General features: G+C 62.1%; 108 protein-coding genes and 14 tRNA genes. 37 read left to right on the top strand and 85 right to left on the bottom strand.

Going from position 1 to position 113486, the window contains the following annotated elements; translation table 11 throughout:
* On the top strand, window positions 1–380 hold a 380-nt coding region (locus KW842_RS05505; RefSeq protein ID WP_218303119.1), incomplete at its 5' end, for a DDE-type integrase/transposase/recombinase.
* The gene (locus KW842_RS05510; protein WP_218303120.1) at window positions 377–769 is read left to right on the top strand and encodes a hypothetical protein; all 393 of its coding nucleotides are present in this window, start codon (window positions 377–379) and stop codon (window positions 767–769) included. The genes KW842_RS05505 and KW842_RS05510, both read left to right, overlap by 4 nt.
* Before the next feature lie 780 nt (window positions 770–1549).
* On the opposite strand, the gene KW842_RS05515 is transcribed toward KW842_RS05510, so the two are convergent.
* The 28 genes from KW842_RS05515 to KW842_RS05650 all read right to left on the bottom strand — a co-directional run bounded on the left by KW842_RS05515 (window position 1550) and on the right by KW842_RS05650 (window position 21770).
* A tRNA-Gly gene (locus KW842_RS05515) sits at window positions 1550–1625 on the bottom strand.
* A gap of 11 nt (window positions 1626–1636) precedes the next feature.
* A tRNA-Cys gene (locus KW842_RS05520) sits at window positions 1637–1710 on the bottom strand.
* Window positions 1711–1765: 55 nt separating this feature from the next.
* A tRNA-Gly gene (locus tag KW842_RS05525) sits at window positions 1766–1841 on the bottom strand.
* A gap of 45 nt (window positions 1842–1886) precedes the next feature.
* Window positions 1887–1962 (bottom strand) — tRNA-Gly (locus KW842_RS05530).
* Between the two features lie 69 nt (window positions 1963–2031).
* Window positions 2032–2107, bottom strand: a tRNA-Gly gene (locus KW842_RS05535).
* An 86-nt stretch (window positions 2108–2193) separates the two neighbouring features.
* Window positions 2194–2775, bottom strand: coding sequence for a CDP-diacylglycerol--glycerol-3-phosphate 3-phosphatidyltransferase (gene pgsA / locus KW842_RS05540; RefSeq protein ID WP_218303121.1), 582 nt, complete (start codon window positions 2773–2775; stop codon window positions 2194–2196).
* Window positions 2776–2862: 87 nt separating this feature from the next.
* Window positions 2863–4716: an excinuclease ABC subunit UvrC gene (gene uvrC / locus KW842_RS05545; RefSeq protein WP_218303122.1), complete on the bottom strand. Its 1854-nt coding sequence runs from the start codon at window positions 4714–4716 to the stop codon at window positions 2863–2865.
* Entirely contained in the window at window positions 4713–5108 is a 396-nt protein-coding gene (acpS, locus tag KW842_RS05550; RefSeq protein WP_218303123.1) for a holo-ACP synthase, read from the bottom strand. Before acpS ends, uvrC begins: the two co-directional genes overlap by 4 nt.
* Window positions 5105–5866: a pyridoxine 5'-phosphate synthase gene (gene pdxJ / locus KW842_RS05555; protein ID WP_218303124.1), complete on the bottom strand. Its 762-nt coding sequence runs from the start codon at window positions 5864–5866 to the stop codon at window positions 5105–5107. Before pdxJ ends, acpS begins: the two co-directional genes overlap by 4 nt.
* 10 nt (window positions 5867–5876) lie before the next feature.
* A complete protein-coding gene (gene recO / locus KW842_RS05560) occupies window positions 5877–6722 on the bottom strand; it encodes a DNA repair protein RecO (RefSeq protein WP_218303125.1) in 846 nt (281 codons plus the stop codon).
* A 13-nt stretch (window positions 6723–6735) separates the two neighbouring features.
* Entirely contained in the window at window positions 6736–7641 is a 906-nt protein-coding gene (era, locus tag KW842_RS05565) for a GTPase Era (protein ID WP_218303126.1), read from the bottom strand.
* An 11-nt stretch (window positions 7642–7652) separates the two neighbouring features.
* Window positions 7653–8441, bottom strand: coding sequence for a ribonuclease III (gene rnc / locus KW842_RS05570; RefSeq protein WP_218303127.1), 789 nt, complete (start codon window positions 8439–8441; stop codon window positions 7653–7655).
* Window positions 8442–8450: 9 nt separating this feature from the next.
* Window positions 8451–8819, bottom strand: a complete 369-nt coding sequence (locus KW842_RS05575; RefSeq protein ID WP_218303128.1) for a DUF4845 domain-containing protein — start codon at window positions 8817–8819, stop codon at window positions 8451–8453.
* 26 nt (window positions 8820–8845) lie between these two features.
* Window positions 8846–9763 carry a signal peptidase I gene (lepB, locus tag KW842_RS05580; RefSeq protein ID WP_218303129.1) on the bottom strand — a complete coding sequence of 306 codons (918 nt, stop codon included), beginning with the start codon at window positions 9761–9763 and terminating at the stop codon, window positions 8846–8848.
* Window positions 9760–11553 carry a translation elongation factor 4 gene (gene lepA, locus KW842_RS05585; RefSeq protein WP_218303130.1) on the bottom strand — a complete coding sequence of 598 codons (1794 nt, stop codon included), beginning with the start codon at window positions 11551–11553 and terminating at the stop codon, window positions 9760–9762. Before lepA ends, lepB begins: the two co-directional genes overlap by 4 nt.
* A gap of 175 nt (window positions 11554–11728) precedes the next feature.
* Window positions 11729–11983, bottom strand: coding sequence for a glutaredoxin family protein (locus KW842_RS05590; RefSeq protein WP_218303131.1), 255 nt, complete (start codon window positions 11981–11983; stop codon window positions 11729–11731).
* Window positions 11984–12023: 40 nt separating this feature from the next.
* The gene (locus tag KW842_RS05595) at window positions 12024–13523 is read right to left on the bottom strand and encodes a DegQ family serine endoprotease (protein WP_373925139.1); all 1500 of its coding nucleotides are present in this window, start codon (window positions 13521–13523) and stop codon (window positions 12024–12026) included.
* 137 nt (window positions 13524–13660) lie between these two features.
* Window positions 13661–13942 (bottom strand): sigma-E factor negative regulatory protein, encoded by a 282-nt coding sequence (locus tag KW842_RS05600; RefSeq protein WP_218303132.1) that lies wholly within the window; start codon window positions 13940–13942, stop codon window positions 13661–13663.
* A 45-nt stretch (window positions 13943–13987) separates the two neighbouring features.
* Window positions 13988–14590 (bottom strand): RNA polymerase sigma factor RpoE, encoded by a 603-nt coding sequence (rpoE, locus tag KW842_RS05605; RefSeq protein ID WP_218303133.1) that lies wholly within the window; start codon window positions 14588–14590, stop codon window positions 13988–13990.
* Between the two features lie 74 nt (window positions 14591–14664).
* The gene (locus tag KW842_RS05610) at window positions 14665–15090 is read right to left on the bottom strand and encodes a protein YgfX (RefSeq protein WP_218303134.1); all 426 of its coding nucleotides are present in this window, start codon (window positions 15088–15090) and stop codon (window positions 14665–14667) included.
* A gap of 157 nt (window positions 15091–15247) precedes the next feature.
* On the bottom strand, window positions 15248–16495 hold the full coding sequence (gene fabF / locus KW842_RS05615; protein ID WP_218303135.1) for a beta-ketoacyl-ACP synthase II: 1248 nt from the start codon (window positions 16493–16495) through the stop codon (window positions 15248–15250).
* Between the two features lie 30 nt (window positions 16496–16525).
* A complete protein-coding gene (gene acpP / locus KW842_RS05620; RefSeq protein WP_055936274.1) occupies window positions 16526–16765 on the bottom strand; it encodes an acyl carrier protein in 240 nt (79 codons plus the stop codon).
* Window positions 16766–16907: 142 nt separating this feature from the next.
* The gene (fabG, locus tag KW842_RS05625; RefSeq protein ID WP_218303136.1) at window positions 16908–17654 is read right to left on the bottom strand and encodes a 3-oxoacyl-ACP reductase FabG; all 747 of its coding nucleotides are present in this window, start codon (window positions 17652–17654) and stop codon (window positions 16908–16910) included.
* Window positions 17655–17702: 48 nt separating this feature from the next.
* Window positions 17703–18638, bottom strand: coding sequence for an ACP S-malonyltransferase (fabD, locus tag KW842_RS05630; protein WP_218303137.1), 936 nt, complete (start codon window positions 18636–18638; stop codon window positions 17703–17705).
* Window positions 18639–18737: 99 nt separating this feature from the next.
* Window positions 18738–19721, bottom strand: a complete 984-nt coding sequence (locus tag KW842_RS05635) for a beta-ketoacyl-ACP synthase III (RefSeq protein WP_304514733.1) — start codon at window positions 19719–19721, stop codon at window positions 18738–18740.
* Window positions 19722–19737: 16 nt separating this feature from the next.
* A complete protein-coding gene (gene plsX / locus KW842_RS05640; RefSeq protein ID WP_218303138.1) occupies window positions 19738–20799 on the bottom strand; it encodes a phosphate acyltransferase PlsX in 1062 nt (353 codons plus the stop codon).
* A gap of 147 nt (window positions 20800–20946) precedes the next feature.
* On the bottom strand, window positions 20947–21129 hold the full coding sequence (gene rpmF / locus KW842_RS05645) for a 50S ribosomal protein L32 (RefSeq protein ID WP_008449924.1): 183 nt from the start codon (window positions 21127–21129) through the stop codon (window positions 20947–20949).
* Window positions 21130–21269: 140 nt separating this feature from the next.
* The gene (locus KW842_RS05650; protein WP_218303139.1) at window positions 21270–21770 is read right to left on the bottom strand and encodes a DUF177 domain-containing protein; all 501 of its coding nucleotides are present in this window, start codon (window positions 21768–21770) and stop codon (window positions 21270–21272) included.
* Window positions 21771–21894: 124 nt separating this feature from the next.
* Here KW842_RS05650 and KW842_RS05655 point away from each other — a divergent pair, with 124 nt between their 5' ends.
* The gene (locus KW842_RS05655; protein WP_218303140.1) at window positions 21895–22485 is read left to right on the top strand and encodes a Maf-like protein; all 591 of its coding nucleotides are present in this window, start codon (window positions 21895–21897) and stop codon (window positions 22483–22485) included.
* A 1-nt stretch (window position 22486) separates the two neighbouring features.
* The gene (locus KW842_RS05660; protein ID WP_218303141.1) at window positions 22487–23212 is read left to right on the top strand and encodes an SAM-dependent methyltransferase; all 726 of its coding nucleotides are present in this window, start codon (window positions 22487–22489) and stop codon (window positions 23210–23212) included.
* Between the two features lie 12 nt (window positions 23213–23224).
* Here KW842_RS05660 and KW842_RS05665 read toward each other — a convergent pair whose 3' ends face one another.
* The 4 genes from KW842_RS05665 to KW842_RS05680 form a co-directional block, all read right to left on the bottom strand.
* Complete coding sequence (locus KW842_RS05665) at window positions 23225–24493, bottom strand: EAL and HDOD domain-containing protein (protein WP_218303142.1); 1269 nt, start codon at window positions 24491–24493, stop codon at window positions 23225–23227.
* Window positions 24494–24534: 41 nt separating this feature from the next.
* A complete protein-coding gene (locus KW842_RS05670) occupies window positions 24535–25494 on the bottom strand; it encodes a 23S rRNA (adenine(2030)-N(6))-methyltransferase RlmJ (RefSeq protein ID WP_218303143.1) in 960 nt (319 codons plus the stop codon).
* Between the two features lie 71 nt (window positions 25495–25565).
* Window positions 25566–26060 (bottom strand): ribonuclease E activity regulator RraA, encoded by a 495-nt coding sequence (rraA, locus tag KW842_RS05675; protein WP_218303144.1) that lies wholly within the window; start codon window positions 26058–26060, stop codon window positions 25566–25568.
* A gap of 36 nt (window positions 26061–26096) precedes the next feature.
* Window positions 26097–27323 (bottom strand): MFS transporter, encoded by a 1227-nt coding sequence (locus KW842_RS05680; RefSeq protein ID WP_218303145.1) that lies wholly within the window; start codon window positions 27321–27323, stop codon window positions 26097–26099.
* A 91-nt stretch (window positions 27324–27414) separates the two neighbouring features.
* Between KW842_RS05680 and KW842_RS05685 the strand changes: the two genes are divergently transcribed.
* Window positions 27415–28200 carry a helix-turn-helix domain-containing protein gene (locus KW842_RS05685; protein WP_218303146.1) on the top strand — a complete coding sequence of 262 codons (786 nt, stop codon included), beginning with the start codon at window positions 27415–27417 and terminating at the stop codon, window positions 28198–28200.
* 109 nt (window positions 28201–28309) lie between these two features.
* A complete protein-coding gene (locus KW842_RS05690; RefSeq protein ID WP_218303147.1) occupies window positions 28310–29203 on the top strand; it encodes a GGDEF domain-containing protein in 894 nt (297 codons plus the stop codon).
* Window positions 29204–29241: 38 nt separating this feature from the next.
* On the opposite strand, the gene clpB is transcribed toward KW842_RS05690, so the two are convergent.
* The 7 genes from clpB to KW842_RS05725 form a co-directional block, all read right to left on the bottom strand.
* Complete coding sequence (gene clpB, locus KW842_RS05695) at window positions 29242–31839, bottom strand: ATP-dependent chaperone ClpB (RefSeq protein ID WP_218303148.1); 2598 nt, start codon at window positions 31837–31839, stop codon at window positions 29242–29244.
* Between the two features lie 41 nt (window positions 31840–31880).
* Entirely contained in the window at window positions 31881–32339 is a 459-nt protein-coding gene (gene moaE, locus KW842_RS05700; RefSeq protein WP_218303149.1) for a molybdopterin synthase catalytic subunit MoaE, read from the bottom strand.
* Window positions 32336–34837: a DUF349 domain-containing protein gene (locus KW842_RS05705; RefSeq protein WP_218303150.1), complete on the bottom strand. Its 2502-nt coding sequence runs from the start codon at window positions 34835–34837 to the stop codon at window positions 32336–32338. Before KW842_RS05705 ends, moaE begins: the two co-directional genes overlap by 4 nt.
* Before the next feature lie 79 nt (window positions 34838–34916).
* Entirely contained in the window at window positions 34917–35624 is a 708-nt protein-coding gene (locus tag KW842_RS05710; protein WP_218303151.1) for a hypothetical protein, read from the bottom strand.
* A gap of 126 nt (window positions 35625–35750) precedes the next feature.
* Window positions 35751–38156, bottom strand: coding sequence for a bifunctional acetate--CoA ligase family protein/GNAT family N-acetyltransferase (locus tag KW842_RS05715; protein WP_218303152.1), 2406 nt, complete (start codon window positions 38154–38156; stop codon window positions 35751–35753).
* Between the two features lie 4 nt (window positions 38157–38160).
* Window positions 38161–39150: a DUF2804 domain-containing protein gene (locus KW842_RS05720; protein WP_218303153.1), complete on the bottom strand. Its 990-nt coding sequence runs from the start codon at window positions 39148–39150 to the stop codon at window positions 38161–38163.
* Window positions 39147–40391, bottom strand: a complete 1245-nt coding sequence (locus KW842_RS05725) for a winged helix-turn-helix domain-containing protein (protein ID WP_218303154.1) — start codon at window positions 40389–40391, stop codon at window positions 39147–39149. The genes KW842_RS05720 and KW842_RS05725 overlap by 4 nt, the downstream gene beginning before the upstream one ends.
* A 136-nt stretch (window positions 40392–40527) precedes the next feature.
* Between KW842_RS05725 and KW842_RS05730 the strand changes: the two genes are divergently transcribed.
* The 11 genes from KW842_RS05730 to dbpA all read left to right on the top strand — a co-directional run bounded on the left by KW842_RS05730 (window position 40528) and on the right by dbpA (window position 55239).
* Window positions 40528–43164 carry a diguanylate cyclase domain-containing protein gene (locus tag KW842_RS05730; protein WP_218303155.1) on the top strand — a complete coding sequence of 879 codons (2637 nt, stop codon included), beginning with the start codon at window positions 40528–40530 and terminating at the stop codon, window positions 43162–43164.
* A gap of 63 nt (window positions 43165–43227) precedes the next feature.
* The gene (locus KW842_RS05735) at window positions 43228–44454 is read left to right on the top strand and encodes an exonuclease SbcCD subunit D C-terminal domain-containing protein (protein WP_218303156.1); all 1227 of its coding nucleotides are present in this window, start codon (window positions 43228–43230) and stop codon (window positions 44452–44454) included.
* Window positions 44451–48302, top strand: a complete 3852-nt coding sequence (locus KW842_RS05740; protein ID WP_218303157.1) for an AAA family ATPase — start codon at window positions 44451–44453, stop codon at window positions 48300–48302. The genes KW842_RS05735 and KW842_RS05740 overlap by 4 nt, the downstream gene beginning before the upstream one ends.
* Window positions 48303–48507: 205 nt before the next feature.
* Complete coding sequence (locus tag KW842_RS05745; RefSeq protein ID WP_218303158.1) at window positions 48508–49005, top strand: putative metalloprotease CJM1_0395 family protein; 498 nt, start codon at window positions 48508–48510, stop codon at window positions 49003–49005.
* Between the two features lie 43 nt (window positions 49006–49048).
* A complete protein-coding gene (locus KW842_RS05750) occupies window positions 49049–49258 on the top strand; it encodes a hypothetical protein (protein WP_218303159.1) in 210 nt (69 codons plus the stop codon).
* A gap of 77 nt (window positions 49259–49335) precedes the next feature.
* Complete coding sequence (locus tag KW842_RS05755) at window positions 49336–50229, top strand: hypothetical protein (RefSeq protein WP_218303160.1); 894 nt, start codon at window positions 49336–49338, stop codon at window positions 50227–50229.
* 60 nt (window positions 50230–50289) lie between these two features.
* Complete coding sequence (locus KW842_RS05760; RefSeq protein ID WP_218303161.1) at window positions 50290–51456, top strand: class I SAM-dependent methyltransferase; 1167 nt, start codon at window positions 50290–50292, stop codon at window positions 51454–51456.
* Between the two features lie 60 nt (window positions 51457–51516).
* Window positions 51517–51593: transfer RNA gene (locus KW842_RS05765), tRNA-Met, on the top strand.
* A 167-nt stretch (window positions 51594–51760) separates the two neighbouring features.
* Window positions 51761–53422: an acid phosphatase gene (locus KW842_RS05770; RefSeq protein WP_218303162.1), complete on the top strand. Its 1662-nt coding sequence runs from the start codon at window positions 51761–51763 to the stop codon at window positions 53420–53422.
* A gap of 83 nt (window positions 53423–53505) precedes the next feature.
* Complete coding sequence (locus KW842_RS05775; RefSeq protein ID WP_218303163.1) at window positions 53506–53730, top strand: hypothetical protein; 225 nt, start codon at window positions 53506–53508, stop codon at window positions 53728–53730.
* Window positions 53731–53829: 99 nt separating this feature from the next.
* Window positions 53830–55239: an ATP-dependent RNA helicase DbpA gene (dbpA, locus tag KW842_RS05780; RefSeq protein WP_218303164.1), complete on the top strand. Its 1410-nt coding sequence runs from the start codon at window positions 53830–53832 to the stop codon at window positions 55237–55239.
* 5 nt (window positions 55240–55244) lie between these two features.
* On the opposite strand, the gene KW842_RS05785 is transcribed toward dbpA, so the two are convergent.
* The gene (locus tag KW842_RS05785) at window positions 55245–56441 is read right to left on the bottom strand and encodes an MFS transporter (RefSeq protein WP_373925140.1); all 1197 of its coding nucleotides are present in this window, start codon (window positions 56439–56441) and stop codon (window positions 55245–55247) included.
* A gap of 84 nt (window positions 56442–56525) precedes the next feature.
* Here KW842_RS05785 and KW842_RS05790 point away from each other — a divergent pair, with 84 nt between their 5' ends.
* Window positions 56526–57335: a helix-turn-helix domain-containing protein gene (locus tag KW842_RS05790; protein ID WP_218303165.1), complete on the top strand. Its 810-nt coding sequence runs from the start codon at window positions 56526–56528 to the stop codon at window positions 57333–57335.
* Here KW842_RS05790 and KW842_RS05795 read toward each other — a convergent pair.
* Both KW842_RS05795 and KW842_RS05800 read right to left on the bottom strand, forming a co-directional pair.
* Window positions 57316–58779, bottom strand: a complete 1464-nt coding sequence (locus tag KW842_RS05795) for a HAMP domain-containing sensor histidine kinase (RefSeq protein WP_218303166.1) — start codon at window positions 58777–58779, stop codon at window positions 57316–57318. The genes KW842_RS05790 and KW842_RS05795 overlap by 20 nt on opposite strands.
* The gene (locus tag KW842_RS05800) at window positions 58776–59492 is read right to left on the bottom strand and encodes a response regulator transcription factor (protein ID WP_373925141.1); all 717 of its coding nucleotides are present in this window, start codon (window positions 59490–59492) and stop codon (window positions 58776–58778) included. Before KW842_RS05800 ends, KW842_RS05795 begins: the two co-directional genes overlap by 4 nt.
* Window positions 59493–59606: 114 nt before the next feature.
* Here KW842_RS05800 and msrB point away from each other — a divergent pair, with 114 nt between their 5' ends.
* The gene (gene msrB / locus KW842_RS05805; protein WP_218303168.1) at window positions 59607–60092 is read left to right on the top strand and encodes a peptide-methionine (R)-S-oxide reductase MsrB; all 486 of its coding nucleotides are present in this window, start codon (window positions 59607–59609) and stop codon (window positions 60090–60092) included.
* A gap of 11 nt (window positions 60093–60103) precedes the next feature.
* Complete coding sequence (msrA, locus tag KW842_RS05810; RefSeq protein ID WP_218303169.1) at window positions 60104–60799, top strand: peptide-methionine (S)-S-oxide reductase MsrA; 696 nt, start codon at window positions 60104–60106, stop codon at window positions 60797–60799.
* Here the strand turns inward: msrA and KW842_RS05815 are convergent.
* The 3 genes from KW842_RS05815 to KW842_RS05825 all read right to left on the bottom strand — a co-directional run bounded on the left by KW842_RS05815 (window position 60796) and on the right by KW842_RS05825 (window position 63194).
* Window positions 60796–61767: an alpha/beta fold hydrolase gene (locus KW842_RS05815; RefSeq protein ID WP_218303170.1), complete on the bottom strand. Its 972-nt coding sequence runs from the start codon at window positions 61765–61767 to the stop codon at window positions 60796–60798. The two genes, msrA and KW842_RS05815, sit on opposite strands and share 4 nt — an antisense overlap.
* A gap of 81 nt (window positions 61768–61848) precedes the next feature.
* Complete coding sequence (locus tag KW842_RS05820) at window positions 61849–62322, bottom strand: AtaL-like protein (protein ID WP_218303171.1); 474 nt, start codon at window positions 62320–62322, stop codon at window positions 61849–61851.
* Window positions 62319–63194 (bottom strand): SDR family oxidoreductase, encoded by an 876-nt coding sequence (locus KW842_RS05825; RefSeq protein WP_218303172.1) that lies wholly within the window; start codon window positions 63192–63194, stop codon window positions 62319–62321. Before KW842_RS05825 ends, KW842_RS05820 begins: the two co-directional genes overlap by 4 nt.
* A gap of 109 nt (window positions 63195–63303) precedes the next feature.
* Here KW842_RS05825 and KW842_RS05830 point away from each other — a divergent pair, with 109 nt between their 5' ends.
* Window positions 63304–64188 (top strand): LysR family transcriptional regulator, encoded by an 885-nt coding sequence (locus KW842_RS05830; RefSeq protein ID WP_218303173.1) that lies wholly within the window; start codon window positions 63304–63306, stop codon window positions 64186–64188.
* A 17-nt stretch (window positions 64189–64205) separates the two neighbouring features.
* The gene (locus KW842_RS05835; RefSeq protein WP_218303174.1) at window positions 64206–64919 is read left to right on the top strand and encodes a hypothetical protein; all 714 of its coding nucleotides are present in this window, start codon (window positions 64206–64208) and stop codon (window positions 64917–64919) included.
* Here the strand turns inward: KW842_RS05835 and KW842_RS05840 are convergent.
* The 16 genes from KW842_RS05840 to KW842_RS05915 all read right to left on the bottom strand — a co-directional run bounded on the left by KW842_RS05840 (window position 64916) and on the right by KW842_RS05915 (window position 74364).
* On the bottom strand, window positions 64916–66508 hold the full coding sequence (locus tag KW842_RS05840) for an amidase (RefSeq protein WP_218303175.1): 1593 nt from the start codon (window positions 66506–66508) through the stop codon (window positions 64916–64918). The two genes, KW842_RS05835 and KW842_RS05840, sit on opposite strands and share 4 nt — an antisense overlap.
* A 144-nt stretch (window positions 66509–66652) precedes the next feature.
* Window positions 66653–67228, bottom strand: coding sequence for an elongation factor P (locus KW842_RS05845; RefSeq protein WP_218303176.1), 576 nt, complete (start codon window positions 67226–67228; stop codon window positions 66653–66655).
* Window positions 67229–67352: 124 nt separating this feature from the next.
* Entirely contained in the window at window positions 67353–68477 is a 1125-nt protein-coding gene (earP, locus tag KW842_RS05850) for an elongation factor P maturation arginine rhamnosyltransferase EarP (RefSeq protein WP_218303177.1), read from the bottom strand.
* A 64-nt stretch (window positions 68478–68541) separates the two neighbouring features.
* Window positions 68542–68617, bottom strand: a tRNA-Glu gene (locus KW842_RS05855).
* A 48-nt stretch (window positions 68618–68665) separates the two neighbouring features.
* Window positions 68666–68741: transfer RNA gene (locus KW842_RS05860), tRNA-Glu, on the bottom strand.
* A 99-nt stretch (window positions 68742–68840) separates the two neighbouring features.
* Entirely contained in the window at window positions 68841–69755 is a 915-nt protein-coding gene (locus tag KW842_RS05865; protein ID WP_218303178.1) for an alpha/beta fold hydrolase, read from the bottom strand.
* 79 nt (window positions 69756–69834) lie between these two features.
* Complete coding sequence (locus tag KW842_RS05870) at window positions 69835–70308, bottom strand: hypothetical protein (RefSeq protein WP_218303179.1); 474 nt, start codon at window positions 70306–70308, stop codon at window positions 69835–69837.
* Window positions 70309–70433: 125 nt separating this feature from the next.
* Window positions 70434–70509, bottom strand: a tRNA-Glu gene (locus KW842_RS05875).
* Between the two features lie 33 nt (window positions 70510–70542).
* A tRNA-Ala gene (locus KW842_RS05880) sits at window positions 70543–70618 on the bottom strand.
* A 45-nt stretch (window positions 70619–70663) separates the two neighbouring features.
* Window positions 70664–70739 (bottom strand) — tRNA-Glu (locus tag KW842_RS05885).
* Window positions 70740–70772: 33 nt separating this feature from the next.
* Window positions 70773–70848, bottom strand: a tRNA-Ala gene (locus KW842_RS05890).
* A gap of 43 nt (window positions 70849–70891) precedes the next feature.
* Window positions 70892–70967 (bottom strand) — tRNA-Glu (locus KW842_RS05895).
* 32 nt (window positions 70968–70999) lie between these two features.
* Window positions 71000–71075: transfer RNA gene (locus KW842_RS05900), tRNA-Ala, on the bottom strand.
* Window positions 71076–71160: 85 nt separating this feature from the next.
* Window positions 71161–72570, bottom strand: coding sequence for a glutamate--tRNA ligase (gene gltX / locus KW842_RS05905; RefSeq protein WP_218303180.1), 1410 nt, complete (start codon window positions 72568–72570; stop codon window positions 71161–71163).
* Window positions 72571–72598: 28 nt separating this feature from the next.
* Window positions 72599–73006 carry a VOC family protein gene (locus tag KW842_RS05910; RefSeq protein WP_218303181.1) on the bottom strand — a complete coding sequence of 136 codons (408 nt, stop codon included), beginning with the start codon at window positions 73004–73006 and terminating at the stop codon, window positions 72599–72601.
* A 248-nt stretch (window positions 73007–73254) separates the two neighbouring features.
* On the bottom strand, window positions 73255–74364 hold the full coding sequence (locus tag KW842_RS05915; RefSeq protein WP_218303182.1) for an alanine racemase: 1110 nt from the start codon (window positions 74362–74364) through the stop codon (window positions 73255–73257).
* A gap of 61 nt (window positions 74365–74425) precedes the next feature.
* Between KW842_RS05915 and KW842_RS05920 the strand changes: the two genes are divergently transcribed.
* The gene (locus KW842_RS05920; protein WP_218303183.1) at window positions 74426–75415 is read left to right on the top strand and encodes an ornithine cyclodeaminase family protein; all 990 of its coding nucleotides are present in this window, start codon (window positions 74426–74428) and stop codon (window positions 75413–75415) included.
* Here KW842_RS05920 and KW842_RS05925 read toward each other — a convergent pair.
* Together KW842_RS05925 and apbC are read right to left on the bottom strand one after the other, a co-directional pair.
* Window positions 75412–76023, bottom strand: a complete 612-nt coding sequence (locus KW842_RS05925; RefSeq protein ID WP_218303184.1) for a TetR/AcrR family transcriptional regulator — start codon at window positions 76021–76023, stop codon at window positions 75412–75414. The genes KW842_RS05920 and KW842_RS05925 overlap by 4 nt on opposite strands.
* Complete coding sequence (gene apbC / locus KW842_RS05930) at window positions 76023–77111, bottom strand: iron-sulfur cluster carrier protein ApbC (protein ID WP_218303185.1); 1089 nt, start codon at window positions 77109–77111, stop codon at window positions 76023–76025. The genes KW842_RS05925 and apbC overlap by 1 nt, the downstream gene beginning before the upstream one ends.
* 99 nt (window positions 77112–77210) lie before the next feature.
* Between apbC and metG the strand changes: the two genes are divergently transcribed.
* From metG to KW842_RS05955, 5 genes are all read left to right on the top strand, one after another.
* Window positions 77211–79370: a methionine--tRNA ligase gene (gene metG / locus KW842_RS05935; RefSeq protein ID WP_229223532.1), complete on the top strand. Its 2160-nt coding sequence runs from the start codon at window positions 77211–77213 to the stop codon at window positions 79368–79370.
* Window positions 79371–79378: 8 nt separating this feature from the next.
* The gene (locus tag KW842_RS05940) at window positions 79379–79858 is read left to right on the top strand and encodes a GNAT family N-acetyltransferase (protein WP_218303187.1); all 480 of its coding nucleotides are present in this window, start codon (window positions 79379–79381) and stop codon (window positions 79856–79858) included.
* A gap of 79 nt (window positions 79859–79937) precedes the next feature.
* Window positions 79938–80402: a hypothetical protein gene (locus KW842_RS05945; RefSeq protein ID WP_218303188.1), complete on the top strand. Its 465-nt coding sequence runs from the start codon at window positions 79938–79940 to the stop codon at window positions 80400–80402.
* Window positions 80403–80491: 89 nt separating this feature from the next.
* Window positions 80492–80803: a hypothetical protein gene (locus KW842_RS05950; protein WP_218303189.1), complete on the top strand. Its 312-nt coding sequence runs from the start codon at window positions 80492–80494 to the stop codon at window positions 80801–80803.
* Between the two features lie 11 nt (window positions 80804–80814).
* On the top strand, window positions 80815–81135 hold the full coding sequence (locus KW842_RS05955; RefSeq protein ID WP_218303190.1) for a hypothetical protein: 321 nt from the start codon (window positions 80815–80817) through the stop codon (window positions 81133–81135).
* A 13-nt stretch (window positions 81136–81148) separates the two neighbouring features.
* Here KW842_RS05955 and KW842_RS05960 read toward each other — a convergent pair whose 3' ends face one another.
* Window positions 81149–83149: a pyridoxamine 5'-phosphate oxidase family protein gene (locus tag KW842_RS05960; protein ID WP_218303191.1), complete on the bottom strand. Its 2001-nt coding sequence runs from the start codon at window positions 83147–83149 to the stop codon at window positions 81149–81151.
* Between the two features lie 2 nt (window positions 83150–83151).
* Window positions 83152–83775, bottom strand: coding sequence for a glutathione S-transferase family protein (locus KW842_RS05965; protein ID WP_218303192.1), 624 nt, complete (start codon window positions 83773–83775; stop codon window positions 83152–83154).
* Between the two features lie 107 nt (window positions 83776–83882).
* Between KW842_RS05965 and KW842_RS05970 the strand changes: the two genes are divergently transcribed.
* Entirely contained in the window at window positions 83883–84791 is a 909-nt protein-coding gene (locus KW842_RS05970) for a LysR family transcriptional regulator (RefSeq protein WP_218303193.1), read from the top strand.
* Here KW842_RS05970 and KW842_RS05975 read toward each other — a convergent pair.
* On the bottom strand, window positions 84788–85702 hold the full coding sequence (locus KW842_RS05975) for a DMT family transporter (RefSeq protein ID WP_218303194.1): 915 nt from the start codon (window positions 85700–85702) through the stop codon (window positions 84788–84790). The genes KW842_RS05970 and KW842_RS05975 overlap by 4 nt on opposite strands.
* A 126-nt stretch (window positions 85703–85828) precedes the next feature.
* Here KW842_RS05975 and KW842_RS05980 point away from each other — a divergent pair, with 126 nt between their 5' ends.
* Genes KW842_RS05980 through panC form a run of 3 tightly spaced genes read left to right on the top strand, consistent with a single transcriptional unit; the run spans window position 85829 to window position 87860 of the window.
* Complete coding sequence (locus KW842_RS05980) at window positions 85829–86038, top strand: DUF3460 family protein (RefSeq protein WP_090177533.1); 210 nt, start codon at window positions 85829–85831, stop codon at window positions 86036–86038.
* Window positions 86039–86059: 21 nt separating this feature from the next.
* Window positions 86060–86995 carry a ScpA family protein gene (locus tag KW842_RS05985; protein ID WP_218303195.1) on the top strand — a complete coding sequence of 312 codons (936 nt, stop codon included), beginning with the start codon at window positions 86060–86062 and terminating at the stop codon, window positions 86993–86995.
* A gap of 25 nt (window positions 86996–87020) precedes the next feature.
* Entirely contained in the window at window positions 87021–87860 is an 840-nt protein-coding gene (gene panC / locus KW842_RS05990) for a pantoate--beta-alanine ligase (protein WP_218303196.1), read from the top strand.
* On the opposite strand, the gene KW842_RS05995 is transcribed toward panC, so the two are convergent.
* From KW842_RS05995 to flhD, 16 genes are all read right to left on the bottom strand, one after another.
* A complete protein-coding gene (locus tag KW842_RS05995) occupies window positions 87857–88261 on the bottom strand; it encodes a hypothetical protein (protein ID WP_218303197.1) in 405 nt (134 codons plus the stop codon). The genes panC and KW842_RS05995 overlap by 4 nt on opposite strands.
* A 65-nt stretch (window positions 88262–88326) precedes the next feature.
* Complete coding sequence (locus tag KW842_RS06000) at window positions 88327–89538, bottom strand: EAL and HDOD domain-containing protein (protein ID WP_218303198.1); 1212 nt, start codon at window positions 89536–89538, stop codon at window positions 88327–88329.
* 100 nt (window positions 89539–89638) lie between these two features.
* Window positions 89639–90028, bottom strand: coding sequence for a chemotaxis response regulator CheY (gene cheY / locus KW842_RS06005; RefSeq protein ID WP_008450066.1), 390 nt, complete (start codon window positions 90026–90028; stop codon window positions 89639–89641).
* Between the two features lie 124 nt (window positions 90029–90152).
* The gene (locus KW842_RS06010; RefSeq protein ID WP_218303199.1) at window positions 90153–91229 is read right to left on the bottom strand and encodes a chemotaxis response regulator protein-glutamate methylesterase; all 1077 of its coding nucleotides are present in this window, start codon (window positions 91227–91229) and stop codon (window positions 90153–90155) included.
* A gap of 18 nt (window positions 91230–91247) precedes the next feature.
* Window positions 91248–91847, bottom strand: a complete 600-nt coding sequence (cheD, locus tag KW842_RS06015; protein ID WP_218303200.1) for a chemoreceptor glutamine deamidase CheD — start codon at window positions 91845–91847, stop codon at window positions 91248–91250.
* An 8-nt stretch (window positions 91848–91855) separates the two neighbouring features.
* The gene (locus KW842_RS06020) at window positions 91856–92722 is read right to left on the bottom strand and encodes a CheR family methyltransferase (RefSeq protein WP_218303201.1); all 867 of its coding nucleotides are present in this window, start codon (window positions 92720–92722) and stop codon (window positions 91856–91858) included.
* Window positions 92723–92764: 42 nt separating this feature from the next.
* On the bottom strand, window positions 92765–94489 hold the full coding sequence (locus tag KW842_RS06025) for a methyl-accepting chemotaxis protein (protein ID WP_218303202.1): 1725 nt from the start codon (window positions 94487–94489) through the stop codon (window positions 92765–92767).
* 87 nt (window positions 94490–94576) lie between these two features.
* Window positions 94577–95071 (bottom strand): chemotaxis protein CheW, encoded by a 495-nt coding sequence (locus KW842_RS06030; RefSeq protein ID WP_218303203.1) that lies wholly within the window; start codon window positions 95069–95071, stop codon window positions 94577–94579.
* A gap of 12 nt (window positions 95072–95083) precedes the next feature.
* The gene (gene cheA / locus KW842_RS06035; RefSeq protein ID WP_218303204.1) at window positions 95084–97273 is read right to left on the bottom strand and encodes a chemotaxis protein CheA; all 2190 of its coding nucleotides are present in this window, start codon (window positions 97271–97273) and stop codon (window positions 95084–95086) included.
* 45 nt (window positions 97274–97318) lie between these two features.
* The gene (locus KW842_RS06040) at window positions 97319–97684 is read right to left on the bottom strand and encodes a response regulator (RefSeq protein ID WP_218303205.1); all 366 of its coding nucleotides are present in this window, start codon (window positions 97682–97684) and stop codon (window positions 97319–97321) included.
* Window positions 97685–97718: 34 nt separating this feature from the next.
* Complete coding sequence (locus KW842_RS06045) at window positions 97719–98267, bottom strand: chemotaxis protein (RefSeq protein WP_218303206.1); 549 nt, start codon at window positions 98265–98267, stop codon at window positions 97719–97721.
* A gap of 23 nt (window positions 98268–98290) precedes the next feature.
* Window positions 98291–99250 (bottom strand): flagellar motor protein MotB, encoded by a 960-nt coding sequence (gene motB / locus KW842_RS06050; RefSeq protein WP_218303207.1) that lies wholly within the window; start codon window positions 99248–99250, stop codon window positions 98291–98293.
* Window positions 99251–99287: 37 nt separating this feature from the next.
* The gene (gene motA, locus KW842_RS06055; protein ID WP_218303208.1) at window positions 99288–100148 is read right to left on the bottom strand and encodes a flagellar motor stator protein MotA; all 861 of its coding nucleotides are present in this window, start codon (window positions 100146–100148) and stop codon (window positions 99288–99290) included.
* A 130-nt stretch (window positions 100149–100278) separates the two neighbouring features.
* Window positions 100279–101013, bottom strand: coding sequence for a methyltransferase domain-containing protein (locus tag KW842_RS06060; protein ID WP_218303734.1), 735 nt, complete (start codon window positions 101011–101013; stop codon window positions 100279–100281).
* A gap of 58 nt (window positions 101014–101071) precedes the next feature.
* A complete protein-coding gene (flhC, locus tag KW842_RS06065) occupies window positions 101072–101620 on the bottom strand; it encodes a flagellar transcriptional regulator FlhC (RefSeq protein ID WP_218303209.1) in 549 nt (182 codons plus the stop codon).
* A 21-nt stretch (window positions 101621–101641) separates the two neighbouring features.
* Complete coding sequence (gene flhD / locus KW842_RS06070; RefSeq protein ID WP_090177486.1) at window positions 101642–101959, bottom strand: flagellar transcriptional regulator FlhD; 318 nt, start codon at window positions 101957–101959, stop codon at window positions 101642–101644.
* 544 nt (window positions 101960–102503) lie between these two features.
* Between flhD and kynU the strand changes: the two genes are divergently transcribed.
* Both kynU and kynA read left to right on the top strand, forming a co-directional pair.
* Window positions 102504–103754 carry a kynureninase gene (gene kynU, locus KW842_RS06075; RefSeq protein ID WP_218303210.1) on the top strand — a complete coding sequence of 417 codons (1251 nt, stop codon included), beginning with the start codon at window positions 102504–102506 and terminating at the stop codon, window positions 103752–103754.
* A gap of 15 nt (window positions 103755–103769) precedes the next feature.
* Window positions 103770–104651, top strand: coding sequence for a tryptophan 2,3-dioxygenase (kynA, locus tag KW842_RS06080; protein ID WP_218303211.1), 882 nt, complete (start codon window positions 103770–103772; stop codon window positions 104649–104651).
* Here the strand turns inward: kynA and KW842_RS06085 are convergent.
* From KW842_RS06085 to KW842_RS06095, 3 genes are read right to left on the bottom strand one after another with little or no spacing between them, the layout of a single operon-like run.
* Window positions 104625–106595 carry a CocE/NonD family hydrolase gene (locus KW842_RS06085; RefSeq protein ID WP_218303212.1) on the bottom strand — a complete coding sequence of 657 codons (1971 nt, stop codon included), beginning with the start codon at window positions 106593–106595 and terminating at the stop codon, window positions 104625–104627. The two genes, kynA and KW842_RS06085, sit on opposite strands and share 27 nt — an antisense overlap.
* 60 nt (window positions 106596–106655) lie before the next feature.
* Entirely contained in the window at window positions 106656–108566 is a 1911-nt protein-coding gene (gene htpG, locus KW842_RS06090; protein ID WP_218303213.1) for a molecular chaperone HtpG, read from the bottom strand.
* 55 nt (window positions 108567–108621) lie between these two features.
* Complete coding sequence (locus KW842_RS06095; RefSeq protein ID WP_218303735.1) at window positions 108622–110079, bottom strand: PLP-dependent aminotransferase family protein; 1458 nt, start codon at window positions 110077–110079, stop codon at window positions 108622–108624.
* Window positions 110080–110417: 338 nt separating this feature from the next.
* Between KW842_RS06095 and KW842_RS06100 the strand changes: the two genes are divergently transcribed.
* The 3 genes from KW842_RS06100 to KW842_RS06110 all read left to right on the top strand — a co-directional run bounded on the left by KW842_RS06100 (window position 110418) and on the right by KW842_RS06110 (window position 113203).
* The gene (locus tag KW842_RS06100; protein WP_218303214.1) at window positions 110418–111356 is read left to right on the top strand and encodes a DMT family transporter; all 939 of its coding nucleotides are present in this window, start codon (window positions 110418–110420) and stop codon (window positions 111354–111356) included.
* Between the two features lie 96 nt (window positions 111357–111452).
* Entirely contained in the window at window positions 111453–111914 is a 462-nt protein-coding gene (locus KW842_RS06105; protein ID WP_090177463.1) for a RidA family protein, read from the top strand.
* A gap of 95 nt (window positions 111915–112009) precedes the next feature.
* The gene (locus tag KW842_RS06110) at window positions 112010–113203 is read left to right on the top strand and encodes a PLP-dependent aminotransferase family protein (protein ID WP_218303215.1); all 1194 of its coding nucleotides are present in this window, start codon (window positions 112010–112012) and stop codon (window positions 113201–113203) included.
* Window positions 113204–113486 lie beyond the last annotated feature (283 nt).

A 113486-nucleotide genomic window follows, 5' to 3' on the forward strand; every position in this document is an offset into this window, starting at 1 on the left:
CCGACGCTGACCTTGTTGTGCAAGCACTGGAAATGGCCTACGAGCAGCGAGGCCGACCGCAGGGGCTACTGTTTCATTCGGATCAGGGGAGCCAGTACGGCAGTCGAAAATTCCGTCAGCGCTTGTGGCGTTATCGTATACGACAGAGTATGAGCCGTCGGGGAAATTGCTGGGATAACTCCCCGATGGAGCGGCTGTTCCGCAGCTTTAAAACGGAATGGCTGCCATCCACCGGCTACACGACGGCACAGGAAGCACAGCGGGACATCAGCCACTATCTGATGCACCGGTATAACTGGATACGGCCACATCAGTTCAATGAAGGATTGGCGCCGGCCGTCACCGAAGAAAAACTTAACGTAGTGTCCGGGATGGGTTGACCACTACACTGCAATTAAATTTATCCATTGCAGGGTTAGTTTGCGCCGCAGCGTTGTATGTCAATGAAGACGGGCTAGAAAACCTTCATCACATAATGAAAAGAGCCCTGCGATTGTCCTTACGATCATCGCTAGAGTATCAAATGGGAAGTTTTTCCAGGGATTTTGCTGGTGGAGTTTTTAAAATCTGGGTTACAAGAAATGAAGATGAAAAATTCGATATGAGTATTTGCCTAATGGGACAGAGCGAAAAATCGGTGTCCGCTGATCGCCGTATCAATTTTTCGGTGGGGAGTAAATCTTTTCAAGATTTTATCGATACGATTGCAGCTGCCGATTTGGGATCTGCCGGAGGCGCCATATGGAGCTTCTCTTGCGAATTGAGATAATCCAAACCATCGCCATTTAGCATGCCAAAAGCGCCCCTGTTTAGCATCGCGAAACCATCACCGTTTAAGCGGGTTGGGGCGCTCGGTATAGCTTTCTTTATTCATTGTTCAATAATGCTGTTATTTCTGTCCCCTGGTCAGCGGTCAGTTAAGGTGCCGAAGAAGCCTGGCCCCTTCCTCGTGCTACTTACAACTCAACCCAAGCCGGAGGAGCACACGTTTCGCAGCGCCCCTGCTTCCACTGTCCGGCGATCGCATCCAATCGTAGCGCCTTTAAACGTCATCGCGGGGAAGGCGCCCGCCCCGACGGCACCGCCGGAGATTGCGGCGCCTGACACGTCGGCCATCGATCCGCTTCCCAGCGCATATGACATCATGAAAAACGCAAGACGCGATCTGCATCAGATCGACAAGGAGATACTGGGCAGCGTTAAAGCAGTACGCGGCGAACGTGCGGATAGCCCGCGCATGCGACTGGGCCGGGGAATAGCAAACGCATTTGTTGGCGATACATCCGAGATAACTCACCACTACACCGCGCCGGATGGCGTTATCTACACCCGGATAACAAAGGGCCCACGTCAAAAATGCTATATGAGCGGAGCGGCCGGCTATGCGGCCGCGACGCGTAGTGGCGGTGGCAGCTGGCGGCCAGTCAATTGTCCACCCGACGATAGCGGCTGGGTCAGGTAGCGGATGGATTACAAGGACGGCGAAGTGCCGACGATACGAGGCCCCAAAAGCAAAAAGGGCAGCCCACCGGGCTGCCCATCTTCATACTGGAGCGGGAGAAGAGTCTCGAACTCTCGACCTCAACCTTGGCAAGGTTGCGCTCTACCAACTGAGCTACTCCCGCTTAGGAGCTTTTGGAGGCGAGGATCGGAGTCGAACCGACCTAGACGGCTTTGCAGGCCGCTGCATAACCGCTTTGCTACCTCGCCAGAGGAAACATTTACTACAAGATGACAGCTGGTTACTGGCTGCCATCCGAAATCCTGGAGCGGGAGAAGAGTCTCGAACTCTCGACCTCAACCTTGGCAAGGTTGCGCTCTACCAACTGAGCTACTCCCGCATGGAGTGTTACTGCTTACTGCGCCTATCTCGTTTCCGAAGAAACTGGAGCGGGAGAAGAGTCTCGAACTCTCGACCTCAACCTTGGCAAGGTTGCGCTCTACCAACTGAGCTACTCCCGCTTGGAGTCCAACATCATAGCAGCAAGCTGCTGTTTCTGCTAGTACTAGTTGTTTTTGATTACGCCATTTTGGAGCGGGAGAAGAGTCTCGAACTCTCGACCTCAACCTTGGCAAGGTTGCGCTCTACCAACTGAGCTACTCCCGCTTTGCTTCGTCGTCATCAACAACAGGCCAGCATTATAGAGGTTCTACGCTGGCTGTCAATGCCGAATGAAAATATTGTTTATACGGTTAGAGTTGGCCCGACTTTTCCTTGATCAGCGGCCACGCCAGACGCAGGTAGTAGAACATCGACCACACGGTCAGCACCGCAGCCACTTCCAGCAAGCGCGCGCCCCAGAACTGGGTGTCGATGGCGCCCCACAGCACGTCATGGAACAGCAAGGCCGGGATCGCCATCATCTGCGCGGTGGTTTTGATCTTGCCCAGCGAGCTGACCGCCACCGATTTCGACGCGCCGATCTGCGCCATCCATTCGCGCAGCGCCGAAATGGCGATCTCGCGGCCGATGATGATGAAGGACATCACGGCATTGGCGCGGTCCAGCTGCACCAGCACCAGCAAGGCGCCGGCCACCATCAGCTTGTCCGCCACCGGATCGAGAAAGGCGCCGAAGGCCGAGGTCTGGTTCCAGCGGCGGGCCAGGAAACCGTCAAACCAATCGGTGACGGCGGCGATGATGAACACCAGGGTAGCTGCCAGGTTCTGATCCGCCACCGGCAGCACGGTAGTGGGAAGGTAATAGACGCCCACTACCAGCGGGATCAGCGCAACGCGCAACCAGGTCAACAGGATCGGGATATTGAAGGGCATAGCAAGTTAGTAAGGGCCAGTCTTGAAATTTTATAATGCGCCGCTAGTCTACCTTGACGCCGCGCATTAAACCAGCACAGTTGGCGCTCAATGCAACTGCTTGTAGATTTCCTCGGCCAAGGCGCTGGAGATGCCCTCTACGGTCTTCAGATCCTCGACACTGGCGTTGACCACGCCGCGCAGGCCGCCGAAGCGGGCCAGCAGGCGCTGGCGGCGCTTGGCACCTATGCCTTCAATCTCTTCCAGGCGCGAGGTCTGGCGCGTTTTGGCGCGCTTGGCGCGCATGCCGGTGATGGCGAAGCGGTGCGCCTCGTCGCGGATCTGCGCCACCAGCATCAGCGCCGCCGATTCCTTGCCCAATTCCTGCGACGGCCGGCCATCGACAAACATCAGGGTTTCCAGGCCAACGCGGCGCCCTTCTCCTTTGGCCACGCCAACGATCAGGCTGATGTCCAGCCCCAGTTCGGCAAACACCTGGCGCGCCATTTCGATCTGGCCCTTGCCGCCGTCGATCAGCACCACGTCCGGCATCACGCCGTCGCCATTGGCCACCTTCTCGTAGCGGCGGTACAGCACCTGGCGCATGGCGGCGTAATCGTCGCCCGGCGTGATGTCGTTGATGTTGTAGCGGCGGTATTCGCCATTCTGCATCTGGTGGTGATGGAACACCACGCACGAGGCCTGCGTCGCCTCGCCTTGCGTGTGCGAGATGTCAAAGCATTCGACACGCAGCGTGTCGATGTCCTCCGGCTCCAGCTGCAAGGCGTCGACCAGCGCGCGCGTGCGCGATTGCTGCGAGCCCTGCTCCGACAGCAGCCGCGCCAGCGAGATCTCTGCGCCCTTCTGTGCCAGTTCCAGCCATTTGCGGCGCTGGTCCTGCGGCTGGAAGATCAGGTTGATGCGGTGGCCGCACTGCTCCTGCAAAGCCTGGATCAGCGCCGGATGATCGAATTCGATATTCAGGATCAGCGTGCCGGGAATGAATTTATCGGCATAGTGCTGCGCCAGGAAGGCCGACAGCACTTCGACTTCAATCGCGTCCTCGGCAATCGCTTCGGCGTCGCTGACGTGGGTCGGGAAGTAGGCCCGGTCGCCCAGGTGGCGGCCGCCGCGCACCATGGCCAGGTTGACGCAGGCGCGCCCGCCCTGCACCAGCACGGCGATGATGTCGACGTCGGCGTCGCCGGTGGTTTCCATGCTTTGCTGGTGCAGCACGCGCGACAGCGACTGGATCTGGTTGCGCACCGATGCGGCCTGCTCGAACTTTAGCTCGGCAGCGTAGGCGTGCATTTTCTTTTCCAGGTCTTCCAGCACTTCGGACTGGCGGCCGCGCAGGAAGCGCGCAGCATTGTCCACGTCCAGCTTGTAGTCTTCCTTGCTGATCAGGTCCACGCACGGCGCCGAGCAGCGGCCGATCTGGTGCAGCAGGCAGGGACGCGTGCGGTTGGCGTAGACGCTTTCCTCGCAGGTGCGGATCTGGAATACCTTCTGCAAAATCTGCATCGATTCCTTGACCGCCCACGAACTTGGGAAAGGCCCAAAGTACTGGTTCTTCTTGTCCACCGCGCCGCGGTAGTAGACCATGCGCGGCGCATCGCCGCCGGTGATCTTCAGGTAGGGATAGGACTTATCGTCGCGGAACAGGATGTTGAAGCGCGGGCTCAGCGCCTTGATCAGGTTGTTCTCAAGGATCAGCGCTTCCGCCTCGCTATGCGTGACGGTGGTTTCCAGCCGCGCGATGCGCTCGACCATCATGGCGATGCGCGGGCTGCTCAGGTTTTTCTGGAAGTAGCTCGACACGCGCTTCTTCAGATCGCGCGCCTTGCCGACGTAGAGGACTTTGTCCTCGGCGTCGAAATAGCGGTACACGCCCGGCAGATTGGGCAGTTTCGCGACAGTGGCTAATACTTGTTCGCGCGGATCGCTTACTTCTTCAGTCACTTTTCCTGCTCCACAATGACGAAGGCGACCGCGTAGTCTTCTTCGTCGCTGACGGTCACCTGGGCCGACAGCTGATGCTTTTCCATGAATTCTTTCAGCACGCCGCTGCACACGATCATCGGCTTGCCGCTGGGATGATTCAGCATCTGCGCGGCGGGCCAGGTCATCGGCATGCGGATGCCCAGGCCGATGGCCTTGGCGAAGGCTTCCTTGGCGGCGAAGCGCGTCGCCACAAAGCGGATGCCGCGCACCGGATGCTTGGCCTTGCGCGCCAAATACTTCTCAAACTCCTGCGGTCCGAGAATCTTCTTCGCAAAGCGGTCGCCATGCCGCGCCAGCGCCGCTTCGATGCGCGGAATCTTGCAGATGTCGGTGCCGATCCCGTAAATCATTTTTTTGCGCCCAGGCGAGTGGAAACCATGATGGCCTTCATTTCACGCACGGCGTTTTCCCAGCCAACAAACACCGAATGCGCGACGATGGCGTGGCCGATGTTCAGCTCGGCGATTTCCGGAATCGCGGCAATCGCCTGCACATTGGTGTAGTGCAGGCCGTGGCCGGCGTTGACCTTCAGGCCTTTGCCGACGCCATACAGTACGCCGCGTTTAATCCGTTCCAGCTCAGCGGCCTGTTCGGCGCCTTCGGTGTCGGCATAACGGCCGGTGTGCAGTTCAATCACAGGTGCGCCGATCGCGGCGGTGGCGTCCATCTGCGCTTCTTCAGCGTCGATGAACAGCGAGACGCGGATGCCTTCGGCCTGCAACTGCTTCACCGCACGCTCGACGGCATGGTAGTTGCCGGCGACATCGAGGCCGCCCTCGGTGGTGACTTCGGTACGCTTCTCCGGCACCAGGCAAACGTCGGCCGGTTTGATCTGGCAGGCAAAGTCGATCATCTCCTGGGTGACGGCGGCTTCCAGGTTCATGCGCGTGATCAGCTGCGGCGCCAGCGCGATCACGTCGGCGTCCTTGATGTGGCGGCGGTCTTCGCGCAGGTGCAGTGTGATGCAGTCGGCGCCGGCCTGCTCGGCCAGCAGCGCGGCGCGGATCGGGTCCGGATACTTGGTGCCGCGCGCATTGCGCAAGGTAGCGACGTGATCGATGTTCACGCCCAGATCGATGATGGTGCCGGATGGTTGCAGGAAACTCATTGTTTTTCTCTTATAGCTGGGACAGATCAATCAGGATCTGCCGGGTATTCAACGGCGCGCCATTCAGATGATGCGCCACCAGGAAGCGCATCAGTTGCTTGCTTTGGGCTTGCGTGGCGACGTCTTCGTAATTTTCACATTCCATGTCGAGCAGGGTCTTGCCGGCGACGCGCGGCCAGGCGTCGGAAGCGCGCTCGGGACGCGGTCCACGCTCGGGATCGACCACATACAACACGTCGGAGCGCACCGCGCTGCGCGTTTCGATGCAGCGGGTCAGATCAGCCGCAACACCTGTCTCTTTAAGTAAGGCCCGTTCGAACTTTCTCAAGACGATGGGCGCCGGTTCGTTGTGCGCCAGCTGGTTCAGCGTCGACACGTAGTGATCGAACAAGGCCGGGTGCGCATCGTCGCGCGCCAGCAGCTTGACCAGCAATTCGTTCAGGTAGAAACCGCACAGCAGCGCGGTTTTCTCCAGCGGCAGCATGCCGCCCACCCACTCGGCGTCGGTCAGCGTGCGCAGTTCGGATTTGCCGACCCAGCTCGACGACAGCGGCTGGAAGGTTTGCAGCACGCCGCGCAATTGCGAGTGCGGCCGTTTGGCGCCCTTGGCGATCAAGGCCACGCGGCCGAAGTCACGCGTGAACAGATCGATGATCAGGCTGGTTTCTTTGTAGGGATAGCTGTGCAGGACGAAGGCAGGCTGGCCGGCGACCTTGGTGCCGATGGTGCGCTCGCGCGGCGCTGCGCGCGGACGCTTGGCGGGCGCAGGCGGGGATGCCGGCGCCGCAAGCACGCCCGCCTCCATCGGCGCTGCGTGAGGCGGCGCGTCCAGGGTGGCGTCTGGCGTGTTGGACATGCTGGTGGTGGATTTACTCGTAGCCGTAAGCGCGCAGGCCTGCTTCGTTGTCAGCCCAGCCGGATTTCACTTTGACCCAGATCTCCAGGTACACCGGTCCGCCGAACAGTTTTTCCATGTCGAGACGCGCTTGCGTCGAGACTTCCTTCAGGCGCGCGCCCTTGTTACCGATGATCATGGACTTGTGCGTATCGCGCTCCACCAGAATAGCGGCGAACACGCGGCGCAAGTCGCCTTCCTGCTCGAACTTTTCGATCAGCACCGTGCTGGTGTAAGGCAGCTCGTCGCCGACAAAGCGGAACAGCTTCTCGCGCACGATTTCCGAGGCCATGAATTTTTCGCTGCGGTCGGTGATATCGTCCGGGCCAAAGATCGCCTCGTTCTCCGGCAGCAAGCGCTTCAGTTCCTTTTCCAGGCCGTCCAGCTGGAAGCGCAGCTTGGCCGATACCGGCACGATGGCGGCGAAGTTGAACTTGGCCGCAACCTGCTGCGCAAACGGCATCAGCGCTGCCTTGTCTTTGACGCGGTCCGCCTTGTTGATCACCAGCACCACCGGCACTTCGGTCGGCAGCAGGTCCAGCACTTGCTGGTCGGCCGGACCAAACGTGCCCGCTTCGATCACGAACAGGATCAGGTCCGACGAAATCAGCGTGTTGGTGACGGTCTTGTTCAGCGTCTTGTTCAGCGCATTGGCGTGACGCGTCTGGAAACCCGGCGTGTCGACATAGATGAATTGCGCGTCGTCATAGGTCTGGATGCCGGTGATGCGGTGGCGCGTGGTCTGCGCCTTGCGCGAGGTGATGCTGACCTTGGCGCCAATCAGCGTATTCATCAGCGTGGACTTGCCCACGTTCGGGCGGCCCACAATAGCGATGTAGCCGCAGCGGTAGTTGTTGGCGGAGGTCGTTTCGGTGGTCATGGTGTTCTCTTTTATTGTTTGGCTGCCTTGGCCGACGGCGTCGGCTGGTCCTGCACGGTAGCGATGCCGGCCAGCTTCAGCTGCGCGGCGCGCGGCTTGGACTTGCGGGCGGCCGACGGCGCTTTCTGCGCGGCCTGCTCGGCGGCGGCCAACGCCAGCTTGGCGGCCGCTTGTTCGCCGGCGCGGCGGCTACCGCCGCGGCCAAATACCTGGATACCCAGCTTGGGCACCAGGCATTCAATTTCAAACTCCTGGCTGTGCGCGGCGCCATGGGTGGCGATCACGTTATACAGCGGCAGCGAGATTTTTTTCGCCTGCAGGAATTCCTGCAGCAGCGTCTTGGCGTCCTTGCCCAGCGTTTGCGGGTCGACCGTATCCAGGATCGGAATATAGAACGAGCGGATGGCGGTGCGCGCCGGCTCAAAGCCGCCGTCAAGGAAGATTGCGCCCAGCAGCGCTTCCAGCGTGTCGGCCAGGATCGAAGGACGGCGGAAGCCGCCCGATTTCAGCTCGCCCTCGCCCAGCCGCAGGAACTGCGACAGCTCCAGCTTCTGCGCGATTTCAAACAGCGACTGCTGCTTGACCAGGTTGGCGCGCAGGCGCGACAGGTCGCCCTCGTCGATGTCCAGATACCGGTCATACAGAATCGACGCCACCACGCAGTTGAGGATGGAGTCGCCCAGGAATTCCAGTCGTTCGTTATGCACGCTGCTATGGCTACGGTGCGTCAAGGCTTGCTGCAAAAGGCCAGCATCCTGGAACGTATAACCTAGGCGAGTTTGCAATAACTGGAGATTCATTGTGGTTCTTTATTCTGTGGGTTTGACACCAGCCTTGGCGGTGGTGCCCTCGTATTCAAGCAGCAAGCTGGCCGGTCCGACCAGCGGGATTTTCTTTTCGTAGGCGAAGCTGACTTCCGTTTCGCCGTTTTGCTTTTCGATCAACAGGTCGCGGCCACTAATGGAACTGATATAGCCGGTGGTGGCGTTGGCGTCGAAGGATTTCTGGATCTCGGCCGCCGAGCTGCCGGCCGCCTTGGCCGTGACGATGGCATTCTTGATCGCGCGGTACTCGGTGTACGTCGGCAGTATCTTCATGCCCAGCACCAGCACCAGGCCCAGCACGGCCAGGAGCAAAATCAAACCGACCAGCGAAATGCCTTCCTGCCGTGTTTTCATCTTAGCCCCTTTTGTACCCGTCTGTTTTACTGGATGCCGCCAATACGGCGCAGGCTACCAAAGTTCATCCAGACAAAGAATGCTTTTCCAACAATATTCTTATCCGGAACAAAGCCCCAGTAGCGGCTGTCCTGGCTATTGTCGCGGTTATCGCCCATCATGAAGTAGTTACCTGCCGGAACCGTGCAGCTAAAGCCTTCATAGCGGTAGGTGCAGTTCTCGCTGCCGGGGAACATTTCCACGTTTTCGCGGCGATACGTCGGCGCCGACTCGTCATTCAGAATCCGGTGGCTGACGCCGCTCAGGTTTTCCTCGTATTGCTTGTTGTAAACAAGGCGCTCGTCATTCAGGTAATCGTCCAGCGCGGCGTACTTCACTTCCACGCCGTTGACGGTTAAGCGCTTGTTTTCATACGTGATTTTATCACCCGGCACGCCAACCACGCGCTTGATGTAATCCTGGCTCATATCCTTGGGATATTTGAACACCATCACATCGCCGCGTTGCGGGTCGTTGATCTGCACGATTTTCTTGTTGATCACCGGCAGGCGGATGCCGTAGGTGAACTTGTTCACCAGGATCAGGTCGCCAACCAGCAAAGTCGGCACCATCGACGACGATGGAATCTTGAACGGCTCATACAGGAAAGAGCGCAGGCCGAATACCAGCGCAATCACCGGGAAGAAGCTACCCGAATACTCGACCCAGGTCGGCTGGCGCAGGATGTCGGCTTCGATCTGCCCACGACGGCCCTGGTTATCCAGCTTGATGCCGTCGGCAGTTGCTTTGGCGTTGCGGGCGTCGTACTCGGCCAGCGCGCGGTTGGCGGCGGCGCGGCGCTGCTTGGCCAGGTAAAACACATCCAGGCACCAGATCACGCCGGTGATCACCATCAGCACAAACAAAATTAATGCAAAGTTACCTAAGATGACTTGCATGTTCATTTCTCGTCCACTTGTAAGATTGCCAGGAACGCTTCTTGTGGAATCTCCACCGAGCCCACCTGCTTCATGCGTTTTTTACCGGCCTTTTGCTTCTCCAGCAGTTTCTTCTTACGGCTGACGTCACCGCCATAGCACTTGGCCAGCACGTTCTTGCGCAGCGCCTTGACGTTTTCACGCGAGATCACGTTGACACCGATGGCGGCCTGAATCGCCACGTCGAACATCTGGCGCGGGATCAGTTCGCGCATCTTGGCAGCCACCTGGCGGCCGCGATAAGCCGAGTTGGAGCGGTGCACGATGATTGCCAGCGCATCGACCTTCTCGCCGTTGATCAGCATGTCGACCTTGACCACGTCAGCCGAGCGGTATTCCTTGAACTCGTAGTCCATCGAGGCGTAGCCGCGCGAGGTGGATTTCAGCTTGTCGAAGAAGTCCAGCACGATCTCGCCCATCGGCATCTCATACACCAGCTTGACCTGGCGGCCGTGGTAGCTCATGTCCATCTGCACGCCGCGCTTGCTGATGCACAGCGTGATCACCGAGCCGACATATTCTTGCGGCATGTACAGATTGACCGTGACGATAGGTTCGCGGATCTCGTTAATCTTGGTGGTTTCCGGCATGCGCGACGGATTGTCGACCTTGATCACCGAACCATCGCGCATTTCGACCTCGTACACCACGGTCGGCGCGGTGGTGATCAGGTCCATATCGAACTCGCGTTCGAGACGTTCCTGCACGATCTCCATGTGCAGCAGACCCAGGAAGCCGCAGCGGAAGCCGAAGCCCAGCGCCTGCGACACTTCCGGCTCGTACATCAGCGCGGCGTCGTTCAGTTTCAGTTTTTCCAGCGAATCGCGCAGCGCGTCGTACTGGTTGGCTTCGACCGGGAACAGGCCAGCAAACACCTGCGGCTGCACTTCCTTGAAGCCTGGCAGCGGCGCCGGCGCCGAGTTGACCGCGTGGGTGATGGTATCGCCCACTTTGGCGGCTTTCAATTCCTTGATGCCGGCGATGACAAAGCCCACCTGGCCAGCCGACAATTGCGGCAGCGAGAACGAGCGCGGCGAGAACACACCCACGTCTTCCACCAGCTGCACCGAATCGGTCGCCATCAGTTTGATTTTCTCTTTTGGTTTCAGCGTGCCGTTGACCACGCGCACCAGCATCACCACGCCCACGTAGGCGTCATACCAGGAGTCGACGATCAGCGCCTGCAGCGGCGCCGTGGGATCGCCCTTCGGCGGCGGCACTTTGGCGATGATCGATTCCAGCACATCTTCCACGCCCAGGCCGGTCTTGGCCGAGCAGTGCACGGCGTCGCCGGCTTCGATGCCGATCACGTCTTCGATTTCCTGGATGGCGCTGGGCGGATCGGCGTTCGGCAGGTCGATCTTGTTCAGCACCGGCACCACCTCCACGCCCAGGTCGAGCGCGGTGTAGCAGTTGGCCACGGTCTGCGCTTCCACGCCTTGCGAGGCGTCAACCACCAGCAGCGCGCCTTCGCAGGCCGACAGCGAGCGCGACACTTCATACGAGAAGTCGACGTGGCCTGGGGTGTCGATCAGGTTCAGGTTGTACACCACGCCGTCACGGGCTTTGTATTGCAGGGCGGCGGTTTGCGCTTTGATCGTGATGCCGCGCTCGCGCTCCAGATCCATCGAATCGAGCACTTGCGCCTCCATCTCGCGGTCGGACAGGCCGCCGCACAGCTGGATGATGCGGTCTGCCAGCGTCGATTTGCCGTGGTCGATGTGGGCGATGATGGAGAAATTGCGTATGTTGTTCATTAACAAATATTCAAAAACGGGTTTGACACGACGGCGCGAAAGTGCGCGCAACACAAAAAAGCGCTCCGGGCGGGCTATGCCCTGGCGAGCGCCTTGTGGAAAATGCTTTGCCCCGGCATTTTACCGGATTTCAGAGGGGAAAGCCCGATTTATGCCATGAGAAATGCAATTTTGCCTAGATTTTGAGCAGTTCGCGCACTTTGGCTTCATCCAGGAAGTAGTGGCACAGCTCGGGTTGCGACAGATCGGCGAACAAAACCGGCACCAGCTCGTCGTAGCGAGCCAGCAGCGCGGGATCATCCACCTCATCGATGTCGATCACCTCGACGCTGAACGGCGCGGCCGGAGGCAGAGGCTGGAGGCGCATCAGCGCATCCAGCATGTCCTGGCATAAATGGCAATAACTGCGGGAGTAGAGAGTAAAGTGCATGGCCGCCCCGTCGTACCGGCGCAAGCCGGTACCACCATGTTTACTTCTCTGCCTTGGCGCTAGGACGCAGCGAGATGAAGCGCGTATTCCCCTCGCGCAGCACCAGCAGTACCGACGGCTTCTTCGGATCCAGCTTGGCCACCGCCGCATTGAACTGCTTGGCGTCCTTCACCTCGGTATTATTCAGCTGCAGCAGCACATCGCCCTCATCCAGCCCCGCGCGCTCGGCCACACCTTCCACATCGGCCACCAGCACGCCGCCATTGACGCCCAGCTCCTTCTTCTGCTCGGCAGTCAGGTCTTCGACCTTCAAGCCCAGCGCATTCGCCTTGGCCGGCTCGACCGGTTCAGCCTTGCCGCCCTTGCCTTTCGCGCCTTTGACGTTCTTGTCGGCATCCAGCTCGGCCACCGTCACCGGCAAGGTCTGCTCGGCGCCCTTGCGCCAGATAGTCACAGTCGCCTTGCTGTCCAGCGCCGTCTCGCCCACCAGGCGCGGCAGATCGCTGGAACGATTGACCTGCTTGCCATTGAACTTCAGGATGATATCGCCCGACTTGATGCCAGCCTTATCGGCAGGACCGCCCGGCTCCACCAGCGACACCTCGGCGCCCTGCGCCGACTTCAGGCCCAGCGACTCCGCCACTTCCTTGCTGACTTCGCTGATCTGCACGCCGATGCGGCCGCGCGTCACCTTGCCGGATTGCTTCAACTGATCGGACACGCGCATCGCCTCATTCACCGGCACGGCAAACGAAATGCCGTTCGAACCGCCGGACAGCGTGGCGATCTGCGAGTTAATCCCGATCACCTCGCCGCGCATATTGATCAGCGGGCCGCCCGAGTTGCCCGGATTGACCGCCACATCGCTCTGGATCAATGGCAGGTATTCGCCGGTGTCGCGCGCCTTGGCCGAGATAATGCCGGCAGTGACCGTGTTTTCCAGGTTGAACGGCGAGCCGATCGCGATCACCCACTCGCCGGCGCGGATCTTGTCCGAATCGCCCATCAGCAGGAACGGCAGCTTCTCGCCTTCGATTTTCAGTACCGCCACATCGGTGCGGGCGTCGGCGCCCAGCACCTTGGCCTTGAATTCGCGCTTATCGGTCAGCGTGACAAACACTTCATCGGCGCCGTCCACCACATGGGCGTTGGTCATGACATAGCCGTCGGCAGACAGGATGAAGCCGGAACCGACGCCGCGCTGCACCGGCTCGTCGGACGGCGCCTGGCGGCGCGGCGCGCGGCCGTTCGGGGTAGGCATCTGGCCGCCAAAGAAGCGGCGCAGGAATTCCTGCATGTCTTCATCGCCTTGCAGGCCAGGCGCGCCGCGCTGCGGCTGCTTCGGGCGCTCGGTGGTGCGGATATTCACCACCGCCGGGCCGACGCGGTCGACCAGATCGGCAAAGTCCGGCAAGCCGATGACGGCGCCTGTGACCGCCGTCGCCGCAGTGGCAGGCGCCATGCCCACGGACATCCATAAACTCGCGCCGATGATCAGCGCGGACAACGTTTTACGACCAGCAGAGAAGTTATTTTTCATGAGTATTGATCTCTATAAAGTTCGGGATGCAAGTGCGTCGCCCTGGTGTCGGCACGGCGTCGCGCGACAAGAGGCTAGCACATGGTAAGCGAAAAGTCGCCATACCGTATGCGCGAGAGATTATAAGGCCAGCAAACTTAGGGGAAAATGATGGCGGCAGGCTGATCTTCAAGGGCCGCCGCAGCGCGCTTGTGCGCTGGCTCAGTGGCGAGGCGCGCCGCCAGACGCGCCTTGAAATCGTCGCTCAGCTGGCTGCCGGGGGTGGCGCGCAGTACGTCGCCAGTCAGCTGATAGGCTTGCCAGGCTGCCCGGCCGGCTACGCTGTCGAGCGCCGCCAGCGCCAGTTCGCACTCGCTATCGGGCAATTCGCCGTCGGCCAGCGCCGAGATATGTTCACGCAGTTTTTTGTCGGTGTCCATTCGATCCCGCCATTCAAATTGCCGGATATCACCATCATTCCCGCCTTACCAGCGCTTGTCAACCGGCGTGTCCAGCAAAGGCTTCAGTTTTTCCGCGATGACTTCGCGGGCGCGGAAAATACGGCTGCGGACAGTGCCGATCGGGCACGCCATGATGGCGGAAATCTCTTCATAGCTGAGCCCCTCGATTTCGCGCAGCGCGATGGCGGTGCGCAGATCGACCGGCAAGGCGTCCATCGCCGCGTTGACAGTCTGGGCAATCTGCTTGCTCGCCAACATGGACTCCGGCGTATTGATGTCGCGCAGATGCTCGCCATCGTGAAACGCTTCGGCCAGCTCGCTATCGACATCGGTCGAGGTCGGCATGCGCCGCCCCTGGGTGACCAGCGCATTCTTGGCGGTGTTGATGCCGATGCGGTACAGCCAGGTGTAAAAGGCGGAGTCGCCGCGAAAATGCCGCAACGCCCGGTATGCCTTGATAAAGGTTTCTTGCACCACGTCCTCCGCCTCGCTGGGATCGTGCACGATGCGCGACAACAGGCGCATCAGCCGGCGTTGATATTTCGCCACCAGCAAATCAAACGCCTGCTTGTCGCCATCGCACACCCGCTCGACGAGCAACTGGTCACATTCGCGTTCTGTTGTCACTGCATTCCTCGGTGGCCTGCAGCGCTGCCAATTCGTCTAGCCATAAGCTATAGAGTTAGCCCGCTGCAAGAAGTTCAATCTGCCAGCGTGTTTATTTCACTGCGCGCCGCCGCGCGGCACGCCAGGGCCAGCGCCCGCCATTCGGCAGGCGCCACGCAGTCCGGCAACACCAGCAGCACTTGTGTCCTGCCGGCCGCGTCGCGCAGGCGCAGCAATAGCAGGTGCGGCCACAAGGTCGAGCCGCCCAGCAAATGCACGGTGTCGCCGTGGTTCTGGTATACCGCCAGCCGCAACTGGCCGACACCGGATATATCAACCCGGCGTGCGATAGCGGACGGCCGCCCAAACCAGCCAGCCAGCGCACCACTCAGCAGGCACAGCGCGGACGCCAGCATGCCGGGGCAGACAGCCGCAGAGGCCATCACGCAACAGCACAAGCCGGCATGCGCAATGCGCAAGCCGCGCGAAGGACGAACGACGATGGACACCGCGATCGACATGACGGCAGCACCACAAACACATGCATTAAAAAAACGGGAGAGACTGCGTGGAAGCGCCGGCCGCGAGGCCGGGCAATTCAGGCGCCAGCGAATGCCGGCGCCGAATTCTCGCTTACCCTGTTTGGACAGGGCGAAGCGAGAATAGGTTCAAACTTTTTTAGATCTTACCGAAGACTAAACTGCCGTTGGTGCCGCCGAAGCCGAACGAGTTTTTCACTGCGTAATCGATCTTCATGTCACGGGCCGTATTGGCAACAAAGTCCAGGTCGCAAGCAGCATCCTGGTTGAAGATGTTGATGGTCGGAGGCGACACCTGATGGTGCACCGCCAGTACCGTAAACACCGACTCCAGACCGCCAGCGCCGCCCAGCAGGTGGCCGGTCATCGACTTGGTCGAGTTGACCACCAGCTTTTTGGCGTGGTCGCCGAAAGTGCGCTTGATGCCCTGCACTTCCGCCACGTCGCCTTGCGGCGTCGAGGTACCATGCGCATTCACATAATGCACCTGGTCAGGATTGATGCCGGCGTTGGCCAGCGCGGCTTGCGCCGACTTGCTGCCACCACTGCCATCTTCCAGAGGCGAGGTCATGTGATACGCATCGGCGCTCATGCCAAAACCGAGCACTTCGGCGTAAATCTTGGCGCCGCGCGCCTTGGCGTGTTCGTACTCTTCGAGCACCATCACGCCAGCACCTTCGCCCAGCACGAAACCATCACGGTCCGTATCCCATGGACGGGATGCGGTCGCTGGATCATCGTTGCGGGACGACAGCGCCTTGGCCGAGGCGAAACCGCCCAGGCCCAGTGGCGACACGGTCGATTCGGCGCCGCCAGCGACCATCACGTCGGCATCGCCGTACTCGATCAATCGAGCGGCAGCGCCGATGCAATGCAGGCCGGTGGTGCAAGCCGTCACGATCGACAGATTAGGACCACGCATGCCGTACTTGATCGACAGGTTGCCCGAGATCATATTGATGATCGAGGCCGGCACGAAGAACGGCGAGATACGGCGCGGACCGCGCTTGTCGTAGTCTTCCTTCTGTTCTTCGATCATCGGCAGGCCGCCGATGCCGGAACCGACGATCACGCCGATGCGGTCGGCGTTTTCTTCGGTGACAACCACGCCGGAGTCCTGCACAGCCTGGATGCCAGCCGCCATGCCGTAATGGATGAAGGTATCCATGTGGCGGGCTTCTTTCGCGGAGATATAGTCCTCGATGTTGAAGCCTTTGACTTCACCGGCAAAACGGGTGCTGAAAGCAGATGCGTCAAACTTGGTGATGGTGGCAATACCGGATTTGCCCTCGACCGCTGCGGCCCACGAATCAGCAATATTATTGCCGATCGGAGTCACGGCGCCCAGGCCGGTAATGACAACACGACGGTTTTTAGAACCTCTCAAGCGATTCTCCTAAAGTCGATCGGGCAGAAATTACGCCTTGACGTGCGCGGTAGCGTAGTCGATCGCTTGCTGCACGGTGGTGATTTTTTCTGCTTGTTCGTCAGGGATTTCCATTTCGAATTCGTCTTCCAGGGCCATCACCAGTTCAACGGTGTCCAGCGAGTCAGCGCCCAGGTCGTCGACGAACGACGATTCGGTTTTGATGTCTGCTTCGGCGACGCCCAGTTGTTCAGCGACGATTTTCTTAACGCGTTGTTCGATATCCGACATGTTATGGCTCCATTTGTTTGTTACGGAAAGCGCGCATTTTATCAGGTTTGCGCACTGAAAAACTAATTTCGGTGAGTGCTGCTAAATATACCGAAATTACTACTAAAAGATTTGAATGGGCTTTATTTTATGCCCATTCTCATCAGTTCATATACATACCACCATTCACGTGCAGGGTAGTACCGGTAATATAAGCGGCTTGCGGCGACGCCAGGAAGGCGACCGCTGCGGCGATATCCTCTGGCTTGCCGAGACGCGCCAATGGAATCTGGGTCAACAGGGCGGCGTGCTGCTCTTCGCCCAGCGCCTTGGTCATATCGGTGTCGATAAAGCCGGGCGCCACGCTGTTGACGGTGATGTTGCGGCTGCCGATTTCCCGCGCCAGCGCACGGGTCATGCCTTCTACGCCAGCCTTCGACGCCGCGTAGTTCATCTGGCCCGGATTGCCGGACGACGCCACCACCGAAGTGATGCTGATGATGCGGCCAGCCTTGGCCTTCATCATGCCGCGCAGCACAGCGCGCGACAGGCGGCCGACCGAGTTCAGATTGGTAGCGATGACGCTATCCCACTCTTCATCCTTCATGCGCATCGCCAGGTTGTCCTGGGTGATGCCGGCGTTGTTGACCAGGATGCCCACCGCGCCGTAAGTCTTGCTGATGTCGTCGATGATGGCGGCGCAGGCTTCGGCGTTGGTGACGTTCAGCACCATGCCCTTGCCTGCCTCAGCGCCGATCTCGGCCAGGTAAGCGGAAATCGCTTCGGCGCCGGCTTCGGTGGTGGCGGTGCCGATCACTTTCGCGCCCTGGCGCGCCAGTTCCTGGGCAATCGCCTTGCCGATGCCGCGCGATGCGCCCGTTACCAGGGCGACTTGATTTGCTAAAGTCATGTAAGTCCTTCTACAGTAAATTCTGAGTGTGCCTGAAAGCGCAAACGATTATTTGAGCTTGCTCAATACGGCGTCCAGCGAAGCCTGGTCGAAGATTGCCTCACCGGCCAGGTTGCCGTCGATGCGCTTGGTCAAGCCCATCAGCACTTTGCCCGGACCGCACTCGACCACGTCAACAATGCCGTCGGCGGCGATCTTCTGCACGGTTTCCACCCAGCGCACCGGCGCGGCGGCCTGGCGCACCAGCGCATCCTTGATCGCGTCCGGGTCATTCAGCACGGCCACGTCGACGTTGTTGATCAGCGGGATTTGCGGTGCCGAGAAGGTGATCTTGGCCAGGTAGTCGCGCAGGCGGTCCGACGCCGGCTTCAGCAGCGACGAATGGAACGGCGCCGACACCGGCAGCTTCATGGCGCGTTTGGCGCCCTTGCCTTTGGCGATGTCGCAGGCGCGCTCAACCGCAGCGGTGTCGCCGGCGATGACCACCTGTGCAGGTGCATTGAAGTTGACTGCCTCGACCACGCCACCGCCAGCGGCAGCTTCGCTGCAGGCTGCGCGCACGTCATCATCCGACAGGCCCAGCACCACGGCCATGGTGCCCTGACCAACTGGCACGGCTTCCTGCATGGCTTGCGCGCGGAAGCGCACCAGTGGCACGGCGTCCTTGAACGAGATCACGCCAGCGGCAACCAGCGCCGAGTACTCGCCCAGGCTGTGGCCGGCTACCACCGACGGCGCAGGACCACCAGCGGCGATCCATGCGCGATAGGCGGCAACAGCGGCGGTCAGCATCACCGGCTGGGTATTGGTGGTCAGGTCCAGTTCTTCTTTCGGGCCTTCGGCGATCAGTTTGCCGAGGTCGAAGCCCAGCGCTTCCGACGCTTCAGCAACGGTCTGCGCCACCACAGGATTGCCGGCAAAGCCATTCAGCATGCCGATGGCCTGCGAGCCTTGGCCTGGGAATACAAAAGCAAATTTAGTCATGACTTCCATCCATCTCTTTTATTATTGGGAGCAACGCTAGCATGCAAACATGACAGCGCCGCTACCGTTGAGCCCGTTAGAACTCTAATTCTAATTCAGTTAAAAACGTGCGAGCACCGCGCCCCAGGTAAAGCCGCCGCCGACACCTTCCAGCATGATGTTCTGGCCACGCTTGACACGGCCATCGCGCACGGCGGCGTCCAGCGCCAGCGGAATCGATGCGGCCGAGGTATTGCCGTGCTGGTCAACGGTGACCACCATTTTTTCCATCGGCAGGCCCAGCTTTTTAGCGGTACTGCTCATGATGCGCAGATTGGCCTGGTGCGGGATCAGCCAGTCGATTTGCCCGGCCTGCATATTCGCCTTGGCCAGTGCCTCGTCCGCCACCTTCGCCAATACCGACACCGCCAGCTTGAACACTGCCGGGCCGTCCATGTACAGATAGGCTTCGCCAGCGGTCGCGCCGCCGAAGGTATGCGGCATGCACAGGATGCTGGAATGGCTGCCGTCAGCATGCATCGCGGTGGCCAGGATGCCTGGCTCTTCCGAGGCGCTCAGCACCACGGCGCCAGCGCCGTCGCCGAACAGCACGCAGGTGGTACGGTCACTGAAATCGAGGATGCGGGAGAATACTTCGGCGCCGATCACCAGCACATTCTTGTGCACGCCGGCGCGGATGAAGGCGTCGGCGGTCGACAGCGCGTAGACGAAGCCGCTGCACACAGCCTGCACATCCACGGCCGCGCCATGGTTGGTGATGCCCAGCTTTTGCTGCACGATGCAGGCGGTGCTCGGGAAGCTGCCGAAGAAATCCGGGGTCGAGCTGGCAACGATGATCAGGTCGATGTCGTTGGGCTGCAAGCCAGCCATATCCAGCGCGTTTTTAGCGGCGTGTACCGCCAGGTCGGACGATTTCTGCTCAGGCGCGGCAAAGTGGCGCGCCGCGATGCCGCTGCGGGTGGTGATCCACTCGTCCGAAGTCTCGATGCCTTTGGCGGCGAGTTGATCAGTCAATTCCTGATTGGTCACACGCTGTTCCGGCAGATAGCTGCCGGTGCCAATAATTTTGCTATACAGGGTCATGCCGTTTTACCGTCCACTAAATAGTTGAGCTTGGTACTTCCTGTGTTTCGGTGTTACGCGGCATCAACTCGGTAATCAAGGTCGAGATATGCGGCAACACGTCATTTTTTGCAGCATCATACGCTCGCTTGATCGCCCACTCAAAGGAATATGCGTCGGCGCCGCCATGGCTTTTGAACACCAGGCCGCGCAGGCCCAGCAGGCTGGCCCCGTTGTAACGCGATGGCGACAGGCGCTTCTTGATGTTATTCAAGGCGCTGCGGCCGATCAGCGCACTCAGCATGGTCAGCGGGTTGCGGGTGAATTCGGATTTGACCGTGTCGGCGAAGAAGCGCGCCACACCCTCAACCGCCTTCAGCGTGACGTTGCCGGTAAAGCCGTCGCACACCACCAGGTCGGTCGTGCCTTTGAAGATGTCATTGCCTTCCACGTTGCCGTAGAAGTTGAGCGCGCCGCGCTCGTGATCGGCTTGCAGCAGCTTGCTGGTGGCTTTGACCACGTCATTGCCCTTGATGTCCTCGGTGCCGACGTTCAGCAGGCCGATGGTCGGGCGCGGGGTGTTTTCCATGGCCGATACCAGCACCGAGCCCATGATCGCAAACTGGTGCAGGTGGTGCGGTTCGCAGTCGACATTGGCGCCCAGGTCCAGCATATAGGTCGGGCCGCCTTTTTGATTCGGCATGATGCTGCAGATGGCCGGACGGTCGACGCCGCTCATGGTCTTCAGCACATAGCGGGCGACGGCCATCAGCGCGCCGGTATTGCCGGCCGAGACGGAGGCCTGGGCCTTGCCGTCCTTGACTTGCTCGATGGCGACGCGCATCGACGAATCCTTCTTGCGGCGCAGCGCCACTTCCAGCGGATCGTCCATGGTGACTTGTTCGGAGGCGTGCACGACGCTCAGGCGCGGGTGCGCGTCGGCGTGGTGCTTCTTCAGTTCGGCGCGGATGACGTCTTCGAGGCCAACCAGGATCAGCTCGGCCTCAGGCTCGCGTTTGACGAAGGAAACAGCTGCGGGAATAGTGACCGAGGGGCCGTGATCGCCACCCATGCAGTCGATAGAAATTTTGATTGTCATTGTTATGGCAAGCGGCAGAACCGCGACATCCGGAATCCGCGTTGGAACATGACGGTGTGCAAAACCAAATTGCAGCCGATTAAAAAAGAAAAAGCGATGCTACACAAGTCAGCACCGCCTGTTTCTGGGTCCAGCAAAAACGTTCGATTACTCGTCGTTTTTGGTTTTCAGGACTTTACGACCACGGTAGAAGCCGTTAGGGCTGATGTGGTGACGCAGGTGGGTTTCACCGGTGGTTGGCTCGATGCCCAGTTGTGGAGCAACCAGGAAATCGTGCGAACGGTGCATACCGCGCTTCGATGGGGATTTTTTGTTCTGTTGAACTGCCATGTTAATGACTCCTAATACATAAGTTCTAAAATTCTAACACAATCGACCGGCATACAACATGCGAATCGAGCCCTACTACTTTGCTACTGCTAACTTGCCAAGACTCGATATCACACGCGTATTGACACGTCCATTACAAACTACTTATTCGGGGTGAGGCTCTTCAGAGCGTCGAAGGGCGAGATTTTCTCGCTTTTCGCCTTGTCCAGCAGGCTGGAATCCGGGCAGACATCGTGACGTGGCGACTGCGGCAAGGCCAGCAACGCTTCGTCTTCCACCAGGTACATCAGCTCCATGCTGCGACTTCCAACGATCACGTCGATCGATTCGTCGTCTATCGTTTCTTCAATTTCGTCCGCCTGTTCATCATCCTTACCCAGCATCAGCACGGTCGACGAATCGAGGTGGTGAGCATAAGGCTGCAGGCAACGCTGGCAGACCAGTTGCACGGTGCCGTTGACCGACAGCGTCATCTGCGGGAAGCCCAGTTTGTGGGTGCTTCCTACTGCTTTCCAGGCAATCTCGCCGGAGGCATTCGCACACTCCTTGGCCAGGCGGGTCATTTCAGCAACAGGCGTCACGCCTTCCCGGCTGCTGTTGGTCCGACAGAATTCAAAGGTGTCGATCACAAAAGCATTCATTGCAGAGTTTCCCCGGAAAACCTGCGATAATAGCAGGGTTTTCGTATTTAAGTCAAAGCCTTAGCGATTTATCTGGCAATCTGTCGCAAAAATCGCCGGCGACAAAGCATATAACATTCCCCTCATGACATCAAGTTTACTCGTACTGGCTTCCAGCTCTGCCTACCGCAAGGAATTACTCAGCCGCCTGCGACTGCCGTTCGAAGTGGCCGTGCCGGCCATCGATGAGACGCCGCTGGCAGGCGAAACCCCGAGCGCCACCGCGCTGCGCCTGGCGCGCGACAAAGCCGCCGCCGTGGCGGCCAAGATGCCGGGCGCCATCGTCATCGGCTCCGATCAGGTTGCCACGCTGGACGATGAACAAATCGGCAAGCCTGGCAACCACGCCAACGCGCTGGCACAATTGCAGAAAATGCGCGGCCGCGAAGTCATCTTCCACACCGCGCTATGCGTCTGGGATGGCCGCGATGGCACGCACCAGCTGGAAGACATCCAGACCGTAGTCAAGTTCCGCGACCTGCCGGACGCCGAGCTGGACGCCTACCTGCGCATCGAGCAGCCGTATGACTGCGCCGGCAGCGCCAAAAACGAGGCGCTGGGCATCGCCATCCTGGAGCGCATCGACAGCAGCGACCCGAGCGCCCTCACCGGCTTGCCTTTAATCGCGCTGACGGGCATGCTGCGCAACCTTGGCCTCACTTTCTTCCAACACTGATATGACCGGCACTCTCTATTTAATCCCGAACACCCTGGGCGAAACCGAAGCGCTCGACTATGTGCTGCCCGAGCAGGTACAGCGCATCACCGCACAGCTGGACTACTTCGTCGCTGAAAACGCCAAGACGGCGCGCGCCTTCCTGAAACTGGTCGGCACCCAGCACCCCCTGTGCAAGCCGATGCAGGAAATCAAAATCGCCGAACTCAACGTCAACACCCCGGCCGCTGCGCTGAAAGACCTGCTGGCGCCGTTGCTGGCCGGCCAGGACGGCGGCCTGGTCTCGGAAGCCGGCGTCCCGGCGGTAGCCGATCCCGGCGCCGACCTGGTCCGCCTGGCGCACCAGCACAACATCCCGGTGCGCCCGCTGGTCGGCCCCTCCTCGTTGCTGCTGGCCGTCATGGCGAGCGGCCTGAACGGACAAAGCTTCGCCTTCAACGGCTACCTGCCAACCGATGCCGCGCAGCGCACTGCCCGCCTCAAAGACCTGGAACAACGTTCGCGCAAGGAAAAGCAAACCCAGCTCTTCATCGAAACGCCCTACCGCAACGCCGCCATGCTGGAAGCCATGGCCGCCGCCTGCGCGCCGAACACGCTGCTCTGCGTCGCCACCGACCTCAGCCTGCCAAGCGAAACCATCCGCACCATGACCGCCGCACAATGGAAAACCGCCCCGCCCCCTGACTTCCACAAAAAGCCCACCGTCTTCCTCCTGCTCGCCCAATGAAACCGGGGATGATCAGATGCCGCGGGTATATTCGGTGACCCATTCGATGGCGGCTAGCTGGATGTTGTAGAGCTCGGCCGGGCGCATTTCCAGTTGTTGCAGCATGGCGGCCAGCGCGCTGCCGTCGCGGCCACGCTCAAGGTGTTCGATCAGGCTGAGCATGTTGCCATAGTCGCCAGAGCGGTGCAGCAGCGCCGCCCGCACGTCATCCAGTACGTTGACGCTATCCAGCACTTCCCGCATCTGGATCGAGAACAAGGTGTCCATCAGTGACATCACCCCCACCGTGAAGCCGATATCAGCACTCACCCGCTCTCCTGGCCGCCGGTGCGCCACCATCAGCTCGATGGTTTTGCCGCGCATGGTCGCCAGTTGCAGCAGTGGCGAGGTAAACTCCTGTGTCCCGCCATTTTTGACATACAGCAGGATTTGCAACCAGCGCTGCAACTGCCGCCGCCCCAGCACCATCAGCGCGTGCCCGACTGAGTTGATGCGCTGGCGTGCGCCTACCGCCGGCGTATTCACCAGTCGCAGCAGATTCAGCGCGATCAGCGCATCATGCTTGACGCCGCGTTCGAGTTCCTGATTACTGGCACCACGGTCCAGTAATTCCAGCAAGTGCAGCACACCCAACTGCGAAGGCGAGATTTTCTTGCCGCTAAGGACTACCGGCCGCGCAAAATAATATCCCTGAAAGTATTCAAAGCCCAGATCCATGCATTCCTGGAATTCCTCCGCCGTCTCGACCTTCTCGGCCAGCAGCTTCTGCTTCGGGTTCTTCAGCACCCGCGCCAGCGCCGACAAGGTGCCGGGCTGCATGTCCTTGATATCGACCTTGATCACGTCGCACAGCGGCGTCAGCTTTTGCACATCCTCCGACTGGCCGATGACGTCGTCCAGCGCAAACTTGAAGCCCGCCTGGCGCAGCTCGTACACGCGGGCCAGCACTTCCGGCGTGGCCTTGACCGTTTCGAGGATTTCAAGGATTACCTTGTCACTGGGCAAAAAGCGTATGAAGTCGCTCATCAAGCCCACCTCGTCGACATTGACGAACGCCATCTGGTCGCCCACCACCTGCCCCAGCCCCAGCTCGGAAGCGTGGGCGATCACGGTGGCGGTGGCCCGGGTATCGTCGGTGATGTGGGCGTCATTGCGGGAGGCGGCGTCGCGGAACAGCAGCTCGTAGGCAACCAGCCGCTGCCCCCGGTTGAGGATGGGCTGGCGAGCGAGAAAGAAATTATCAGCTAGTGTTGACGGCGCCGGCGGCGAGGCTGACATCATGGGGAGCTCCCATTGCTAGGTTGCTACCAGCCTATACTGAATTATGCGATCTTTACAACATTTTTCTTGCGAACCGGAGGGCGCCGCTCACCACTGTTGCGCGCGCCCATCGTCTGCGTGCCAGTCTCCAGGGTGAAGCGCGCGCCGGCATCCTGGCCCAGCGCCTTGACCAGCCACGGCATCACCTGTTTCAGCATCGGCTCCAGCGTGTACGGCGGATTCAGGATGAACATGCCGCTGCTGTGCAGGCCGCCGATTCCGTCCGGCATCGGCTGTTTGATGGTCAGCGTCACATTCAGCCAGTTGGCGGCCGGCAGCTGTTTCAGCTTGTCGGCAAACTGGCGCGATTCCATGCGCTGCAGCAGCGGATACCAGACCGCGTAGGTCCCGGTCGGGAAGCGGCCCAGCGACTCGGCCAGCGCATCCTTGGTCTTTTTGTAGTCCAGCTTGTCTTCGTACGGTGGATCGATCAGCACCAGTGCGCGGCGCGATGGCGGCGGCAGCAGCGCTTTCAGCGAGGCGAAACCGTCGCTGCGGGTGACCAGCACGCGCTGGCCGCGCACGGTCGGGCGGATGCCTTGCGCCGCCGCATGCTCGTCCAGCCTGCGGAAGTTATCCGCCAGCAGCTTGGCGTCGGCCGGGTGCATCTCGAACAGGCGCAGGCGGTCGTGCGGGCGCGCCACCTGCTCGGCGATGTACGGCGAACCAGGGTAGTAGCGCATCTTGCCGCTCGGGTTCATGCCACGGATCAGGTCGACATATTCCCTGATCTGCTCCGGCATGTCGGTCAGGTTCCACAGCGGGCCGATGCCGGTGTCGTACTCGGCATTCTTGGCCGCGAAGCCGCTATCCAGCTCGTAGACACCCGCGCCAGCGTGCGTATCGATGTAGGTGTAGGCCACATCCTTTTGATTGAGGTACTGCAGCAACTGGATGGTGACGAAGTGCTTCAGCACGTCGGCGTGGTTACCCGCGTGGAAGGCATGGCGGTAAGAGAACATAAGCTGGTGATCCTGATTGATTCAATCCGACATTATCCCTCAGAACGCGCCCGCCACCAAAAAACTCCGTATCAGGCCAGCTTCTGCTGCGCCACCAGCACGCCGTCCGCATCGGCGTAAATCCAGTCGCCAGGGTTGACCGGCACCCCGGCGATATGCACCCGCAAATTACGCTCGCCCACGCCTTTCTTGCCGCTCTTTTGCGGATGCGCAGCCAGCGCGCGCACGCCGATGTCGCAAGCGTTGATTTCATCGCTGTCGCGGATGCAGCCATCGACGATGATGCCGGCCCAGCCATTGTCCTGCGCCAGCAAGCCGAGCTGGCCACCGACCAGCGCCCGCCGCAGGCTGCCGCCGCCATCCACCACCAGCACATTGCCGTCGCCCGGCGTTTCCAGCGTCGACCGCACCAGCGCATTGTCTTCATGCACCTTCAGCGTCACCACCCGGCCGGAGAAGCGCACCCGCTGGCCGTAGTGGCGGAACACCGGCGGCAGCACCGCCAGCCGTCCGTCCTCCAGCAGATTGGCGTTGTCGTCGCATAAATCAGTGGTGGCAAAGGCCATCGTCATCCTCCAGGACTATGATCAGATGACTAAATATTACGCGGTTTTCGGCGCCACCGTCACCCGCGTTTTGCTGCCCACGCCCAGCGCAGTCAGGATCACCAGCGCCTGGAACACGCCAATGAACACGAACACGCCAGCCGGATGGTTGGCGTCCATCAGCGCGCCGAACAGCAGCGGCCCTAGCGCCAGGCCGCTGTCCAGACCCGAATACACCACGCCGAACACGCGGCCGGTGGCGTTGGCCGGCGCCGCCGCGCGTATCATCAGGTCGCGCGACGGACCGGAAATGCCGGTCACCAGGCCGATCAGCCCCATCAGCACCACCGCCATCCACGACGGCACCACCGCCGCCGCCAGCACCAGCGACAACAGCGCCGCCGAGCCGAAGGCCAGCATGATGATGCGGTCATGGTTGCGACTGCCCGCGCCGAGGAAGCCGCCATACGCCATGCCAGCCGCCGAAGCAAACATAAAGCAGGTATAGGACGCGGTGGCGGTCGACAACGACATGCCGTACAGGCTGACCAGGCTGGTGGCGGCAAAGGTCTGGATACCGGCCAGCGCCACCGCCGAAATCAGGAAGAAGGCAAAGCACAGCCACACCACCTTCAGCTTGAGAAAGCCGAGGGCGCTGGCGTCCGCCGTCACCACCTGGGCGCCTGCCATCGGCGCGGCCGCCGGCCCTGGCCGCAGCGCGTGGCGATTCCAGACCAGCAGCGCCAGCACCGTCAGCGGCAGCAGTGCGGCGCACAGCAGCGCGGTGCGCCAATCGGTGCGCCCCGCCACAAAGGTCAGGAACAGCGGCGACATCGCCCAGCCGATATTGCCGCTGATGCCGTGCACCGAGAAGCCATGCGCCAGCCGCGCCGTGGACACGCGCTGGTTCAGCAAGGTGTAGTCGGCCGGATGGAAAACGCTGTTGCCGCAGCCGGCCAGCAAAGCGCCCAGCATCAGCTGCGCATAGCTGTGTGCGCTCGACAGCATCACCGCCGACAGCCCCAGCAGCGCGATACCGCTGAACAGCACCGCACGCGCACCGAGACGGTCAACCACAAAGCCGGCCATCGCCTGCCCCACGCCGGACACCACAAAGAACACCGTCATCAGCAGCCCCAGCTGCGAATAGCTGAGGCCGAACTCGGGTTTCAGCCACGGTATCAGCGCCGCCAGTATCACATGGTAGAAGTGGGAAGTGCCGTGGGCCAGCCCGACCAGCGTGATCACGCGGGCGTCCTGGCGCCGCAAAGTCTTGTTATTCATTGCTGCTTTCTCCTGGTTTGATTGCCAAAGTGTAAGCAATTCGCAGCAGTCTGATTTAAGATAGAGTGACAACATTTATCGAATTTCCGCCATGCCCATAGAAATCGTCCAGCACACGCGTTTCGACCTGCACAACGAACCGCCCACTGCCGAGAAGCCGATCACCATGTCCGGCCGCGACCTGAAGGCGGCCGCCGTGCTGGAACCGCACCTGCACAGCTGGGGCCAGTTCACTTACGCGCTGCAAGGGGTGATGCGGGCGGACGCCAACAACAGCAGCTGGATCGTGCCGTCACAGCGGGCGATCTGGATACCGCCGGGCGTGGTGCACAGCGTCACGGTGCTGGAAAACACCCATTTGCGGCCGATGCGGGTGTACGCCGGCCGTGCGCCCTTCCCCGGCAATGAATGCAAGATTCTGGCACTGTCGCCGCTGCTGCGCGAGCTGCTGACGGCGCTGGAGCAGCACGACCAGCAGGAACCATCGCAGCGCCACCACCTGCTGATGGAAATGATCCTCGACGAAATCCCGCGCTGCGCGGTGCGCCCGGTGCGCGTGCCGATGCCCGAGGACAAGCGCCTGAAAGCCCTGTGCGACGCGCTGATCGCCGAACCGGGCGCCGAACTGACTTTGGCTGGCTGGGCCAACCGCGTCGGCGCCTCCGAGCGCACGCTGGCCCGCTTGTTCGAGCGCGAACTGGGCATGGGTTTCGTGCAATGGCGCCAGCAAGTCCGGCTGGCGCACGCGGCGCCGCTGATTGCGCGCGGCGTGCCGCTGTCCCAGGTGGCGGTAGAACTGGGCTACGCCAGCCAATCCGCCTTCTCGGCCATGTTCAAGAAAACCTTCGGCTGCTCGCCCTCAACCTTTTTTGGATAACAACAATAATAATCGTTCGTTAAGTTTTCTTTTTTTGTGCCGTTAACGTGAGCTTGGACAAAAGTACGGTACATTAGTGAGAACTAATCAATTAGACACCCGATATCGCATGGCGGACCTGTCGCTCTTTTCAAACGAGCAGATTGCAGCGTTGTTGTCATCGCTGCCCGATCCGGCATTCATCATCACCCGCGCTGGCCGCTATGCGGCGCTATTCGGTGGTACCGACACGCGCTATTACCACGATGGCAGCAGCCTGGTCGGCAAATACCTGTGCGATGTGCTCAACGAGGAAAAGACTGCCTGGTTCCTGGCGCAGATCGCCATCGCGCTGGCTGCAGGCGGCCTGCACGTGGTCGAATATCCGCTGGCGGCCGACGATATCAAAGGCGTGGGCGGCGCCGGGCCGGTCGAAACCATCTGGTTCGAAGGCCGCGTCCAGCCGCTGCAATACCAGGTGATGGGCGAAGACGCGGTGCTGTGGGTGGCCAACAATATCACCGCCAGCAAAAAGCTGGAAGCGCTGCTGCGCATGCAGAGCGAAACCGACGCGCTAAGCGGCCTGCCCAACCGCCGCAAGCTGATCAGCTCCCTGACCGAACATTTTGAGTTATTCGCGCGCTACAAAACGCCAGCCTCGGTGCTGATCTTCGACATCGACCACTTCAAGAGCATTAACGATACCCGCGGCCACCTGGCCGGCGACAAGACCATCACCACCACGGCGGAGGTGTGCCGGCGCGAGTTGCGCGCCACCGACTTTCCTTCGCGCCTGGGCGGGGATGAATTTGTGGTGCTGATGCCGCATACCGGCAGCATCCAGGCGCTGCCGATCGCGGAACGGCTGCGCCTGCGCATCGAGGAGCAGACCGGCGCCACCATCAGCGGCGGCCTGAGCGAGATGACAGGCGGCGACCTGTCCTATGAAGATGTGCTGAAACGATCGGACGATGCCTTATACCGCGCCAAGCGCGATGGCCGCAACCGCATCGTCCACCGCTAACCGTCACCATGGGTCCCCGCTTTCGCGGGGACGACGGCTTAGCTGAAACTCAGCTCGCCGTTGGCGACATCAACCTTGATCGTATCCTTCGGTCCGAAGCGCCCTTGCAGGATCAGCTTGGACAGCGGATTTTCGATCTGCTGCTGGATCGCCCGTTTCAGCGGCCGCGCACCATACACCGGATCGTAGCCCGCCTCGGCGATCTTGTGCAGCGCCGCGTCGGTGACCGACAAGATCATCTCCATCTTGGCCAGGCGCTGTTCCAGTATCGCCAGCTGGATGCGGGCAATCGCGCCGATGTTCTTCTCATCCAGGCCGTGGAACACCACAATCTCATCAATCCGGTTGATGAACTCCGGACGGAAGTGCGAGCGCACCTCGGCCATCACCGACAGCTTGACCAGCGCAGGATCGGAATCCTCCATCGCCTGAATCTTGTGCGAGCCCAGGTTCGAAGTCATGATGATGACGGTATTCTTGAAGTCCACCGTGCGGCCCTGACCATCGGTCATGCGGCCATCGTCCAGCGCCTGCAACAGCACGTTGAACACATCCGGGTGCGCCTTCTCCACCTCATCGAGCAGGATCACGCTGTACGGCTTGCGGCGTACGGCTTCGGTCAGATAGCCGCCTTCATCATAGCCCACATAGCCCGGCGGCGCGCCAATCAGACGGGCCACCGAATGCTTCTCCATGAACTCGCTCATATCGATGCGGATCAGCGACTCTTCCGTATCGAACAGGAAGCCCGCCAATGCCTTGGTCAGCTCGGTCTTGCCGACACCCGTAGGGCCCAGGAACATGAACGAACCATACGGACGGTTCGGATCGGCCAGCCCGGCACGCGAACGGCGGATAGCGTCGGCCACGGCGGAAATCGCCTCGTCCTGCCCCACCACGCGCTCGTGCAGCTTCTCTTCGATATGCAGCAGCTTGTCGCGCTCGCCCTGCATCATGCGCGAGACAGGAATACCGGTCGCGCGCGACACCACCTCGGCGATTTCTTCGGCGCCGACTTCAGTACGCAGCAGCTTCTGCTTGGCTGGCGTGTTCTTCTCAATCGACACGCCACGCGCCGATGCAGCTTCGGCCTGTTTCAGCTCCGCTTCCAGCTGCGGCAGGCGGCCGTATTGCAGCTCCGAGACGCGCTGCCAGTTGCTGTCGCGCGTGGCCTGCTCCATCTCCAGCTTGATGCGTTCGATTTCTTCCTTGATGTGGGTGCTGCCCTGCACAACGGCTTTCTCGGCCTTGAGGATTTCCTCGAAGTCGTTCAGCTCGCGCGTCAGGCGCACGATTTCTTCCTCGATCAGTTCCAGGCGCTTGCGCGAACCCTCATCCTTTTCCTTCTTGACAGCTTCCTTCTCGATCTTCAACTGGATCAAACGGCGTTCCAGCTTGTCCATCACTTCCGGCTTGGAGTCGATCTCGATCTTGATCTTGGCCGCCGCCTCGTCGATCAGATCGATCGCCTTATCCGGCAGGAAGCGGTCGGTGATATAGCGGTGCGACAGCTCCGCCGCAGCGATGATCGCCGCGTCCGAAATCGCCACCTGGTGGTGCAGCTCGTACTTGTCCTGTAAGCCGCGCAGGATGGCGATGGTCGCCTCAACGGTCGGCTCATCGACCAGAATCTTCTGGAAGCGGCGCTCCAGCGCGGCATCCTTCTCGATGTATTTGCGGTACTCGTCCAGCGTGGTCGCACCGACGCAATGCAGCTCGCCACGGGCCAGCGCCGGTTTCAGCATATTGCCCGCGTCCATCGCGCCATCGGCTTTGCCGGCGCCGACCATGGTGTGCATCTCATCGATGAAGACAATGGTCTGGCCTTCATCCATGGCCAGCTCTTTCAGCACCGATTTCAAGCGTTCCTCGAATTCGCCGCGATATTTGGCGCCGGCAATCAGCGCCGCCATATCCAGCGCCAGCACGCGCTTGCCTTTCAGCGAATCCGGCACCTCGTTGTTGACGATGCGCTGCGCCAGGCCTTCGACGATGGCGGTCTTGCCCACGCCAGGTTCGCCGATCAGCACCGGGTTGTTTTTGGAACGGCGTTGCAGCACCTGGATGGCGCGGCGGATTTCATCGTCGCGGCCGATGACCGGGTCCAGCTTGCCCATGCGGGCGCGCTCGGTCAGGTCCAGGGTGTATTTTTTCAGCGCCTCGCGCTGGCCTTCGGCGTCGGCGTTATCCACTTTGGCGCCGCCGCGCACGGTGTCGATGGCGCTTTCCAGCGCTTTGCGGGCCAGGCCGTTTTCGCGCGCCAGCGTGCCGGCGTCCGACTTGTCTTCGGTCAGCGCAAGCAGCACCATTTCACTGGAAATGAACTGGTCGGCGCGTTTCTGGGCTTCCCTGTCGGCCAGGTTCAGCACCGAGACCAGCTCCCGGCTGGCCTGCACATTGCCGCCATTGCCGGAGACTTTAGGCAGACGCTCCATGGCCGCCGTCAGCGCCTTGGTCAGGCCGCCGACGTTGACGCCGGCGCGTTGCAGCAGCGAACGGGCGCTGCCGTCGTCCTGGTTCAGCAACGCCGTCAGCAGGTGCAGCGGTTCGATGTACTGGTTGTCATTGCCCACAGCCAGACTCTGCGAGTCCGACAGGGCTTCCTGGAGTTTGGTGGTGAGTTTGTCGTGACGCATGGTGTTGCTCCGATAGATTTAACTTATCGTCTAGATAGGAGCTACTTCCACTTATTCAAGGCCGCGTCATCACTAACACGCGCATCGACCCAGCGCGCGCCTTCGGGCGTCTGCTCCTTCTTCCAGAACGGCGCTTCTGTTTTCAAATAATCAATAATGAATTCACTGGCGGCAAACGCCTCTCCCCGGTGCGCCGAGGTGACCGCCACCAGCACGATCTGCTCCTTGGGCTTCAGCGGCCCGACGCGGTGAATCACCAGTGCGCTGAAGATCGGCCAGCGCTGTTTTGCCTTATCGACAATATCGCTGATCGATTGCTCGGTCATGCCCGGATAATGCTCCAGTTCCATTTCCGACACGGCCGCGCCCTCATTCAGGTCGCGCACCGTGCCGACGAAGCTGACCACGCCCCCCACTTCCGGATAATCGGCGCGCAGCCGGGCCACCTCCGTCGTCAGATCGAAATCCTCGGTCTGGATGCGGACTTCGTTCAAACTCATGCGCGCTCCGACGCGCCGATGCGGCGGAACAGCTGCTCGATGCGGCTGGCGGTGCGGGCGTCGGCCAGCGCCGGCATGGCGCACAGCTGCAGGTAGGCGGCGCTGGCCGACTGCGGCTTCTGGCCGGATTTCAGCGACGATTGCAGCACTTCCACCTGCATTTTCAGGCGCTCGCGGGCGAACTCGGCGCCGCTGTCCACGCCGGCGACAATTTCCAGACGCAGGATTTCATCCAGCAGCTTGGCGCGGTTGCTTTCCAGTTGGGCCGCATACGCACTGCGCTTGCCATCGACAGCAGCCAGCGCGGCGTTGAAGCGGCCTTGCAGCGCGCGCTCGTAATCATTGCCCAGCGATGGCAGTTCGGCCCATTTGGCTTGCCAGCCGGCCGCATCGATGGCGGCGCCTGACGCCAGATCGCTTTCCAGCGCTTGCGTCAGGCGCAGCTTGTCGCGCAGCGCGTTGGCCTGGGCGGCGCCGGCGCGGCGCTTGATGGCATCCGCCTGCGCCTGCACCTTGCCGACGGCATTGTGATAGCGCTGGCCTATGCGCGCCTCGGCCGCGCGCGGCACGGTGCCGCTGGCGTTCCAGGCGCTGGCCGCGTCCTTCAGCGCCTTGGCGATGGCAGCTTGCTGGGCCTTGTCGTCGCCGCTGAAGGTGGCTTCTTCCAGCTGCTTGCAGATCGCTTCGCGGGCGTGCAGGTGTTCCTTGCGTTCGTGATCGGCGGCGTGGGCGGTTTCCTTGCGCCTGGCGAAGATGGCGTCGCATGCGGCGCGGAAACGCTGCCACAGCGCCTGCTCGGTCTTGCGCTCCAGCGGCAGCGCTTTGGCCTGCTCCTGCCAGCGCTCCTGCAGGCGGCGCAGCTTTTCCAGCGTGTGCCGGTCGGATGGCTCCAGCGCTTCGGCTTCCACGATCAGCTGTTCGCGCTTGGCGGCTTCCACCTTGCGCTGCTCGGACAGCGGCGCCAGCATATTGGCCAGCACCTTGTCGAAAGTGTGGTCGAGCTTGCGTTTTTCCTTGCGGTCTATGGTGCCCAGGCGGCCCCACATCTGGCGCAGGCGCTGGCCGGCGGCAGCGACGTTTTTCAGATCTGCGCCATCGTTGGCGACTGATTCGGCCAGTGCCTGGGTTTCGGAAATCAGCGCTTGCGCTTTGGCGGCGTTGGCGTGGCGTTCGTCGGCCAGTTGCTTGAAGTGCGCGGCGGCCGGCGCGTAGGCGCTGGTACAGGCGGCGTCGAAGCGTTCCCACAGCGATTTCGGCGCGTGGCCGGAGACGGCGTCCAGCGCCTTCCAGCGGTCGCGCATGCTGCCGACTTTTTTGGCCAGTTCGCTCATGGCCAGTTTTTGGGCCGGCAGCTCTTCCACGGCCTTGACCAGTTCTTCGCGCGAGACGTTGCCGCCCCAGCGCGCCCAGTCGCCCAGTCGCTTGAGTTCGGCGCGGACGTGGTTCAGATGATCGGTCTGGGCTTGGTTCAGACGGGTTTTGTGGTCGCGCAGCCATTTGTCGTGCTCGGCGGCAGCGTGCAGCTGGCCTTGTTCAAGAGCGGCTTCCAGCGCGTCCATGGTTTCCAGAAATTTCTTGTCGGTTTCCTTGGGCGCGGGCTTCGGTTGTTTAGCTTGTTTGGCAGCCGCCGCCGGGGCAGCAGATGCCCGGTCGCCACCAGCGACAGCCTCTGCCGCCGCCGTTGGGCCGCCTGCATCCTCGGCTGCGGTGGCGCCAGCGTGTGCGTTGGCGTTGGCTTGGGCTGCGGCAGGCGCAGGCGCGACGGTCGGCTTGGGTGGCGCGGTCAGCGCGGCGCGGGCTTGGTCGATCGCGGCGGCGAAGTCGCTCAGCAGGTGGCGCGGCAAGGCCTTGTGTTCTGGCGACGCTTGATAGTCGGCCTGCGCTGCGGCGTGGCGCTCCAGTGCTTGCAGCGCTTCCTCTGTTGGCAGACCGGCTTGCGGCAGCTTGCGCAGCTCCGCCATCGCATCGATGATCGTGCGTTGCAGACTGACTTGCGCCTCCAGCCGCGCCGCCAGGGCCGCACGCGCACTGGCGTACGCCCCGGCCAGCGTTGGCACTTCGGCAACCACCTGCCACTGACGATCCAGCTCAGCGACCTGATTCGGCGTCAGTTTCTCATCTGCCAGCAGGCGTTGCGCATGATCCAGGCAAGCCTGCGCTTTTTGCTGCTCAGCGTGCTGGTAGCGGATCGCGTCCAGACGGCCCTGCATCAACTTGGCCACGCGGCGGTCGGTGTTGCGCACCGCATGCAGCACCTGCTCCAGCGCCGGCTGCGACTGCACATGCTCGGCGGCGCTCAGGCGCACACCGGCAAATTCACTCTCCAGTATCAGCGCGACCGCAGCCGCTTCATTGCCATTCAGCGCGGAGGCGCGCTGCGTCTGCTCATCGCGACGACTGGCGGTAGCGGCAGTGGCCGCATCCTGCTCCGGCGATGCTGCCGGGGCGGTGGGAACGGCCGAAGTTTCGGTCGCACGCTTAAAGAGGAAATCAAACATGGTGCGCTATGGTGATGGCTAAAACCACCATCATAGCAAAGCAGGCGGAATTTGCCGTGCTAGTACTCGATGAGGGCGTTTATTTCATGACAGCATCGTCGCGCGACAACTGTCGCGCCGATGGCGGAATCCGCGTTCTGGGCACATCGTCCAGCTCAACCAACGGCAACACTTGCAGGCCAGGCAGCGTAATCTGGCCATCATCCACGTCGCCACCCGGCAGCGCCCGTCGCCGCGCCGCGACTTGCGCCGCTTCCGCCGGCGGCAGGCCGGAGCGTTTCATTTCGTCCAGGTGCTTGTCGTGCATCATCAGCTGGTTGGCGATGGAGAACCAGGTTTCGCCGGCAATAGCGTTGCGCGCCAGTGCAAACAGCTCCTGCTCCTCTTTTTCCAGCCGCTTCAGCAGCGCGGCGCAAAACGCGTCGATGCTGTCGCACACCTCGCTGACCTGCTCGTCACGCACGTCGGCCAGCGCGCCCAGCTTTTCCTGCAACAGACGAATCGACGTCAGCGCCGCCTGGTTGAGCCGGTTCAATTCATCGAGCAAATGATCGGCGCGCTCGGTGGCGTCGCGCAGCGCGGGGATCAGATACATCTCCGTCTTGCGCCAATGGCAGGCTTGATACAGGGTATTGAGGTTTTCGCAAGCGTATTCGAGCTGCGACAAGGTCATGCGGTTCTGCTGCATGAGCGTGGTGCGCACATACTTTTGAAACGATATCAGGCTCAAGCGAACGCTGGCCTGTTCGACCGACAAAGCGACCAAAGTGTATGTGGCGGTTAACATTCTGACTCCCAGGGCTGAGGTAGCGGAAGTAAAAGTGTAAAGTTTCCCGACAGCGGCGCCTTGAGCCAGAACAAACTGCTCCAGCGCCTTGGTAACCCCCATAGTATCTCAAGCGTGCCGCGAATGCTATCGCAAAGGCAATTGCAAACGCACCATACCCAGCTCGGGATGCGGCAAAACCACGCCGCCGAAGTGGCGTATCATTTTTTGCACACCGGTGTTTTCCGACAGCGCATCGCCGACGATTTCCCGCGTGCCCCTGGCGCGGAAATAATCCACCAGCTTCTGGAACAGAATGTAGCCCAGTCCCTTGCCTTTCAAGTCGGAACGCACGATGACGGCGAACTCGGCCGATTGATTGTCCGGGTCCAGCACGGCCCGCACCACCCCCAGCGTTTCCGCTTGCCCCTGCGCGTTCGGACGGGTGGCGATGAAAGCCATGGCGCGGTCGTAATCGATTTGCGTCAGCCGCGCCAGCTGGGCCGGCGGCAGTTCGCGCATCGCGGAGAAAAAGCGCAAGCGGATGTCTTCCGGCGCCAGCGCGCTAAAGAACTGCTGGTGCTGCGCGCCATCCTCCGGCTTGATCGGCCGCAGCAGAATCTGCCCGCCGTTCCAGTCCAGCCGCTCCTCCAGCTCCTGCGGATAGGGGCGGATGGCCAGCTCGGCACGACGGCCGCGCGCCTTGGCCAGTTGCATGCGTGCACCCAGCGCCACCACGCTGCCGCCGATCGCCAGCAGCGGATTCAGGTCCAGCTCAAGCAATTCTGGCAGGTCGGCCACCATGTCGGCCACTTGCACCAAGGTGCGTATCAGCGCTTCGGCGTCGGCCGGAGTCTGGCCCTGCTCCAGCAGCCGCGAGACGCGCGTGCGGCTGACCATGTCGCGCGCCAGCGCCATATTCAACGGCGGCAAGCCGGCCGCGCGGTCAGCCGCCACATCGGCCGCGATGCCGCCCTGGCCGAAGAACACCACCGGCCCGAAGACAGGATCGTGACTGATCTGGATGCGCGCGGCGGCCAGCGTGGCGCCGGCAAGCGCCGCCTGCTGCGGCGTCGCCAGCGCTATGCCGTACGCGGACATCAGTGCGCGCGCGTCGACATCGGACAACTCGCTGTGGCCGGCGTGCAGCGCCGCCTGCACCAGCTTGCGCGCGGTCGAGCGCCCGGCGGCGCTGGTCGTCGGCACGCCGGCCGGCACTTCCATCAGCAGCTCCTGGTTGCGGCGATACTGGGCGATCTGCAAAAAGCCATGCACAGCTTTTTCCGGCGTATCGTAAGTGGGCAGGCCAGCTTCAGCAAACACCCGGCGCGCCTGCGCCACCGAGCCGCCGCCCAGCCAGCAGGACAGCACATTCTTGTCGCCAGCCTGCATCAGCGGCGCAATCGCCTCGGCGATGCGGTGGCTCGGCACCATCGCGGTCGGCGCGTGCAGGAACAACAGCGCATCGGCTTGCGGCTCGCGCAGCAGCGCCTGCACTGTATGGATGTAACGTTCGACCTGCGCGTCGGCCAGCAGGCCGACCGGATTGGCGTGCGGCGCGCCGGCCTGCGTCAGCAGCTTCTGGGTGGCCGGCGACAGTGCCGCCAGCTGCGCGCCGCTGCATGCCAGCGCATCGGCGGCGATCAACCCCAGGCCGCCGCCATTGGTCAGCACCGCCAGCCGCTCGCCGCGCTGCGGGCGCTGGCGCGCCAGGGTTTCAACTGCGTCGAACAAATCTTCGGTGGAATTCACGCGCAGCATGCCGGCGCGGCGAATCGCCGCATCGAACACCAGGTCGGCGCCGGGTGCCGCATCGCGCCCTACTTTCAGCACGATGACCGGCTTGCCGCGCGCCGCCAGCCGCCCGGCCGACATGAATTTGCGCGCGCTGCTGACATGCTCGATGCACAGCAGGATGGCTTCCGTTTCACCATCGGCGGCCAGATAGTCCAGCAGGTCGCCGAAGTCCACGTCAACGCCGTCGCCCATCGCCACAAAGCGTGAGAAACCGATGCCGCGCTGCCCGGCCCAATCCAGCACCGCCGTCGCCAGCGCCGCCGATTGCGACACAAACGCCAGCTTGCCCTTTTGCGCCGGCATCTGAGTGAAGCTGGCGTCCAATCCCAGCGCAGGCGATTGCAGGCCCGCGCTGCCGGCGCCCAGCACCCGCAGCAGATAGGGCCGCGCCGCCTCCAGCATCGGCTGATGCAGGAAACGCCCGCCGCTATGGCCGGGATCGGCCGTCATCACAATCGCTGCCTTGCCGCCCGCCTGTCCCAGTTCGCTGATCAGCCCCGGCACGGTGGCCGGCGGCGTGCAGATGATGGCCAGGTCCGGCGCCAACGGCAGCGCATTGACGCGCCCATAGGCCTGCAAGCCCTGCAGCTTCTGGTGCTTGGGATTGACCGGCCAGACGCTGCCTCCATGCTTGACGAAGTCGCCGGCCAGCAGATTGGCCAGCACCCGCGTCCCGATGCGCTGCGGATTATCCGAGGCGCCGATGACGGCGACCGAACGGGGTTGGAACAGGCGATCGAGATTGCGGATGCTCATAGGGCTACCAGCGGGATGAGTGATCTTCGGTCACGCCCATCAGCTGCGTGACCATGCGTTTGGGTTGATCGGGTGCGCCACGCACCCAGCCGCTGAAGGTGCCAATCGGCTGCAGGTAGCGGCTGGCCGCCACCATCATTTTCTTGTTGTCGCGGCGCGCGCCTTCCGGCGTGAAGGTCAGGTCCAGCATATCGTCTTCGGTGAAAATATGCCATGGCGACAGCGCATCCTTTTTATCGTACAGGAAATGGGCCGGGCCGAGCGCGATCAAATCGCCGTCCAGCCACAAGGCGTTTTCATGGCCGCCGAAATAGCCGGCTTGCAGGTTGAAGCCCAGCTCCGCATTGTGCGCGGAAGCCCAGCGCCAGGCGGTGTTACGCGCCAGCAGGCCATTCGAGTAATCGAAACTGGCGACGCCGCCATCGAGCTGGTATTCCTCGCGCCAGGTGCGCACTTCGCCGCGCAGGGGCATGGCCGAGGACTTCTGCGTTGCGTGCACCGAGCCTTGGGCGATTGGCCCGGTCGCCAGCAGCAGCGGCGATGGCGAAGGACCGAAGACGGCGTCGATCTCCAGGTAATCGCAGTGCAGCCTCAGCGCATAGCTGCCGTCGCCCTGGCTATCGACGGCGATCTGGCAGCCGCGCGTTTTGAAGCTGCTTGATCCGCCGGCGTGGTCGGCCAGCCGCGCCGACAGCAGCGGCAATCCGTCCTGCGAGAAATTGGCCAGCATATCGCCGTCGCGGCGGTCGAAGGCGTAGGCAAACGCAGTGCTGATCCAGCCCAGGTCGACGATGGCGACCGCGCAGAACACTTCCTCGGTACATAGCGCCACATAATGCCAGCGCTTGTGGTGAAAGCGCCGCCACAGCGGGCTGCGGGAAAACGGCGCGGCCAGCAGGCTCCAGTCGATCTTTCCGACCTGGCCGGCGTAGCGCCCGAACAGCGGTTGGCCGTCGGCGGCCAGCAAGCTGGCGGGGGCGGCGGGCAAACTCATGATGCGGCTTCCTTTTCTGCTCCGGCCGCGTCCAGCGCGGCTTGCAGCTGCGGGCCGAATGCGGCCGGCGCTACCTGTTGTATGTGGACCTGCGGGCAAGCGTGCCAGCTGGCCAGGCGCTGCAAGGCGCCGGCAATGTCACGCGTAAAGCGCTCGCTGACGCGCGCGGCAGGCTCCAGCACCAGCGACTTCACCTCAAACACGCCGTCGCGCCGGTGCGCCTTGGCGTCCAGCCGTCCGACCAGCGCGCCACGGCGCAGGATAGGCAGCGTGAAGTAACCGTATTGACGCTTGTCGGCCGGCGTGTAGCACTCCAGCCGGTAGTCGAAGCCGAACAACTCCAGCGCGCGGCGCCGGTCCCATACCACCGGATCGAACGGCGACAGAATCGTGGTCAGCGTAGGCGCCAGCGTGCCGGCGGCAGCGCTGTCCAGCAGTTCGGCGTGATCGGGATGGACATAGACCGGATCGCCCCAGTCCGCCACCCACGCGCGCAGCAAAGCACCTTCCTCGACCAGCGTCTTCGGATCGAGGCGCGGCGGACGGGTGCGGAAATAGTCGCTGATCCACGGCCCGCGCGCGCAGCCCATGGCCTTGACGGCTTTCAGCACCAGCGCGCGGCGCACCTGCTCGATGGCGGGCAGTTGGCTATCATCCCAATGCGGCAGTACCCGTTCGGCCAGATCGTAGACGCGCTGGAAGTTATGGCGGGCGGCGATCATCAGCTGGCCGGTGGTGAACAGCACTTCGAGCGAGCGCTTTTCGGGCTTCCAGCTCCACCAGCCGCCGGACTGGCCATCGGTGCGCTCGAAGTCCGACGAACGCGTCGGCCCGCGGGTGCGGATATGCGCCAGCACCGCGTCCACCTCGGCGCGGCGCTCCTTCATCCAGGTGGCGGAATACTTCCAGCCCATCGCCTCCGGGTCCAGCATGCGGTGCCGGTACAGCCCATAGTCCTCGACCGGCACGAAGCAGGCCTCGTGCGCCCAGTATTCAAATAATTCACCTGCCGCCAGCGCCTGCTCCAGCCACGGCTGCGGATAGTCGCCCAGCCGGCTCCATAGCACCAGGTAGGGGCTGCGCGCCACCACATGAATGGTATCGATTTGCAGCACGCCCATTTGCCGGATCGCCTCCAGCACGTCGGGCTGACGCGCCTTGCGGCGGCGCGGCTGCAACAATCCTTGCGCCGCCAGGTGCAGCGCCCGCGCGGCGGACAGGCTCAATATCGGTTCGGTCATGCTCGCTATTCTAATAAAGTTTTCAACATTGCCTGTGAACCGGATGAGGTTTATTTCACAGCTTTCACGCCAAAAGCGATATTTCCGTGCAGAATAACCGCAAAGCCTTCAGACGACCGAACAGGATTACCACCCGATGCTTCCTTTGCTCCGCCGCCTGTACCGCGCATTCCTGCTGCCCGCCTTCGGTGCAGCGCTGCTGATCTTCACCTGGGTCGCGATCGGCTACCAGGTGCGCCAGGAGCAGCACACCGCCCATTACGAGGCGGTGCTGCACAGCCAATCGCTGGCGCGTACGCTGGCCGAGCATACCAATCACCTGCTGCGCCAGGTCGATCACGCCACCCAGCTGTTCAAAATCAAATACGAGGAAAGCGGGGGCCGCATGCGGCTGTCTGAATTCACTCGCCAGAACGGCCTGCTGGATTCGCTGCTGCCGACCAAGCTGGATCTGCCGCTGGCGGTGCTGGACCGCGAAGGCCGCGTGGTGGAAAGCATGAACGGCTACTTTGGGCCGAATCTGCGGCAGCATCCGGTGTTCAAAAACCACGCCAGCAATAATGCCGACAGCGCGCTGGTGGCCACGCCGGTGGTCGATAGCCGCACCAAGAAATGGCAGATCCAGGTGTCGCGCCGGCTGAACCAGCCGAATGGCAGCTTCGCCGGCGTGATCATGGTGATGATCGATCCAGCCTATCTGGTGGAGGACTACGACCGGCTGGACGTGGACGCCGGCGGCGCGGTGATGCTGATCAGCCGGGAAAACGGCATGTCGGCGGCGCGCATCGACGACCAGGTCATCATCAGTGACAGCATCGACTTCAGCGTCTCGGTGGCTGGCCTCAACCAGCCGCCGGAAGAATTCCTGCTCAAGCGCCCTTTCGACGCCACCCGGCGCATCTACGGCTACACCGAAATGCCGCGCTACCAGCTGACGGCGGTGGTGGGGAATCCGTCCGACACCCAGCTGGCCCGCTTCGCGCAGCGCCGCAATATGTACTATGCCGCCGCTGCCATCGCGTCGGCGCTGGTGCTGTTATTCGTCTATCTGCTGGTGCGGCAGGCGCACCGGCTGCGCCGCACCGCCAGCATGGTGATCGAAGCGCAGCTGATGCTGCGCGCCGCCGCCGACGCCAGCCTGGATGCCGTGTATCTGTTCAAGGCCTGCCGCATGCGCGGGGCACGGCGCGAGATCCTGGACTTCACCATCGCCGACCTGAATGAACGCGGCGCGCAGCTGATGGGTTATCTCGCTGCCGAGATCAAGGGCAAGCGGCTGGTCGAGGTGATGCCGGATCTGCACTCCAAGGGCTTTGTCGAAAAATACCGCCATGTGCTGGAAACGCGGCAGCCGCTGGAAGAGGAATTCGAGGTCGACTTCCTGCCCAACCGCGCCGTCCACTGGCTGCATCACCAGATCGTGCCGATCACCGACGGCGTGGCGGTCAACGTACGCGACATCACCTCGCGCAAAGAGATCGAACTGGCCGCCCGCAAGCAGCAGGCGGAGCTGGCCGCCGTCAACGACGCCTCGCCGCTTGGCCTGCTGCGCGCCGACGCCACCGGCCACTGTACCTACGTCAATCGCACGTTTGAACGGATTACTGGCCTGACCCGCGAAGAAGCACTGGGCGACGCCTGGCTGCGTGCCGTCCATCCACAGGACCGCCAGGTGCTGAAGAACGCGCTGGGCCACATGCTGCGCACCAGCCTGCCCTATCAGGACACGCTGCGCTGCGTCCACCCTGACGGCGCGATTGTCTGGGTGTCGTTCAAGATCGCAGCCATGGTGGTGGATAGCAAAACCTACGGCTATGTCGGCACGGTGGATGACATCACCCATGTCCGCAAGTCCGTGATGGCGCTGCGCGAAAGCGAATCGCGGCTGCGCACCATCGCCGACACGCTGCCAGCCATGGTGGCGTATATCGACGCCGACCAGGTCTACCGCTTCCACAACCTCGCCTACGAACGGGAATTCAACCGCACCGGCACCACGGTGCTGGGACGCACTATCCGCGACACCATAGGCGAGGAACGCCACGCCTTCCTCGAACCTTATGTGCAGCGCGCGCTGCAAGGCGAGACGCTGACCTTTGAAGAAGACGACAATAGCGACACCACTGAGCGCACCTACGAGGTGGTCTACATTCCGCAACTGGACGAAGATGGCCGCGCCGTCATCGGCTTCCACGTCATGCGGCAGGACATCACCGTGCAGAAACGCGAAAAGCAGCGGCTGCTGCGCTTGTCGCAGGTCGACGCGCTGACCGGCCTGACCAACCGCGCCGGCTTCCTGCAAAAGCTGCAGGATTCGATGCTGGCCGCCCGCATCAACGGCAACCTGATGGCGGTGATGTATATGGATATCGACCGCTTCAAGCCAGTCAACGATACCTTCGGCCACGCGGTCGGCGACTCGCTGCTGAAAGCCTTCTCGGCCCGCCTGACCCACACCATGCGCGCCAGCGACACCATCGCCCGCCTGGGCGGCGATGAATTCACCATCATCATGGAGCGCATCCACCGCGTAGACGACGCGGCAGCGCTGGCCGCCAAAATCGTCGCCGCCATGCAGGCGGACTTCGACCTGGACGGCACCGTGGTGTCGATTTCCACCAGCATCGGCCTGACCTTCTACCGCGATGAGGAAGTCAGCCCGGCCGAGCTGCTGAACCGCGCCGACATTCTGCTGTACGAGGCCAAACAGGCGGGCCGCAACACCTTCCGCGCCGGGCAGGTGCTGCACGCCCCAGCGGGCAACGTGGCATAAATCAAACCGGCTGCAGCCGGCATGCGCTATATTGGCGTTTTTCCGGCTGTTTGACACAACTTCATGCGTTTGCTGCACACCTCCGACTGGCACCTCGGCCAATCCCTGCATAATTTCGAGCGTCATTATGAACACCAGCGCTTTCTCGACTGGCTGCTCGACGCCATCGTTGCCGAACAGGCCGACGCGCTGCTGATCGCGGGTGATATTTACGACAACGCCAATCCATCGTCCGCCTCGCAAAAGCAGCTCTACCAGTTCCTGCGGCGGGCGAAGGAGCGCGCACCGCAGCTGAACCTGATCATCGTCGCCGGCAACCACGACTCGCCGGGCCGGCTGGATGCGCCCGGCCCGCTGCTGGAAGCGCATGGCACGCGCGTGATCGGCGCCGTGCAGCGCAATGCCGAAGGCGAGATTGAGGTTGAATCGCTGGTGCTGCCGCTGACCGGCCGTGACGGCGAAGTCGCCGCCTGGTGCCTGGCCGTGCCATTCCTGCGTCCGGGCGATGTGCCGCGCGTAGTCAGCGAAGAAGGCGCAGATCCCTATTTGGCCGGCATCGCCCTGCTCTACCGGCAGGCATTCGAATTGGCCCAAGCCAGGCGGCAGGAGGGCCAGGCCATCATCGCCATGGGCCATTGCCACATGGTGGACGGCCAGATGTCCAGTGATTCCGAACGGCGCATCGTCATCGGAGGCACCGAGATGCTGCCGGCCGGGATCTTCGACCCAGCCATCGCCTACGCGGCGCTGGGCCATCTGCACCTGGCGCAGAGCGTCGGCAAGCAGCAGCATATCCGCTATTGCGGCAGCCCGCTGCCGCTATCCTTCGCCGAAGTGAATTACCCGCACCAGATTCTGCGCATCGACCTGGACGGCGCGACGGTGCGCGAGATCACGCCCGTGCCGGTGCCGCGCGCGGTGGAACTGCTGCGCGTGCCATCCCGGCCGGCGCCACCGGCGCAGGTGCTGGAAGAACTGGCCGCCCTGTCGCCGCCGGAAGCGCCGGCCGAACAGCAGCCCTTCCTGGAAGTGCGCGTGCTGCTGGAGCAGCCGGAACCCGGCCTGCGCGCGCGCATTGAGGCAGCGCTGGACGGCAAGCATGTGCGGCTGGCGAAGATCGAAACGTCTTCCGCCGCCCGCGCCTCGTCCATCGACAAGCAAGTGATGACGCTGGATCAGCTGGAAAAACTCAAGCCCGACGATATTTTCAGGCAGCTGTACGAACAGCGCTTCGGCAACGAAGCGCCAGCCGATCAACTGAGCGCCTTTGCGGAGTTGATGCAGCCATGAGAATCCTGAAAATCAGCGGCAAGAATCTGGCTTCGCTGGCCGAAGAATTCAGCGTGGACTTCGAGTCCGAACCGCTGGCCTCCACCGGCCTGTTCGCCATCAGCGGTCCGACCGGCGCCGGCAAGAGCACCTTGCTGGATGCCTTGTGCCTGGCTTTGTACGATGCCACGCCGCGCCTGTTGCGCGTGGCCGGCCGCAACTACCTGTCCGATGTGGGCAGCGAGACGGTTTCCACGCAAGACCCTCGCACGCTGCTGCGGCGCGGAACGGCGGAAGGCTACGCGGAAGTGGATTTCGTCGGCAGCGACGGCGCCCGCTACCGCGCGCGCTGGAGCGTGCGCCGCTCGCGTACCAAGGCGGAAGGCGCTTTGCAGCCGACCGCCATGACCTTGAAGCTGCTGCCGGCGGAACAGCCGATCGGCGCCACCAAGACCGAAGTCAAGGCGGAAATCGAAAAACGCATCGGCCTGTCGTTTGAACAGTTCACGCGCGCCGTGCTGCTGGCGCAGAACGAATTTTCAGCCTTCCTCAAGGCCGAAGACAATGAACGCGGCGAACTGCTGGAAACCCTGACCGGCAGCACCATTTACTCCGACATTTCCATCCGCGCGTTCGAGCGCAACAAGCTGGAACAGGCCGCGCTGCAAAAACTCACCTTGCGGCTGGCGGACCAGAAGCCGCTGACAGCAGACCAGCGCGCCGAATTGCAATCGCAAAGCGCCGACGCCGCCATCGCCCTGCAAGCGCTGGACCAGCAAAAAGCGGCGCTGGAACAAGAACTGCGCTGGCATCAGCAAGCTGACAAGCTGGCGCAGGAAGAACAAGCCGCGCGACAAGCCAGCGTGGCCGCGCTGGCGGCCGTGGATGACGCGGCGCCGCGCCATGCCGCCCTGGCGCGCACCGACGCCGTACAACCGGCGCGGCCACTCGACGACGACATCCGTCGCATCGATGCCGACATCGCCGCCACCCACAACGCCATCGCCGCCAGCACCCAAGCCTCACAGCAGGCCGCGTCGGCGCTGGAACAAGCCAACGCTGCGCACGCACAAGCCGCCGACAGCCAGCAGCAAGCCGAGGCAGCGCAACGTGCCGCCGCACCGCAGCTGGACCAGGCCAAGGCGCTGGACGCCCGTATCGAAGCCATGCTACCCGCCTGGCGCCAGGCCTCAGCGGCCTGCGAAAAAGCCGACAACGCCGACGCCGCCGCGAAAGCCGCCCTGCAAGCACGCCAGAACGAGCATGCCCGGGCGGCAGCGCAGCAGCAAGCCGGTACGACATGGCTGGAGCAGCACAAGCACTGGAAAGCACTGGCGCAGCAATGGGAGCGCTGGGACGTGCTGTTCGTGCAGGCCGGCCAGGCCGCCGCGCAGGCCGAGCGCCTGCACAACGGACTGGCCCGTGTACAACGCAACGCGCAAACACATCGCGAAGAAGAAGCGGACGCCAGCAACCGGCTGGCGAATGCGCTGCAGGCGCTGCAAACGCTGGAGCTGCAACGCCAGCAAGCTGCCGAAACTGTTGCTGCCTATCCCGTCGAGCAATTGCGCGAATCGCGCAGCGGCTGGGAACGACACCGCGAGCTGCTGACCAGTGCGGAAAAAATCTGGCTGGACCTGGAATCCCGCCACGCGCGGCAGACGCAGATTGAAGCGCAATCAGCGCAACTGCGCCAGGCGATGGCAGCAGCGGAAGCCCGGTTGGCAGACGCTCAGCAGCAAGGCATCGCCATCATGGCGACCTTCTCGCAGGCCGAACGTTCGCTCAAGCTGGCGGAAGCTGCGACCGCCGCCAGCGTGGAATCGCTGCGGCAGACGCTGGAAGATGACACGCCCTGCCCGGTCTGCGGCGCCAGGGAACATCCCTACCGCCATCACGACGACAGCCTGCAAACCATGCTGCGCGAATTGCAGGGCGATGTGGCGCACAGCCGCCAGCAGATGGAAGCAAATGTCAACCAGCAGGCCGCGCAACGCGCCACCGCGCAGGCCAGCGCAGACCAGCTGAACGTGCTGGCCGCCGAACAGCGCTCGCTCCAGCAGGCGCTGGACCGCGTCACCGCAGCCTGGGCAGCTCACGCGCTGGTTGACGGCGGCGATCTGCCGCCGGATGCGGAACGCACCGCCTGGTTCACCGCGCAACTGGGCGAAGCCCACAACGCGCTGCACATCGTCGAGCAGCAGGAGCGTGCCTTGCACGCGGCCCGCCTTGCCCGCGATCAGGCACAAGCGGCATACGAGCGCGCCGCCGCAGAGCACACGCGCCTGCAAGCCGTGGCGTCCGCCGCGAAAACCGCGCTGGCGCAAGCGAATACCGAATACAAGGGACTGGAAGACCAGCGTATCGAAGTTGCGCTGGTACTCAGCGGCCTGCTGTCCGATCTGGACGCGGCCTTCAGCGGCGGCGATATTCCGAGCGAAGAATGGAAGGAGGATTGGAAGTCCGGGCCGGCGCGTTTCTATGCAGCGCGTCAGGCGGAGAGCAAGCAATGGCTGGCGCAGCGCGCGGCTTACGACGAACGCGCCGCCGCACTGGCCGGCGTAGAGGTGGAACTGAACACGCTGAGCGAAGCACTGTCCAGGGCCGGGCAGGACGCGGTTGCCGCCCGCAGCGCCTTCAGCGCCGCCGACGCTGCGCTCAAAGCCAGTCAGGATCAGCGCATGGCAATCTGGAACGGCAAAGAGATCCGTGATGTCGAAGCCGCGCTACAAACGGCGATTGACGCTGCCAAAGCGCGCCAGGCCGCCAGCCAAGCCGCCGCGCAGCAAGCCGCCCAGGACCGCGCGCGTTGCGACGAAGCGCTGTCTCAAGCCAAGCAGCGCCTCGCAACACTGCAAGCCTCCGCCGCAGCGGCAGCCGAACGCCTGGCCGACTGGCTGGCCGCCTTCCAGCAACGCCAGCCCGAAGCCGGCCTGCACGACCTGGCGCAGCTGCGCGAACTGCTCGCCATCAACGCCGACGACATCGCGGCCGAACGCGGCGCACTGCAATCGCTGGCCCGCGCCGCCGACCAGGCAGCAACCGTGCTGCAAGAACGCCAGCGCCAGCGCGAACAGCATCAACTAAGCGCTCCGCCGTCACGTTGCCCGGAAGCGCCCGAAGAGCACAGCGAACCGGCCGTCGCCGACTTATGGTCCGAATCCGGGCCGGCGCCGGCGCCGACGCCGGCAACTTCCCCGGCCGACGCCGTGGTCGCCGCACTCAACGCGCTGCTGGCCGAACGCAAAACCGCCAACGACCACGCGACCGCGCTGCACCTCGCTCTGGCGCAGGATGACGACAAGCGCCAGCGCTCGCAATCGATGCTGGCCGAAATCGAGCGGCAGGAAGCCGCCGCCCAACGCTGGGCGCGCATGGACGACCTGATCGGCTCCGCCGACGGCAAGCGCTTCCGCAACTATGCCCAGCAATTCACACTGGATGTCCTGCTGGGCTACGCCAACGCCCACCTGAACCACCTGTCGCGCCGCTACCAGCTGGAGCGCATCCAGAACAACACCGCACCGTCGCTCGCCTTGCTGGTGCGCGATCAGGACATGGGCGGCGAAATGCGTTCGGTGCACTCGCTATCCGGCGGCGAATCCTTCCTGGTGTCGCTGGCGCTGGCGCTGGGCCTGGCGTCGCTGTCATCCAACCGCGTGCGGGTCGAATCGCTGTTCATCGACGAAGGCTTCGGCAGCCTGGACGCCGACACCCTGCGGGTCGCCATGGACGCGCTGGATGGATTGCAAGCCATGGGCCGCAAAGTCGGCGTCATCTCTCACGTGCAGGAAATGACCGAACGAATCTCCGCCAAGATCCTGGTCCAGCCATCCGCCGGTGGCCGTAGCACCATCAGCGTTCAATAGGTGGCCCGTACAGATTTGTTCGCGCCGCTCGGCACGACCAGCCAGATGAAATCCACCACGGTTACCAATGGTGGGCGGGCACGGCAGCCTGGAAAGGTCATCGCGTCGCCAGCGTGGCCGAATAACACGCATCGCCACGCCAGGCACTGTTTTTTTGCTATCATTCAGGAACGTTTACGGCAACCGGCCCTGATGCCCTGATGTCATGCAGATAAGCGCCACCTCCAGCTACGCCACCGCTCCCGCGCCACGCATCGCGCCGGAGACGACCACGGCTGCGGCCACAGCCACACCCTCCACTTCCTCCACAACACAGCTATCCAACCAAGCGCTGGCCCTAATCGACCAGCTCAAGTCCCGCGACCTGGAAGTACGCCAGCATGAGCAGGCCCATATGGCGGCTGCGGGCGGGCTGGCCACATCCGGCGCCTCCTACACCTACCAGCGCGGCCCGAACGGCATCGATTACGCCATCGGTGGCGAAGTCAATATCGATACCTCGCCCGGCGCCACGCCTGAAGAAACCATAGCGCGCGCACGCGCCGTGCAGTCGGCGGCACTGGCGCCGGCCGAGCCGTCGGGCGCGGACCGCGCCGTGGCCGCGCAGGCGCAGCAGATGGAAATGCAGGCCAGGGCCGAACTGGCGCAGCGCGCCTATGGCGACGGGCCGGCAGTCCGGCCCCGCGTCGACACCTTCGCGTGAATGATAAAATCCTGCCTTTGTCTTCATAAGCAGTCACGCAATCATGTTAAAAGCACCACGCACCCTCACCTTTAAATGCACCAAATGCGCCAAAGCCGTTCAAGTCCGCCTGCAAAAGGTATCGGCCTGCTCGCACATCCAGCCTTACGTGGGCGTTTGCCCGTGCGGCGAAGTGCGCCACCACGCCATCGGCCAGAAAGAGGCAGTTGCGTCCTACCTGGCGGCGCCGGAAGGCTGGACCCACCACCACTAAATTGCGCGCCGGGCCCTCAAGTATTGGACTAGGATACCGTTAAAGAGTTGCAGAAGTATCATCGAACGGAATCCATCATGTCTATCATCTCGAATCTGGGCAACCGGCTGCCCTCCTTGTACAGCGGCAGCCAGGCGGCCGACAGCAAGGCGACGACTTTGCAAAAAACGCAAGGCGTCACGCCGGCCAAAGTCGGCAGCAACCCGCTGGACCTGACCAGCCGCGTCGCCTCGGTCGGCAATGCCACGGTGGATTTTGCCCAGGATTTCGTCAACAGCTTCACCCAGGCGCTATTCGGCGATGACGCCAAGGGCGCGGTGATCGACTTCGATTCGGCCAGCCTTGAAACCACGTCCACCTTTGCCGCCGGCGTACAGCAGAGCCGCAGCGGCAACAGCGTCACCAACGCGGCAGCCTTCAGCCTGACCGACAGCTCGCACTTCGTCGGCAAAGGCACGATCACCACCGCCGATGGCCGAAAGTTCGACTTTGAAGTGGAAGTCCAATACGACGCCGAATTGAGCGCGGCCGCCAGCCAGACCAGCAACGCCAACAATGCCGATAGCAAGCCACGCGCCGAAGCAAACACCGACACCCAGGACCTGCCAGTGGTACAACTGCCGAATCTTGACTTCCCTGGCACGCTGGCGGACCTGTTCCAGCTGATCGGCCGCAACCTGCAAAGCGCGCTGTCCAGCGGCGGCCAGGCCGGCAGCAAAACCGACGACGGCATCGACCGCAGCACCCTGCGCAGCCTGTCGCTGCGCTTGCTCAACCTGGTCGACAGCAAGGACACCAACACCTACGCAGCGCCGACGGCTGCCGACAAGGCCAAGGCAGCCGCCGGCGCCACCGATGCAGAAGCCGACGCCGAAACCGCAGCACCGGTGACGGCGGAAACGCCGGCGCCCGCCGCTGAAGCGCCAGCCACCGACACCGCCGCGCCGCCGTCGCAAAACGCATCGGTATAATAGCGGCTCTGCGCCACGCAACTCCGCGTGGCGCGTTCCTCTTTTACCGATCGCCCCAACATGTCCGAACACACCTCCTCTCCGTCACCTCAACACATCCACTGGGAGGAGAATGGCGAACAGCGCTCCGCGCGCTGGCGCTCCGAAGCCGGCATGCCGCCGCCGAAGCGCGTCATCATCGCCGACGACACCACCAATGCCGACACCGCGTACCGCCTGGCCTGCGAAGGTACGGCACTGCTGTGGCGCGGCGACTTCCAAAATGCGCGCCAGCTGCTGCAAGCGCTGGCCCGCCGCGCGGATCACAAAGGCCGGACTGGCAAGAAAGCCAAAGCACCCAAAGTGCCAGCCTCGCCGACCGAAGCCTTCCACCTGCACCGCCAGGCCCAGTCGCAGCGCGCCCGTACGCTGGCCATGCTGCTGATTCCTTTCGACGAGGGCTACACCATTCCGCTGCGCCGTGCGCCGGACGTCAAACTGGCTTGCAACGAAGCCTACGGCCGCTATGAAGAACCGTTCATCGCCTCGCTGCGCGAGCTGCTTGGCCTGATCGGCGCGCATGAGTGGCGCCGCACCGGCGTCGAGATTCCCGCGCTGGGCGCCCGCATCCATCCGCACTATGGCGTGTTCTCGCCAGTGCGTGGCGAATACGTGCAGATGGTGGCGGACGCGCCGCTGCCATCGGGCGCCGAGCTGGCGTTCGACATTGGTGCCGGCACCGGCGTGCTGTCGGCGGTACTGGCGAAACGCGGCGTGAAACGCGTGATCGCCACCGACCAGGACCAGCGCGCGCTGAGCTGCGCCCGCGAAAACCTGGCACTGCTGGGCCTTGACGACAAAGTCGAATTGCAGGCGGCCGACCTGTTCCCGGCGGGACGCGCGCCACTGGTGGTCTGCAATCCGCCGTGGGTGCCGGCCCGTCCAAGCTCGCCGATCGAATACGCCGTCTACGATCCGGACAGCCGCATGCTGCGCGGCTTCCTGGCCGGCCTGTCGGCGCACCTGGCGCCGGGCGGCGAAGGTTGGCTGATCCTGTCCGACCTGGCGGAGCATCTCGGCCTGCGTCCACGGGAACAGCTGCTGGAATGGATCGCCGCCGCCGGCCTGAAAGTGCTGGGCCGGCAAGACGTGCGCCCAGTCCACCCGCGCGCCGCGGACGCCACCGATCCACTGCACGCGGCCCGCGCCGCCGAGGTCACTTCACTATGGCGCCTGGGCGCCGCATAAGCGCATTAAAAATGCGGGCTTGCGGAATACTTCAGACCTGTATATAATCTTGCCTTCAGACGCGGGGTGGAGCAGTCTGGCAGCTCGTCGGGCTCATAACCCGAAGGTCACAGGTTCAAATCCTGTCCCCGCAACCAGATTCGATAAGCCGTTGATTTTCATCAGAAAATCAACGGCTTTTTCAATTCCGGCACGACCTTTTACGCGCCTTCGTTAAACTGCTTTTAGCGCAAGCATTCCGCCCATACCCAATCTGACGCAAAGCTGGCACAATCGGTCTTTTAGTCTAGCCAGGGAGAGCCGAGTGAAGGATCAGGAACACGCAGCAGAACAACAGGCGCAGGACGCCCCGGTCAATCCTTCGCGTCGCCGCATCTTCCAGGCGGCCGGCGCCGCCGGCCTGGCGACCACCTTGCCAGCACTGGCCGAAGCCGCGCCGGCCAAAGCGCTCACCAAAGGCTCGCTTGACCAGAAGCTCAAGGCGAATATCAAGAATGTGGTGGTGATCTATCTGGAGAACCGCAGCTTCAACAACCTGTTCGCCAACTTCCCTGGCACCGCCAGCCCGCTGTCGGCCGCAACGGCAGCCGCCTGTGCGCAGCGCGACCGTGACGGTTCGGTGCTGCCATCGCTGCCAAAAATCTGGGGCGGCATGGTGCCGAACACCCAGGACATCGGCGGTAAAAAATACGCCATCAAGGAAGACGATATCAAGGGCCTGCCGAATGGACCGTTCAAGCTGGTCGACACCGAAGGCAAGCCGCTGCCGGAAGCCGTGATCACCCGCGACCTGTGGCACCTCTTCTACCAGAACCAGATGCAGATCAACGGTGGCAAGAACGACGGTTTCGCCGCCTGGGGCAACACCGGCGGCATGGTGATGGGCTACTACAGCGAGAGCAACAAGAACCTCGGCCTGTGGAAGATCGCAGAACAATACACGCTGTGCGATAACTTCTTCATGGCGGCGTTTGGCGGCTCCTACCTGAATCACCAATTCCTGATCACCGGCCGCGTGCCGGAATACTTCAACGCCAAGGACACCGCGGCCAAGAAGAAGATCGCTGTACTGGACGACGGCCCGACCGGCATCCGCCTGTCCGTCACCAAGGATTCGCCGGCGTCGGCGATGGACGGCCATCCGCACTTCGTCAACAACGGCGCGATCACGCCGGACGGCTACGCGGTCAACACCATGGCGCCGCCATATCAGCCGAGCTATATCCGCCCTGCCTACGATGGCGATCCGCTGCACGCCGATCCGAAAGACGCCGGCACCCTGCCACCGCAAACCTATGACACCATCGGCGATCTGCTGTCCCGCAAAAAGATCAGCTGGGCATGGTACGGCGGCGCATGGCAGGCAGCGCTGGATGCGCGCGGCGGCGGCGAAAAGCCGAACTTCCAGTACCACCACCAGCCATTCAACTACTTCCAGCAGTTCGCGCCCGGCACCAAGGAGCGCGAAGAACACCTGCGCGACGGCGGCCTGGGCGACAGCCCGATTTCCAACAAATTCATCGCCGATGCGGTGGCCGGCAAGCTGCCGGCGGTCACCTTCTATAAGCCGCAAGGCAATCTGAATCTGCACGCCGGCTACTCGGACATCGAGTCCGGTGACGCCCACATCACCAACATCATCGAACACTTGAAGAAGTCGCCGCAGTTCAAGAACATGCTGGTGGTGATTACCTTCGATGAAAACGGCGGCTGGTGGGATCACGTCGCGCCGCCGAAGGGCGACCGCTGGGGTCCGGGCTCGCGCATTCCAGCCATCGTCATTTCGCCGTTCGCGAAAAAAGGCCATGTGGACCACAACTTCTACGACACCACGTCGATCATGCGCTTCATCACCCGCCTGCACGACCTGCCGCTGCTGGAAGGGATCAAGTCGCGCAATGAGGCTTTCGCGGCCCGCCACGCCACGCCGCCAGGCGACCTGACGGGGGCGCTGAGCTTCCGTTGAGATGGCGCTTTGTGTTAAACTGCGCACAATTATGTAAGCTAACGAAGCCCGACTAATACAGCCGGGCTTTTGTTTTTTCCCAGATGAGAGATAAAAAAGATAACGCTACGTTCGACCTGCCGGGCTTTACTCCCGCCGCGCCGCTCGAACCGGAAGCCAAGCGTCCTCCACCACCGCGCGTGCGCCGCACGGTGGCCAAGCAGGAGCAGCTGGAACTGCTGGAGCCGACCGACACTACCGGTCTGCCGCTCTGGGTACGCGACGAAAATCTCGATCTGACCGGTTTGCCGGTATGGAAGCGTGACTGATACGGCACAGCTGCCGTACACCACATACACACCTCCCGCACAGTGGGCCAGACGCCTGTTAGACTGTGTCCACATCCTTCTTGAACAGGGTCCGCCACCATGACTTCCACCTCCTTTGCCAGCCTGCCGCTGAACTCCGCCTTCCTGGACAACCTCGACTCGCTCGGCTACAAGGAGATGACGACCATCCAGGCGCAAAGCCTGCCGTCGGTACTGGAAGGCCGCGACCTGATCGCCCAGGCCAAGACCGGCAGCGGCAAGACCGCCGCCTTCGGCATCGGCATCCTGGCGAAGCTGAATCCGGCCTGGTTCGCAGTGCAGGCGCTGGTGCTGTGCCCTACCCGCGAGCTGGCTGACCAGGTCGCGGGCGAACTGCGCCGCCTGGCGCGCTCCACCGGCAACGTCAAGGTGCTGGTGCTGACCGGCGGCTCGCCGATGCGGCCGCAGATCGCCTCGCTGGAACACGGCGCCCACATCATCGTCGGCACGCCGGGCCGCGTGCGCGATCACCTGGGCCGCGAGACGCTGGACCTGTCCAAAGTCGGCACGCTGGTGCTGGACGAAGCGGACCGCATGACCGACATGGGCTTCTACGACGAAATCGCCGGCATTGTCAGCGCCTGCCCGAAACGTCGCCAGACCCTGCTGTTTTCGGCCACCTACCCGGACGATATCCGCCGCGCCACCGATGATTTCCTGGTCGATCCGGTCGAAGTCACCGTGGAAGCGCAGCACGACAACAGCCAGATCGAACAGCTGTTCTTTGAAATCGGCTTCGACCAGCGCAATGAAGCGGTGGCGCGTTTGCTGGGCCACTACAAGCCGGTATCGGCTATCGCCTTCTGCAACACCAAAGTGCAATGCCGTGAACTGGTCGAACACCTGCAATCCAAGGGCTTCTCCGCACTGACACTGTACGGCGAGCTGGAACAGCGTGAGCGCGACGAAATCCTGATTTTGTTCGCCAACCGTAGCTGCTCTGTACTGGTGGCCACCGATGTGGCCGCGCGCGGCCTGGACATCCCCAACCTGGAAGCAGTGATCAACGTTGACGTGTCCAAGGACACCGAGGTGCACATCCACCGCGTCGGCCGCACCGGCCGTGGCGGCGAGCAAGGCCTGGCGCTGTCGCTGTGCGCACCGAACGAGAAGAAGTGGGTCAAGCTGATCGAGGAATACCAGGGCCAGCCAGTCGAGTGGTTCGATCTGGGCAGCCTGGATGAAAACGACTACGGCGTTGATCCGGCGCCGATGATGACGCTGGTGATCTCTGGCGGTAAGAAGGACAAGCTGCGTCCAGGCGATGTGCTGGGCGCGCTGACTGGCGACGCTGGCCTGAGCAAGGAACAAGTCGGCAAGATCAATGTGACCGAGTTCCAGACCTATGTCGCCATCGACCGCCGCGTCGCTTACGACGCCTTTGCCAACCTTAGCAAAGGCAACCCGCTCGGCGGCGACTTCGGCGCATTCAAAGGCCGTAACTTCAAAATGCGCTTTATCGAAGCCTGAGCCGCTTAGCGGTGCTTCGGCTGCTCAATGTGCGGCAGCAGCACCGTCAGAATGCCCAGCAGCGGCAGGTAGGAGCACAGCTGATACACATAGGCGATGCCCTTGATATCGGCGATGTGGCCCATGGCCGCAGCGCCGATGCCGCTGACGCCGAACATCAGGCCAAAGAAAATGCCCGCCACCATGCCGACCTTGCCCGGCATGAGCTCCTGCGCAAACACCACGATGGCCGAAAAAGCGGACGAGATCACGAAGCCGACCACCACCGACAGCACCGCCGTCCAGAACAAGCCAACATATGGCAGCGCCAGCGTGAACGGCGCGGCGCCCAGAATCGAGATCCAGATCACGCGCTTGCGGCCGATGCGATCACCAATTGGCCCGCCCATGAAGGTGCCAGCAGCGACAGCCGCCAGGAACAGGAACAGATACATCTGCGCGTTCGATACCGACACGCCGAATTTATCGATCAGGTAGAAGGTGTAGTAGCTGGTCAGGCTGGACATGTAGATGTACTTGGAAAAGACCAGCAGCGCCAGCACCGTCATGGCGCCATACACCTGCGCCTTCGGCAGCGGCGAGATGGTGGCAGCAGCAGCCTTCTTCGGCTGCGCCAGATGATGGCTATGCCAGCGGCTCACGTACACCAGCACCACGATCGCGGCCAGCACCAGCAGCGCAAACCAGGCGATATTGCCCTGGCCACGGCCGATGATGATGGCGGCCGCCAGTACTGGACCGAGCGCCGAGCCGGCATTGCCGCCGACCTGGAATAGCGATTGCGCAAAACCGAAGCGCCCCCCAGATGCGGCACGCGCCACACGCGAGGCTTCAGGGTGGAAGGTCGATGAGCCGACACCGATCAGCGCCGACGAAATCAGCAGCAGCGGGAACGAGGACGCAAAGGACATCATCAGCACGCCAATCAGCGTGGCCACCATCCCCGCCGGCAGCAGGAACGGCATCGGGCGCTTGTCGGTGTACAGGCCGATCCACGGCTGCAGCAGCGAGGCGGTGCACTGGAAGGTCAGCGTGATCAGGCCGACCTGGGTGAAACTCAGGCCGAACTCTGTTTTCAGCATCGGATAAATCGAAGGCAGCATCGCCTGGGTAAGGTCGTTGAGCAGGTGGACCAGCGCGACCGCGCCGAGTATCTGCATGACCGTGTCGCCGTGCGGACGGCTGATAGTTGCAGTAGTCATGGTGTAAAGCCTTTATTTTTGGACGTTTCAGTGTAATATGGCTCGAATCTCTTGATATTCCAATAATCGTCGAATAAGTGACAAATGCCAGATAGTGCACGCAGCAAGGATCACCGCGACTACCAGCACGTACCTCGCGTGGTCACCGCCATCTCGCGCGACGTGGAGCATGGCGTGTCCGGCACGCCGCATAGCCACGAACGCGCGCAACTGCTGTACGCCACCAACGGCATGATGCGCGTGCTGACCGACGCCGGCATGTGGATACTGCCGCCGCGCCGCGCGCTGTGGGTGCCGCCCGGCGTCGTGCATCACTGGACCGCGATCAGCAAGGTCACCATGCGCTCCATCTACGTCGAGGCGCAAACCGCCGCCGCCTTTGGCGATCAATGCCGCGTGATCGAAGTCAGTCCGCTGCTGCGCGAGCTGATACTGGCACTGCTGGAAGAGCCGATTGAATATCCGCTGCCTGGGCGCGGCGAACATCTGGCGATGCTGATTCTGTCCGAGCTGAAGGCGGCGGAGACGGTGCCGGTCGCGATCCCCTGGCCGCGCGACCGGCGCCTGCTGGCAGTATGCTCGGCCATCATGGCCGATCCGGGCAGCAGCCGGAATATCGAACAATGGGCGGACCAGGTGGGCGCCAGCGCGCGCACACTGATACGGCTATTCCCGCGCGAGACTGGGCTGCATTACCGCCAGTGGGTGCAGCAGGTGCATCTGGCGGAGGCCTTTGGCCGGCTGGCGCAGGGCCAGAGCGTGGGCGAGATCGCGGCGGCGCTGGGCTATGCGAGCACCAGCGCGTTCAGCGCCATGTTCCGCCGCATCCTCGGCAAAACGCCGCAGCACTATCTGACCGAATGGCGCCAGCCGCTTACGCAGCATCCAGGTTAAACCGGAATACCGCGCCCAGGCCGGGCGCGCTGACCAGTTCTATCTTGCTATGGTGGAGTTGCAGGATGCGATTGACCGTCAACAGTCCCAGACCGCCAACACGGTATTCGCCTTGCAGCGCTACCGGGCGGCGGAACAGGTTCTCGCGCATGGCGGCCGGCACGCCCGGGCCGGTGTCCTGCACCGTCACGGCCACTTGGCCGTTGGCCGCCGGAGCCACAATCACTTCGACCTCGCCACCGGCCGGCGTATGGCGGATGGCGTTATCGAACAGATTGGTCAGCACGCGCTCCATCATCCCCAGGTCCGCGCGCACCATCGGCGCCGGATGCGGCAGCGTGGCCATCAGGCGCAGCTGGCGCTCCGCTGCCTGCAATTCAAATTTCTGGAATACGTCCTGGATCAGGTCGGACAGCGAGAACGGCTCCAGCTCCGGCTGCACCGAGCCGTGTTCCAGCCGCGCCAGCTCGAACAAGGCCTGCGCCAGCCGCCCCACTTTCCGGCTTTGCGCCAGCGCGATGCCGAGGTAGTGCTGGCGTTCGGCCGACGTCAGCATGTCATCCTTGAGCGACAGCGTCTCCAGGTAGCCATGCAGGGAACCCAGCGGCGTGCGCAAGTCGTGCGAGATATTCGCCACCACTTCGCGCCGCTCGTGATCGAGCTGGCGCATGGTCTGCCATTGTTCGTTGATGCGTGTCGCCATATCGCCGAAAGCATGTTCCAGTACGGCGATTTCGTCGCGCGGGCTATCCGGGCCGGGCGCTGGCAAGGCCAGTTGATCGGCCTTGGTGTCGAGCTGGCGCATGGTGGTGGTCAGGCGGCGCAGCGGGCGCGTGATCAGGCGGAAGGCGATCAGGCCGGCAATCAGCACCAGCCCTGCCACCACCACCATTGACCACAAGGTGGTGCGCAGCACCGAGCTGGCGGTGGCGCGTGCGGCCAGCCGGTCATGTTCTTCACTTTGCAGGATGACGTAGATATAGCCCACCTTTTTCTCGCCGGCCCGCAGGAGGGCTGCGCTGAACACTTTGCGGCCGGTCATGCTGCGCGGGTCGTCGCCCTGAATCGGCAAGGGCTGATTGTCCAGCAGGCGCTGGATCGGTTCCAGGCCGACGTGCTCGCGTTTCAGGCTGCCATCCGGTGCGGCATGGCCGACGATGCGGCCGTTCATATCGAGCAGGTAGACTTCCACGCTGGGATTCACATCCATCAGGCGGCTGAACAGGCGGCGCACCATATCGGGACCAAGCGCTTGCGCATCCTCGGCATGCATCAGCTGCGCGTCCAGCGCGATGCTGCGCGCCAGTCCGCGCGACAGTCCCTGCACCACCTCTTTCTCATGCATGATGTTGGCGCGGATCTGCAACCATGCGGACGCGCCGCAGCACGCCAGCAGCAGGACCGAGAACACCAGCGACAGCCGCTGCGATAGCGTCAGCTTCATGCGGCCCCGCTGGCGTATCGGTATCCCTTGCCCCACACGGTGAGAATGCGCACTGGCTCGGACGGATCGGCTTCGATCTTGGCGCGCAGGCGGTTGATGTGGGTGTTGACCGTGTGTTCGTAGCCGTCGTGCTGGTAGCCCCATACCTGATTCAGCAGGTCCAGGCGCGAGAAGACTTTTTCAGGGTGCTTGATGAAGAAGTACAGCAGGTCGAATTCACGCGGCGTCAGGTCCAGCGCGGCGCCGTCCAGGTGCGCCTGGCGCGTCAGCGGATCGACGCGCACACCATTCAACTCCAGCGCCCCGCCCTCGCCGCGCTGGTTGCGCGACATCGCATCGGCGCGCCGCAGCAGCGCTTTTACACGCGCCACCAGCTCCAGCACGGAGAATGGCTTGGGCAGATAATCGTCCGCACCCAGTTCCAGGCCCAGGATGCGGTGCACTTCGCTCGACCGCGCGCTGGTGATGATGATCGGCGTGTAAGTCGCCATGGCGCGCGCCTGGCGGCAGATTTCCAGCCCATCGACACCGGGTAGCATGATGTCGAGAATGAGCGCATCCCAGCCGCCGCTGCGCACCTGGGCCAGTCCTTGCGTGCCGTCCGCGCAATGCGTCACCTGATACCCCTCATCCTTGAGGTGCATGCACAGCAGATCTGCGATATGAATATCGTCTTCGACGATCAGTACACGTTTGTTGTCCATGGACGTCATTGTGCCGCATTCCGAACCGCCAAAGTATCACAATTAGTTTAAGTTTACGTGAGGATTTTGTCAGCACTGCGGGCGCAGAATGGCGCCATCGCTACTTCACTGACCGAGGACACCATGACATCACGACGCTCTTTCATCCTGACCAGCGGGGCCGCCCTGCTGGCGGGGATTGCTTACCGCAGCGGCGTTGCCGCGCCTGCCGCCGCCTGGGAAGTCACCCGCAGCGACGCCGAATGGCGTGCCCTGCTCACGCCAGCGCAATACGAAGTGCTGCGCAAGCACGGTACCGAGCGCCCGTTCAGCAGCCCGCTGTACAAGGAACACCGCGCCGGCAAATTCCTGTGCGCCGGCTGCCAGAATCCGCTGTTCTCGTCCAAAAATAAATTCGATAGCGGCACCGGTTGGCCCAGCTTCTGGAAGCCGCTGGACCGTGGCGTAAGCACCAGCCGCACCACGTCATTGGGCATGTATGGCGTGGAGGTGGTGTGCCGCCGCTGCGGCAGCCATCTGGGCGACGTGTTTGACGATGGTCCGGAACCGACCGGCCTGCGCTACTGCATCGACGGCGTGGCGCTGAACTTTGTCGCCGGCCAAGCCTGAGGAGAACCACCATGAACAACATCAGCAAAGCATTGGGCGGCGCGCTTGTCCTGCTCAGCCTCGCGGCCTGCCAGCAGCAGGCGATGTCGGCGGAATCCCCGACAGTGATTTCAGCGCCAGCACTGGACGAACCGGCCAGCACCGAACACAAAGCCACCGCCATCTTCGCGGGCGGCTGCTTCTGGGGTGTGGAAGGCGTGTTCCAGCATGTGAAGGGGGTCAGCAACACCGTCTCCGGCTACGCTGGCGGAGAGAGCCGCAGCGCCAGCTACGAAGCAGTAGAACGCGGCGACACCGGCCATGCGGAATCGGTCAAGATCACCTACGATCCGACGCAGATCAGCTACGGCAAGCTGCTGCAAATTTTCTTCTCAGTGGCGCACGATCCCACCCAGCTGAACCGCCAGGGCCCGGACAGCGGTACGCAATATCGCTCCGCCATCTTCCCGCAAACGCCGGCGCAGCAGAACGTCGCGGAACGCTACATCGCGCAGTTGAATGCATCGGGCGCGTTCAGCAAACCGCTGACGACCAGGATAGAACCCGGCAAACAATTCTATGTAGCCGAGTCCTACCACCAGAACTATCTGGCGCTGCATCCGAACGATCCTTACATCGTCTACAACGATCTGCCGAAGCTGAAGGATCTCAAGCGTATCCTGCCCGCCCAGTACCGGGCGGATCCTGTGCTGGGCGGGTTGCGCTAAGGCTTGACCTGCTTAAGCACCTCCAGCACCGCAGCGACCACCGCCTCCGGCTTGTCAGCCTGGATGGCGTGGCCTGCTCCGGGGATGATGCGCTGGCTGCTGCGCGTCGAGAGTTTGGTGTACTCTTTTTGAATCAGCACATTCTCATCCTCGAAGGCTTTGTTGGCGGCGCTTTGGGGCTGGCCCGGCACCGCATAGGGACTGAGGCTGCGCGTCAGCACCAGCACCGGGATGTCGCCAAATGGCCGGCGTAATTTACGCAGTTGTTCATCGCTGGTGGACATGGCATCGTATTCCGCGGACTTGGTCCGCCAGTACGATGGCTTTAGTTCAGCAGCCAATATCGCCGCGCCGAGCTTGGCGCCGTAATTCGTCAACGGCTCGCCGATGCATTGCGTCTGCTTTTCGCTGTCCTTGGCGAAGCCCTGCTCGGCGGCGTCCAGGCAGTATTGGTTCTGGCCTGCGTACATCGCATAAATCTGTTTGATCTTGCCGCCCGATACACGGTCCAGGCGTTCGGTTTCGTCTTCGTGCTGCGCCTCGGCCAGCACCAGCCCCTTCACCGATTGCGGATAACGGTAAGCGTAGACCTGGAGATTGGCGCCGCCCAGCGAATTGCCAACCAGGACGTAAGGTCCCTTCTCACCCGCCCCCTGTAGCAGCCGATGCAGATCGGCGGCCACGCTTTCAGCAGTATTCGGCTGCGCTGACGGATCGCTGAAGCCAAATCCCGCGCGGTCAAAGATGCAGGCCCGCGTGTGCTTCGCCACTTCCGGCTGCACCTGATACCACGCCCAACCCGCATCGCCGGCCGGTCCATCAAACACCACCGTCGGCGCACCCGCGCCGCTGCAATACAAATTCATCTTGCGGCCGCCACCTACATCGACCAAGGTATGCGGCACAGCGAACTCACTCGCTGCGGCCCAACCGGAACTCAACGCCAACACCATCAACACAGCTTTCATGCAGACTCCCTTGTGATGTGCAGCGGCCCATGCGCTGCGCAGTTGCATAATAATTCACTTTTGGGCCGCTCACATCCCTACTTACAACTTGCCTTGTCCGAGCAACTCGCGGCTGCGCTTCAAGGTGGACAGCAAGGCCGTCCTGTATCCGCCATCGCTACTCATCCGCGCCTGTTCCGCCTGTTCTTCCGGACCGCCCGGCTGCTTTCCGCGCAAGCCGAGCAGGCAGTAAAAGCGCAGTTGCAGCGCACCGCCTTCATCCTCGAACAATTCGTTGATGATGACGCCCTCGCGCGGGCCACCCGCCTGGAAGAAGGACACTTTGCTGCCGGCCTCAAAGCTGATAATCTCGCGCAGATCGTCACCGGCGATGGTGGCTTCGCGCACGATGTGGGTGTCGCCGTCGTGTATCACTTCGCAGCGCGTGCACAGACCGGGCGGAAGAAACAATCGGGCATCGCGTGCCTTCATCACCAGGCCATGCCACACTTGCGCGCGTGTCAGCGGAATCTCGCCTGCCGGATTCACCGGCACCGTAGCACTGGCGTAGATCATGATTTCGCTCCTTTGATCATTTCAGCCACGTAGTCGCGATAGGTGCGCAGCGGACGGCCCAGCAGCGTGACCAGGCGTTCGGCTTCGCCGTCGCCAGCCAGCATGCCGTCGCTCAGAAAACGCTCGCTCATCAGGCGCATGTCATAGGCCATCCAGCCCGGCATGAAGTTGCGCAGGTTTTGTTCGAAGGCTACCGTATCGTCACCGCCGTAGGCGATGGCGCGCTCCAGCACTTCGGACCAGATGGCTGCGGCATCGGTGCCGGTCAAATTATGCGGACCAACCAGGTTGATGCGCTCCAGCGGCGCGGCCGCGCTGGCGGCATGGCGGCGCATCAATTCGATGGCTGCAATTTCGCCGATGTCGCGGGGATCGATCATCGCCAGGCCCTTGCTACCGATCGGCATCGGATAGACACCGTAACCCTGCACCGCGTCCTTGATGGTCAGCTCATTGCTCATGAAGTAAGCCGGACGCAGAATGGTGGCGCTAAAGCCCATCTGCTCGATCATGCGTTCAACACCGAATTTACCGGCGAAGTGCGGCACGTTGACGAAGCGGTCGCTATGGATCACCGACAGGTAGACGACGCGCTCAATGCCAGCTTCCTTGGCCAGATTCAGCGCAATCAGCGCCTGCGTGAATTCGTCCGCCACCACGCCGTTCAGCAGGAACAGCGTCGAGACGCCCTGATAGGCGCTGCGCAGCGCATCAGGATCGGACAAATCGCCCTGAACCACGGTGACCCCGGCCGGAAGATCCGCCTTGGCCGGATCGCGCACCAGTGCGCGCACGTGCGCGCCGCGCTGAATCAGTTGGTCGATCACTTGACGGCCTACGGTGCCGGTAGCGCCAGTAACTAAGATGCTCATGATGTGTACTCCTGTGTAGTTGAAAGACAGGTTCATCTTAGGCATTCCACCCACGGTCCGATAGATGCTATATTTGGACACTCCGTCTCGTATATGGAACACTTAATACATGGACCTGCTCGCCCTCGTCGATTTCAACCTCGTCGCCCGCCACGGCGGCTTCGGACGCGCCGCCCGCGCCACCGGGCGCCCCAAGGCCACGCTATCGCGCCGTGTGGCGGAACTGGAGGGCAACCTGGGCGTGCGCCTGCTGGAACGCGGCGCGCGCACGCTCAGGCTGACGCAGGAGGGCCAGGCGCTGCATCAGCGCACCGCTGCGCTGCTCACCGAAATCGACGAAGCCGCGGTCGCCATCGCGCCCGGCGGCAACCAGGCGCGCGGCCGGCTGCGCATCAGCGCCCCGCTGCTGTTCTCTCAGGCGGCCATGGGCAAGCTGGCGGCCGGATTCTCGCTCCAATATCCGGCAGTGCAGCTGGAAGTCACCGCTGAAGACCGTGCGGTCGATATGGTGGAAGAAGGCTACGACCTGGTCATCCGCGTCAATCCGGACCCGGATGAGAACCTGATCGGCCGTATTTTTCTGCGCGACCGGCTGGTGGCGGTAGCCTCGCCCAAGCTTGCGCGCGCCACCGACAACACGCCAACCCCGGCCGTGGTGCGCGGCGCCGGTGAGCGTCCGCAAACCTGGCAGATGCAAGGAGCCAGCAGCCTCGCCGTGCAGCCGGTGCTGTGCCTGACATCGATGTTCATGGTGCGGGACGCCGTGCGCATGGGCGTCGGCGTGGCGCGCCTGCCGCTGTCGCTGGTGACGCATGACCTGGCTGAAGGTACGCTGACGCATTGGGGCGATATCGACGCGCCGGAGATCGCGCTGTGGGCACTGTATCCATCGCGGCGGCTGCTCAGCGGACGCGTGTCCGCCTTCCTCGCCTATTTGAAAGAGGCCTTCCCCACCGGAGCGCCGCAGGAACTGGCTTCGTACATCACGCACTAATCAGCGATAATGCGAGCATGGACAAATTAATCTCTGAACTGCAACGGCTGTACCTGCCCAGCGCCGACAACCACCAGCGCCTGCAACACCATTTGCGCGGCGAGGCGACGTTTGCTTTCGATCTGGCGCAGGACGGCGTTACGCGCGCCATCGTCATCGATTTTAACAAGGCCACCGATGAGCAGCACTGGCTGCGCCTGTGCGACGTCGCCAATGCCCTGCAAACGGAACTGGGCCTGCCGGCGCCTGCTGTCAGCGTATCTGGCGGCGAGTGCTATCGCCTGTGGCTGTCGCTGGCCTCGCCGCTGTCCGTCACGCAGGCGCGCCAGTTCCTCGCTTTGCTGCATCAGGCTTACTTTGAAGATGAGGACATAGATTTAGGCCGTACGATGGTCGAGCTGCCGCCATGCCTGCATGTTGCCACCGGCTTATGGGCGGCGTTCATCAATCCCAGCATGGGTGGCGCTCTCGCCGATGATCTGGGCCTGGAAGTCACGCCCAACGATATGGCGCAAGCGGCCTTCCTGGAAAAACTGGACAGCATCAGCGATGAGGAATTCGCGCACGCGCTCAATACGCTGCAGCGCCGCCACGCCAAGCCGGCGCCAGTGTACAAAGCACCCGCGCCGCAAGCAAGCCTGCTGCTGAAAGACGCCACGCTGGAAGACATCGTCAAACACCTGCACGCGATGGGCATCGAGCCCACCTTCCGCCACGTACTGAAAAGCTAGCGCGCCGCCAGCGAGACGCTCGGAGGGAACTGCGGAGCGCGCCGGTGCAGCGTCGCCTGCTCGTACGAATAAGCCATGCGTATCAAGGCCGCCTCGCTGTACGCCGCGCCGACAAACGACAAGCCAACCGGCAGCCCATGCACATAGCCCGCCGGCACGGTGATGTGCGGATAGCCCGCCACCGCCGCCGGCGACGAGAAGCCGCCGACGTAATGGTCGCCGTTGACGAAGTCCGTCAGCCACGCCGGACCGCCAGTCGGCGCCACCAGCGCATCCAGCCGGTGCGCCTTCATCACCTGATCGATGCCTTCTGCGCGTGAATAGCGATGATTATTGGCCAGCGCCTCTTTGTAAGCCGGCGACTCCAGGCCACCCTTGGCCTGCGCCTGCAGCAGATACTCCTGGCCGAAATAAGGCAGCTCCTGCTGGCGGTGTTTTTCATTGAAGGCGATCAGCTCCGCCATATTCGACACCGGCGCGTTCGGCGCATATTCCTTCAGGTAAGCCGCCAGGTCGGTCTTGAATTCATACAGCAGCACTTCGGTTTCGCTGTCGCTGTACTTGCCGACGTTGGGCACGTCCGCCTCCACCAGCACCGCGCCTTGCGCCTTCAGGTCCAGCAGCGCCTTTTCGATCACCGCATCCAGCTCGGCATGATGGCCGAAGAAGTTGCGCGCCACGCCGATGCGCGCGCCTTTCAGCCCGGCCTTGTCCAGCGCCGCGCGATAGTCGCCGGCCTTGCCCACGCCTTCCTGCGTCACCGGATCTTTCGGGTCCACGCCGGTCATGGCGGAAAGCATCAGTGCCGCATCGGCCACGCTGCGCGCCATCGGCCCGGCGGTATCTTGCGAATGCGCGATCGGGATGATGCCGCTGCGGCTCACCAGCCCCAGCGTCGGCTTGATGCCGACCAGGCCGCAAATCGAGGCCGGCGAAACGATCGATCCATCAGTCTCCGTGCCCACCGCCAGCGTCGCCAGCCCTGCTGCGATGGCCGCGCCGGAGCCGGAACTGGAACCGCTGCAATTGCGGTCCAGCGAATACGGATTCAAGGTCAGGCCGCCGCGCGCGCTCCAGCCGCTGACCGAATTGGTCGAGCGCATATTCGCCCACTCGCTCAGATTGGTCTTGCCGATGATGACCGCGCCGGCCGCGCGCAACTGCGCCGTCACATGCGCATCGCGCGCCGCGCGCACGCCGGCCAGCGCCAGCGAACCGGCGGTGGTGCTCATGCGGTCGGCGGTGGCGATATTGTCTTTCAGCAGAACAGGGATGCCGTGCAGCGGACCGCGCACGCGCTTGAGGTTGCGCTCACGGTCCATATCCAGCGCAATCTTCAGCGCTTCCGGATTGATCTCGATGATGGAATTCAGCCGGGGGCCGGACTTGTCGATGGTCTTGATACGCGCCAGGTATTGCGAGGTCAGCGAATGCGAGGTCAGCTTGCCCGCCTCCATCATCTGCTGCTGCTCGCGCACGCCCGCGTCAAGGATGCTGCCGGCGCCCAGTGGCTTGCCCTGCACCATGCCTGCGGCGGTAGTGGCAGCACCCGCCGCCAAGCCGATTTTTACGAAATCCCTGCGATCCATGCCATCCCCGTGGTTGGTTTCACCAATGCGCCGAATTTGTTGCGTTGCATTAATATATCAGCAGGTTGCAACTTACACCACAAGAATTGATAAAAAAAAAGCACGCCGGCTTGCGCGGGCGTGCTTTCTACAAGAAATCGTGGCTTAGTTGCGCACAACTTTCTTGAATTCGTTGGTGCGGCTGTCGATTTCGATGACGTCGTCTTGCGATACGAACAGTGGCACCTGGATGGTGAACTGTTTCGATTCGATGGCGTTTTCGATCTTGGCTTCTTTGGTCACGTTGCCCGAAGTGTTGCCTTTAACAGCCGGCTCCGAGTAAACGATCTGACGCTGGATGGTGGTTGGCAGTTCAACCGAGATGGCTTTGCCATCGTAGAAGACAGCTTCGCATTCCATGCCGTCTTTCAGGTAGTTCAGTGCGTCGCCCAGATTTTCTTCTTCGATTTCGTACTGTTCATATTCTGCGTCCATGAACACGTACAGTGGGTCAGCGAAGTACGAGTAGGTCACTGGCTTCTTGTCCAGAACGACCACGTCGAATTTGTCATCGCCGCGGAACACGCTTTCGAAAGGCGCGCCGGTCAGCAGGTTCTTCATCTTCCACTTGTAGGTGAAGCCGGTGCGGCTCGAACCGTTCACGTCGGAGCGCAGCACGATGAATGGCTTAGCGTCGACCATGATGATGTTGCCAACACGAATTTCTTTTGCAGGTTTCATAGTGATTCTACTTAATAAGGTGGTTGCGTAAAGATCATCGTCGCCGAGCCGGCTTACGCTTGATCGGGTAAAAAATGCGTTATAAAGATTAACCCGGCATTGTACCGTGTTTTTCTGTCAGCGCCTATCTCAGCGTGGCAGCAAACGACAGCATATTGCTGGCCAAATCGCCATGCGACAGCATTTGCTGATGCCACGCCAGCGCGCGTGCGGCGGCGCGTTCGCGCTCGCTCTCCAGCCCTGCCCACAGCCCGGACCAGTCGTCCGCCGCGCCGCCAGCCGGGGCACCATTCCAGCGCAAGGAAAACGCCGCCAGTTGCGGCAGCTCGCCGGCATAGCGCTCCAGGAAAGCACGCAGCTTTTTGTGGTGCAGGTTTTCATCCTGCGGGTAGATATGCCAGATGAATGGCTTGCCCGCCCACTGCGCGCGCACGAAGGAATCCTCGCCGCGCACGAAGTTCAGGTCGCAGGCCCACAGCAGCTTGTCGTAATCCGGCTGCGGCACGAACGGCAGTACGCGCACCGTCAGCGCACCGTGGGTGGCGACTGTCGCGCCGCCGGTAAATTTACGCACGGCGTCGGCCGCCACGCCTTCCGGCACCAGGCATGTGATGGGCTCAGCGCCCTGCCGCCACACATCCAACAAGGCTGACACCGGCGCGTGCGGATAGCAGAACAGCGACATTTTTTGCGACGCGATTTCTGCTTCGCTCAGCCCCAAATGCCGCAGGAAGGCAGCGGCATCGAATTGCGCGCGCTGCTGCTCCAGCTCAGCCTCGCGTAGCAAGCCGCCGGTTTGGGCGGTAAAGCCGGGGAAGAAGAAATGCTTCATCAGCGCTTGACGCTGCGGCGATGGCAAGCGATGACAACCTTCTACCCACTCTTCCGCCGTCAGGCCTTCCAGGTTGAACCACACCGGACGCGGCGTGCATTGCGCCATCGCGTCGATGTAGCCAGGCGGGATATCGACTGCAAAGAACTCCACCACAATATCGGCCACGTCTTGTGGCGTGTAGACGCCGTCCTGGCCGCGCCAGTGGCGCACGCTGACATCCTGCACCTGCTGGAGCTCGGCCTCCGTATCGACTTCCGGGCAGATGCGCTGGAAGCTGAGCAGATCGTCCACATACAGCGTCACCGCCAGCCCGTGTTCACGCACCAGCTGCTTGGCCAGGCGCCAGCAGATGCCGATGTCGCCATAGTTGTCGACTACGCGGCAAAACAGGTCCAGGCGGCGGAATGTCATCATGTGTGCGGTCTCTCGTCACTGCGCAGGAATGCAAAAAGCCGCACAAGGCGGCTTTTTGCTGATTTGGCGTCCCCACGGGGATTCGAACCCCGGTACTCACCGTGAAAGGGTGATGTCCTAGGCCTCTAGACGATGGGGACAGAAACTGTCCGTACTGGCCTTGTACTGCTCAATCTGGAAATGTCTTTTGGCGTCCCCACGGGGATTCGAACCCCGGTACTCACCGTGAAAGGGTGATGTCCTAGGCCTCTAGACGATGGGGACATTTCCAAGGCGCGAATCATAGCAGCAGCCTACCGCGAACGCAATAGCAAACCCTTGTTTTTGCTGAAAAAACACAGCAAGATTGGCAGCTCTACAACCCTATTCCACCATCTGCACAATCAGCTGCTGCAAGCGCTCCGGTTCATCCTGATGAATTTGATGTCCGGATTTTTCAAAAACATACAACGCTTTCTTCGGTGCCCGTAATTTTTCAAAGTAGGCTACCGTGATGTGCGTGGAGGTCTGAATATCGTTTTTACCGACAAAGAAATACACCGGGCAATCAACGCTCGGCAGCGTGGCCGGCAAATCGATATGCATCACCTGATTCCACGCTGGCGACCAGGTTTTCGACCATCCAAGAAAACCTTTTTTAAAATCGTCGCTGGTCACAAAGGTTTTTCCGTCCCTATAAAACAGCCACTTCCGCAGATAAAACAAATCCTCATCAGCCTTAAAAGGAATGGCGACGCGATTCAACTCCTCGCTGGCGACGGCATTATCTTTGAAATGCACCTTGAGAATGGTCAACAATTCCTTTTCGCTGGCGAGCTGGCTGACGACGGGATTCACGGCAAAATATGCGTGCAATAACTCGGGGTGGTTTCTCACCAACGAAAATCCCAACACATTGCCCCAGGAACTACCCAACGCATAGATTTTTTCCTGCTTCAGCTCCTTGCGCAAAAACTGCACGACTTCATAGGTATCTCTTTCCATCAATGCGACGGAGGGTTGCACAGGGGAAGCGTTGAGCTTGAGCGTTTTGCCCGCATCCCGTTGATCCCATTGAACAATGGTGAACCTGCTTTTCAGGATATTGGTATACGCGCCGGCATTATTCATCATCGAACTGCCTGGACCACCCGACAGAAACAGCAGCGCAGGCTTGCCTGCGCCGCCATCATCAATCTCGATAAGCTGCTTGATGCCACCAATCTCGGGCGTCACGGTGTAAGCACTGCTTAATGGCGCAACCAAAGCAAATAGCCAAGCCCACATTATTTTTTTCATCGCATCCTTTGAAAGTCAGGGGCAGAATAGCATCTTATCTAAACGAAAGCACAAGACGCACCGGCGCCGGAAGCAAATATTATTTCTGCGGGGCTTTCTGGAAAGCGCTGTTCAAAGCGGCGCTGACATAGCTGGATAAAATGGGCTTGGACTGCCCCTCCATTTCAGCACCGATGACTTCCTGCTTGCTGGCAAGCTTGTTCATAAAGCGCGAATTTCGCCCTTCGGACGCCAGCGACCGCAGCTCTTCAGCCGTGAAATGGCGCGCATAGATCTGGGCAAGGTTACCATCCCACTTGCCCAGATACTGGCCGATATAAGCATCCAGCTCTTTCGACACCAGGGCTTGCGCGCTGCCCGCTCCCAGTTTGGATACCAGGATAGCGTATGTCTGCGTGTTCACCGCGACAGTGCCCGCCAGCGTTTTCAAGTTACGTCCAAGCTGACGCTGCTGCACAAATTCGGCAGCGGCTGTCTCTGCCGGGCCACTCTTCGCAACCGGCACAAAACCAAACGACAGGAAAAAGGAGAGAACAAGCCGCAGGATCATCATTCCACGTATCCATTCAAGGTTAGGGACAACAGAATAGCATCCTGCCGAAACCGAAAATGCGTAGATAATCACGAGCGCAGAAAACAAAAAAGCCGCTACATGGCGGCTTGATCATTGACTTGCTTTGGCGTCCCCACGGGGATTCGAACCCCGGTACTCACCGTGAAAGGGTGATGTCCTAGGCCTCTAGACGATGGGGACCAAGGAACTTCTTGATATTGCCTTCTACGCGAATGGTGGAGGTAAGCGGGATCGAACCGCTGACCTCTTGCATGCCATGCAAGCGCTCTCCCAGCTGAGCTATACCCCCCGGGCGCAGAAAACAGTGACTACTCATAACCAGCGTTGGCGAAGCTGGCGTCCCCACGGGGATTCGAACCCCGGTACTCACCGTGAAAGGGTGATGTCCTAGGCCTCTAGACGATGGGGACCTTGGAACTACCGTACAACTATCCTGTGCTTGTTGGTGGAGGTAAGCGGGATCGAACCGCTGACCTCTTGCATGCCATGCAAGCGCTCTCCCAGCTGAGCTATACCCCCTCAGGGCACAGAACATTTACTACCAGACCAGCGTTGGCGAAGCTGGCGTCCCCACGGGGATTCGAACCCCGGTACTCACCGTGAAAGGGTGATGTCCTAGGCCTCTAGACGATGGGGACCCTGGAACTACCGTACTACAAACTCTGCAAACTGGTGGAGGTAAGCGGGATCGAACCGCTGACCTCTTGCATGCCATGCAAGCGCTCTCCCAGCTGAGCTATACCCCCGTTTGCGCGAGAGACAAGAGTATAGCAGAGGCGCCGTATTATGCAAATACCCTTTTGCAACTTTGCCCCTGCTTCAATGAATAAATTAAAGGAACTTGGCCAGGCGCGCCACAACCGTGTCACGGCCGAAGATTTCCAGCACGGCGTCGATCGCCGGGGTCTGCAACTGGCCGGTGATAAACAGGCGCAGCGGCATGGCGATCTGCGGCATCTTCAGACCATGCGCAGCCAGCACTTCCTTGATCATGGCCGACAGCGCCGCCTTGTTCCACTCCACTGTTTTGCAGCGCTCGGCAAAATCGGCCAGCGCCGGCTTGACCGCGTCGGTGACGTGCTGGGCCAGCAGCGCGGCATCCGGTTGCGGCGCGCGGTAGAACAGCATGGCGGCGTCGGCCAGTTCGTTAACAGTATTGGTACGCTCCTTCAGCAGACCCAGCACCACCGCCAGCGACGGCGCGCCTTCGAACACTGCGCCGTTGGCCAGCAGGCGTGGCGTGGCCAGTTCTGCCAGGCGCTCGTTATCCGCCTGCTTAATATAGTGGTTATTCAGCCAGTTCAGTTTTTCGATATTGAACTGCGCGGCCGAGTTCGACAGGTGCGAACCGTCGAACCACGAGCACACCTGCTCCATCGAGAACACTTCGTCGTCGCCGTGGCTCCAGCCCAGGCGCGCCAGATAGTTCAGAATGGCTTCCGGCAGATAGCCTTCGGCCGGATATTGCATGACGTTGACTGCGTCCTTGCGCTTGGACATCTTGGCGCCATCCGAACCCAATATCATCGGCAGGTGGCCGTACTCCGGCAGCGGCGCACCGATGGCGCGCAGAATGTTGATCTGGCGTGGCGTGTTGTTGACGTGGTCGTCGCCGCGCAGCACATGGCTGATTTCCATGTCCAGGTCGTCGATGGCCACGCAGAAGTTGTAGGTCGGCGTGCCGTCCGGACGAGCGATGACCAGATCGTCCAGCTCTTTATTACCGATGGTGATGCTGCCTTTGACGAAATCGTTCCAGGTCACGTCGCCATCCAGCGGATTCTTGAAGCGGACCACCGGCTTGCGGCCTTCCGGAATTGCCGGCAGCGTTTTGCCTGGCTCTGGACGCCAGGTGCCATCGTAGCGCGGCTTCTGGCCGGCGGCGGCGGCGCGGTCGCGCATTTCCTGCACTTCTTCCGGCGACGAGTAGCAATGGTAGGCGGTGCCGGCTTCCAGCATCTGCGCCACCACTTCGCGATAGCGGTCCATGCGCTGCATCTGGTAGAACGGACCTTCGTCGTGATTCAGGCCCAGCCAGGCCATGCCTTCGATAATAGCCTGCACGGCTTCCGGGGTCGAGCGCTCCAGGTCGGTATCTTCAATGCGCAGCACGAAGGTGCCGCCGAAGTGACGGGCGAAGGCCCAGGAATACAGCGCCGTACGGGCGCCGCCGAGGTGGAGGTAGCCGGTCGGGCTCGGTGCAAAACGGGTGCGGACTGGCTTGGCTGGTGCGTTGGTCATCGGAGTGAAAGCTGAGATATAAAAGCAGCTATTTTACCGCGTCGGCGGCTGCTTGGCGCTCAAAGCTGGCGCGGTACTGCGCGTGGGCGTCGGCGCGGGTGTTCATCTCGAACAGCAGGCCGCCGGGCGCTTCGCAGAAAAAGCGCGAGCCGCGCTCGTGATGAAACATGCCGGTCTTCATGGTGACGCCCTGCGTTTGCAGATGCTGATACAGCTCGCTTACCGCCTCCACCGACGGCAGCTCGAAACCAAGGTGGAAGTTGTGCGGCCAGGCCACGGTGTGGTCTTTGGCCTCAATGACGATGTCGAAGCCCGCGCGCTTGAGCATGGCGGCGGCGGGACTGATGAATTCCAGCGAGCAGCCGAGATGCTGCACAAAGAAGTTGGCGGTGGCGCGTACATCGCTCGAAGGAAAGCTGAGATGGTTGAATTTCATGGTCTTACTCCTGTTGGTGAAGCCATCAGAATAAGACCAGCCCCAGCTGCCATCAACTCGCTTTCCCTCGGCGAAAAATCCTTTCCCCTCAATGACTTATGACCACCAACGCCATATTGCTCGCATTTATCAAGCGGCCTGCTTGAAATAAAGCGCCGTCGTCCCGGCGAAAGCCGGGACCTATGCTGAATTTGCCTGGCATACGCTCTATGGATTCCCGCTTTCGCGGGAATGACGGTGGTTGAGTATTACCAGCCGCTGAAGCGCGGCCACACCTTCATCTCGCCGCCTTTTTGCGGGATCACATGATACTGGCCGTGCTGTGCGCCGGTTGCGCAAGCGTGATTTGGCAGAATGCGCAGGCTGCTGCCCACCGGGAACAGCTGGCTGATGTCGCCCTCGCCCGTCCATTGCAGCACGCCGTGTTCCTGATTCGCCTTGCCGAAACAGAGGCCGTCAACCGGCTTGCCGTCGGCGTCGCAGACCAGCCCGTAGCCATGGCTTTGATGGCCAAGGTCGCGGCTCATTGCCATCCAGCCGCCGTCGGTGATCACCCAGCCCTTGCCGGTCTGGTGGCCGATCACGGTGCACAGCAGGCTGAGCGCCACGTCGTCCGCCGTGCAGACGCCAACATCGGCCATCACCATGTCACAGAAAACGTAGACGCCGGCGCGTACTTCAGTCACGCCGTCCAGGTGCTGCGCGCTCAGCGCGGTTGGCGTGGAGCCGACGCTGACCACATCGCACGCATGCCCGGCGGCGCGCAGCGCTTCGGCAGCGGCCACGCAGCGCGAGCGTTCCTGCTCCGCCATGGCCGCCAATGCTTCCGGCGTGTTCAAGTCATACGAGGCGCCGGCGTGCGTCATCACGCCCTTGAGGCGGGCGCCGCCTTGCAGCGCGGCTGCGATCTGCAACAGCACAGGATCGCCCGGCTTGACGCCTGAGCGATGGCCATCGGTATCGATTTCGATCAGCACCGCATAGCAGACGCCATGCTCCGCGCCATGGCGCGCCACCTGCTCTGCCATCGCCGCCGACTCCACCAGCAGCGTCAGGCGAAGGCCGGCACGGATCAGCCGCAGCGCGTGATCGAGCTTGTTTGGCACGATGGCCACGGCATACAGAATATCTTCCACGCCGGCGCGGAAGAATTCCTCCGCCTCTTTCAGCGTGGACACCGTGATGCCGCGCGCGCCCGCCGCCATCTGCCGCCGCACTACTTCCAGGCATTTGCTGGTTTTCACATGCGGCCGGAACGCCACGCCCAGCTGATGCATGCGATTCTGCATGCGCTCGATGTTACGCTGCATGCGTCCCTCATCCAGCAACAGCGCCGGCGTCTCCAGATTGTGATGCATGACTTGCTCCGCAAATATCGATACAATACATTCTATCCAATTTTAGACAAATAAGCCAATCATGCCTCATCATGCCCAACTTTTACTGCTGGACCGCGATGCGATCGCCGGCCTGCTGACACCTGCGATTGCACTCGAAGCAGTGAGCACCGCATTCACACTGCGGGGCTCGGACCAGGGCCGCATCTTCCCGGTGGTGCGCGAGGCGCTGGCCACTGGCGGCGTGTTCGGCATCAAATCCGGCGATGTCGCCTCGCGCGATCTGCTGGGCTTCAAGGCGGCGGGCTTCTGGCCCAGCAACCGCGAGCTGGGCGGAGAGCCGCATCAGGCCACGGTTATATTATTCGATCCGGCCACAGGGCGGCCGCGCGCCATCCTTGACGGCAACGCCATCACCACCGTGCGCACTGCGGCCGCCGGTGAACTTGGCTTGCGCACGCTGGCGAGGCAGGACAGCGCATCCGTCTGCGTATTCGGCACTGGCGTGCAAGCCAGCGCGCAATTGGCGGCGGCATTGCGCGCCCTGCCCTCGCTGCGCGAAGCGCGCTATATCACACGCACCGGGCAGCCGGACGAGAACTTTGCAGCGCGCTACGCGGCGCTCGGCGCGCCGCACTGCACGCTGATCCACGCAGCCGATGCCGATGCGGCGGTGACCGCCAGCGATATCGTGATTACCGCGACGCCAGCGCGCGGACCGCTGTTCAGCGCCAGCGCCGTGCGCCCCGGCACGCACCTCAACTGCGTCGGCGCGGATACATGCGGCAAGCGCGAGCTGCCGGACGGCCTGTTACAGCGGGCGCAGGTGGTGGTGGACGATCAGACGCAGGCCAGCGCACTGGGCGAAATGCAATGGGCAAACGGTGTCGCTTGCATACAGCTCGGCCAACTGCTGACCGGCCGCACGGCATTCGCGCGCGCCGCCGGCGACATCACCGTATTCGACATGACCGGCCTGGCGCTGCAAGATCTGGTATTGGGAGAGTATCTGGAGAAGGCCGCGCGCCGCGCTGGCGTGGGCCTGAGCATCCCCTGGCCCTGGCAGGCTTAGGCCTCCAGGTAGCCGAAGGCGGCGGCGCGGACGCGGCGCGCCAGGTCGTCCGCATCGCGTTCGCCACGCTGGCCGGCGGCGTCCACCATCGCGCGGATGATGGCCAGCAGGTCGGCGGCGGCAAGCGCGCGGCGGGCTGAATCGCGCAGCTGCGGCGGCGCATCCGGCTTGTCCAGCACGATCAGCAGCAGCTCGCTGAAACTATGCGCGCCATCCTTGGCCGCGCGGATGTGCGGACGTTCTTCTTCCTGATCGAGCAGGCGCGCCAGCTGCGGGCGGCTTAGCTGCTGCTGCGCCGCCACGGCGATGAAGGCTGCCAGCGCCTCGCGCCATGACGGCAGCGCGGCAGCCGCTGCGGCAGCCGCGTGCGCGCTGGCTTCCTCGCGTATCAGCAAGGCCAGTGTCAACGCATCTTTATTGGGGAAATATTGGTACAGCGTGCCGATGCTCGCGCCAGCGCGCTGGGCAACGGCATTGGTATTGAAGCCTTCCAGTCCGCCCTCCTCCAGCACCAGCGCCGCCGCTTCCAGCAGCGCTTCCACCGTATGCGTGGAGCGGCGCTGGCGCGGCGCCTTGCGTACGCCGAGGACGGCGGACTGCCGGGACATCAGTCGTTTTTGACGACGATGGTCGGGAACTTGCTGGTCATATCCTTGGCTTTGTCGGACACCTGGATAGCCACCTTGCGGGCAATCGCCTTGTAGATCGCGGCGACCTGGCCATCCGGATCGGCCACCACGGTCGGCTTGCCGGCGTCGGCCTGCTCGCGGATCGCCATGGTCAGCGGCAGCGCGCCGAGGAAGTCCACATTGAAATCCTTGCACATCTTCTCGCCACCGCCGTGGCCGAAGATTTCTTCAGCGTGGCCGCAGTTGGTACAGATATGCACGCTCATGTTTTCCACGATGCCGAGGATAGGGATGCCGACTTTCTCGAACATCTTCAGGCCCTTGCGCGCGTCCAGCAGTGCGATGTCCTGCGGCGTGGTGACGATCACGGCGCCGGTGACCGGCACTTTTTGCGACAGGGTCAGCTGGATATCGCCGGTGCCTGGCGGCATGTCGACGATCAGATAATCCAGGTCGCGCCAGTTGGTCTGCTCCAGCAGCTGTTGCAGGGCCTGGGTGACCATCGGGCCGCGCCACACCATCGGCTCGTCCGGATCGATCAGGAAGCCGATCGAGGACACCTGCACGCCGTAGTTCTCCAGCGGCTCCATCGATTTGCCATCCTTGGTGATCGGGCGGCCTTTGACACCCAGCATCATCGGCTGCGATGGGCCATAGATGTCGGCGTCCAGCAGGCCGACCGACGCGCCTTCAGCGGCCAGCGCCAGCGCCAGGTTGACGGCGGTGGTGGATTTGCCCACGCCGCCCTTGCCCGAGGCAACCGCGATGATGTTCTTCACGTTCACCATCGGCTTCAGGCCGCGCTGCACGGTGTGCGCAATAATCTTGCTGAACACGCTGACACTGATATTGCCCACGCCGGGCAGGGTTTTCAGGCCGGCAATCACGCTGTTGCGGATGGCATCGATCTGGCTTTTGGCTGGGTAGCCCAGTTCGATGTCCAGCGAAATATCGCTGCCATCGACCTTGAGATTCTTGATAGCCTTGCCACTGACGAAATCCTTCGTTGTGTTTGGGTCAACAATTTTCGACAGGGCGGCCTTGACGTCTTCTACTGCGATGCTCATGTAACTCTCCGATAAATATGCCGTCATTCTAGCGCAAGCTGCGCAAGTGCCGCATCCGCTGTTAAAATGCCCCTTTTCCACCCACAAAGTGCAACAACCATGACTCGCAAGCTGTTCGTCACCACTGCCCTGCCCTACGCTAACGCCGCTTTCCATATTGGCCACATGATGGAGTACATCCAGGCCGACATCTGGGTACGGTTCCAGCGAATGCAGCGCGACAACGGTGCTGCGCGCGAAGTGCACTTTGTCGGCGCCGACGACACCCACGGCACGCCGATCATGATCGCTGCCGAGAAGGAAGGCATCACGCCACAGGAATTCGTGGCCAAGATCGCCGCTGGCCGCGCCCAGTACCTGGACGGCTTCCACATCGCTTTCGATAACTGGTACTCGACCGATTCGCCGGAAAACGTCGAACTGTCGCAAGGCATCTACCGCAAGCTGCGCGATGCCGGCCTGATTCAGACCAAGACCGTGGACCGCTTCTTCGACCCGGTCAAAGGCATGTTCCTGGCCGACCGCAACATCAAGGGCGAATGCCCGAAATGCGGCGCCAAGGACCAGTACGGCGACAACTGCGAAGTGTGCGGCGCGGCTTATCAGCCAACCGACCTGGTGAACCCGTTCTCGGTATTCACCAACGCCACGCCGGTGCTGAAGCCGTCGGAGCAGTATTTCTTCAAGCTGTCGGACAAGCGCTGCTACGAATTCCTGCGCGACTGGCTGAACACGCCTGGCCGCTTGCAGCCGGAAATGGTCAACAAAGTCTCCGAATGGCTGGGCGAAGCCGGCGAAAAGCTGGCCGACTGGGATATTTCGCGCGACGCGCCCTACTTCGGCATCCCGATTCCTGACGCACCGGGCAAATACTTCTACGTCTGGCTGGACGCGCCGGTCGGCTACCTGGCTTCGCTGAAAAACTACTTCAGCAAAAAAGGCCTGGACTACGACGCCTTCCTGCGCGATTCCAACACCGAGCAGATCCACTTCATCGGCAAGGACATCGTCTCCTTCCACCTGCTGTTCTGGCCGGCCATGCTGAAGTTTGCCGATCACCCGACCATCGACCGCATGCGCGTGGCGGTGCACGGCCACCTGACCGTCAACAACGAAAAAATGTCCAAGTCGCGCGGCACCGGCATCTCGCCGCTGCGCTACCTGAACCTGGGCATGAATCCGGAATGGCTGCGTTACTACATCGCCTTCAAGCTGAACTCCAAGGTGGAAGACCTGGACTTCACCGGCGAAGACTTCGTCGCACGCGTCAACTCGGACCTGATCGGCAAATACGTCAACATCGCTTCGCGTTGCGCCGGTTTCATCGCCAAGAAATTTGACGGCAAGCTGGCCGCCAGCCTGTCCGACAATGCGCAAGCCTGGATCAAGCGCGCGCTGGTGACGGCTGAAGGCGTCGAGCGTCAGGCCAATATCGCCGCCAATTTCGAGGCGCGCGAATTCGGCAAGGCGCTGCGCGAGATCATGGAAATCGCCGACATCACCAACCAGTACGTCGACGAGAACAAGCCGTGGATCCTGGCCAAGGATGAATCGAAAGTGGCCGAGCTGCACGACGTGTGCACCACCGCGCTGATCCTGTTCCGCCAGCTGACGCTGCTGCTGTCGCCGGTGCTGCCGGGCGTGGCCGCCAACGTCGCCAAGTTCCTCAACGACGAGCAACTGGTGTGGACCGATACCGATGTCGCCAGCGGCGTGGTGTCGAGCGCCATGCTGGGCCGTACCATCGGCGCCTACGCCCACCTGATGACACGCGTTGACGCCAAGATGATCGAAGACCTGTTCGACGCGCCGTCGTCCCAGCCTGCCGCTGCACCAGCCGTCAAGGCCGAGAAGCCGGCCAAGGCCAAGACCGCACCGGCCGTCGCCGTGACCGAAACCGGCATCGAAGTGATGGCGCCGGAAATCACCGTGGACGACTTCTTCAAGGTCGACCTGCGCATCGCCAAAATCGTCAACTGTGAACATGTCGAAGGCTCGGACAAGCTGCTGCGCCTGACGCTGGATGCCGGCGAAGGCCGCCACCGCAACGTCTTCTCCGGCATCAAGTCGATGTACCAGCCGGAAGACCTGATCGGCAAGCTGACCGTGCTGGTGGCCAATCTGGCGCCGCGCAAGATGAAGTTCGGCGTTTCGGAAGGCATGGTCATGGCCGCATCGGCTGCCGATGAGAAAGCCAATCCAGGCATCTACATCCTGAATCCATGGCCGGGCGCCGAGCCGGGCATGCGCATTCGTTAAGGACCGGCATGAACCTGAGGGTGCGCGAAGCAACAAAGGATGATGCCAAGCTGATCGCCGAGCTCACGCGCGCCGCGTGGGCCGGCAAGGTCAGCGTCACCTCCAGCGGCCACCGCGAAACCGCCGTCATCGTTGCAGAGCATCTGCGCGATGGCGGCGGTTTTGTTTTGGAGGTCGAAAACGAGGCGATCGGTTCGGTGCGCTGGCTGCCGCTGGATTCCGAGCAGGACATCTGGGAAGTGTGCCGCATGGGCGTACTGCCGGGACATCGCGGCAGCAATCTGTCGCAGCACCTGCTGGAAGCAGTGATCCATCACGGCCTGGCCGCCGGCGTGCAGGAAGTGCGCCTCGCGGTGCGCGCCGACCAGCCCAAGCTGATCGACTTCTATGCCGCCTACGAGTTCGAGCTGGCCGAGGAGCTGGAGTATTCGCACGCCAATCCGATGGAGCCAGCGCCGCTGGTCATGCGACGTCTGCTGCGAAACTGACACGCTCACGGGCGAAGCTCCTACGTCGCCGCTTGCCGGTGCGTGAAAAAATGTCTGCTCACTTACCAAGGAGACAGACATGAACACTCGACTGATCGCATTTTTCGCCGCAGCCTGCATGAGCACCGTCGCGGTAGCACAATCGACCCCGACCGGTTCCGGCCAGACCGGCACCGGACAAACCGGTAGCGGACAAACGGGCAGCGGGCAGACCGGCTCGGGCCAGATGGGGACGGGACAGACCGGCACCGGCCAAACCGGCACCAGCGGCCAGACAGGCACCAATCAGGCCGGCCAGAATCGCAGCGCCACCGATCTCCAAACGCATGGCAACACCACCGGCAACAACCGCAGCGGCAAGAACAACAACGCCAGCAATAACAACAACACCGACTGTATCGACGGCGACACCGACCGCAGCCGCACCACCGCCGGCACCGGGACTGGCACGGGTACCCGCAGCGGTTCCAACGCAACCGGCAACCGCATTGCCTGCGACAACAATGGCATGCGCAAGAACGACAATTCCGGCCAGGTGCGTTAATTCCTATGATCTGACCTGACGACGGCCTGTGCTCCTACGCAAGTAACAGGCCCGGCGTGGAACAATGGTGGCAATACAAGGAGCTCACCATGAACAAGAAACTTGCACTCTACGTACTGGCAGCATGCCTCGGCACCGGCGCTGGCGCCTACGCGCACCAAACCGATCCCGATCCATCGGTCAAGACCGGCGACGGCAAAGTAGCCCCAGCCAAGAAGAAGACCGATAAGTCGGACTGCACCACCATGCAAGGCGGCGTTGACGCCAGTGGCGGAGAGAACGTCGAGGCGCACGCCAAGACCGACAAGACCAAGGCGGACAACGCCTGCGGCAAACACAATGGCAAAGCCGCCGAACCGCACGCCGCCCCCACCACCCCTCACCCAGACGTGAAACGTTAAAGGAGTCCCTCATGAACAGCAAACTGATTGCAATCATCGCCGCCGCCTGCCTGAGCAGCGCCGCCATGGCCCAGACGCAGACTTCCGGCACCAGCAATACCGGCACGCCAGCCCAGGGGCAAAGCAACGCCACCAGCGGCGAGCAGCAAGCGACCACCATGCAGAACAACAGCAACCGTCAGAACACCGACGCCACCCAGTCCAGCAAGGACCGCAAGCAGGCGAAACGCGACAAAAACAAGGTCGACTGCAATACCGCGCATACCGACGGCGGCTCCACCGCGCCAGCCCACGCGCCGTGCGAAGACAAGACCGTCAAGTCCAAGCGCTAAGCTCTCGGCAGGCTTACAGCGCCAGCGTAAGCGGACCACCGTCCGCGCTGGGCACTGCGGAGCACAGCAGCACCTCGCCAGCGCCTGGCTCGTTACCGCAGACGCGGGTGTAGCTGACCGCACCACCCTCGACGCCAACCGCGCAGGAACCGCACAGGCCGGAACGGCAGCCGGACGGCGCTTCAATGCCGCTGGCTTCGGCCAGCTCCAGCAAGCTGCCATGCGTGCCATCCCAGCTAGCGTCCACGCCTGAGCGCACGAAACGCACCGGCACCGCTTGAATGGCCTGAGCCGGCGCGGCCTCGGCAGCCTTGTCTGCCGCCGTACCACGTCGCACGCTGGCCGGTCCAAACGCCTCGAAGCGGATGCGGGCATCGGCCACATTCAGCTTGCGCAGGCCGTCGTACATATCCTGCATGAAGCCCGCCGGACCGCACAGGTAAAAATCGTAATCATCGAACGGCAGCAGCTCCTTCAGCACTTCCATATTGAGCCGCTGCTGCTGCTGCACATGCACCGCCAGATTGCTATGTCCCATCGCCAGCGTTTGCAGATGCACGGCAAACGGATGCGCCACCTCGCGCGAACCATGGATGAAATAGATCGGATGCTTATGCCGCGTGCGGCTACCGTTGACCAGCAGTCCATTCAGCATGGCGATCATCGGCGTGATGCCGATGCCAGCAGACAGCATCACCACCGGGCGCTGCGTTCCCTCTTCAAAGGTGAAGTCGCCGCCAGGCCCCATCAGCTCGATCTGCGCGCCGGGCGACAGATGCGCGTGCAGCCATGACGACACCACGCCATCACGCTTGACGCTGATGCGATAGCGGCGCCCATCCGGCGCATCGGAAATGGTGTAGCTACGAATCTGCGACGCCGCGCCGCCAGTCGCCCATTCCGGCACGCGCAGCGAGATGAACTGGCCCGGCACATGCGAGGCCACGCCCATGCCATCGGCCGGCTCCAGATAAAAGGACTGCACATCGCTGCTCTCCCGAACCACATCGCTCACGGTGTAAGGACGCCAGCTGGTAGTTAGCGCGGCAGCGGCCTGCACGCGGTCCGCCTCGCCCCAGCTACCGGTGCGGGCGTTCTGCATCGCTGGCTTGGGTTCGGACCAGCGGAACGGCAGCGCGCCGATATTGCGCACCACTTCGCGGACATGGAAGCGCAGCAGCTTTTCCGCGCCGGCAAAGGCTTGCAGCTGCGGGCCGTCCCAGATGATCTCCCCTTCAACGGCAATATGCAGCATGTCGCCATTCTCAAAGTCGATGAACAACAAGCCTGCACGCGGATTGTTGAGCAGGTTGCCCATGGTATTGAAAAAATAATTGCCGACGAACTCGGGCGCGGTCAGCGTGCCTTCATCGTCCACCCGCACGAAACCTGGCCGGCCACCGCGGTGCGACACGTCCACGCCACGCCCTTTGCCTGCATCAGGCGCCAGATTGGCGCTGGCGATGAAAAAGGTGTCGGCGCGGGCGATCAGCTCACGATCGGCGGCGCTCAGCGCGACGCCGCGCAGCACCTGCACCTTGCGTCCATCGCCGGGCGCGGCGGTGTGCTGCCGATGCTGGATGTATTGCGGGCAATTGCCGAAGCTCTGCGTGACGCGGATGCGCGCCGCACCATCGTCCACCGCCACGATTTCACCGTTGACGCGGTTGCGGCGGCGTGTGGTGGGTTCCAGTCCCAGTCCGCCAATATGCGCACCGGGATGCAGTTGGCCTTCCAGCGGATCACCAGGCAGCATGCCGCCGCTGATATTCAGCGTGCGCGCATCCGGCGACACGATGAAGCCCGCATCGGCGGCCAGCATGGTCGCCCAAGGCTGGCCAGCGGTATCCAGCGCGCCCAGGAAAAAGAACGGCAGGCTGTGATAAAAATCGCGATGCTGCTCCGGCATGTAATCGCGTATGTATGCCGCCGCGCCAGCCATCTGCTCGCGCACACCCACGCGCTCCTGGATCGCCAGTTCACCGGCATGGAAAATCGAGGCGGCGGCATCCATGATTACACCTCCTCTGGAGCCAGGCCGGCCTGGGTCGCAGGCATCGCCACAAAGCCCGGCAGCGCGCGTACCTGATCCAGCCAGGCGCGGATGTTCGGGTATGGCTTCAGCGATACGCCACCTTCCGGCGCATGGGCGATGTAGCTGTAGCCGGCGACGTCAGCGATGGTGGCGTGCTCGCCGACCAGCCAGCGACGGCCTTGCAGTTCCTGTTCCATCACATCGAACAGGCGCACGGCGATGGCTTTGGCGGCGTCATGGTCGCGCGGCGCATTGAACACCGTGACCAGGCGCGCGGTGGCCGGGCCGTAGGCGATTTTGCCGGCGGCGGCCGACAGCCAGCGCTGCACTTGGGCGGCGGCCAGCGGATCGCGTGGCAGCCAGCGGCCATCGGCATCATATTTAGCGGCCAGATACACCAGGATGGCGTTGGAATCGGCCAGCGTCACCTCGCCGTCTTGCAGCACCGGAATTTCACCAAAGGCGTTCAGCGCCAGGAATGGCGGCTTTTTGTGCTCGCCGCTGGCCATATCGACCGCCACAAATTCGTGCGGCAAGTCCAGCAGATTGAGGAACAGCCGCGCGCGGTGGGAATGGCCGGAAAGTGGAATGCCGTACAGTTTCATGATGACTCCTGGTGAGTGAATGATGGAGCCAGTATAAGAAGACAATGTCGTGCTGATAAGCCGGACAAAAGAGGAATCATAGTCCACTTAAAGTGTACAATCTCGCCATGACTGATCTCAATGCCATCAATCTGAACCGTCTGACCACCTTTGTCGCCGTGGTGGAGGCCGGCTCGCTGACCGCCGCCGCCGAGCGCCTTGGGCTGGCCAAGTCTATGGTCAGCAAGCATATGCAGCTGTTGGAACAGGAAATCGGCGTCGGCCTGCTGCTACGCTCGACCCGCAAACTGAGCCTGACCGAAGCCGGGCGCAGCTTCTACGAGTCCAGCCGCCAGTTGCTGGCGGCGGCCGAGGCAGCAATTGAACAGGCGCGCAGCGGCAGCGACAGCCCGCAGGGAACGCTGCGCGTGGCCTGCCCGATCGACTATGGCTTGATGGTGGTGTCGCCGGTGCTGGCGCAATTGCGCGCCCGCTACCCGGCGTTGAAGATCGACCTGACCTGCGGCGAACAGCTCATCGACCTGATTGCCGAACGCATCGACGTCACGGTACGGCTGGGCAAGCTGGCGGATTCCGGCCACATGGCCGCGCGGGTCGACAAGCTGACCCACTTGCTGGTGGCCAGCCCGGCATGCATCGCCCGGCACGGCATGCCGGAGACGCCGGATGACCTGGCGGAGTTGCCCCATGTCGCGCTATCGGTGCTGGCACAGCCCAGCCAATTCAGGCTGACCAACCGCACCGGTCAGGTGGCGGACGTCCGCATGCGCAATACCGTTTTTTCCTCCAACACCGCCTACGCCAACCGCGCGGCCGCGCTCGGCGGCGACGGCGTGCTGCGCGCCACGCTGTTTTCAGTCAAGGAGGATCTGGAGGCGGGACGGCTGGTGCAGGTGCTGCCGGCGTGGTCGCTGCCGGAAAGCGACATCCACGCCGTCTACCCTGCCACCGCGCGCGTGCCGCAGAAGGTGCGGGTGTTTATCGACGCGCTGAAGGCACATACTGGCGGCGGCTAGCTGCGTCGGGCCGACACCACGATGCCGCCAACAATCAATGCGAACGCCACCGCATGGTAGCCGTGCGGCGCCTCGCCCAGGAAAGCCGCCGACAGCACGGCCGTGAACAGCGGCGTCAGGTTGACAAAGAACGAGCCGACAGACGGCCCCGCAGCGCGGACGCCGGCGCCCCAGCAGCCGAAAGCGACAATCGCCGGCCCGGTGGCCACATACAGCAGTGCCGCCGCCAGCGTCCAGCTCCACTGCACCTGCACCGCGCCCAGCGCCTGCTCGCCGATGGCGAAGCCGCCCGACCACAGCACGCCAAACGCCACCTGCGCCAGCAGGAAGCTGGCCCAGTTGGCGCGGATGCCGGCCGGTTCGGTGGTTCGCGTCAGCATCCAGCTGTAGAACGACCAGGCGATGGTCGCCAGTATCATGAACAGGTCGCCAGGCACCAACCGCAGTTCCAGTACATGCCGCCACTCGCCGCGCGCCAGCACCAGCAGCACGCCGGCAATCGACAGCACTGCACCTGCTACCTGCTTGCGGCTGACCGGCACGCCGAAAAACAGCCAGCCGGTCAGCAGCATCCACACCGGCATGCCGGACGCCACCAGCGTGACGTTGATTGGCGTCGAGCTTTGCAGGGCCATGTATTGCAGCGCGTTGTACATGCCGATGCCCAGCAGGCCGAGCATGGCGTAGGTTTTCCAGTGCTGCCACAGCCCTGCTTCACGGCGGAACACCGGGCCGGCCAGCGGCAGCAGGATGAAGAAAGCGATGCCCCAGCGCAGGAAATTGAGCAGCACCGGCGGCAGCAACTCGTGCACCAGGCGGCCGACGATGGTGTTGCCGGCCCACAGCAGCGGTGGCAAGGTCAGCAGGAAAATGGTGTGCGCGCTTAGCCGCGCGGTGGTCTTATCGCTCATTTTTGATATTCGTGCAACATTATTCACCAGAGCATACCCGATCCAGCCGGTGAGAAGCGATAGCAATAGCGTTGGAGCGCCGGGGCGCGGTAAAATAGCCGTTGCTGATCCACCCACTTAGATAATATGAAACTTTCTAAACAACATTCGATGTACGAGTCCGATCACACCCTGTTCATCAAGGCGCTGAAGGAAAAGAATCCGGGCATTGAAGCCGGCCAGCAACAAGGCCGTGCACTGCTGTGGGATCGTCCGGCCATTTCGCTGGATGAGCAGGAGCGTCAGCTGAAATCGGCTGTCAAGCAACAAGCCTACGTTTACCAGAACAAGGTTTAAGTCACACGCGGGGCGGCAAGGATGTTGCCAGAAGATACGGCTGACGCGCAGCCGCCAGTACCGGACGCCGAACCCGGCGCGCCGGACGACAGCGTCCATCCGTTCGCCGCAAGCGATGCATCAGCAGCCGATGCGGCAAGTGACGCCGCTGCTGAAGCTACCGCCGTGACGGCCGAAGTCTCCGCCTTGGCCCGCCTGTACGGCGAGCCGCTGCTAAAGCTGCCCACCGACCTGTACATCCCGCCAGACGCACTGGAAATCTTTCTGGACGCGTTTGAAGGTCCGCTGGACCTGCTGCTCTACCTGATCCGCAAGCAGAACTTCAATATCCTCGACATCCCGATGGCGCAGCTGACGCTGCAATACCTGAAGTATGTCGACCAGATCCGCCTGTCCAACCTGGAACTGGCGGCCGAATACCTGCTGATGGCCGCCATGCTGATCGAGATTAAATCGCGCATGCTGCTGCCGCAGCGCCAGGCCGACCTGGACGTGGAGGCAGACGACCCGCGCGCCGAGCTGGTGCGTCGCCTGCTGGAATACGAACAGATCAAGCTGGCCGCCTACGAGCTGAACGCCATTCCGCAAGTCGACCGCGACTTCGTCCGCACCGAGATCTTCATCGAGCAAAGCCTGGTGCCGACCTGGCCGGACGTGGTGGCCAGCGACTTGCAGCAGGCGTGGATGGACGTGATGAAGCGCGCCAAGCTGACCCAGCACCACAAAATCAGCCGCGAAGAACTGTCGGTGCGCGAGCACATGACCGGCATCCTGCGGCGCCTGCAATCGGCCCGTTTTGTCGAGTTTGCCGACCTGTTCGATGTGGCGGGCGGCGTGCCGGTGGTGGTGGTCAACTTTGTGGCGCTGCTGGAGCTGGCCAAAGAAACCCTGATTGAAATTACCCAGGCCGAACCGTTCGCACCGATTTACGTGCGGCTGGCCTACTCGCCGGCATAAGCCGGCAACAGAATGAGCTAACACCATGAAAATCATCACCTCGATTGAAGAATTGCGCGACCAACTCAGCGGCCAACTGCGCACCGCCTTTGTCCCGACCATGGGCAACCTGCACGAAGGCCACCTGTCGCTGATGCGCCTGGCGCGCAAGCACGGCGACCCGGTGGTGGCGTCGATCTTCGTCAACCGCCTGCAATTCGGCCCAAACGAGGACTTCGATAAATACCCGCGCACCTTCCAGGCAGACGTTGAGAAGCTGGAGAAGGAAGGCGTCTACGTGCTGTTCGCGCCGACCGAGAAGGACTTGTATCCGGAGCCGCAGGAGTACCGCGTGCAGCCGCCGGATGGCCTGGGCAATACCTTGGAAGGCGAGTTCCGTCCGGGCTTCTTCAACGGCGTGTGCACGGTAGTGACCAAGCTGTTCTCGTGCGTCCAACCGCGCGTGGCGGTGTTCGGCAAGAAGGACTACCAGCAGTTGATGATTGTGCGGAATATGGCGCGCCAGTTCGCCATGCCGACCGAGATCATCGCGGCTGAAACCTGGCGTGCGGAAGATGGCCTGGCGCTGTCGTCGCGCAATATGTATCTGTCGGAAACCGAGCGCACCGAGGCGCCGGCTTTGTACCGGACGCTGAATGCGGTGGCCGATGAGGTGCGCGCCGGTCATCTGGATGTGTTCCAGCTGGAGCACAAGGCAATGGATGAGCTGGCTAAGCGTGGCTGGCAACCAGACTACATCTCTATCCGCAAGCGCAACGACCTGCAACCGCCTAACGCCGGCGACCTGGCGCAAGGCACGCCGCTGGTGGTGCTGGCCGCCGCCAAGCTCGGCACAACCCGCCTGATCGACAACCTGGAAATTTAAGGCGGATTGCGCGCAGGTACGGCCGGCAGCACGGCTGCGCCCTGCGGCGTCAGCTGAATAATCACCGCCGGTGTGCTGATCGCCGGCGCTGGCTGAGGCTGCTGGTGCGGCAGCAGATTGACGATGGTGCCGACCGAGCCGACAAACAGCGCCACCATCGCGATCAGCAAGCCGGCAATCCACTTGATGATTTCCGCCTTCGCTGCTTCAACCGTAGTTGCAATCTTGAGGCCCAAGGCATCGAGTTGAGCTCCCATCGCCCTAAACTGGGCATCCACCGCATCAAATCTACCGTGCAGCGCCCCGACGCGCTCACCGGTTGACAGCCGCAGGTCATCCACGGCGGTGCGGAGGTCGCCCACCTTGTTGTCGATGTACTCTTTGTCGGAATTGGCGTTCATGATGAAGCATCATGCGCCGTGCAAGGCGTAGCGTCAAACGGCGCACGCAAGGTGTTTGAGATACCTCAAGCGGCGATGTTTTGCGCCCAGGCCAAAGCGGACAAGTGCGCGCGGTTGACCTCCAGCGGCCCCAGCTTGACCGCGCCGGCCAGTGAGGAGACCAGGTCGGAGCTGAGTTCGCAGGCCTCTGCCAGCGCCAGATAGGGGCCGTATTTACCGCTGCGCGTCAGCAGCGCGGCCACCACATCCTCGGACAGCTGGACATTGGCCAGCACCTCCTCCATCGGAATGCCCAGCAGCCGGTCCAGCAGCGAGAACATGCCGGCCACGAAAATGTTTTCCGCCTCCCCCTTGCCCAACGCCGCCTGCCCCAGCAGTTCGGCCAGGCGGCCACGCACCACCGCCGTTTCCAGCAGCACCGGCGAATAGCCCGAGGTGCTGGCGGTTGCCAGCAGTAGCGTCAGCCAGCGGTACAGCGGCGTATAGCCCAGCAAGGCCAGCGCCTGGCGCAGGGACTGCACCTCCCTGCCCGCGCCAAAGCCGGCCGAATTGATGAAGCGCAGCAGCTTGTACGACAGCGTCGCGTCGCGCTTCAGCACCGCCTCCAGCTGGGCGATGTCGGCGTTCTGCCGCACCATCTGCATCAGCTGCATGATGACGGCCTGGGCCGGATTCAGGCCCTTGGTGTCGGTGCTGGGACGCGGCGTCAGGTGCAGCTTGCCGACAAAGGCGTTCAGCCCCAGCGCCGCGCAGGCGTCAAAATCAGCCCAGTTGCTGACCGGACGGGCAATCATGCCCACCGTGGATTGCTTGAGCGCCGCGTACATGCGCGCCTGGGTGGCCACGTCGGCGCCGGAAAAGCGTACTTCCACATACGACGCCATGGTCGGCAGGCGTGCGCCGATGCGCGCCAGGTCGGCTTCGCGCAGCAAAATGCCGACGCCGCCCGCGCGCAAGCCCTGCACGGCGGCCATGGTATCGGGGTTGGCGAGTTCCACCGCCTTGATGGAAAGTACAGTGCGCTCCGGCGGCATGTCATACAGCGCGTCAGCCGACAGCATGTCGGGCACGGCTTCAAGGAAGAGGATTTTATCGCGGAGCAGCCAGCCATCGTCTTCGTCGTTGACCTGGCTGGCAACAAAGGCGATCAGCGAATCGAGTGCGTCGCGCAGTGAAGCGCTGGGGGTGGCGGACTGGCGCCAGGACAGCTCATACCCCACCACCCGCTGCTTCGGGTCCAGCAAGGGCTCACGGACGAGAAAATGGGTATGGTGCATCGCTTTATGTGGGTAGCCCGGCAGCGCCCGCGTCCGCGCGGCCAGCTTGCGGCGGGCAGATCCAGAAACGCCTGGCGTTTCTGGCGCCCGCAGCGGACGATCAAGCTCCGAGTTTTTCGAAGATCTTGTTCAGTTTTTCGTCCAGGGTGGCGGCGGTGAATGGTTTCACCACATAGCCGTTGGCGCCGGCTTGCGCCGCCGCGATGATGTTTTCCTTTTTCGCTTCGGCAGTCACCATCAGCACTGGCAGTTTGGCCAGGGCTGGATCGGCACGAATGTTCTGCAACATCGTCAGACCGTCCATATTCGGCATGTTCCAGTCGGACACGACGAAGTCGAAGGATTCTGCGCGCAGTTTCGCCAGCGCCATCACGCCGTCTTCTGCCTCGTCGACATTGGCATAACCCAGTTCTTTTAACAGATTCCGGACGATGCGACGCATCGTCGAAAAATCGTCAACAACTAAAAATTTCATCTTTGGATCAGCCATGAATTGCTCCGTTGATTCTCTACGCGGTTGTTAATAGTGCCTACAATTTGGCATTAAGTTGTAGGATAGCATTTTCGTTGCCTTAAGGCGAACAAAGTAGCAGTAAAACGTCACACTTGCACAATTAAACACGCAGCGCGCGCATGCCGTGTTGTGCCAGGTGGCCGAGCACCATGCCCGGCAACGCCTGCAGGGCGCCGACTTCATGCGCCGCCCCGACTGCAATCGCCTCGCGCGGCATGCCAAACACCACGCAACTTGCCTCGTCCTGGGCAAAATTATACGCCCCGGCATTGCGCATCTCCAGCATGCCGGCCGCGCCATCCTTGCCCATGCCGGTCAGGATAACACCAACCGCATTCTTGCCGGCCGCCTGCGCTGCGGAACGGAACAACACATCCACCGACGGACGGTGACGGTTGACCGGCTCAGCCTGGTCGATGCGGGTCATATAATTGGCGCCGCTACGGGTCAGGTACAGGTGCGAGTGGCCTGGCGCGATATAGGCGTGGCCCGGCAGCACCCGTTCATTGCCCTGTGCTTCCTGCACCGAAATCTTGCACAGCGAATCGAGTCGCTTGGCGAACGAGCGGGTAAAGCCTTCCGGCATGTGCTGGGTAATCAGGATGCCAGGACAGTCGGACGGCATCTGCATCAGGAACTCGCGGATCGCCTCGGTGCCGCCGGTGGAGGCGCCAACGATGATCAGTTTTTCCGACGACAGCAGCGGGTTGCGCAGCGCCGACAGCGGCGTCGCGGCATGGCCTTCGGCGCCCGGCTGCGGCAGGCGGCGCGCCTGCACGCGTGCCTTGGAGGCGGCGCGGATCTTGTCGGTGATCAGTTCGGTGTACTCGCGCATGCCGGCCTGGATCGAAATTTTCGGCTTGGTCACAAAGTCCACCGCGCCCAGCTCCAGCGCGCGCATGGTGATTTCCGAGCCGCGCTCGGTCAGCGACGACACCATCACCACCGGCATCGGGCGCAGGCGCATCAGTTTTTCCAGGAAGTCGAGGCCATCCATTTTCGGCATTTCCACGTCCAGCGTCAGCACGTCGGGATTGGTTTGTTTGATCAGCTCGCGGGCGACCAGCGGATCGGGCGCCGCGCCGACCACTTCCATGTCGGGTTGGGAATTGATGATCTCGCTCATGACGCTGCGGATCAGTGCGGAGTCGTCGCACACCAGGACTTTGATCTTCATAAAATACTTTCTTGTTATTTAAAACAGATCGATCTCGCCAGCCACAGGCGCCACCTTGAGGCGGCTGGCGTATTCGATTTCCCGCTTGACCAGGGTATCGTTATGGCTTTGCATCAGTTTCTTGACCAGCACCTTGCCGGTGCGCGGGAAGAAATACACTTTGCGCGGGTAGATATCATTCAAGTCTTCCGCCACCACCCTGATCCGTTCCACTTTCAAAAAATTCAGCACAAAAGCCGCATTGCGCTCGCCGACGTTAATGGCCGTGAAGCCCTTCAATACGGCGCCACCGCCAAATACCTTGGCTTCAAGGTTCTCGCGCTTGGCGCCGGCCTTGAGCAGATCGTTAATCAGGATCTCCATGGCATACGTGCCATAACGCGCCGAAGCCGACACCGGGCTGCCATTGTCGCCGCCACCGTCCGGCAGCATGAAGTGGTTCATGCCGCCCAGGCCGGTGGTGCGGTCGCGGATGCAGGCCGACACGCACGAGCCCAGCACGGTGACGATCAACATATCCTTGTTGGTGTGATAATACTCACCAGGCAGGATCTTGGCGGCCTGACAGTCGAACGTCCGGTCGTAATAGACGTTGGTGGCAAATTGTTCGAGGTCCATGTTTTCTCTCAGCTGCGGTGCGGCGGTGCTTTACGGGCGGCCGAGCTATCGTCCAGCTCGTAGACGGTCTTGCCGCGCAGTTTCAACGACTCCGAGACATACAGGAAGTTCTCCGAGTGCCCAGCGAACAGCAGCGCATCCGGTTTCATCAACGGCACAAAGCGCGACAGGATCTTGCGCTGGGTCGCCTTATCGAAGTAAATCATCACGTTGCGGCAGAAAATCGCGTCGAACTGGCCGCTGATGGGCCAGCTGTCCGCCAATAAATTCAACTGCTTGAACGTTATCATATTACGCAATTCCGGCCTAACGCGGGCCATGCCCTCGCGGTCGCCCTTGCCTTTGAGGAAGAAGCGGCGCTGGCGCTCGGGCGACATCTTGTCCAGCCGGTCCATGCCGTACACGCCGTTGGCGGCGGTGGCCAGCACATTGGTGTCGATGTCGGTGGCAACGATCTGCACGTTCGGCGTCAGCGTGTTGAAGGCTTCGCAGACGGTCATCGCGATCGAGTAGGGTTCCTCGCCGGTGGAGCTGGCCGAGCACCAGATGGTCAGCGGCTCGCGCTTGCCCTTGACGTGATCGGCCAGCAGCGGGAAGTGGTGGGCTTCGCGGAAGAACGAGGTCAGGTTGGTGGTCAGCGCGTTGGTGAACAACTCCCATTCCTCGCCCAGGCGGCCGGCTTCCAGGTCGTCGAGGTATTTGGCGAACGAGTCGATGCCAGTGGCGCGCAGACGACGCGCCAGCCGGCTGTAGACCATCTCCTGCTTGCTGTCCGCCAGCGAAATGCCGGCGCGCTTGTAGATCAGGCCACGCACCCGCTCGAAATCGCGGGCGTTAAAGTCAAATTCTTTGACGGTGTCTTTTGATTGCGGCATATGTTAAATCCTCTCTATGTGCTAACTATGCCAACGTACAGCTTAAAACTCTTCCCACTCATCGGCGCCCGAGGACGCTGGAAGGGATTTTTTCGGCGCGGCTGGCTTGGCGGCCGGCTTCCGGGCAGCGGTGGCGATTGCCGGCGCAGCAGCAACGGCCGGCTTGGCCGCCACCACCGTGCGGCGTGGCGCCGGCGTCACTGCGCGGCGCACACCCGCGTCATGCGACAGCTTGAAAATGCTGACCGCCTGCGACAGCAACTCCGCCTGCTCCTGCATGCTTTCCGCCGCAGCCGCAGCTTCTTCCACCAGCGCCGCATTCTGCTGCGTCATCTCGTCCATCTGCGAAATCGCCTGATTGACTTCCTCGATACCGTTGCTCTGCTCCTGCGTCGCCGCCGTGATCTCGCCCATGATATCGGTCACCTGGCGGATCGAGGTCACGATCAGATCCATGGTCTGGCCAGCCTCGTCCACCAATTTGCTGCCGGCGTCGACTTTTTCCACCGAGTCGGTAATCAGTTCCTTGATTTCCTTGGCCGCGCCCGCCGAACGCTGCGCCAGATTGCGCACTTCCGACGCCACCACCGCGAAACCACGCCCTTGTTCACCGGCGCGCGCCGCTTCCACCGCCGCATTCAGCGCCAGGATATTGGTCTGGAAGGCGATACCGTCGATCACCGAAATAATGTCGGCAATCTTGCGCGACGATTCGGTGATCGAGCCCATGGTGTGCACCACTTGCGACACCACCTGGCCACCCTTCTCCGCCACCGACGACGCCGACACCGCCAGCTGATTCGCCTGGCGCGCGTTGTCCGCATTCTGTTTCACCGTCGAAGTCAGTTCTTCCATCGACGATGCGGTTTCCTCCAGCGAGCTGGCCTGCGATTCGGTACGCGCCGACAAATCGGCATTGCCCGAGGCAATCTCCTGCGACGCGGTCGAGATCAGCTCGGTACCGGTGCGTACATCGCCCACCGTCTTGGCCAGGCTTTCATTCATGTCCTTCAGCGCCTGCAGCAGCTCGCTGGTTTCGTCCTGTCCTTCCACCTGCACATGCGAAGTCAGTTCGCCGGCCGCGACTTTCTGCGCCACGCCCACCGCGCCCGACAGCGGCACGGTAATCGAGCGGGTGATCACCGTAGCGCAAGCCACGCCCAGCACCACCGCCACGCCGCCCAGTACGAACAGCACCACCATCAGGCTGCGGTCGGCAGTGACCGAACCGTCCATCACTTCCTCGGCATTGGCCTGCTGCATCTCCACCAGCTTGTTGATCAGCGCCAGCGTCTGCGTGTTCAGCGGATCGATGCGGCCCGAAATCACCTTGGCGCCGCCTTCGCTGTTGAACGCCAGGATCTGCCCGATCGCGTCCTTGAACGCGGCGTCGGTGTCGGCGTCCAGCGCCGCCAGCTGCGCCAGCACTTTCTGCTCGGCGTCGTTCAGGCCCTGCGCCTTCAGCGCATTCAACGCCTTGTCGTAGCGCGCGCGCTGGTCCTTGACCTTCTGCTCTTCCTTCTGCATCAGACTCACGTCCGATTGCAGGCCGATATTACGCATGGCGATGCCGGTTTCCAGCATCGCGCTTTTCATCGTGCCGGCCTGGAGATTCTTGGTGGTTGCTGTGGCCAATCCCTTGGTCAGCTTGTTCTTATTGCTGTAGTTAAGGTAATTGGTCATCAGCACGATCACCACCAGGATCAGCAAAATGATGCCGAAGCCGATGCGCAGCCGCGCGCCGATCTTGAAATCGCGTAAATTCATGTGTTGCTCCCCTCTTGCTTTATCGTCGTGTGTACGGCGCGCCCTTCTTTTTGGGGCGCATCCTTGCTACTGCAGCTGCGGCGCGGTTTAGGCCGCCAGCTGGTCGATCAGGCCCATGTCCGGGCTCGACATCAGTTTGTCGATGTCCACCAGGATCAGCATGCGCTCATCGATGGTGCCCAGGCCGATCATATAATCGCTGCTGAAGGCGGTGCCCATTTCCGGCGCCGGCTTCACTTGTTCGGCGGTCAGCGTGGTCACGTCCGACACCGAATCCACCACCATGCCGACCACGCGGCCGTTGATGTTGAGGATGATCACCACGGTGAACTGGTCATACACCGGATCGCCCAGGTTGAACTTGATGCGCATGTCCACCACCGGGATGATGATGCCGCGCAGGTTGATCACGCCCTTGATGAACTCGGGCGCATTGGCGATGCGGGTCACCGCCTCATAGCCGCGGATTTCCTGCACCTTCAGGATGTCGATGCCGTATTCTTCGGCACCCAGCTTGAAGGCCAGGTATTCGTGGCCGGCGATGTCGGCGGCGTGTGCCGTAGTGGATTGGATCTCTGCCATGTTGGCCCCCTATCAAGAAAAAATCGATTCGTCGGCCAGTTGGCGCGACGAGCGTATCAATGCGGCGACGTCCAGGATCAGCGACACGCCGCCGTCGCCGAGAATGGTGGCGCCGGAAATGCCGGCCACCTTGCGGTAATTCGACTCCAGGTTTTTGACCACCACCTGCTGCTGGCCGACCAGCTCGTCAACAAACAGGCCGGCCTTGCGGCCATCGGTTTCGACGATGATGACAATCCCCTTGCACGGATCGTCGAAGCGCGGCGTGATGTCGAACATCTGGTACAGCGGCACCAGCGGAAGGTACTCGCCGCGTACCTTGATGACCCGGCCCTTGCCGCTGATTTCCTTGACGTCTTCCGGCACCGGTTGCAGCGATTCGATCACAAAGCCCAGCGGCAGGATGTAAATCTCGTCGCCGACGCGGATCGACATGCCGTCCAGGATCGCCAGCGTCAGCGGCAGCGAAATCGAAATGGTGGTACCAAAGCCCTTGGCCGAACGGATCTCGACCACGCCGCCCATGGCGGTGATATTCCGCTTGACCACGTCCATGCCGACGCCGCGGCCGGACACGTCGGTAACCACGTCGGCGGTGGAGAAGCCGGGCGCGAAGATCAGCTGCCAGACTTCGGCGTCGCTCATGGTATCGCTGACCGCCAGCCCGTTCTGCTGAGCCTTGGCCAGGATGCGTTCGCGGTTCAAGCCGCCGCCGTCATCCGATACCTCAATGATGATATTGCCGCCTTGGTGCGATGCCGACAGGAACAAGCGCCCTGCGTCGCTCTTGCCGCCGGCGCGGCGCACCTCCGGCATCTCGATGCCGTGGTCGATCGAATTGCGCACCAGGTGGGTCAGCGGATCGACGATGCGCTCGATCAAGCCCTTGTCCAGTTCGGTCGCGGCGCCATTGGTGATGAAATCGACCTTCTTGCCCAGCTTGTGCGCCAGGTCGCGCACCATGCGCGGGAAGCGCGAAAACACGAAGTCCATCGGCATCATGCGGATCGACATCACCGCTTCCTGCAGGTCGCGGGTGTTGCGGGTCAGCTGGCTGACGCTGTTCAGCAGGCGCTCGTGCACCATCGGGTCGAGCGTATCGACACGCTGCTCGATCATCGCCTGGGTGATCACCAGCTCGCCGACCAGGTTGATCAGCTGGTCGACTTTTTCGATCGACACGCGGATCGACGACGATTCGGCGCCGGCGTGCGCTGGCGCCTTCTCTTTTTCCTTTTCTTCTTTCTTGACGACCTTCTTCTCTTCCTCGGCTGGCGGGGTCTCGATGACGATGCCGGCGGCGGCGCGGATCTGTTCGACCGGCTGGAAGAAGCCATAGCCTTGCGCATCCTCGGACGCGGCGCTGGCGTTGGCGCGGATTTCATCCAGCGGCTGGAAGAAGCCATAGCCTTGGCCCGAGGCGGTGGCCGGTTTCAGTTCGGTGGTATCGAAGAAGCCATAGCCCAGGTCAGCTTCGACCTGGTCGCGCGCGGCCTTCTCTTTTTGCGCCTGCGCATCGTCCAGCGCCGGCAGTTCGGTGACTTGCATCTCGTCCGGATTCAGCACGAAGGAGCAGATGGCGATGATGTCGTCCAGGCTCTCGTGGGTGGTGACCAGCATCGCATTGCGGTCCTTGTCCAGCGGGGTGATCGAGACGTGGCCCATCAGGCCCAGTTCCTCGCCCAGCGCCTGCACTTCGCGGTGCGCCATGGCCGGCAGCTCCAGCCGGTAGCGGCGTCCGCCGATGTGATCGACCTGCTTGGTTTCCACTGCGTTATAGGCCGGCGCGACGGGCGCCAGCGCCACCACCGGCACATCCTGCGCCAGCGATTGCAGCATCATGCGCACGTCGCCGACCGCGTCCTGGTCAACTTCGCTGCCCAGACGGTGGCCGTCCAGCTGCATCTTGAGTATGTCCTTGGCGGCCAGGAAGGCGTCCACATGCTCGCCGGTCAGCGCCATCTCGCCTTTGCGGATGCGGTCCAGCAGGGTTTCCAGCACGTGCGTGATCTCGCTCATGTCGGTCACGCCAAAGGTCGACGCGCCCCCTTTGACCGAGTGGGCGGTGCGGAAGATCGCGTTCAGATCCTCGGCGTCAGGCGACTCCACATCGACGGCCAGCAGCAGCCGCTCCATTTCAGCCAGCAGCTCCTCAGCCTCATCGAAAAAGACCTGATAAAACTGGCTTATATCGATGGTCATGGTGATACTCCGTAACGTTCGCTTCGCATCATTGCGCGCCCTATATCAGCCGATGACCTTTTTGACGACCTCGATGAGCCGCTGTGGATCGAAAGGCTTGACCAGCCAGCCATTGGCGCCGGCGGCGCGGCCCTTGGCTTTCATCTCGTCGGACGATTCGGTAGTCAGCATCAGGATAGGGGTCTTGGCGTAGCTCGGCAGTTCGCGCAGCAGCGCGATCAGTTGCAGGCCGTCCATGCGCGGCATGTTCTGGTCGGTGAGCACCAGATCGACGTTCTGCAGCTTGGCTTTTTCCAGGCCTTCCTGGCCGTCCACCGCCTCCACCACCTGGTAGCCGGCAGCCTTCAGGCTGAAAGCCACCATCTGGCGCAGGGAGCTGGAATCATCAACTGCAAGTATAGTCTTAGCCATCTTATTCTCTCTTGTAAATCACGTTGTTTAGGTGTTAGAACAGCTCGATGTCGCCGCTTTCCAGGTGCTGCTGACTGACCGCCTTGCGCAGCACGCTGCGCAATTCCAGACTCTGTATCGCCAGCGCCATGCTGACCTTGCCCAGCAGCTCGACGATCTGCTCGTTATCGCTCTCGGGCAGCATTTCCGCGCCATGCGCGCCCAGCGTGCCGAGGAATTCGCGCAAGCCGGTGACCCGTTTCAGGGTGCGGTCCAGCAGCTGGCTGGTCATGTCCTGGAACTGCAGACTGGTGATGGCGGCGTTGACATAGTTGCCCACCTGGCCTTGCAGCGCTTCCAGCTGCGCGCGCTGCTCGGGCGTCACCGTGCCGCCGTCCAGCAGCAGCTGGATGGTGGCCTGCTCCGCCTCCACCGTCTGGTGGATGGCCATGAAGTTGTAGGACAGCTTTTCTATCGCTTCCTCCAGCAGCAGGCCAGTCTGGATCAGGTCGGTCTCGACTTCGGTCAGATGCCGGCGGCCATGGTCAGACACGCCGGACAGCAGGCGCTTGACATGGGAACCCAGAATTTTTTTTCTCGTCATAACAGTCTCGTTCTTTACTACTCTTATTTGCGTACCGGCGGGCCGGCAGGCCGCGCGGCAGGCGCGGCGGCGGCGGCGCCGATGGCGGCCGCGTCGTCGGTGTCGCCGACCTCGATCTTGCGGCCGTCGCGCAGCACACTGTCTTCGGCGCGGCGGTTCATCACCACGATACTGATGCGGCGGTTGATTGGATTGAACGGATCGGCCTTGTCGAGGTTGATGGCCGAGGCCAGCCCGACCACACGCAGCATTTTGCTATCCTGCATGCCGCCAGCGATCAGCTCTCGGCGCGAGGCGTTGGCGCGGTCGGCCGACAATTCCCAGTTGCTGTAGCCCGCGTCGCTCATATATGGCGTGGAATCGGTGTGGCCGGACAGCGTGATGCGGTTTGGCACGTCGTTCAGCACGAAGCCGATCTCATGCAAAATTTCCTTGGTGTAGGGTTGCAGCTCGGCCTTGGCCAGCGCGAACATCGGGCGGTTTTGCTCGTCGACGATCTGAATCCGCAAGCCTTCACTGGTGATATCCAGCAGCAGCTGTTCCTTGTATTTCTTCAGCAGCGGATTAGCCTCGATCTTGTTCTCGATGCGCTCCTTGAGGTTTTGCAGGCGCTGGTTTTCTTCCGCTTCCAGCGCGGCCTTGGCGGCGGTCAGGTTATAGGTTTTCTTGACCTGCGGGTCGTCGCTGGCCTTGACCTGGCCGTCGGTGCGGGTCAGGTCCTTGCCGCCGCCCTTCAGGATCGACGAGCTGTCGCCGCTGCCGGAACCGCCGGACATGGCCACTTTCAGCGGTGTCTTGAAGTATTCGGAAATGCCGTTCAGGTCGCCCTTGGTGGTTGAACCCAGCAGCCACATCAGCAGGAAGAAGGCCATCATCGCCGTCACAAAGTCGGCGTAGGCAATCTTCCAGGCGCCGCCGTGGTGGCCGCCGCCATGCTTCTTGATGCGCTTGACGATAATCGGCCGCAGGCCCTCTTCAGCCATGATTCATCCTTAAACAATAGAGTGTGCGCTGCATGGCTTACTTCGACTTGGATTTCTTGATGTGGTCTTCCAGCTCGTTGAAGGTCGGGCGCTCGGTCGAGTACAGCACTTTACGGCCGAATTCCACCGCCAGCGCCGGCGCGTAGCCATTCAGGCTGGCCAGCAGCGTGACTTTCACGCACTGGTACATCTTGGTCGACTCTTCCAGCTTCTGCTCCAGCAGGCTGGCCAGCGGACCGACGAAACCATACGCCAGCAGAATACCGAGGAAGGTGCCGACCAGCGCGTGCGCGATCAGGATACCCAGCTCGGCCGGCGGCAGGCCCACCGATTCCATGGTGTGCACCACCCCCATCACCGCCGCCACGATACCGAAGGCCGGCATGCCGTCGCCCAGGCGGGCAATCGCGTGGCCGGGCGCGGCGCCTTCGTGGTGGTGGGTTTCAATCTCGATGTCCATCAGGTTCTCGATCTGGAACGCATCCATATTGCCGGACACCATCAGGCGCAGGTAATCGGTCATGAATTCCACGATGTGATGGTCTTCCAGCACGGTCGGGTATTTGCTGAACAGCGGGCTTTGCTCGGGGCTATCGATATCGCCCTCGATCGACATCAGGCCCTCTTTGCGGACCTTGGACAGCACGTCGAACAGCAGCGACATCAGCTCCATGTACAAGTCTTTGGTGTAGCGCGAGCCCTTGAAGATGGTCGGCAGCGCGGCCGTGGTCGCTTTCAGCGTCTTGCCGTTGTTACCAACCAGGAAAGCACCGAACGCGCCACCACCGATCATGACCAGCTCCAGCGGTTGAAACAGCGCGGCCAGATGCCCGCCGCCCATGGCATAGCCGCCAAACACGCCGACGCAGACCACCACATATCCGATAATGACTAACAAGTGCGCTGACTCCCCAGAGCAAAAATCGGCCAAATGTTACGCTATGGCCAGATTTTTTAAAGAATTTACATATAGAACTACAATAGCCTGACTAGGGGGGGACGGGCAAGTGAATAACGTCAAATGATGCTTAAAAGTACCATATATAGAGGGGGTGCTCTGCTTCTGTGGCACGAATGATGCTTTGCGATGCCATTTCCTCAATGACAAATTCATAGCTGACAAGCATCGAACCAGTCTGCATTTCGGCGCTGGCCTTACGCCATAATCCGGGCATGGCGGCTGGCGACAGATAGGCAAACACCACATCAAACTGGCTGAAATCCAGCCGCTCGTAGTCGCCGCGAACAAAGCGCGCCTGGCTGCGGCCCAGCCTGGCGCGCAGCCAGCTGACCAGCCACGGCAGCGGCGCCAGCTCGATGCCGGTGATCTCAGCCTCCGGCCGCACCCGCGCCAGGTACAAACCCAGTCCGCCCAGTCCGCTACCGATATCAATCACCCGCAACGGCCGGCCGCCCTGCCCCTCTGCCGGCAACTGCTGGCGCAGCGCATCCCATACTGCAGGGCCGGACGGGTAATACGGCACCTGCGTGCGGAAAGTCGACCAGTACCAGCCCAGCAGCAGCAAAAAACCGGCGCCGAACAGCCACGGCGGCAGTTGCAGCGCCAGCGTGGTCAGCAGCGCCAGCGGAAACAGCAGCTGGATCGCCCGCCACCAGGCCGCCAGCGCCAGCTTCCAGGTCAGCAAGGCGGCCACCAGCCCCTGCACTACGGCCAGCGTCAGATAATCGGCGGGTAAACGGAAACTGGCCATCACATACAGAATGGCCAGAGTCAGCGGCAAGGCGCCGCATTGGATCAGCATGGCCCGCACGGCGGGCGCGCGGGTGATGCGCTTGAGATAAGTTTCAGTCACGCGGGCATTATGCCGCGATTGCCTCGGCTTCGCGCGATTTTTTGGTTTTGCCGGCACGCGAAGGCATGTGGCACAGGCCGCAGACATAGCTGCCGTTCAGGTCCATGGCGTTGACCACGAACTTGCCCTGGCATTTGCCGCAAGGGGCGGTTTCCAGCATTTTGCTGCTGAAGAAGCGCACCAGCGTCCAGGCACGGGTCAGCGACAGCAACGGCTCTTCGCCCGGTTCCGGCGGCATCTGTTCCAGATACAGCTTGTAGGCTTTCATCACAGCCTCAACACCCGTGGCACCGGCGTGGGTCACCAGGAAGCTGTGAATATTAATGAACAGCGAGGAGTGGATATTCGGCTGCCAGGTCAGGAACCAGTCGGTCGAGAAAGGCAGCATGCCCTTGGGCGGCGACACGCCTTTCAGCTCCTTGTACAGCTTGAGCAGGCGTTCGCGCGACAGCGACACTTCCGATTCCAGCAGTTGCAGGCGGGCGCCCAACTGGATCAATTCGATGGCCAGCTGAATTTCCTGGGCTTCCGATACGACGCTTTTCTTGGCGGCCATGATCTATGCTCCGGACGACTGTTAAACGATTTCTTCGACTGGCTGGCCGGCCATCAGGATGGCGGCGTGCGACTGGGCCAGTACGCGGTCTTTGTTGTAGTTGGTCAGCATCGACAGGATGGCGCTGTCGTCGAAGCGGAAGCGGGCCAGCATCATATTGCCGCCTGCCAGTTTCAGGATTTGCGCGTTGCTCATGCCTTCGATCAGGTCGGCGATTTCAGCAGCGATGCCCAGACGGAAGATCGCGGTGACTTTGTCGGCGCGAATCATCTGCTGAGCCAGCATCAGGTAGCTCAGGTTGGCGTCGCGAATTTCAGCCATCATATCGTTTGCGGTCATTTTCCCACTCCTTGCGTTTTCTCTCTGTCGGAACACATTTGCGTTTCCGTTGAGATACATTCTGCTTGAGCAACAAAAACACGAGTAGAGGTAACTCTCCGTATTTTTGGTCGGGAAATAGCGGGTGCGACCTGTCGGTGTTTGTCTTACAAACACTCGCAGATCAGCTGCTACGCCCTTGCGGCGTAGGTTTCTTTCGGGATACAAGTTTCAAAAAAACATCCCTTTTGAATCGAAAAATAAAGCGGTAAAGCGACTCTTTTTTGCGACATCTAATCCGGTAACGGCAGCCTTTTGAAGAACTTTAGGGTTTTTGCGAAAAATTTTAAATTATTTTTCACACGGCTTTCCGCCCATCTAAGAACGGTAACGGCGGCGGTTTTGGGAACTTTAGGGTTTTTTTAAAAAAAATCGAAAATTTTTTGAAAACCCCTCAAAGTACGTATTCATGCGGGTTTGGGGCGCATAGGCTCAGACTCCGCAGCGGGCTGGCCCTGGGTTTTTCGGGTTAAACTGCCACTTTAAACCTCAAGCACTTACCCCTATGACAACTCGCAACCACTGCCTGGAGCGTGACGCGCAAGACCTGCTCGCCCCGCTGCGCGACCAGTTCGACCTACCGGCCGGCGTAATTTATCTAGATGGCAACTCGTTGGGCGCGCGGCCGAAAGCCTCCCTCACCCGCGCTCAGCAAGTCATCGCCCAGGAATGGGGCCACGACCTGATCCGCAGCTGGAACGCCGCCGGCTGGTTCGAACTGCCCAAGCGCCTCGGCAACCTGCTCGCCCCGCTGATCGGCGCCGCAGACGGCGAAGTTGTTGTCACAGACACAACCTCGGTCAATCTGTTCAAGGCACTGGCCGCCGCGCTGCACATCCAGGCCACCGATGCAGCACACAGCCGCCGACGCGTGATCGTCACCGAACGCTCGAACTTCCCGACCGATATCTACATGGCCGAAGGCCTGACCCGCTGGCTGGACCGTGGCTACACGCTGCGCCTGATCGACAGCCCGGATGAACTGCCAGCCGCCATCGGCGACGATGCCGCGCTGGTCATGCTCACCCACGTCAACTACCGCACCGGCTACCAGTACGACATGCAGGCCACCAGCGCCCTCGCCCATGCGCACGGCGCGCTGATCATCTGGGACCTGGCCCACTCGGCCGGCGCGGTGCCGGTCGACCTGCAGGCCGGCGGCGCCGACCTGGCCGTCGGCTGCACCTATAAGTACCTGAACGGCGGCCCCGGCGCACCGGCCTTCATCTGGGTGCGGCAGAAGCACCAGCAGGCCTTCCAGCAGCCGCTGTCCGGCTGGTGGGGCCACGCCGCACCGTTCGCCATGGCGCCCGCGTTCCAGCCGGCAGACGGCATCGCCCGCGCGCTGTGCGGCACCCAGCCCATTGTTTCGCTAGCCCTGGTCGAATGCGGACTGAATGTGCACCACCAGACCAGCATGGACGCAATCCGCGCCAAGTCGCTGGCGCTGACCGATCTGTTCATCGAGCTGGTGGAATCGCGCTGCGCCGCCCATCCGCTGGGCCTGGTCACGCCGCGCGATCACGCCCATCGCGGCAGCCATGTCAGCTTCACCCATCCGCACGGTTATGCGGTGATGGCGGCGCTGATACAGCGCGGTGTTATCGGCGACTACCGCGAGCCGGCCATCATGCGCTTCGGCTTCACGCCGCTGTACACCAGCTACGCCGATGTATGGGATGCAGTCGAGATCCTGCGCGACATTCTCGACCGCCAAGACTACAACGTGGACGCCAAACGCGACGCCGTGACCTGAAACGAGATAAATAATATGAACGAAAACAAACCCGCCAGCGGCTGCCCGATGCACGCGGCAGCGCCAGCCGGCGACGCAGCTGGTCAATGGCACGGCGCACAAATGGACTTCAGCAATGCGATGAGCTATGGCGACTATCTGGGCCTGAACCAGATCCTGCACGCCCAGCACCCGCTGTCGCCGAATCATAACGAGATGCTGTTCATCGTCCAGCACCAGACCAGCGAATTGTGGATGAAGCTGATGCTGCATGAAATGCGCGCCGTGCGCGCCCACCTGCGCGCCGACGACCTGCCGCCGGCCTTCAAGATGCTGGCCCGCGTGGCGCGCATCATGGATCAGCTGGTGCACGCCTGGGACGTGCTGGCCACCATGACGCCGCCGGAATACACCGCCATCCGCCCTTACCTGGGCGCGTCGTCGGGTTTCCAGTCCTACCAGTACCGCGAGATCGAATTCATCCTCGGGAACAAGAACGCGGCGCTGCTCAACGTCCACGCCACCACGCCGGAATTCCCGCTGCTGCAGGAGGCGCTGCACACGCCATCGATTTACGACGAAGCGATTCAGCTATTGGCGCGCAACGGCCTGCCGATTTCCGAAGCGCGCCTGAACGCCGATCCAAGCTTGCCGACCCAGGCCGATGAATCGGTGCAGCAAGCCTGGCTGCAGGTGTATGGCGACCCGACCCGCTACTGGGCCTTGTACGAGCTGGCCGAAAAGCTGGTCGACATGGAGACGGCGTTCCGCTTCTGGCGCTTCCGCCACGTCACCACGGTCGAGCGCATCATCGGCTTCAAGACCGGCACTGGCGGCACGGCCGGCGTCAGCTACCTGCGCAAGATGCTGGACGTGGTGCTGTTCCCGGAACTATTCGCGCTGCGCACCGCTCTTTGATACCAGTGGCAGCTCGATATAGCTGTCGTGGTAAATGCGCTGGGTGGCCTTCTGGTAATCCGCCGGCTGGGCGTGGAAGATGTTCGGCACAAAGGTCTGCGGATTGCGGTCGTATAGCGGGAACCAGCTGGACTGGATCTGCACCATGATGCGGTGGCCAGGCAGGAAAACGTGGTTGGCGGTCGGCAGCGCAAAGCGGTATGGCAGCGGCTTGTTGGCGATGATCGCCTTGGCGTGTTCCAGGCTTTCGCGGTAGCGGCCACGGAAGATATCGGCCGACACCATCAGTTGATAGCCGCCCAGCTCCGGCTGCGACGCCACCTGGTCCGGATACACGTCGATCAGCTTCACCACCCAGTCGGCGTCAGTGCCGCTGGTCGCCGCCAGCAAGTGGGCGACCGGCTCGCCGCTGATCTTCACCGGCGTGGCCAGCACCTCGCTGGTGTAGGTCAGCACATCGGTGCGGCCTGACGCCTCCCGCTGATCGTCCACCAGCCAGCGCGGCCAGGTCTGCCCCTTGGCCTCGTCGTAGCCGACCGCCGCGATCGGCCGCGCGCGGTACGGCACCGGCTTGGCCGGATCGGCGATGTATTCATCGTAGGCGTTCTTTTGCGCCGGCGCGCGCAAGGCCGCCGGCGCGGCGCCGTTCAGTTGCAGCGTGGCGTTGGCGCCCAGCTTCAATGCAGCGGGCGTGATGGCGCAGCCGCTGGCGCAACCGGCAGGCCAATTGTCCAGCGCGCGCCACTTGTTGCTGCCGGTTTCAAAGGCCGTCACCGGCGCGATCTTCGCTGCCAATACTTCCGGCGAGGGATCATCTTTCAGATAACGGTCGAGGAAGGGCTGCAAGATCTCTTCGCGGAAGTGCAGTCCCGTATCGCTGCCGAATTTGATGGCCCCCAGCTTGCTGCCGTCGCCATCCTGGCCGCCGTGGTTCCACGGCCCGATCACCAGCAACACTTTGTTATCCTTGTCCTTCGGCTTGATCGCCTTGTAGACGGCAATCGCGCCGTAGATATCTTCGGCGTCCCACAGGCTGTGCACCAGCAGCGTCGGCACGGTCACCGGCTGCTTTGCCAGGATCTGGTCCACCGCCTGGCTTTGCCAGAACGCGTCATAGGATGGATGGGCCAGCACCTTGCGCCAGAAACCGCTCTGCTCCACGCCGCGCTGACGTGCCAGCGCACCAGCCGAACCGGCGCGCATAAAGGTGTCGTAATCGTCGTAATTGCTGGTGAACCAGCGCGCATCATTGCGGCGCGTGACCACCTGCTCCAGGATGTAGGCCAGGTTCACCTGGCGGAAAGCGCCGTTGTGGAACCAGTCGTCGCCACGCCAGCCGTCCACCATGGGATTCATCGGCACTGCCACCTTCAGCGCCGGGTGCGGATTCACCAGCGCGATCAGCGGCAGGTAGCCGTCATACGAACCGCCGATGATGCCGACCTTGCCGTTCGACTCGGGCACATTTTTAGTCAGCCATTCGATGGTGTCCCAGGTGTCGGTGGAATGGTCGATTGGGGTCGGATTGAACTCCGTGCCGGCCATCGGGCGGTTCATCACGTAATCGCCCTGCGAGCCGTACTTGCCGCGCACATCCTGCACCACCCGGATATAGCCGCCCTTGACGATCACGTCGGCCTGATTGTCGTAGCCCTGCAGGATGGACTCCATCTGCGAACTTTCGGCCAGGCTGGTCATGCCCTCGGCGCCATACGGCGTGCGGGTCAGCAGCAGCGGCGCGTGGCGGGCTTTGCGCGGAATGACGATCACCGTATTCAGGTGCACGCCGTCGCGCATCGGTATCATCACCGTGCGTTTGATGTAGTCGAAGCTGTCCACCGGCGCCTTGAACTCTTCAGGCGTCTCGCTGGGCAAGGTGTTTTGTGCGTGTGCAGAGAGGAAAACGCTGGCCAGGACAGCCAGCGCCAATGCGGATTTCTTCATGAACGCCCCGGTGTGTTGTGAAACGCTAAAGTATCACAACACACCGGCAGGCGGCAGGGCTTATTTCGCCAGCAGCAGCTCGTTCAGGCGTTTGACGAAGGTGGCTGGATCGCTCAGCGCACCGCCTTCGGCCAGCAGCGCCTGATCGAACAGGAGGTTCGACCAGTCGCTGAAGGAGCTGGCCACGTCTTCGGTCTTCAGGCGCTGCACCAGCGGGTGGTCCGGATTGATTTCCAGGATAGGCTTGGATTCCGGCGCGTTCTGGCCGGCCGCTTTCAGCATGCGCAGCAGATTGCCCGACAACTCATTCTCGTCCGCCACCAGGCAGGCTGGCGAATCGGTCAGGCGGAAGGTCACGCGCACGTCCTTGGCTTTATCGGCCAACGCTTCCTTCATCTTCTCGACCAGATCCTTGTACGAGGATTCGGTTTCTTCGTGCTCCTTCCTCTCGGCTTCGTCTTCCAGCGCGCCCAGATCCAGACCGCCCTTGGCCACCGACACCAGCTCCTTGCCTTCGAACTCGGTCAGGAAGGACAGCATCCACTCGTCCACGCGGTCGGTCAGCAGCAGCACTTCCACGCCTTTCTTGCGGAAGATTTCCAGGTGCGGGCTGTTCTTCGCGGCGATATAGTTATCGGCGGTGACGTAGTAGATCTTGTCCTGGCCTTCCTTGGCGCGCGACAGGTACTCTTCCAGCGAGGTGATTTGCTGGTCGTTGTCGTTGGCGGTCGAGGCAAAGCGCAGCAGCTTGGCCAGACGGTCCTTGTTGGTCGCATCTTCGCCGATGCCCTCTTTCAGCACCTGGCCGAATTCGGTCCAGAAGGTCGCGTACTTGTCTTTCTTTTCCTGTTCATCGGCGTTGGCCAGTTCTTCCAGCATGCCGATCACGCGCTTGGTCGAGCCGTCGCGTATCACTTTCACATCGCGCGATTCCTGCAGGATTTCACGCGACACGTTCAGCGGCAGGTCAGCCGAGTCGATCACGCCTTTGACGAAGCGCAGGTAGGTCGGCATCAGTTGCTCGGCGTCGTCCATGATGAACACGCGCTTGACGTACAGCTTGATGCCGCCGCGCTTGTTGCGGTCCCACAGGTCGAACGGGGCCTTGGCCGGAATGTACAGCAGCTGAGTGTACTCGCTGCGGCCTTCGACGCGGTTGTGGGTGTGGGTCAGCGGCGCCGCGAAGTCGTGCGAGACGTGCTTGTAGAACTCTTCGTACTGCTCCGGGGTGATGTCGGATTTGCTGCGCGCCCACAGCGCGCTGGCCTGGTTGACGGTTTCCAGCTCGTCCTTGAGGACGGTTTCCTTCTTCTCTTCGTCCCACTCTTCTTTCTGCATCACGATAGGCAGCGAAATGTGGTCCGAGTATTTGCGGATGATGGACTTGATCTTCCACGACGACAGCAGTTCGTCTTCGCCTTCGCGCAGATGCAGGATGATGTCGGTACCACGGCCGGTCTTCTCGATCTGCTCGACCGAGTAGTCGCCCTGGCCTTCCGATTCCCAGCGCACGCCTTCTGCGGCAGCTGCGCCGGCGCGGCGGGTTTCAACGGTGATCTTGTCAGCGACGATAAAGCCGGAGTAGAAGCCCACGCCGAACTGGCCGATCAAGGCCGCGTCCTGCTGCTGGTCGCCCGACAGCTTGCCGAAGAATTCCTTGGTGCCCGACTTGGCGATAGTGCCGAGGTGCGAAATCGCCTCGTCGCGGCTCATGCCGATGCCGTTGTCGGAGATGGTGATGGTGCGCGCCGCCTTGTCGAAGCTGACCTTGATTTTCAGTTCGTGGTCGTTGCCGTACAGGGCGTCGTTGTTGATCGCCTCAAAACGCAGCTTGTCCGATGCGTCGGAAGCGTTGGAGATCAGTTCGCGCAGGAAGATCTCTTTGTTCGAGTACAGGGAGTGAATCATCAGCTGCAGCAGCTGTTTCACTTCGGCCTGGAATCCAAGGGTTTGTTTTTCGGTATCAGCCATTTTTGAATAGTCTTTTGGTTAAGATTTCGGGAAGGTGGGGATTATAAGAGGCTTTTCAAGAGCCAACCAATTCCCTTTCAAGGAAACGCCACACGGCCGGCTCCTGCATCGCCGCCACATTCAGCCGCATGCGGGTTGACGGCAGCTGCTTGGGCGAGAACAGGCTGCCCGGCGCCAGCAGCAGGTTGTGCGCCATGGCGCGCTCGGTCAGTACATTGGTGTCGCGGCCGGCGTCGGCCCAGACAAACATCCCGGCCGGCGGCGAGCCATCCACTTTCAGGCCGATCCGTTCCATCTGGCGCAGCGTCTTGGCGCGGACGCCGTCCAGCCGCGCGCGCAGCCGGTCGGCGTGCTTGCGGTACAGGCCCTCGGACAGCACCTTGTACACCACCCGCTCGCCGATGTCGCTGGTGGTCAGCGTGGACAGCATTTTGCGGTCGGCCAGCCGTTCGGCGCGCTCCGGCGAGGTGGCGATAAAGCCGACCCGCAGATTGGCGGCCATGGTCTTGGAAAAGCCGCTCAGATAGATCACCCGCTGTAGCTGGTCCAGCGCCGACAGCCGCGTGGCCGGCTGCACCGCGCTGCCGGGATGCAGGTCGCAGTAGATATCGTCTTCGACGATGATGAAGTCATGCTCCTCGGAGAGCCGCAGCACCTGGAAGGCCTTGGCCGCCGACAGCGAGGTGGAGCTGGGGTTGTGCAGCACCGAGTTGATGATGTACAGCTTGGGCTTGTGCAGCGCCGCCAGTTCGGCCAGCCGCGCCACATCCGGGCCGTCGCCCAGGCGCGGGATGCCGATGACCTTGGCGCCCAGCGCGGCAAAGGAGCCGAACATCAGGAACCAGGCCGGATCGTCGACGAAGATGGTGTCGCCGGGCCGGGTAAACTCGCGCGCCACCAGGTCCAGTGCCTGGGTCACGCCGGCGGTGGTGACGATCTGCTCCGGCGCAGCGGCGATTTCCAGTTCCGCCAGCTTGTGCTGCAACTGCTGGCGCAGCGGCAGGAAGCCTTGCGGCACACCGTAGCTTAATAATAGATTCGGATTCTGCCGGCTGACCGCGCGCAGCGCATTGGCAATGGACGGGCCGTCCAGCCACTCCGGCGGCAGCACGCCGGAGCCGGGCATCTGCTGGTGCGGCATCTGGCGGAACATATTCCGCACCAGCCATACCACGTCGATCGGCTTGGCGTCGAAGCCGGAGTGCGCGGCGCGTAGCGTTGCCGCCGATGCGCCCCCGGACAGTCCGCCGTCGGCGGCGTTGAGCGCCATCGCCGGCCGCTCGCGCACGAAGAAACCGGCGCCACGGCGCGACTCCAGGTAGCCGGTGGCCACCAGCTTGTCATAGGCCGCCACCACGGTGAAGGCCGACACCCCATGCGACGCCGCAAACGCGCGGATCGACGGCATGCGCGCACCGCCGCGCAGCAGGCGATCATCAATACGCGCCGCCACCGAACGCACAATCTGGTCGATCAGCGTTTCGCCCGATTCGCGCAGCAGCAAGCCCAGCATCGCCCCGGAGCCGCCGCGCCCGTCTGCGCTCCCGCCAGCCGCCCGGCCGGACGCGCGCGTGCCGCCACGGCTGGCGGGTACGCCACCTGCGCCTGGCGTGGGTGCGGGCACTGGCACCGACGCCACTGACGGGCCGGGCGCCGGCGCTGCCATGGCGCGCGCTTCGCGGGCTTGGGCGGCGGCCAGCGCCTCATTGACTGCTTCCGCAGCCGCAGCTGCTGCGGCGCCCAACAGGGAGGTGCGTGGTCGTGTATTGGTCATTTTACCGTCACAGTATGTCAAATTATGTTTGCAAGTGTACTGGCACTGTACTGGTTTTGTCACGTAGGATTGACTCCATGACACCCACACCTACGCTAACCACTCACAGCCGCCTGAGTGACGAAACCACCGGCATGCTGCTCGGCCTGATCGGCGTCGCCATCTTCAGCCTGACGCTGCCCTTCACCCGCCTGGCCGTCAGCGGCGACGCTGATGGCGCCGGCGGCCTGTCGCCGATGTTCGTCGCGCTGGGCCGCGCGCTGGCCGCCGCTGCACTGGCCGGCGGCTGGCTGTACTGGAAGCGCGCGCCGCTGCCGCCACGCTCTGCCCTGCCGGCGCTGGCCATGGTGGCCATCGGCTGCGTGATCGGCTTCCCCTGGCTGACCTCAGTCGCCATGCGCAGCCTGCCGGCCGCCCACGGCGCTGTACTGGTCGGCGTACTGCCGCTGGCCACCGCCATGTTCGCCGCCCTGCTCGGCGGGGAAAAGCCATCGCAAGGCTTCTGGATCATGGCCATCTTAGGCTCGGCGCTGGTGATTGGATTTGCGCTGCGCCAGAGCGGCGGCAGTCTGCATGCTGCGGACCTGGCGATTTTCCTGGCAGTGCTGCTGGCCGCCATGGGCTACGCCGCCGGCGGCCGCCTGTCGCAGACACTGGGCGGCCAGCAAACCATCTGCTGGGCGCTAGTGCTGGCCGCGCCACCACTGCTGCCGGTGGTCGGCTGGCTGGCCTGGCAAGACGCCACGCAGATCGCCCACGCCAGCGCCGCCGCATGGAGCGGCTTCGCCTATGTTTCCATATTTTCAATGTTTATCGGATTCTTCTTCTGGTATCGCGGCATGGCGCTGGGCGGCGTGGCGCGGGTCGGGCAAGTACAGCTGGTGCAGCCCTTCTTATCTGTACTGGGGGCCACCCTGGTGCTGGGCGAAACGCTGGAGTGGCCAACCCTGTTCTTCGCAATCGCCGTCATCGCCACCGTGGGCGTGGGCCGCAAAATGCAGGTAAAACGGGGCTGACGCCGTACAGTATCTGGATTTCGCGGCAACTGTAAGCATCCTCCGCCGCGAGAGTACAATATCGGTCTCCACCTATAAAATTAACTGGATAACTACATGTCTGTTTATGAAAAACTGAAAGCGCTTGATATCACTCTGGCAGCACCGGCCACGCCAGCCGCCGCCTACGTCATGTACGCCCAAACCGGCAATCTGGTATTCCTGTCTGGTCACATTGCCAAGCGCGCCGACGGCAGCGTATGGGTCGGCCAGTTGGGCAAGAACATCGACACCGCAGAAGGCAAGGCCGCCGCGCGCGCCATCGCCATCGACCTGATCGGCACCCTGCAAGCGGCAGTCGGCGGCGACCTGACCCGCGTCAAGCGCATCGTCAAGGTCATGAGCCTGGTGAACTCCACCCCTGAATTTACTGAACAGCACCTGGTCACCAACGGCGCTTCCGAGCTGCTGGGCGAAGTCTTCGGCGACGCCGGCAAGCACGCCCGCTCTGCCTTTGGTGTCGCCCAAATCCCGCTTGGCGCCTGCGTCGAAATCGAACTGATCGCAGAAGTCGCGTAAAGCGGGCGGCAGTTCATCTGCCACTTCGCCGCTGCCGTTCCATCTATAAAAGCACGCCGCAAGCGCGCTTGTTGCCATTCTCTAGTGAGACACGTATGAAAATTGAAAACCCCAATCCGATCCAGTGGCAGTTCGCCGAACGCGCCGAACAGCTGCAGGCATCCTTCATCCGCGAGATCCTGAAGATCACGCAGCAGCCAGAGATCATCTCCTTCGCTGGCGGCCTGCCATCGCCGCTGACCTTCCCGGTCGACGAAATGAAAGTCGCTTACGACAAAGTTCTGAGCGAAAACGGCAAAGTCGCGCTGCAATACGGCCCGACCGACGGCTACACCCCGCTGCGCCAGTGGATCGCCGACTCGCTGTCGACCGGCGGCGCGCGTATCGCCCCTGAACAAGTGCTGATGACCTCCGGTTCGCAACAGGCGCTGGACCTGCTGGGCAAAGTACTGATCGACGAAGGCAGCCGCGTGCTGGTCGAAACCCCGTCCTACCTGGGCGCGCTGCAGGCCTTCTCGGTGTATCGCCCGGAATTCAAATCGGTGGACACCGATGAAAATGGCCTGGTGCCATCGTCGATCGACGCCGTCGCACAAGGCGCGCGCCTGCTGTACTCGCTGCCGAACTTCCAGAACCCGACCGGCCGCACGCTGTCGGCGGAACGCCGCGTGGAACTGGTCGAAACCTGCGCCCGCCTCGGCCTGCCGCTGATCGAGGACGATCCTTACGGTGCGCTGAGCTACAAGGGCGAGCCGCTGCCGAAGATGGTGGCGATGAACCCGGACGGCGTGATCTACATGGGCTCCTTCTCCAAGGTGCTGACGCCAGGCATCCGCCTCGGCTATGTGGTCGCCCCGCTGCCGCTGGCGCGACGCCTGGAACTGGCCAAGCAGGCGGCCGACCTGCACACTTCGCAGCTGACCCAGATGGTGGTGCACGAAGTGATCAAGGACGGTTTCCTGGAACAGCACATCCCGAAAATCCGCGCGCTGTACGGCGACCAGTGCCAGGTGATGCTGGACGCGATGGCCCAGCACTTCCCGGCTGGCGTCGAGTGGACCAAGCCGGAAGGCGGCATGTTCATCTGGGTCACGCTGCCGAAGCATATCAACGCGATGCAGTTGCTGGACGAGGCGATCGCGCAGAAAGTCGCGTTCGTGCCGGGTTCGCCGTTCTACGCCAACGAGCCGGCCAGCAACACGCTGCGCCTGTCGTTCGTTACCGTGCCGCCTGAGCGCATCCGTCACGGCATCGAAATTCTGGGCAAGCTGATCGCCGCAAAAGTCTAAGCCAGATCTGGGCAGCACCCTCTGCGGGCGGCATTCGCCGCCCGCAAAAATACAACACCGTCAATGATGACTTTATCACCAATAGTCACCAAAACCGGCGAATCCTTTAACATCCCGCCAACATTACTTATACCATCTGGCGCTAGCGTGGCTGCGGCCTGATGAAACTGAAGCAACATTCAAAAATCACAGGAAATTTTCTCCCTCGCTGCTGAGCAAAGCGGTATGATTTCGACGGATAGTCACTTTCATATCAGGCCAGCCTTTGTTGAAACGCGCACCA

It is taken from the genome of Duganella sp. sic0402, from assembly GCF_019219065.1.
GTDB lineage: Bacteria > Pseudomonadota > Gammaproteobacteria > Burkholderiales > Burkholderiaceae_D > Rugamonas.

Bases quoted from the DNA above. Each gene is read 5' to 3' on its own strand.
- pgsA (WP_218303121.1), bottom strand. From the start codon at position 2,775: ATGCCCTTCAATATCCCGATCCTGTTGACCTGGTTGCGCGTTGCGCTG.
- acpS (WP_218303123.1), bottom strand. From the start codon at position 5,108: ATGATTTACGGGATCGGCACCGACATCTGCAAGATTCCGCGCATCGAA.
- pdxJ (WP_218303124.1), bottom strand. From the start codon at position 5,866: ATGAGTTTCCTGCAACCATCCGGCACCATCATCGATCTGGGCGTGAAC.
- recO (WP_218303125.1), bottom strand. From the start codon at position 6,722: ATGTCCAACACGCCAGACGCCACCCTGGACGCGCCGCCTCACGCAGCG.
- era (WP_218303126.1), bottom strand. From the start codon at position 7,641: ATGACCACCGAAACGACCTCCGCCAACAACTACCGCTGCGGCTACATC.
- rnc (WP_218303127.1), bottom strand. From the start codon at position 8,441: ATGAATCTCCAGTTATTGCAAACTCGCCTAGGTTATACGTTCCAGGAT.
- KW842_RS05575 (WP_218303128.1), bottom strand. From the start codon at position 8,819: ATGAAAACACGGCAGGAAGGCATTTCGCTGGTCGGTTTGATTTTGCTC.
- lepB (WP_218303129.1), bottom strand. From the start codon at position 9,763: ATGAACATGCAAGTCATCTTAGGTAACTTTGCATTAATTTTGTTTGTG.
- lepA (WP_218303130.1), bottom strand. From the start codon at position 11,553: ATGAACAACATACGCAATTTCTCCATCATCGCCCACATCGACCACGGC.
- KW842_RS05590 (WP_218303131.1), bottom strand. From the start codon at position 11,983: ATGCACTTTACTCTCTACTCCCGCAGTTATTGCCATTTATGCCAGGAC.
- KW842_RS05595 (WP_373925139.1), bottom strand. From the start codon at position 13,523: ATGAAAAATAACTTCTCTGCTGGTCGTAAAACGTTGTCCGCGCTGATC.
- KW842_RS05600 (WP_218303132.1), bottom strand. From the start codon at position 13,942: ATGGACACCGACAAAAAACTGCGTGAACATATCTCGGCGCTGGCCGAC.
- KW842_RS05610 (WP_218303134.1), bottom strand. From the start codon at position 15,090: ATGTCGATCGCGGTGTCCATCGTCGTTCGTCCTTCGCGCGGCTTGCGC.
- acpP (WP_055936274.1), bottom strand. From the start codon at position 16,765: ATGTCGGATATCGAACAACGCGTTAAGAAAATCGTCGCTGAACAACTG.
- fabG (WP_218303136.1), bottom strand. From the start codon at position 17,654: ATGACTTTAGCAAATCAAGTCGCCCTGGTAACGGGCGCATCGCGCGGC.
- fabD (WP_218303137.1), bottom strand. From the start codon at position 18,638: ATGACTAAATTTGCTTTTGTATTCCCAGGCCAAGGCTCGCAGGCCATC.
- KW842_RS05635 (WP_304514733.1), bottom strand. From the start codon at position 19,721: ATGACCCTGTATAGCAAAATTATTGGCACCGGCAGCTATCTGCCGGAA.
- plsX (WP_218303138.1), bottom strand. From the start codon at position 20,799: ATGACAATCAAAATTTCTATCGACTGCATGGGTGGCGATCACGGCCCC.
- rpmF (WP_008449924.1), bottom strand. From the start codon at position 21,129: ATGGCAGTTCAACAGAACAAAAAATCCCCATCGAAGCGCGGTATGCAC.
- KW842_RS05650 (WP_218303139.1), bottom strand. From the start codon at position 21,770: ATGAATGCTTTTGTGATCGACACCTTTGAATTCTGTCGGACCAACAGC.
- KW842_RS05655 (WP_218303140.1), top strand. From the start codon at position 21,895: ATGACATCAAGTTTACTCGTACTGGCTTCCAGCTCTGCCTACCGCAAG.
- KW842_RS05660 (WP_218303141.1), top strand. From the start codon at position 22,487: ATGACCGGCACTCTCTATTTAATCCCGAACACCCTGGGCGAAACCGAA.
- KW842_RS05665 (WP_218303142.1), bottom strand. From the start codon at position 24,493: ATGATGTCAGCCTCGCCGCCGGCGCCGTCAACACTAGCTGATAATTTC.
- KW842_RS05670 (WP_218303143.1), bottom strand. From the start codon at position 25,494: ATGTTCTCTTACCGCCATGCCTTCCACGCGGGTAACCACGCCGACGTG.
- rraA (WP_218303144.1), bottom strand. From the start codon at position 26,060: ATGGCCTTTGCCACCACTGATTTATGCGACGACAACGCCAATCTGCTG.
- KW842_RS05680 (WP_218303145.1), bottom strand. From the start codon at position 27,323: ATGAATAACAAGACTTTGCGGCGCCAGGACGCCCGCGTGATCACGCTG.
- KW842_RS05685 (WP_218303146.1), top strand. From the start codon at position 27,415: ATGCCCATAGAAATCGTCCAGCACACGCGTTTCGACCTGCACAACGAA.
- KW842_RS05690 (WP_218303147.1), top strand. From the start codon at position 28,310: ATGGCGGACCTGTCGCTCTTTTCAAACGAGCAGATTGCAGCGTTGTTG.
- clpB (WP_218303148.1), bottom strand. From the start codon at position 31,839: ATGCGTCACGACAAACTCACCACCAAACTCCAGGAAGCCCTGTCGGAC.
- moaE (WP_218303149.1), bottom strand. From the start codon at position 32,339: ATGAGTTTGAACGAAGTCCGCATCCAGACCGAGGATTTCGATCTGACG.
- KW842_RS05705 (WP_218303150.1), bottom strand. From the start codon at position 34,837: ATGTTTGATTTCCTCTTTAAGCGTGCGACCGAAACTTCGGCCGTTCCC.
- KW842_RS05710 (WP_218303151.1), bottom strand. From the start codon at position 35,624: ATGTTAACCGCCACATACACTTTGGTCGCTTTGTCGGTCGAACAGGCC.
- KW842_RS05715 (WP_218303152.1), bottom strand. From the start codon at position 38,156: ATGAGCATCCGCAATCTCGATCGCCTGTTCCAACCCCGTTCGGTCGCC.
- KW842_RS05720 (WP_218303153.1), bottom strand. From the start codon at position 39,150: ATGAGTTTGCCCGCCGCCCCCGCCAGCTTGCTGGCCGCCGACGGCCAA.
- KW842_RS05725 (WP_218303154.1), bottom strand. From the start codon at position 40,391: ATGACCGAACCGATATTGAGCCTGTCCGCCGCGCGGGCGCTGCACCTG.
- KW842_RS05730 (WP_218303155.1), top strand. From the start codon at position 40,528: ATGCTTCCTTTGCTCCGCCGCCTGTACCGCGCATTCCTGCTGCCCGCC.
- KW842_RS05735 (WP_218303156.1), top strand. From the start codon at position 43,228: ATGCGTTTGCTGCACACCTCCGACTGGCACCTCGGCCAATCCCTGCAT.
- KW842_RS05740 (WP_218303157.1), top strand. From the start codon at position 44,451: ATGAGAATCCTGAAAATCAGCGGCAAGAATCTGGCTTCGCTGGCCGAA.
- KW842_RS05745 (WP_218303158.1), top strand. From the start codon at position 48,508: ATGCAGATAAGCGCCACCTCCAGCTACGCCACCGCTCCCGCGCCACGC.
- KW842_RS05750 (WP_218303159.1), top strand. From the start codon at position 49,049: ATGTTAAAAGCACCACGCACCCTCACCTTTAAATGCACCAAATGCGCC.
- KW842_RS05755 (WP_218303160.1), top strand. From the start codon at position 49,336: ATGTCTATCATCTCGAATCTGGGCAACCGGCTGCCCTCCTTGTACAGC.
- KW842_RS05760 (WP_218303161.1), top strand. From the start codon at position 50,290: ATGTCCGAACACACCTCCTCTCCGTCACCTCAACACATCCACTGGGAG.
- KW842_RS05775 (WP_218303163.1), top strand. From the start codon at position 53,506: ATGAGAGATAAAAAAGATAACGCTACGTTCGACCTGCCGGGCTTTACT.
- dbpA (WP_218303164.1), top strand. From the start codon at position 53,830: ATGACTTCCACCTCCTTTGCCAGCCTGCCGCTGAACTCCGCCTTCCTG.
- KW842_RS05785 (WP_373925140.1), bottom strand. From the start codon at position 56,441: ATGACTACTGCAACTATCAGCCGTCCGCACGGCGACACGGTCATGCAG.
- KW842_RS05790 (WP_218303165.1), top strand. From the start codon at position 56,526: ATGCCAGATAGTGCACGCAGCAAGGATCACCGCGACTACCAGCACGTA.
- KW842_RS05795 (WP_218303166.1), bottom strand. From the start codon at position 58,779: ATGAAGCTGACGCTATCGCAGCGGCTGTCGCTGGTGTTCTCGGTCCTG.
- KW842_RS05800 (WP_373925141.1), bottom strand. From the start codon at position 59,492: ATGACGTCCATGGACAACAAACGTGTACTGATCGTCGAAGACGATATT.
- msrB (WP_218303168.1), top strand. From the start codon at position 59,607: ATGACATCACGACGCTCTTTCATCCTGACCAGCGGGGCCGCCCTGCTG.
- msrA (WP_218303169.1), top strand. From the start codon at position 60,104: ATGAACAACATCAGCAAAGCATTGGGCGGCGCGCTTGTCCTGCTCAGC.
- KW842_RS05815 (WP_218303170.1), bottom strand. From the start codon at position 61,767: ATGAAAGCTGTGTTGATGGTGTTGGCGTTGAGTTCCGGTTGGGCCGCA.
- KW842_RS05820 (WP_218303171.1), bottom strand. From the start codon at position 62,322: ATGATCTACGCCAGTGCTACGGTGCCGGTGAATCCGGCAGGCGAGATT.
- KW842_RS05825 (WP_218303172.1), bottom strand. From the start codon at position 63,194: ATGAGCATCTTAGTTACTGGCGCTACCGGCACCGTAGGCCGTCAAGTG.
- KW842_RS05830 (WP_218303173.1), top strand. From the start codon at position 63,304: ATGGACCTGCTCGCCCTCGTCGATTTCAACCTCGTCGCCCGCCACGGC.
- KW842_RS05835 (WP_218303174.1), top strand. From the start codon at position 64,206: ATGGACAAATTAATCTCTGAACTGCAACGGCTGTACCTGCCCAGCGCC.
- KW842_RS05840 (WP_218303175.1), bottom strand. From the start codon at position 66,508: ATGGATCGCAGGGATTTCGTAAAAATCGGCTTGGCGGCGGGTGCTGCC.
- KW842_RS05845 (WP_218303176.1), bottom strand. From the start codon at position 67,228: ATGAAACCTGCAAAAGAAATTCGTGTTGGCAACATCATCATGGTCGAC.
- earP (WP_218303177.1), bottom strand. From the start codon at position 68,477: ATGATGACATTCCGCCGCCTGGACCTGTTTTGCCGCGTAGTCGACAAC.
- KW842_RS05865 (WP_218303178.1), bottom strand. From the start codon at position 69,755: ATGAAAAAAATAATGTGGGCTTGGCTATTTGCTTTGGTTGCGCCATTA.
- KW842_RS05870 (WP_218303179.1), bottom strand. From the start codon at position 70,308: ATGATGATCCTGCGGCTTGTTCTCTCCTTTTTCCTGTCGTTTGGTTTT.
- gltX (WP_218303180.1), bottom strand. From the start codon at position 72,570: ATGACCAACGCACCAGCCAAGCCAGTCCGCACCCGTTTTGCACCGAGC.
- KW842_RS05910 (WP_218303181.1), bottom strand. From the start codon at position 73,006: ATGAAATTCAACCATCTCAGCTTTCCTTCGAGCGATGTACGCGCCACC.
- KW842_RS05915 (WP_218303182.1), bottom strand. From the start codon at position 74,364: ATGCATCACAATCTGGAGACGCCGGCGCTGTTGCTGGATGAGGGACGC.
- KW842_RS05920 (WP_218303183.1), top strand. From the start codon at position 74,426: ATGCCTCATCATGCCCAACTTTTACTGCTGGACCGCGATGCGATCGCC.
- KW842_RS05925 (WP_218303184.1), bottom strand. From the start codon at position 76,023: ATGTCCCGGCAGTCCGCCGTCCTCGGCGTACGCAAGGCGCCGCGCCAG.
- apbC (WP_218303185.1), bottom strand. From the start codon at position 77,111: ATGAGCATCGCAGTAGAAGACGTCAAGGCCGCCCTGTCGAAAATTGTT.
- metG (WP_229223532.1), top strand. From the start codon at position 77,211: ATGACTCGCAAGCTGTTCGTCACCACTGCCCTGCCCTACGCTAACGCC.
- KW842_RS05940 (WP_218303187.1), top strand. From the start codon at position 79,379: ATGAACCTGAGGGTGCGCGAAGCAACAAAGGATGATGCCAAGCTGATC.
- KW842_RS05945 (WP_218303188.1), top strand. From the start codon at position 79,938: ATGAACACTCGACTGATCGCATTTTTCGCCGCAGCCTGCATGAGCACC.
- KW842_RS05950 (WP_218303189.1), top strand. From the start codon at position 80,492: ATGAACAAGAAACTTGCACTCTACGTACTGGCAGCATGCCTCGGCACC.
- KW842_RS05955 (WP_218303190.1), top strand. From the start codon at position 80,815: ATGAACAGCAAACTGATTGCAATCATCGCCGCCGCCTGCCTGAGCAGC.
- KW842_RS05960 (WP_218303191.1), bottom strand. From the start codon at position 83,149: ATGGATGCCGCCGCCTCGATTTTCCATGCCGGTGAACTGGCGATCCAG.
- KW842_RS05965 (WP_218303192.1), bottom strand. From the start codon at position 83,775: ATGAAACTGTACGGCATTCCACTTTCCGGCCATTCCCACCGCGCGCGG.
- KW842_RS05970 (WP_218303193.1), top strand. From the start codon at position 83,883: ATGACTGATCTCAATGCCATCAATCTGAACCGTCTGACCACCTTTGTC.
- KW842_RS05975 (WP_218303194.1), bottom strand. From the start codon at position 85,702: ATGAGCGATAAGACCACCGCGCGGCTAAGCGCGCACACCATTTTCCTG.
- KW842_RS05980 (WP_090177533.1), top strand. From the start codon at position 85,829: ATGAAACTTTCTAAACAACATTCGATGTACGAGTCCGATCACACCCTG.
- KW842_RS05985 (WP_218303195.1), top strand. From the start codon at position 86,060: ATGTTGCCAGAAGATACGGCTGACGCGCAGCCGCCAGTACCGGACGCC.
- panC (WP_218303196.1), top strand. From the start codon at position 87,021: ATGAAAATCATCACCTCGATTGAAGAATTGCGCGACCAACTCAGCGGC.
- KW842_RS05995 (WP_218303197.1), bottom strand. From the start codon at position 88,261: ATGAACGCCAATTCCGACAAAGAGTACATCGACAACAAGGTGGGCGAC.
- KW842_RS06000 (WP_218303198.1), bottom strand. From the start codon at position 89,538: ATGCACCATACCCATTTTCTCGTCCGTGAGCCCTTGCTGGACCCGAAG.
- cheY (WP_008450066.1), bottom strand. From the start codon at position 90,028: ATGGCTGATCCAAAGATGAAATTTTTAGTTGTTGACGATTTTTCGACG.
- KW842_RS06010 (WP_218303199.1), bottom strand. From the start codon at position 91,229: ATGAAGATCAAAGTCCTGGTGTGCGACGACTCCGCACTGATCCGCAGC.
- cheD (WP_218303200.1), bottom strand. From the start codon at position 91,847: ATGGACCTCGAACAATTTGCCACCAACGTCTATTACGACCGGACGTTC.
- KW842_RS06020 (WP_218303201.1), bottom strand. From the start codon at position 92,722: ATGCCGCAATCAAAAGACACCGTCAAAGAATTTGACTTTAACGCCCGC.
- KW842_RS06025 (WP_218303202.1), bottom strand. From the start codon at position 94,489: ATGAATTTACGCGATTTCAAGATCGGCGCGCGGCTGCGCATCGGCTTC.
- KW842_RS06030 (WP_218303203.1), bottom strand. From the start codon at position 95,071: ATGGCAGAGATCCAATCCACTACGGCACACGCCGCCGACATCGCCGGC.
- cheA (WP_218303204.1), bottom strand. From the start codon at position 97,273: ATGACCATCGATATAAGCCAGTTTTATCAGGTCTTTTTCGATGAGGCT.
- KW842_RS06040 (WP_218303205.1), bottom strand. From the start codon at position 97,684: ATGGCTAAGACTATACTTGCAGTTGATGATTCCAGCTCCCTGCGCCAG.
- KW842_RS06045 (WP_218303206.1), bottom strand. From the start codon at position 98,267: ATGACGAGAAAAAAAATTCTGGGTTCCCATGTCAAGCGCCTGCTGTCC.
- motB (WP_218303207.1), bottom strand. From the start codon at position 99,250: ATGGCTGAAGAGGGCCTGCGGCCGATTATCGTCAAGCGCATCAAGAAG.
- KW842_RS06060 (WP_218303734.1), bottom strand. From the start codon at position 101,013: ATGCTGATCCAATGCGGCGCCTTGCCGCTGACTCTGGCCATTCTGTAT.
- flhC (WP_218303209.1), bottom strand. From the start codon at position 101,620: ATGGCCGCCAAGAAAAGCGTCGTATCGGAAGCCCAGGAAATTCAGCTG.
- flhD (WP_090177486.1), bottom strand. From the start codon at position 101,959: ATGACCGCAAACGATATGATGGCTGAAATTCGCGACGCCAACCTGAGC.
- kynU (WP_218303210.1), top strand. From the start codon at position 102,504: ATGACAACTCGCAACCACTGCCTGGAGCGTGACGCGCAAGACCTGCTC.
- kynA (WP_218303211.1), top strand. From the start codon at position 103,770: ATGAACGAAAACAAACCCGCCAGCGGCTGCCCGATGCACGCGGCAGCG.
- KW842_RS06085 (WP_218303212.1), bottom strand. From the start codon at position 106,595: ATGAAGAAATCCGCATTGGCGCTGGCTGTCCTGGCCAGCGTTTTCCTC.
- htpG (WP_218303213.1), bottom strand. From the start codon at position 108,566: ATGGCTGATACCGAAAAACAAACCCTTGGATTCCAGGCCGAAGTGAAA.
- KW842_RS06095 (WP_218303735.1), bottom strand. From the start codon at position 110,079: ATGCTGGGCTTGCTGCTGCGCGAATCGGGCGAAACGCTGATCGACCAG.
- KW842_RS06100 (WP_218303214.1), top strand. From the start codon at position 110,418: ATGACACCCACACCTACGCTAACCACTCACAGCCGCCTGAGTGACGAA.
- KW842_RS06105 (WP_090177463.1), top strand. From the start codon at position 111,453: ATGTCTGTTTATGAAAAACTGAAAGCGCTTGATATCACTCTGGCAGCA.
- KW842_RS06110 (WP_218303215.1), top strand. From the start codon at position 112,010: ATGAAAATTGAAAACCCCAATCCGATCCAGTGGCAGTTCGCCGAACGC.